The 115,343-nt window shown below is 44.9% G+C and carries 103 protein-coding genes and 1 pseudogene (1 of these 104 running past the window's edge); 53 read left to right on the forward strand and 51 right to left on the reverse strand.

What is annotated here, in order from left to right; genetic code table 11:
- Positions 1-403: 403 nt before the first annotated feature.
- Positions 404-1,840 (forward strand): catalase, encoded by a 1,437-nt coding sequence (locus ACTS60_RS18125; protein ID WP_440889374.1) that lies wholly within the window; start codon positions 404-406, stop codon positions 1,838-1,840.
- Positions 1,841-2,035: 195 nt separating this feature from the next.
- Here ACTS60_RS18125 and ACTS60_RS18130 read toward each other — a convergent pair whose 3' ends face one another.
- Positions 2,036-2,914 carry an NAD(P)-dependent oxidoreductase gene (locus ACTS60_RS18130; RefSeq protein WP_440889375.1) on the reverse strand — a complete coding sequence of 293 codons (879 nt, stop codon included), beginning with the start codon at positions 2,912-2,914 and terminating at the stop codon, positions 2,036-2,038.
- Between the two features lie 116 nt (positions 2,915-3,030).
- Complete coding sequence (locus tag ACTS60_RS18135) at positions 3,031-3,399, reverse strand: DoxX family protein (protein WP_440889376.1); 369 nt, start codon at positions 3,397-3,399, stop codon at positions 3,031-3,033.
- 101 nt (positions 3,400-3,500) lie between these two features.
- On the opposite strand from ACTS60_RS18135, the gene ACTS60_RS18140 reads away from it, so the two are divergent.
- Positions 3,501-4,388, forward strand: coding sequence for a LysR family transcriptional regulator (locus ACTS60_RS18140; RefSeq protein ID WP_440889377.1), 888 nt, complete (start codon positions 3,501-3,503; stop codon positions 4,386-4,388).
- 55 nt (positions 4,389-4,443) lie between these two features.
- Here ACTS60_RS18140 and ACTS60_RS18145 read toward each other — a convergent pair whose 3' ends face one another.
- Entirely contained in the window at positions 4,444-6,315 is a 1,872-nt protein-coding gene (locus ACTS60_RS18145) for a fructose-specific PTS transporter subunit EIIC (protein WP_440889378.1), read from the reverse strand.
- Between the two features lie 234 nt (positions 6,316-6,549).
- Here ACTS60_RS18145 and ACTS60_RS18150 point away from each other — a divergent pair, with 234 nt between their 5' ends.
- Together ACTS60_RS18150 and ACTS60_RS18155 are read left to right on the forward strand one after the other, a co-directional pair.
- Entirely contained in the window at positions 6,550-6,849 is a 300-nt protein-coding gene (locus tag ACTS60_RS18150; RefSeq protein ID WP_440889379.1) for a PTS fructose transporter subunit IIB, read from the forward strand.
- Between the two features lie 12 nt (positions 6,850-6,861).
- Positions 6,862-7,638 (forward strand): PTS sugar transporter subunit IIA, encoded by a 777-nt coding sequence (locus ACTS60_RS18155; RefSeq protein ID WP_440889380.1) that lies wholly within the window; start codon positions 6,862-6,864, stop codon positions 7,636-7,638.
- A 23-nt stretch (positions 7,639-7,661) separates the two neighbouring features.
- Here the strand turns inward: ACTS60_RS18155 and ACTS60_RS18160 are convergent, their stop codons facing one another.
- Positions 7,662-8,504: a helix-turn-helix transcriptional regulator gene (locus ACTS60_RS18160; protein WP_005451367.1), complete on the reverse strand. Its 843-nt coding sequence runs from the start codon at positions 8,502-8,504 to the stop codon at positions 7,662-7,664.
- Positions 8,505-8,886: 382 nt separating this feature from the next.
- Here ACTS60_RS18160 and ACTS60_RS18165 point away from each other — a divergent pair, with 382 nt between their 5' ends.
- The 3 genes from ACTS60_RS18165 to ACTS60_RS18175 all read left to right on the forward strand — a co-directional run bounded on the left by ACTS60_RS18165 (position 8,887) and on the right by ACTS60_RS18175 (position 13,241).
- Positions 8,887-10,794, forward strand: coding sequence for a PTS fructose transporter subunit IIABC (locus ACTS60_RS18165; RefSeq protein ID WP_038893473.1), 1,908 nt, complete (start codon positions 8,887-8,889; stop codon positions 10,792-10,794).
- A gap of 77 nt (positions 10,795-10,871) precedes the next feature.
- Positions 10,872-12,104: a mannose-6-phosphate isomerase, class I gene (gene manA / locus ACTS60_RS18170; protein WP_440889381.1), complete on the forward strand. Its 1,233-nt coding sequence runs from the start codon at positions 10,872-10,874 to the stop codon at positions 12,102-12,104.
- 201 nt (positions 12,105-12,305) lie between these two features.
- Positions 12,306-13,241, forward strand: a complete 936-nt coding sequence (locus ACTS60_RS18175; protein WP_440889382.1) for an ADP-ribosylglycohydrolase family protein — start codon at positions 12,306-12,308, stop codon at positions 13,239-13,241.
- Between the two features lie 467 nt (positions 13,242-13,708).
- On the opposite strand, the gene ACTS60_RS18180 is transcribed toward ACTS60_RS18175, so the two are convergent.
- The 3 genes from ACTS60_RS18180 to norV are packed head-to-tail and all read right to left on the reverse strand — an operon-like array spanning position 13,709 to position 16,751.
- Positions 13,709-14,047, reverse strand: a complete 339-nt coding sequence (locus tag ACTS60_RS18180; RefSeq protein ID WP_010452766.1) for a DUF1971 domain-containing protein — start codon at positions 14,045-14,047, stop codon at positions 13,709-13,711.
- A 42-nt stretch (positions 14,048-14,089) separates the two neighbouring features.
- Positions 14,090-15,238: an NADH:flavorubredoxin reductase NorW gene (gene norW, locus ACTS60_RS18185; protein ID WP_440889383.1), complete on the reverse strand. Its 1,149-nt coding sequence runs from the start codon at positions 15,236-15,238 to the stop codon at positions 14,090-14,092.
- 10 nt (positions 15,239-15,248) lie between these two features.
- A complete protein-coding gene (gene norV / locus ACTS60_RS18190) occupies positions 15,249-16,751 on the reverse strand; it encodes an anaerobic nitric oxide reductase flavorubredoxin (protein ID WP_440889384.1) in 1,503 nt (500 codons plus the stop codon).
- Between the two features lie 190 nt (positions 16,752-16,941).
- Between norV and norR the strand changes: the two genes are divergently transcribed.
- The gene (gene norR / locus ACTS60_RS18195; RefSeq protein WP_409384186.1) at positions 16,942-18,474 is read left to right on the forward strand and encodes a nitric oxide reductase transcriptional regulator NorR; all 1,533 of its coding nucleotides are present in this window, start codon (positions 16,942-16,944) and stop codon (positions 18,472-18,474) included.
- An 86-nt stretch (positions 18,475-18,560) separates the two neighbouring features.
- On the forward strand, positions 18,561-19,208 hold the full coding sequence (locus tag ACTS60_RS18200) for an HAD family hydrolase (protein WP_010452773.1): 648 nt from the start codon (positions 18,561-18,563) through the stop codon (positions 19,206-19,208).
- 80 nt (positions 19,209-19,288) lie between these two features.
- On the opposite strand, the gene ACTS60_RS18205 is transcribed toward ACTS60_RS18200, so the two are convergent.
- The gene (locus tag ACTS60_RS18205; protein ID WP_440889385.1) at positions 19,289-20,329 is read right to left on the reverse strand and encodes a lactonase family protein; all 1,041 of its coding nucleotides are present in this window, start codon (positions 20,327-20,329) and stop codon (positions 19,289-19,291) included.
- A 356-nt stretch (positions 20,330-20,685) separates the two neighbouring features.
- On the opposite strand from ACTS60_RS18205, the gene ACTS60_RS18210 reads away from it, so the two are divergent.
- The 4 genes from ACTS60_RS18210 to ACTS60_RS18225 all read left to right on the forward strand — a co-directional run bounded on the left by ACTS60_RS18210 (position 20,686) and on the right by ACTS60_RS18225 (position 25,635).
- The gene (locus ACTS60_RS18210) at positions 20,686-22,317 is read left to right on the forward strand and encodes a methyl-accepting chemotaxis protein (protein ID WP_440889386.1); all 1,632 of its coding nucleotides are present in this window, start codon (positions 20,686-20,688) and stop codon (positions 22,315-22,317) included.
- A 339-nt stretch (positions 22,318-22,656) separates the two neighbouring features.
- The gene (locus tag ACTS60_RS18215; RefSeq protein WP_440889387.1) at positions 22,657-23,607 is read left to right on the forward strand and encodes an HlyD family secretion protein; all 951 of its coding nucleotides are present in this window, start codon (positions 22,657-22,659) and stop codon (positions 23,605-23,607) included.
- Between the two features lie 4 nt (positions 23,608-23,611).
- A complete protein-coding gene (locus tag ACTS60_RS18220; RefSeq protein WP_440889388.1) occupies positions 23,612-24,538 on the forward strand; it encodes an ABC transporter ATP-binding protein in 927 nt (308 codons plus the stop codon).
- On the forward strand, positions 24,538-25,635 hold the full coding sequence (locus ACTS60_RS18225; RefSeq protein ID WP_440889603.1) for an ABC transporter permease: 1,098 nt from the start codon (positions 24,538-24,540) through the stop codon (positions 25,633-25,635). The genes ACTS60_RS18220 and ACTS60_RS18225 overlap by 1 nt, the downstream gene beginning before the upstream one ends.
- Positions 25,636-25,712: 77 nt before the next feature.
- Here ACTS60_RS18225 and ACTS60_RS18230 read toward each other — a convergent pair whose 3' ends face one another.
- From ACTS60_RS18230 to fdhF, 4 genes are all read right to left on the reverse strand, one after another.
- Positions 25,713-26,084 carry a hypothetical protein gene (locus tag ACTS60_RS18230; protein ID WP_010452786.1) on the reverse strand — a complete coding sequence of 124 codons (372 nt, stop codon included), beginning with the start codon at positions 26,082-26,084 and terminating at the stop codon, positions 25,713-25,715.
- A gap of 152 nt (positions 26,085-26,236) precedes the next feature.
- Positions 26,237-28,051 carry an amidohydrolase gene (locus tag ACTS60_RS18235; protein WP_440889389.1) on the reverse strand — a complete coding sequence of 605 codons (1,815 nt, stop codon included), beginning with the start codon at positions 28,049-28,051 and terminating at the stop codon, positions 26,237-26,239.
- 143 nt (positions 28,052-28,194) lie between these two features.
- A complete protein-coding gene (locus ACTS60_RS18240) occupies positions 28,195-29,130 on the reverse strand; it encodes an endonuclease/exonuclease/phosphatase family protein (RefSeq protein ID WP_440889390.1) in 936 nt (311 codons plus the stop codon).
- A 91-nt stretch (positions 29,131-29,221) separates the two neighbouring features.
- The gene (gene fdhF, locus ACTS60_RS18245) at positions 29,222-33,460 is read right to left on the reverse strand and encodes a formate dehydrogenase subunit alpha (protein WP_440889391.1); all 4,239 of its coding nucleotides are present in this window, start codon (positions 33,458-33,460) and stop codon (positions 29,222-29,224) included.
- Between the two features lie 315 nt (positions 33,461-33,775).
- Between fdhF and ACTS60_RS18250 the strand changes: the two genes are divergently transcribed.
- The 5 genes from ACTS60_RS18250 to copI all read left to right on the forward strand — a co-directional run bounded on the left by ACTS60_RS18250 (position 33,776) and on the right by copI (position 41,359).
- Positions 33,776-34,189 carry a hypothetical protein gene (locus ACTS60_RS18250; RefSeq protein WP_440889392.1) on the forward strand — a complete coding sequence of 138 codons (414 nt, stop codon included), beginning with the start codon at positions 33,776-33,778 and terminating at the stop codon, positions 34,187-34,189.
- A gap of 138 nt (positions 34,190-34,327) precedes the next feature.
- Positions 34,328-35,725: a TolC family protein gene (locus ACTS60_RS18255; protein WP_440889393.1), complete on the forward strand. Its 1,398-nt coding sequence runs from the start codon at positions 34,328-34,330 to the stop codon at positions 35,723-35,725.
- A gap of 100 nt (positions 35,726-35,825) precedes the next feature.
- Positions 35,826-37,532 (forward strand): efflux RND transporter periplasmic adaptor subunit, encoded by a 1,707-nt coding sequence (locus ACTS60_RS18260; protein ID WP_440889394.1) that lies wholly within the window; start codon positions 35,826-35,828, stop codon positions 37,530-37,532.
- 2 nt (positions 37,533-37,534) lie between these two features.
- A complete protein-coding gene (locus ACTS60_RS18265) occupies positions 37,535-40,714 on the forward strand; it encodes an efflux RND transporter permease subunit (RefSeq protein WP_440889395.1) in 3,180 nt (1,059 codons plus the stop codon).
- A 78-nt stretch (positions 40,715-40,792) separates the two neighbouring features.
- On the forward strand, positions 40,793-41,359 hold the full coding sequence (gene copI / locus ACTS60_RS18270; RefSeq protein WP_440889396.1) for a copper-resistant cuproprotein CopI: 567 nt from the start codon (positions 40,793-40,795) through the stop codon (positions 41,357-41,359).
- A 78-nt stretch (positions 41,360-41,437) separates the two neighbouring features.
- Here the strand turns inward: copI and ACTS60_RS18275 are convergent, their stop codons facing one another.
- On the reverse strand, positions 41,438-41,965 hold the full coding sequence (locus ACTS60_RS18275) for an autotransporter domain-containing protein (RefSeq protein ID WP_440889397.1): 528 nt from the start codon (positions 41,963-41,965) through the stop codon (positions 41,438-41,440).
- 151 nt (positions 41,966-42,116) lie between these two features.
- Here ACTS60_RS18275 and ACTS60_RS18280 point away from each other — a divergent pair, with 151 nt between their 5' ends.
- A complete protein-coding gene (locus tag ACTS60_RS18280) occupies positions 42,117-43,025 on the forward strand; it encodes a LysR substrate-binding domain-containing protein (RefSeq protein ID WP_440889398.1) in 909 nt (302 codons plus the stop codon).
- A 105-nt stretch (positions 43,026-43,130) separates the two neighbouring features.
- Here ACTS60_RS18280 and ACTS60_RS18285 read toward each other — a convergent pair whose 3' ends face one another.
- Both ACTS60_RS18285 and ACTS60_RS18290 read right to left on the reverse strand, forming a co-directional pair.
- Positions 43,131-43,661 carry a hypothetical protein gene (locus ACTS60_RS18285; RefSeq protein ID WP_440889399.1) on the reverse strand — a complete coding sequence of 177 codons (531 nt, stop codon included), beginning with the start codon at positions 43,659-43,661 and terminating at the stop codon, positions 43,131-43,133.
- Between the two features lie 101 nt (positions 43,662-43,762).
- Positions 43,763-45,094 (reverse strand): ferredoxin reductase family protein, encoded by a 1,332-nt coding sequence (locus ACTS60_RS18290; RefSeq protein ID WP_440889400.1) that lies wholly within the window; start codon positions 45,092-45,094, stop codon positions 43,763-43,765.
- 210 nt (positions 45,095-45,304) lie between these two features.
- On the opposite strand from ACTS60_RS18290, the gene blaCARB reads away from it, so the two are divergent.
- Complete coding sequence (blaCARB, locus tag ACTS60_RS18295) at positions 45,305-46,156, forward strand: CARB/PSE/RTG family carbenicillin-hydrolyzing class A beta-lactamase (RefSeq protein WP_440889401.1); 852 nt, start codon at positions 45,305-45,307, stop codon at positions 46,154-46,156.
- 66 nt (positions 46,157-46,222) lie between these two features.
- On the opposite strand, the gene ACTS60_RS18300 is transcribed toward blaCARB, so the two are convergent.
- The 4 genes and pseudogenes from ACTS60_RS18300 to ACTS60_RS18315 form a co-directional block, all read right to left on the reverse strand.
- Positions 46,223-46,795, reverse strand: coding sequence for a GNAT family N-acetyltransferase (locus tag ACTS60_RS18300; RefSeq protein ID WP_440889402.1), 573 nt, complete (start codon positions 46,793-46,795; stop codon positions 46,223-46,225).
- 7 nt (positions 46,796-46,802) lie between these two features.
- Positions 46,803-47,966: a MerR family transcriptional regulator gene (locus tag ACTS60_RS18305; RefSeq protein WP_440889403.1), complete on the reverse strand. Its 1,164-nt coding sequence runs from the start codon at positions 47,964-47,966 to the stop codon at positions 46,803-46,805.
- A gap of 144 nt (positions 47,967-48,110) precedes the next feature.
- Positions 48,111-48,296, reverse strand: a pseudogene (locus ACTS60_RS18310) (NUDIX hydrolase); the annotation flags it as partial.
- Positions 48,297-48,555: 259 nt separating this feature from the next.
- Positions 48,556-48,708 carry a hypothetical protein gene (locus ACTS60_RS18315; protein WP_440889404.1) on the reverse strand — a complete coding sequence of 51 codons (153 nt, stop codon included), beginning with the start codon at positions 48,706-48,708 and terminating at the stop codon, positions 48,556-48,558.
- Between the two features lie 270 nt (positions 48,709-48,978).
- On the opposite strand from ACTS60_RS18315, the gene speG reads away from it, so the two are divergent.
- On the forward strand, positions 48,979-49,506 hold the full coding sequence (gene speG, locus ACTS60_RS18320) for a spermidine N1-acetyltransferase (RefSeq protein WP_440889405.1): 528 nt from the start codon (positions 48,979-48,981) through the stop codon (positions 49,504-49,506).
- A gap of 335 nt (positions 49,507-49,841) precedes the next feature.
- Here speG and ACTS60_RS18325 read toward each other — a convergent pair whose 3' ends face one another.
- The 3 genes from ACTS60_RS18325 to ACTS60_RS18335 form a co-directional block, all read right to left on the reverse strand.
- On the reverse strand, positions 49,842-50,960 hold the full coding sequence (locus ACTS60_RS18325) for an OmpP1/FadL family transporter (RefSeq protein WP_440889406.1): 1,119 nt from the start codon (positions 50,958-50,960) through the stop codon (positions 49,842-49,844).
- 273 nt (positions 50,961-51,233) lie between these two features.
- Positions 51,234-53,390 carry a prolyl oligopeptidase family serine peptidase gene (locus tag ACTS60_RS18330; RefSeq protein ID WP_440889407.1) on the reverse strand — a complete coding sequence of 719 codons (2,157 nt, stop codon included), beginning with the start codon at positions 53,388-53,390 and terminating at the stop codon, positions 51,234-51,236.
- 156 nt (positions 53,391-53,546) lie between these two features.
- Complete coding sequence (locus tag ACTS60_RS18335; protein ID WP_440889408.1) at positions 53,547-55,118, reverse strand: ABC-F family ATP-binding cassette domain-containing protein; 1,572 nt, start codon at positions 55,116-55,118, stop codon at positions 53,547-53,549.
- A gap of 475 nt (positions 55,119-55,593) precedes the next feature.
- On the opposite strand from ACTS60_RS18335, the gene ACTS60_RS18340 reads away from it, so the two are divergent.
- The 4 genes from ACTS60_RS18340 to ACTS60_RS18355 all read left to right on the forward strand — a co-directional run bounded on the left by ACTS60_RS18340 (position 55,594) and on the right by ACTS60_RS18355 (position 57,126).
- Positions 55,594-56,019, forward strand: a complete 426-nt coding sequence (locus ACTS60_RS18340) for a universal stress protein (RefSeq protein ID WP_440889409.1) — start codon at positions 55,594-55,596, stop codon at positions 56,017-56,019.
- Positions 56,020-56,450: 431 nt separating this feature from the next.
- The gene (locus tag ACTS60_RS18345) at positions 56,451-56,786 is read left to right on the forward strand and encodes a hypothetical protein (RefSeq protein ID WP_440889410.1); all 336 of its coding nucleotides are present in this window, start codon (positions 56,451-56,453) and stop codon (positions 56,784-56,786) included.
- A gap of 83 nt (positions 56,787-56,869) precedes the next feature.
- Positions 56,870-56,998 carry a hypothetical protein gene (locus ACTS60_RS18350; RefSeq protein ID WP_440889411.1) on the forward strand — a complete coding sequence of 43 codons (129 nt, stop codon included), beginning with the start codon at positions 56,870-56,872 and terminating at the stop codon, positions 56,996-56,998.
- A complete protein-coding gene (locus tag ACTS60_RS18355; protein ID WP_440889412.1) occupies positions 56,998-57,126 on the forward strand; it encodes a hypothetical protein in 129 nt (42 codons plus the stop codon). Before ACTS60_RS18350 ends, ACTS60_RS18355 begins: the two co-directional genes overlap by 1 nt.
- A 78-nt stretch (positions 57,127-57,204) precedes the next feature.
- Here the strand turns inward: ACTS60_RS18355 and ACTS60_RS18360 are convergent, their stop codons facing one another.
- Positions 57,205-57,621, reverse strand: a complete 417-nt coding sequence (locus ACTS60_RS18360; RefSeq protein WP_440889413.1) for a MarR family winged helix-turn-helix transcriptional regulator — start codon at positions 57,619-57,621, stop codon at positions 57,205-57,207.
- Positions 57,621-58,535 carry a CDF family Co(II)/Ni(II) efflux transporter DmeF gene (gene dmeF / locus ACTS60_RS18365; protein ID WP_440889414.1) on the reverse strand — a complete coding sequence of 305 codons (915 nt, stop codon included), beginning with the start codon at positions 58,533-58,535 and terminating at the stop codon, positions 57,621-57,623. Before dmeF ends, ACTS60_RS18360 begins: the two co-directional genes overlap by 1 nt.
- Before the next feature lie 203 nt (positions 58,536-58,738).
- On the opposite strand from dmeF, the gene ACTS60_RS18370 reads away from it, so the two are divergent.
- Positions 58,739-59,587: a patatin-like phospholipase family protein gene (locus ACTS60_RS18370; protein WP_440889415.1), complete on the forward strand. Its 849-nt coding sequence runs from the start codon at positions 58,739-58,741 to the stop codon at positions 59,585-59,587.
- 167 nt (positions 59,588-59,754) lie between these two features.
- Here the strand turns inward: ACTS60_RS18370 and ACTS60_RS18375 are convergent, their stop codons facing one another.
- Positions 59,755-60,603: a pirin family protein gene (locus ACTS60_RS18375; protein ID WP_440889416.1), complete on the reverse strand. Its 849-nt coding sequence runs from the start codon at positions 60,601-60,603 to the stop codon at positions 59,755-59,757.
- A 319-nt stretch (positions 60,604-60,922) separates the two neighbouring features.
- On the opposite strand from ACTS60_RS18375, the gene cspE (ACTS60_RS18380) reads away from it, so the two are divergent.
- The 3 genes from cspE (ACTS60_RS18380) to ACTS60_RS18390 all read left to right on the forward strand — a co-directional run bounded on the left by cspE (ACTS60_RS18380) (position 60,923) and on the right by ACTS60_RS18390 (position 62,144).
- On the forward strand, positions 60,923-61,135 hold the full coding sequence (gene cspE / locus ACTS60_RS18380) for a transcription antiterminator/RNA stability regulator CspE (protein ID WP_440889417.1): 213 nt from the start codon (positions 60,923-60,925) through the stop codon (positions 61,133-61,135).
- Positions 61,136-61,729: 594 nt separating this feature from the next.
- Positions 61,730-61,939 carry a hypothetical protein gene (locus ACTS60_RS18385; RefSeq protein WP_440889418.1) on the forward strand — a complete coding sequence of 70 codons (210 nt, stop codon included), beginning with the start codon at positions 61,730-61,732 and terminating at the stop codon, positions 61,937-61,939.
- Positions 61,940-62,003: 64 nt separating this feature from the next.
- A complete protein-coding gene (locus ACTS60_RS18390) occupies positions 62,004-62,144 on the forward strand; it encodes a PA3496 family putative envelope integrity protein (RefSeq protein WP_440889419.1) in 141 nt (46 codons plus the stop codon).
- Between the two features lie 257 nt (positions 62,145-62,401).
- On the opposite strand, the gene ACTS60_RS18395 is transcribed toward ACTS60_RS18390, so the two are convergent.
- Positions 62,402-63,328: a LysR family transcriptional regulator gene (locus ACTS60_RS18395; RefSeq protein ID WP_440889420.1), complete on the reverse strand. Its 927-nt coding sequence runs from the start codon at positions 63,326-63,328 to the stop codon at positions 62,402-62,404.
- A 169-nt stretch (positions 63,329-63,497) separates the two neighbouring features.
- On the opposite strand from ACTS60_RS18395, the gene ACTS60_RS18400 reads away from it, so the two are divergent.
- The 3 genes from ACTS60_RS18400 (at position 63,498) to ACTS60_RS18410 (ending at position 65,615) form a co-directional block, all read left to right on the forward strand.
- Positions 63,498-63,992, forward strand: coding sequence for a magnesium transporter (locus ACTS60_RS18400; protein WP_440889421.1), 495 nt, complete (start codon positions 63,498-63,500; stop codon positions 63,990-63,992).
- A gap of 2 nt (positions 63,993-63,994) precedes the next feature.
- On the forward strand, positions 63,995-64,984 hold the full coding sequence (locus tag ACTS60_RS18405; RefSeq protein WP_440889422.1) for an efflux RND transporter periplasmic adaptor subunit: 990 nt from the start codon (positions 63,995-63,997) through the stop codon (positions 64,982-64,984).
- A 157-nt stretch (positions 64,985-65,141) separates the two neighbouring features.
- The gene (locus ACTS60_RS18410) at positions 65,142-65,615 is read left to right on the forward strand and encodes a peroxiredoxin (RefSeq protein ID WP_440889423.1); all 474 of its coding nucleotides are present in this window, start codon (positions 65,142-65,144) and stop codon (positions 65,613-65,615) included.
- A 163-nt stretch (positions 65,616-65,778) separates the two neighbouring features.
- Here the strand turns inward: ACTS60_RS18410 and ACTS60_RS18415 are convergent, their stop codons facing one another.
- From ACTS60_RS18415 to ACTS60_RS18425, 3 genes are all read right to left on the reverse strand, one after another.
- Positions 65,779-66,186 carry an SPOR domain-containing protein gene (locus tag ACTS60_RS18415; RefSeq protein ID WP_440889424.1) on the reverse strand — a complete coding sequence of 136 codons (408 nt, stop codon included), beginning with the start codon at positions 66,184-66,186 and terminating at the stop codon, positions 65,779-65,781.
- Between the two features lie 160 nt (positions 66,187-66,346).
- Entirely contained in the window at positions 66,347-68,290 is a 1,944-nt protein-coding gene (locus ACTS60_RS18420) for a diguanylate cyclase (RefSeq protein WP_440889425.1), read from the reverse strand.
- 275 nt (positions 68,291-68,565) lie between these two features.
- Positions 68,566-69,735 (reverse strand): D-alanyl-D-alanine carboxypeptidase family protein, encoded by a 1,170-nt coding sequence (locus tag ACTS60_RS18425; protein WP_010452879.1) that lies wholly within the window; start codon positions 69,733-69,735, stop codon positions 68,566-68,568.
- A gap of 470 nt (positions 69,736-70,205) precedes the next feature.
- On the opposite strand from ACTS60_RS18425, the gene ACTS60_RS18430 reads away from it, so the two are divergent.
- The gene (locus ACTS60_RS18430; RefSeq protein WP_409586712.1) at positions 70,206-71,816 is read left to right on the forward strand and encodes a BCCT family transporter; all 1,611 of its coding nucleotides are present in this window, start codon (positions 70,206-70,208) and stop codon (positions 71,814-71,816) included.
- A gap of 93 nt (positions 71,817-71,909) precedes the next feature.
- On the opposite strand, the gene ACTS60_RS18435 is transcribed toward ACTS60_RS18430, so the two are convergent.
- Positions 71,910-72,344: a carboxymuconolactone decarboxylase family protein gene (locus ACTS60_RS18435; protein WP_440889426.1), complete on the reverse strand. Its 435-nt coding sequence runs from the start codon at positions 72,342-72,344 to the stop codon at positions 71,910-71,912.
- A gap of 128 nt (positions 72,345-72,472) precedes the next feature.
- Here ACTS60_RS18435 and ACTS60_RS18440 point away from each other — a divergent pair, with 128 nt between their 5' ends.
- Positions 72,473-73,375, forward strand: a complete 903-nt coding sequence (locus tag ACTS60_RS18440) for a LysR family transcriptional regulator (RefSeq protein WP_440889427.1) — start codon at positions 72,473-72,475, stop codon at positions 73,373-73,375.
- 15 nt (positions 73,376-73,390) lie between these two features.
- Here the strand turns inward: ACTS60_RS18440 and yghU are convergent, their stop codons facing one another.
- Positions 73,391-74,251, reverse strand: coding sequence for a glutathione-dependent disulfide-bond oxidoreductase (yghU, locus tag ACTS60_RS18445; RefSeq protein WP_440889428.1), 861 nt, complete (start codon positions 74,249-74,251; stop codon positions 73,391-73,393).
- Between the two features lie 216 nt (positions 74,252-74,467).
- A complete protein-coding gene (locus tag ACTS60_RS18450; protein WP_440889429.1) occupies positions 74,468-75,034 on the reverse strand; it encodes a TetR/AcrR family transcriptional regulator in 567 nt (188 codons plus the stop codon).
- 99 nt (positions 75,035-75,133) lie between these two features.
- On the opposite strand from ACTS60_RS18450, the gene ACTS60_RS18455 reads away from it, so the two are divergent.
- Complete coding sequence (locus ACTS60_RS18455; RefSeq protein WP_440889430.1) at positions 75,134-75,667, forward strand: dihydrofolate reductase family protein; 534 nt, start codon at positions 75,134-75,136, stop codon at positions 75,665-75,667.
- A 173-nt stretch (positions 75,668-75,840) separates the two neighbouring features.
- Here ACTS60_RS18455 and ACTS60_RS18460 read toward each other — a convergent pair whose 3' ends face one another.
- Positions 75,841-76,800 carry a hypothetical protein gene (locus tag ACTS60_RS18460; protein WP_052438108.1) on the reverse strand — a complete coding sequence of 320 codons (960 nt, stop codon included), beginning with the start codon at positions 76,798-76,800 and terminating at the stop codon, positions 75,841-75,843.
- Positions 76,801-77,134: 334 nt separating this feature from the next.
- On the opposite strand from ACTS60_RS18460, the gene ACTS60_RS18465 reads away from it, so the two are divergent.
- Complete coding sequence (locus ACTS60_RS18465; RefSeq protein ID WP_440889431.1) at positions 77,135-78,484, forward strand: hypothetical protein; 1,350 nt, start codon at positions 77,135-77,137, stop codon at positions 78,482-78,484.
- A gap of 495 nt (positions 78,485-78,979) precedes the next feature.
- On the opposite strand, the gene ACTS60_RS18470 is transcribed toward ACTS60_RS18465, so the two are convergent.
- Complete coding sequence (locus ACTS60_RS18470; protein ID WP_038884142.1) at positions 78,980-79,459, reverse strand: DUF1456 family protein; 480 nt, start codon at positions 79,457-79,459, stop codon at positions 78,980-78,982.
- Between the two features lie 650 nt (positions 79,460-80,109).
- Between ACTS60_RS18470 and ACTS60_RS18475 the strand changes: the two genes are divergently transcribed.
- A complete protein-coding gene (locus ACTS60_RS18475; RefSeq protein ID WP_409387587.1) occupies positions 80,110-80,448 on the forward strand; it encodes a cytosolic protein in 339 nt (112 codons plus the stop codon).
- A gap of 833 nt (positions 80,449-81,281) precedes the next feature.
- Here the strand turns inward: ACTS60_RS18475 and ACTS60_RS18480 are convergent.
- The 3 genes from ACTS60_RS18480 to ACTS60_RS18490 all read right to left on the reverse strand — a co-directional run bounded on the left by ACTS60_RS18480 (position 81,282) and on the right by ACTS60_RS18490 (position 82,972).
- Positions 81,282-81,482 carry a hypothetical protein gene (locus ACTS60_RS18480; protein ID WP_440889432.1) on the reverse strand — a complete coding sequence of 67 codons (201 nt, stop codon included), beginning with the start codon at positions 81,480-81,482 and terminating at the stop codon, positions 81,282-81,284.
- 117 nt (positions 81,483-81,599) lie between these two features.
- Complete coding sequence (cspE, locus tag ACTS60_RS18485) at positions 81,600-81,812, reverse strand: transcription antiterminator/RNA stability regulator CspE (RefSeq protein WP_038886439.1); 213 nt, start codon at positions 81,810-81,812, stop codon at positions 81,600-81,602.
- Positions 81,813-82,252: 440 nt separating this feature from the next.
- Positions 82,253-82,972: a beta-ketoacyl-ACP reductase gene (locus tag ACTS60_RS18490; RefSeq protein WP_440889433.1), complete on the reverse strand. Its 720-nt coding sequence runs from the start codon at positions 82,970-82,972 to the stop codon at positions 82,253-82,255.
- Positions 82,973-83,412: 440 nt separating this feature from the next.
- Here ACTS60_RS18490 and ACTS60_RS18495 point away from each other — a divergent pair, with 440 nt between their 5' ends.
- Both ACTS60_RS18495 and ACTS60_RS18500 read left to right on the forward strand, forming a co-directional pair.
- Complete coding sequence (locus tag ACTS60_RS18495) at positions 83,413-84,897, forward strand: DUF1800 family protein (protein WP_440889434.1); 1,485 nt, start codon at positions 83,413-83,415, stop codon at positions 84,895-84,897.
- Positions 84,898-84,902: 5 nt separating this feature from the next.
- Positions 84,903-86,249 (forward strand): DUF1501 domain-containing protein, encoded by a 1,347-nt coding sequence (locus tag ACTS60_RS18500; protein ID WP_440889435.1) that lies wholly within the window; start codon positions 84,903-84,905, stop codon positions 86,247-86,249.
- Positions 86,250-86,377: 128 nt separating this feature from the next.
- Here ACTS60_RS18500 and ACTS60_RS18505 read toward each other — a convergent pair whose 3' ends face one another.
- Genes ACTS60_RS18505 through ACTS60_RS18515 form a run of 3 tightly spaced genes read right to left on the reverse strand, consistent with a single transcriptional unit; the run spans position 86,378 to position 89,246 of the window.
- Positions 86,378-87,184 carry a metal ABC transporter permease gene (locus tag ACTS60_RS18505; protein ID WP_440889436.1) on the reverse strand — a complete coding sequence of 269 codons (807 nt, stop codon included), beginning with the start codon at positions 87,182-87,184 and terminating at the stop codon, positions 86,378-86,380.
- Positions 87,185-87,187: 3 nt separating this feature from the next.
- Positions 87,188-88,114, reverse strand: a complete 927-nt coding sequence (locus ACTS60_RS18510; RefSeq protein WP_440889604.1) for a metal ABC transporter solute-binding protein, Zn/Mn family — start codon at positions 88,112-88,114, stop codon at positions 87,188-87,190.
- A complete protein-coding gene (locus ACTS60_RS18515; protein ID WP_440889437.1) occupies positions 88,104-89,246 on the reverse strand; it encodes a hypothetical protein in 1,143 nt (380 codons plus the stop codon). The genes ACTS60_RS18510 and ACTS60_RS18515 overlap by 11 nt, the downstream gene beginning before the upstream one ends.
- Positions 89,247-89,448: 202 nt before the next feature.
- Between ACTS60_RS18515 and ACTS60_RS18520 the strand changes: the two genes are divergently transcribed.
- Positions 89,449-90,102 carry a cupin domain-containing protein gene (locus tag ACTS60_RS18520; RefSeq protein WP_409387594.1) on the forward strand — a complete coding sequence of 218 codons (654 nt, stop codon included), beginning with the start codon at positions 89,449-89,451 and terminating at the stop codon, positions 90,100-90,102.
- A 61-nt stretch (positions 90,103-90,163) separates the two neighbouring features.
- Here the strand turns inward: ACTS60_RS18520 and ACTS60_RS18525 are convergent, their stop codons facing one another.
- Positions 90,164-90,403 carry a YdcH family protein gene (locus ACTS60_RS18525; RefSeq protein ID WP_010452898.1) on the reverse strand — a complete coding sequence of 80 codons (240 nt, stop codon included), beginning with the start codon at positions 90,401-90,403 and terminating at the stop codon, positions 90,164-90,166.
- Between the two features lie 250 nt (positions 90,404-90,653).
- On the opposite strand from ACTS60_RS18525, the gene ACTS60_RS18530 reads away from it, so the two are divergent.
- Complete coding sequence (locus ACTS60_RS18530) at positions 90,654-91,688, forward strand: DUF4382 domain-containing protein (protein WP_440889438.1); 1,035 nt, start codon at positions 90,654-90,656, stop codon at positions 91,686-91,688.
- Between the two features lie 51 nt (positions 91,689-91,739).
- Here ACTS60_RS18530 and ACTS60_RS18535 read toward each other — a convergent pair whose 3' ends face one another.
- Entirely contained in the window at positions 91,740-92,609 is an 870-nt protein-coding gene (locus ACTS60_RS18535; protein ID WP_440889439.1) for an AraC family transcriptional regulator, read from the reverse strand.
- 124 nt (positions 92,610-92,733) lie between these two features.
- On the opposite strand from ACTS60_RS18535, the gene ACTS60_RS18540 reads away from it, so the two are divergent.
- Together ACTS60_RS18540 and ACTS60_RS18545 are read left to right on the forward strand one after the other, a co-directional pair.
- Positions 92,734-93,882, forward strand: a complete 1,149-nt coding sequence (locus ACTS60_RS18540; RefSeq protein ID WP_440889440.1) for a PLP-dependent aminotransferase family protein — start codon at positions 92,734-92,736, stop codon at positions 93,880-93,882.
- A gap of 430 nt (positions 93,883-94,312) precedes the next feature.
- Positions 94,313-95,341 carry a hypothetical protein gene (locus tag ACTS60_RS18545; RefSeq protein ID WP_440889441.1) on the forward strand — a complete coding sequence of 343 codons (1,029 nt, stop codon included), beginning with the start codon at positions 94,313-94,315 and terminating at the stop codon, positions 95,339-95,341.
- A 54-nt stretch (positions 95,342-95,395) separates the two neighbouring features.
- On the opposite strand, the gene ACTS60_RS18550 is transcribed toward ACTS60_RS18545, so the two are convergent.
- Entirely contained in the window at positions 95,396-95,722 is a 327-nt protein-coding gene (locus ACTS60_RS18550; RefSeq protein ID WP_440889442.1) for a DUF4156 domain-containing protein, read from the reverse strand.
- A 79-nt stretch (positions 95,723-95,801) separates the two neighbouring features.
- Positions 95,802-96,266 carry a hypothetical protein gene (locus ACTS60_RS18555; RefSeq protein WP_440889443.1) on the reverse strand — a complete coding sequence of 155 codons (465 nt, stop codon included), beginning with the start codon at positions 96,264-96,266 and terminating at the stop codon, positions 95,802-95,804.
- Between the two features lie 241 nt (positions 96,267-96,507).
- Here ACTS60_RS18555 and ACTS60_RS18560 point away from each other — a divergent pair, with 241 nt between their 5' ends.
- The gene (locus ACTS60_RS18560; protein ID WP_440889444.1) at positions 96,508-97,215 is read left to right on the forward strand and encodes a lipoate--protein ligase family protein; all 708 of its coding nucleotides are present in this window, start codon (positions 96,508-96,510) and stop codon (positions 97,213-97,215) included.
- Positions 97,216-97,283: 68 nt separating this feature from the next.
- Here ACTS60_RS18560 and ACTS60_RS18565 read toward each other — a convergent pair whose 3' ends face one another.
- From ACTS60_RS18565 to ACTS60_RS18580, 4 genes are all read right to left on the reverse strand, one after another.
- Entirely contained in the window at positions 97,284-98,321 is a 1,038-nt protein-coding gene (locus ACTS60_RS18565; protein WP_440889445.1) for an HlyD family secretion protein, read from the reverse strand.
- A 1-nt stretch (position 98,322) separates the two neighbouring features.
- Positions 98,323-99,639, reverse strand: a complete 1,317-nt coding sequence (locus ACTS60_RS18570; protein ID WP_440889446.1) for a glycosyltransferase family 2 protein — start codon at positions 99,637-99,639, stop codon at positions 98,323-98,325.
- Positions 99,626-100,981: a diguanylate cyclase domain-containing protein gene (locus tag ACTS60_RS18575; protein WP_440889447.1), complete on the reverse strand. Its 1,356-nt coding sequence runs from the start codon at positions 100,979-100,981 to the stop codon at positions 99,626-99,628. The genes ACTS60_RS18570 and ACTS60_RS18575 overlap by 14 nt, the downstream gene beginning before the upstream one ends.
- 481 nt (positions 100,982-101,462) lie before the next feature.
- On the reverse strand, positions 101,463-101,891 hold the full coding sequence (locus ACTS60_RS18580) for a VOC family protein (RefSeq protein WP_440889448.1): 429 nt from the start codon (positions 101,889-101,891) through the stop codon (positions 101,463-101,465).
- Positions 101,892-102,132: 241 nt separating this feature from the next.
- Here ACTS60_RS18580 and ACTS60_RS18585 point away from each other — a divergent pair, with 241 nt between their 5' ends.
- Entirely contained in the window at positions 102,133-103,710 is a 1,578-nt protein-coding gene (locus tag ACTS60_RS18585) for a DEAD/DEAH box helicase (RefSeq protein ID WP_440889449.1), read from the forward strand.
- Positions 103,711-103,783: 73 nt separating this feature from the next.
- Here the strand turns inward: ACTS60_RS18585 and ACTS60_RS18590 are convergent, their stop codons facing one another.
- A complete protein-coding gene (locus tag ACTS60_RS18590; protein WP_440889450.1) occupies positions 103,784-106,660 on the reverse strand; it encodes an MGH1-like glycoside hydrolase domain-containing protein in 2,877 nt (958 codons plus the stop codon).
- Between the two features lie 222 nt (positions 106,661-106,882).
- Between ACTS60_RS18590 and ACTS60_RS18595 the strand changes: the two genes are divergently transcribed.
- Genes ACTS60_RS18595 through ACTS60_RS18605 form a run of 3 tightly spaced genes read left to right on the forward strand, consistent with a single transcriptional unit; the run spans position 106,883 to position 108,737 of the window.
- The gene (locus ACTS60_RS18595; RefSeq protein ID WP_440889451.1) at positions 106,883-107,794 is read left to right on the forward strand and encodes a LysR family transcriptional regulator; all 912 of its coding nucleotides are present in this window, start codon (positions 106,883-106,885) and stop codon (positions 107,792-107,794) included.
- 20 nt (positions 107,795-107,814) lie between these two features.
- Positions 107,815-108,189, forward strand: a complete 375-nt coding sequence (locus ACTS60_RS18600) for an MmcQ/YjbR family DNA-binding protein (RefSeq protein WP_440889452.1) — start codon at positions 107,815-107,817, stop codon at positions 108,187-108,189.
- A 5-nt stretch (positions 108,190-108,194) separates the two neighbouring features.
- Complete coding sequence (locus tag ACTS60_RS18605; RefSeq protein ID WP_440889453.1) at positions 108,195-108,737, forward strand: nucleotidyltransferase family protein; 543 nt, start codon at positions 108,195-108,197, stop codon at positions 108,735-108,737.
- Positions 108,738-108,744: 7 nt separating this feature from the next.
- Here the strand turns inward: ACTS60_RS18605 and ACTS60_RS18610 are convergent, their stop codons facing one another.
- The gene (locus ACTS60_RS18610; protein ID WP_440889454.1) at positions 108,745-109,668 is read right to left on the reverse strand and encodes a LysR family transcriptional regulator; all 924 of its coding nucleotides are present in this window, start codon (positions 109,666-109,668) and stop codon (positions 108,745-108,747) included.
- A gap of 121 nt (positions 109,669-109,789) precedes the next feature.
- Between ACTS60_RS18610 and ACTS60_RS18615 the strand changes: the two genes are divergently transcribed.
- From ACTS60_RS18615 to ACTS60_RS18635, 5 genes are all read left to right on the forward strand, one after another.
- Entirely contained in the window at positions 109,790-110,458 is a 669-nt protein-coding gene (locus tag ACTS60_RS18615) for an SDR family oxidoreductase (RefSeq protein ID WP_440889455.1), read from the forward strand.
- A gap of 101 nt (positions 110,459-110,559) precedes the next feature.
- Positions 110,560-111,747, forward strand: coding sequence for an MFS transporter (locus ACTS60_RS18620; RefSeq protein ID WP_440889456.1), 1,188 nt, complete (start codon positions 110,560-110,562; stop codon positions 111,745-111,747).
- Between the two features lie 79 nt (positions 111,748-111,826).
- On the forward strand, positions 111,827-112,456 hold the full coding sequence (locus ACTS60_RS18625; RefSeq protein WP_440889457.1) for a GrxB family glutaredoxin: 630 nt from the start codon (positions 111,827-111,829) through the stop codon (positions 112,454-112,456).
- Between the two features lie 10 nt (positions 112,457-112,466).
- Positions 112,467-113,558, forward strand: coding sequence for an alkene reductase (locus tag ACTS60_RS18630; RefSeq protein WP_440889458.1), 1,092 nt, complete (start codon positions 112,467-112,469; stop codon positions 113,556-113,558).
- A 163-nt stretch (positions 113,559-113,721) separates the two neighbouring features.
- On the forward strand, positions 113,722-113,907 hold the full coding sequence (locus ACTS60_RS18635; RefSeq protein ID WP_071235133.1) for a hypothetical protein: 186 nt from the start codon (positions 113,722-113,724) through the stop codon (positions 113,905-113,907).
- Positions 113,908-113,965: 58 nt separating this feature from the next.
- Here the strand turns inward: ACTS60_RS18635 and ACTS60_RS18640 are convergent, their stop codons facing one another.
- Positions 113,966-115,343, reverse strand: partial view of a glutathione synthase gene (locus tag ACTS60_RS18640; RefSeq protein ID WP_440889459.1) — the 3' portion only. The gene runs 65 nt beyond the window's last position; the window shows 1,378 of its 1,443 coding nt (coding positions 66-1,443); its start codon lies beyond the right edge, outside the window — the gene reads right to left on this strand; it ends in the stop codon at positions 113,966-113,968.

The following is a 115,343-nucleotide window of genomic DNA, read 5'->3' on the forward strand; positions in this document are numbered from 1 at the left end:
ATTCTAAGCAAAATCCTCTCAACAAAGAGTAAAACGCTTTTAGCCGAACCCTTTGGGCAGCGTTTGTGGCTCCTTTCTACTGCGTTATCGGCTTATCAGGTAGGGCAACTACATTTCAAAGCCTCTGCCTTGTATAAAGAATCCACAAACTGCTGCAAAAATCAGCTCAAAAGGTCAACAGACCCTAATAACCATCGTTCATTATTGATATGGCTCATTAGCACTTGCCTCTGTTTACAGCCAACCCGTTGTTTTAAAATATCATTTAGTGCATAGAAAAAGCCTATCAAACTGATAAGTACAACCAGTTTTATAAAAGTACTACTCACTATTACTATCCCTACAGAAATTGAGCTTATTCGCTAAGCGTTGGAACAATACTCCCCTCTGGAAGGAAAGAATAATGAGCAAAAAACTGACTACAGCAGCAGGTTGCCCTGTCGCCCATAACCAAAACGTTATGACTGCTGGTCCTCGTGGCCCTCAACTATTACAAGACGTTTGGTTCCTTGAAAAATTAGCGCACTTTGACCGCGAAGTGATCCCAGAGCGTCGTATGCACGCAAAAGGCTCTGGTGCTTACGGTACATTCACTGTAACGCACGACATTACAAAATACACTCGCGCGAAAATCTTCTCTGACATCGGTAAAAAAACAGAACTATTCGCTCGCTTCACTACCGTAGCAGGTGAGCGCGGTGCAGCAGATGCAGAGCGCGATATCCGTGGTTTCGCACTAAAATTCTACACTGAAGAAGGTAACTGGGACTTGGTTGGTAACAACACACCAGTATTCTTCCTACGTGACCCTCTAAAATTCCCAGACCTAAACCACGCAGTAAAACGCGACCCTCGCACTAACATGCGTAGCTCTACCAACAACTGGGACTTCTGGACATCACTACCAGAAGCATTCCACCAAGTGACTATCGTAATGAGTGACCGTGGTATCCCAGCGTCTTACCGTCATATGCATGGTTTTGGTAGCCACACATTCAGCTTCATCAACGCAGAAAACGAGCGTTACTGGGTGAAATTCCACTTCAAAACTCAGCAAGGCATCAAAAACCTAACTGACCAAGAAGCTGAAGCGATCGTCGGTAAAGACCGCGAAAGCCACCACCGTGACCTTTACGAGGCAATTGAGCGTCAAGACTTCCCTAAATGGAAAATGTACGTTCAGATCATGCCTGAACTAGAAGCGGATGAAGTCAACTTCAACCCATTCGACCTAACAAAAGTATGGTCTCAGAAAGATTACCCACTGATCCCAGTTGGTGAGTTCGAACTGAACCGTAACCCAGAAAACTTCTACGCAGAAGTTGAGCAATCAGCGTTCAACCCAACAGCAGTCGTCCCTGGTATCGGCTTCTCTCCAGATAAAATGCTACAAGGTCGTCTGTTCGCTTACGGCGATGCTCAGCGTTACCGCCTAGGTGTGAACCACCATCAAATTCCTGTGAACGCACCTCGTTGCCCTGTTCACAGCTACCACCGCGATGGCGCAATGCGCGTTGATGGCAACTTTGGTTCAACACTAGGCTACGAGCCAAACTACAAACAAGAATGGGCAGAGCAACCAGATTACTCTGAGCCACCTCTACGCATCAACGGCAACGCTGATCACTACGATCACCGTGTAGACGAAGACTACTTCAGCCAAGCGGGTGACCTATTCCGTCTGATGAGCGAAGAGCAACGTCAAACTCTGTTCGATAACACAGCTCGCGCAATGGACGGTGTGCCAGAGTTCATCCAACAGCGCCACGTTCAACACGCATACCAAGCGGACGAAGCGTACGGCAAAGGTCTTGAGGTTGCGCTAGGCTTAAACAAGTAAGTGAACGCTGTAATCATCACACTGTGTGATTAAAAGACATAAAAAAGGAGGTGCCCAACAGCACCTCCTGATTTCAAATCACTAATCCTTAATCACTAGTCACAGACCATGCTCAAGGAGATTCATTATGATTAACTTAGATTTCTTTAAGCTCTTTGATACCAAAGAACTGTTTATCTATTACTGATTCATCAACTACTGATTTTTAGCTACTGCTTTGATCAGTACTGATGTATCCATGCGACCTAAACCATCACGTTGAAGGTCTGCGTATTGTTCATCCACTTTCTTCGTCAGTGGAAGTTCTAGGCCCACTCGCTCTGCTTCTTGCAAACAGAAACCCAAGTCTTTGCGCATCCAATCAATAGCGAAGCCAAAATCGAACTTATCTTCCGCCATCGTATTTGCACGGTTTTCCATCTGCCATGAGCCTGCAGCGCCATGCTTCAGCGTTTCTACAACTTGAGCGATGTCCAAACCTGATTTTTGTGCCAGCAACAAAGCTTCACTCAGACCTTGTAAAACGCCACCAATACAGATTTGGTTTACCATTTTACAACGTTGACCCTGACCGTTTTCACCCAGTAGCGTCATCTGCTTCGCGTACACATTCATCGCTGGATAGACACGAGCAAAAATGCTTTGTTCACCACCACACATGATGGTTAGAACACCATTTTCTGCGCCCGCTTGACCACCAGAAACTGGCGCATCAATGAAGTGATTGCCGTATTTAACACACGCTTCAGCCAGTTCAACCGCTAGGTCTGCAGAAGTCGTTGTGTGGTCCACTAACACAGCATCCGCTTTCAAGCCGACCAGAATGCCTTCTTCACCGTAAACAACGCTACGAACGTCATCATCATTACCCACACAGGTAAAAACGATGTCACAGCCTTCTGCCGCTTCACGTGGAGTTTCACAAGCTACGCCTTGGTATTCTTCAGCCCATTTGTCGGCTTTCACTTTTGTGCGGTTGTATACTTTGGTTTCAAAGCCCGCTTTACTTAGGTAACCAGCCATTGGGTATCCCATCACACCCAGACCAATAAATGCTACTCTTAGTTTTTCCATTGCAAGCCTCCTTGAATTCGAAATACGTTACGTTTTGAAACTATTACTATCTGAAACAGTTAATATTTGAAACATGTTACTAAAGATTTCAGAACATTACTTGCAATAATTTCGTCTTAAATAAGCGCAACAAACTCAATCAAAGGCGAAGCCACCAAAAGTGATAATAAAAGCGTCAAAATTGACGGAATCGCATCTTTCCAAGTATCAAAACGAAAATGGAAAAACATCGCACCAACCGAGGTGACAACAATAAAACTTGCACCTATCGCACTTAATAAGTTGTTCGCCGATAACAAGCCAATTAACATCAAAATTGCACCCGTAGCCTCAATCATTCCAACCAAAAACATAGCCGCACGATTCAACCCGTATTTATGGAAGAAAGCGAGCTGTGGCTCAAAAATCGGCTTCACCCAACCAATGACTTTGATCGAACTAGCAAACAAGAAAAACGCGATTAATACCCCTTGAATAAACACCATGATTTTAACTCCCGAACAAATGATGGAAGTATTAAAGCATTCCACTTAAAACTTAAGGAGAGTAGTATTTAGCTACTTATCATTCCAAACAGGAATGCGTCATGGATAAATTTGATTGTTTGAAAGTCTTTTCTCGTGTCGCTCAGTTAGGTTCATTTACTGCCGCGGCTAACGAACTCAATACCACTCAGAGTGCAGTGAGCAAGAAGATCGCTTGGCTTGAGAGTGAAATTGGTATCACCTTATTTCACCGTCATGCTCGCGCTATCAGCTTAACTTCTGGTGGAAAACAATATCTCGAGCAGGCACAAAACCTCATAGAGCAAATGGATACCTTCGAGTCGCAGCTTAGACAAGAGCAAGCGTCGGTCTCTGGCGAGCTAAAGCTTTCAGTGCCAAGTGCGTTTAGCGTTCGTTTGTTATCTGCGCCACTGAATGAGTTTCTCAACCAACATCCAGAGCTTAGCGTTGATGTGTCGGTTTCGGACAAGTTTGTCGATTTAGTTGAAGGCAATGTTGATATCGCGATTCGTGCCGCCTACCTAAAAGACTCGGGGTTAAAAGCTCGTTGGTTGATGGATAACGAATTGGTTTACTTCGCCTCTCCAAGCTACCTCGACAAGCGCGACCCTATTCTTAGTGCTAACGATTTGAGTACGCACTGCTGCTTAACCTACTCACTCTCCAATCCGTCTAACTTGTGGCGTTTCAGCGATGGTGATGAAGCCATTAAAGTCAAAGTGAAAGAGCAGGTTCGAAGTGATAGTCCTGAAATGTTGGTGCAAATGGCAAAGCTTGGGCAAGGCATCGCTGCAATGCCAAAATGGATGGTAGAACAAGAGCTTAATAACGGTGAGTTAATTCAAGTATTAACGCAATATCAATCAGTTAAGCTACCAATGTACTTGGTTTACAAAGATAGTGAGTACCAACCTCAGCGCATTCGCACTTTCATTGATTTCTTAGTTCAGCACTTTTCTCAGCGATAAAAAAAGCTCCATCAAAGGGATGGAGCTAACTAGCAGATAGCCGGGGGCTATATACTTAAGGGATTCTTTTCGCCTGTAACAGTGCTGCGGCGTTGAGCATCGCATCTTTAGTGCTGACATCCAGCACCTTCATTTTTCTGAACCGCTCTGGCTCTTTGATGGCCACATCGTGAGCGAAGATGACAAACCTCGCCTTGGCAATATCTTTGTCAGTGATGCGGTTAATGATGCCGTTCGCACCTTGCGTTTCGACCTTGATCTTAATGCCTAACGCACAGGCAGCTTTCTCTAGTGACTTCGCCGCTAAGAAGGTGTGCGCCACACCAGATGGACAAGATGTGACAGCGAGGATGTCTGCCTCACCCTCGCCTTGCACAGAGGTGTAAGCTTGAGATTGACCAACCGGACTATCGTCTTCTGTGACAGTCTTCTTAAGCGCAATAACAATCAATGCTGTGGTAAACGAGCCTGCGATTGTGCCGACAATGTAGCCGATCTTGCCGTCAACGACTGGCAGTACAATCCAGCCGCCCCACGGAGCATGGTTAATCACATGGAACATAAATCCAATCACGTTACCGACAATACCACCAGCAACAATAGCAGGTAGTACGCGAGCTGGGTCTCCGGCAGCAAACGGAATCGCCCCTTCACTGATGCCAATCATGCCCATGATGCCCGCTGCTTTACCCGCCTCACGTTCATCACGTTTAAATTTACTTGGCGATAGGAAAGTCGCTAACGCCATGCCCAGCGGCGGAGTACAGATCGCAATACCGACACCACCCATTAGCCACGGTTGAGTATTTACCTGTGTCTGAGCAAACAAAGTCGCCACTTTGTTGATAGGACCGCCCATATCAAACGCGGTCATTGCGCCCAGTACGGTGCCCAACATCACTTTACCTGAGCCAGCCATACCCGTGAGCACATCATTCATAGTCGTCATTGCACTGGCGATAGGTGCACCAATCACCCACATCACCGCGCCACAGGTGACAAACGTGCCAACCAGCGGGTAGATGAAGATCGAACCAAGCGAGCTCATGCTGTCCGGCAGTTGGATCTTCTTCAGTAACCAAACCACAAAGCCGGCGAAAAATCCGACCACAATTGCGCCCAAGAAGCCGGTGTTGTAGTGACTAACCGCAATCCATGAGCCAATCATGCCCGGAGCAAGCCCTGGCTTATCCGCTATCGAATAGGCAATGTAACCGCCTAACACCGCGGTAAACAGCGTCAAGCCTGCGATACCCATCTCAGCAATATCTGCCAAAATACCTTCTTTTGGAACGCCGCCATGGCCTGAAATCATCACAGAAAGAGACAGCAACACGCCACCTGCGACAATAAACGGGATCATGTGAGACGTACCGAACAGCAAGTGCTCTTTCATTCTACTCAGCTTTTGCGCCCAAGGACTAAGAGGCTCAGGCGCAAACTCCAAAGGGTCTAACCCTGAGTCATTCGCATTCGATTGAATATCAGTGAGTAGCTCGCGAGCTTCATCCACTGACTCCGCTGCTTTTAACTTATTAACGAAACCATCTTCAATGATTTTTGTGGAGATTTGTGCCAAGACTTCAATGTGGTGGTGATCATCCCCATCCGGAGAAGCCAGCATGAAAAATACGTCAGACAGTTCGCCATCATCAGCGCCGTAATCAATACCTTTTCGGCTGATGCCCACTGCGACTGCGGGTTTAGCGACCGCATTACTTTTGGCGTGAGGAATGGCAATACCCTCGTCAAAGCCGGTATTGCCAATCTCTTCTCGTTTCCAAATGTCCGCCAAGAACTGACTTTTGCTAGTGAGCTTGCCCGCCGCGTCCAACAATTCGACGAGCTCTTTGAGCGCTTCATCTTTGGTTTGAGCCTGCAAATCCAAGCAAATGGTTTCCGGCTCAATAAGGTTTAATATGTCCATTGTTTGTACCTTGCAATGTTCACGCTCGTGAGTCATGAGTTAAGTTTGTCCATCTATGACTGCGTACAGAGTAACCAACACTCGTCCTTTTCAATACAGGACAAAAAGTGCATTAACTGGATTAATGTAACATGAGATTTAAACTGTGATAGAGCTCTTGTGATTATCTGCTTTAAATCCATCTTTTCGACGACCACTATGCTAATATCCACAAAAATATAAAGTGGATAGAACATGAAAATCGTAGCGGTGACAGCGTGCCCTACAGGCATCGCTCATACCTATATGGCAGCAGATGCTCTTATGAAAGCTGCGCCTAAGCATAACTTACAAATTAAGGTCGAGACGCAAGGTGCGATGGGTATTGAGAATCAGCTCACTCCCCATGACATTACACTAGCAGATCGAGTCTTAATTGTGTCCGATATCGAGATTGAACAACCAGCTCGCTTTGAAGGCACTAACAAAATCCAAATCCCAATTGAAGACGTGCTACTTAATGTTGATAAGGTGTTCCTTGTACACTGTCGATGATACTCTTTGCAGATGAACGAATACCAGATTACCTTTTTTGTCGATGATATTAATGCTAGTGCTCATATCGCACAGCCCCTCAATCGCGTCGCCAAAAAGTTCAAAAGCACCTTACACATCATCAACATAACCCAAAACCGCATCGCTGAACTTACCAAGTCAGTCGCGGTTTTACAGGTCGGATTGCAACAAGGCGACCTGTGCCAAATCACTGCCATCGGTATTGACGCCGAGCTTGCCTGTTTCGTTATCAAAGACATCATCGCCGAAAACTTTACTGTTGTGGGTTCCCACATCAATTACGAGTTCTCAAGCCAACTTGCCGGGCGACTTCCGCAAATTTGTCCGCCGTGTGAAATCCAATGGCATTACGCCAAAGCACACACTGATCTCACCAAGTTCGAATGCTTGAAAGGCTTGGCTCAGCTTATTCATCCAATTCACCCAGACGAACTCATTCTCGCCTTTATCAAACGCGAAGAACGATCTTCAACCGCAGTAACACCAGGCATTGCCCTGCCCCATGTCATGTTCGAAGGTGTAGAACACATTTCCATCGCGGTTATCGCCAACGAAATCCCAATGGATTGGGCGTCCAAAATGGGTGAAGTGCATCTTGCTATAGCATTAGTAATGCCAGCGAAACCTACACGCGAACACATCATTGCAGCGACCAACTTAACTCGTAATCTGCTGACCGACCAAATGGCTGAACGTTTACTGCTAACAAAAAGCAGCGTCGACTTGCAGGCGCTTCTGATGTACGCCATGTCGAGGCTGCTTGCTTAATCTTTACTGTTTTGATTTCTGTTCTAGATTGAACCGCGATATTCCGTCGGCGTTCTGCCCGTTCGGTTCTTAAATACTCGGCAGAAGTAGTTCACATCTTTGAATCCACAGCGCACCGATACCTCATTCAACTTAAAGTTGTATTTCTTGAGCATAAACTTCGCACGGTCTACCCGTACCCACGTAATGTAATCGGCTAACGTCATGTGACCTTGCTGACGGAACAAACGCGACAAATGGTTAGAAGAGATGCTGAACCTCGACGCAATACTGTCACGTGTGATTGGACGATGGAAGTTCTCTTGGATGTAGATACAAATGCCCTGATACAGATCTTGCACTCGGCTGTGCGCCTGCGTCTCTATAGGTGCATCTAACATCGACTTAGCGTATTGCAACAAGGCTTGCAGCAACAACTCGTCCATTGGTTTCTTATTGCACTCACGAGCCAATGAACTCAGTGCTTCCAAGATATTATCAATGGCAAATCCAGAACGAGTTTGAATACTGTGCTTTTGGATATCGTAAAAGCTCGCTTCCCCTTTACGTTTGGACACAAGACTCAAACCCAATTGACGGCGACCAAAGAGAATACTTAATACCGAGCAATCTGTATCCCAGTCAGGTTTATTCCAACAGTTAGGTGGAATAAATATCGCATCACCGGTTTTCGCCACAATATGCGTCACTTTGCGATCATGACTTTCCATTTCATTAATATATTCACCAGACAAGACTAATTCTAATCGAGGGAAGTTAACCTGATAGCTAAATTCAGGTGGTGTATGAAAATCACCAGCAAACCATATATTGTGAAATGGTTCTCGCTCGTTTAATACTGATGAAATCAAATCATGAAAAATCATTTTACGTACTCTTAAACACGCATCCATGATGCTATACCTATAGATATACACCCTACTGGATTTTTGTGCTATTGAGCAAAATCACACTTCCATTTTAAGGTTACAAAAATCCAGTTAACGCATCAATTTTCCAGTCTAGCAAATCATCAGTAAAGCCCTTAACCCCTTATATATGGGAGCAATAACACATTTCACTTATGGTTCATCGACTTCCACATAATGTCACAGATATGCAGTAAGTTTATCCAGTAGACGATCTACATCACACTCTAGTCGGGCGGTTACAATCGTCCAGTAAATGCATTTTTTCTTCACTACTGTCTCTGCTTGGTTAATTTCAAAATACCCAAGAAATAAAAATTATATTTATAGGGGTTCGACAATGATCACCAAACTAATAAATGAAGACTTGATTAAGCTTGATCTTCAAGCGACTTCAAAAGAAGACGTATTTAAAGAACTGGTTGCAGTTCTACACGCCCAAGGTCGTATTTCAGACCAAGAGCAATTTCTTGCAGATATAAAAGCACGTGAAGAATTAGGTAACACCGGATTTGAGGATGGCGTTGCTATCCCACACGCGAAAAGTGCCGCGGTTCTTGAACCAGCGGTTGTGATCGGCGTAAGCAAATCAGGTATCGAATACGGCGCAGAAGACGGTTTGCCTTCAAAACTGTTCTTCATGATCGCTTCTCCAGACGGTGGCGATAACCACCATATCGAAGTTCTTGCAGAGCTGTCTTCAAAACTGATTGAAGATGGTTTCATTGATGCGTTCTTAGGTGCAGCAAACAGCCAAGACGCACTGGCACTTCTACTTGCTAAAGAAGAGCCTCAAGTAGTGACAGACGCACCAGCAAACCAAGGCTTCATCATTGGTGTTACTGGTTGTCCTGCGGGCGTTGCGCACACTTACCTAGCGGCAGAAGCGCTAGAGAAAGGTGCAGCAGCGATGGGTTACGAAATCAAGGTTGAAACGAACGGTTCAATCGGTGTGAAAAACAGCCCAACCACAGAAGAAATCGAACGTGCAGACGCAATCATCGTAGCGTGTGACAAACAAGTCGACATGAACCGCTTTGCGGGCAAACGCGTGGTTAAAACTAACGTAAAAGCCCCTATCCGCGATGCTCAAGGTCTGATTAACGAAGCGTTAAGCGCTCCAGAATACCAAGCAGAAGCAAGTAGCAATGCACAAGCGTCTGTTGCAAACAAAGCCTCTCAGGCTCGCTCGGACCTTTACCGCTACTTGATGAACGGCGTATCACACATGATCCCATTCGTTGTCACAGGTGGTCTGTTGATTGCACTTGCTCTTGCAGTCGGTGGTCAGCCAAGTGAAGCGGGCATGGCAATTCCTGAAGGCAGCATGTGGAACCAAATCCTCAACGTAGGTGTGGTTGCCTTTACGCTGATGATCCCAATCCTTGCCGGTTACATTGCTTACGCGATTGCTGACCGTCCTGCTCTAGCTCCTGGCTTGATCGGTGGTTGGATTGCAAACAACGGTTCTTTCTACGGTGCAGACGCAGGTACAGGCTTTATCGGTGCCATCATCGCTGGTCTGCTTGTGGGTTACTTCGTGAAGTGGATTACGTCGATTAACTACCACAAATTCATTCAACCTTTGGTGCCAATCATGATTGCGCCAATCACAGGTTCGCTATTCATCGCTGGTCTTTTCATCTTCGTTATCGGCGCGCCAATCGCAAGCCTAATGGACGGTCTGACTGCGCTACTAACAAGCATGAGTACAGGTAACGTCGTTCTACTAGGCATCGTACTTGGTGGTATGGCTGGCTTCGATATGGGTGGTCCATTCAACAAGGTCGCGTTCCTATTCTCTGTGGGCATGATTGCGAGCGGTCAAACTCAATTTATGGGTGCGATGGCGTGTGCAATCCCTGTTGCACCTCTAGGCATGGCACTGGCAACGGCGCTTGGTCGTAAGTTCGACCTGTTCGAAGAATCAGAAACCGAAGCGGGCAAAGCAGCTGGTGCAATGGGTCTGGTTGGTATCTCTGAGGGTGCGATTCCGTTCGCAGCGCAAGATCCAATGTCAGTGATTCCTGCAAACGTACTTGGCTCAATGGTAGCGGCAGTAATGGCGTTCTCATTCGGCATTACCAACAGTGTTGCTCACGGCGGTCCAGTTGTGGCTCTACTTGGCGCGATGAACCACCCAGTACTTGCTCTGATTTGTATGGCAGCTGGCGCAGTCGTTACCGCAGTAACGTGTGTAACTCTGAAGAAAGTTCGCAAAGCAAAAATGATGCAAGCAGCCGCTTAATCACCCCTACCCCCAAATAGCTCCTATGGCTTGGGCAATGTCGCCCAAGCCATGATTTTCTCTCATGGTGACACTCTATGTCTGATTTAACGATGTCCGATACACAAACGATTCAAACTCAAGCTAAGCATCCGATGTTTTTCCTGATGAACAACGTGATTCAAAACTACGCTTGGGGCAGTACTACTTCTGTTAACCAACTGTTTGGCATTGAAAACCCAACGGGCGAACCACAAGCAGAAGTATGGATGGGCGCGCATCCAAACGGTTGCTCATTGGTGATGGTAAACGGTGAGGAGACCAAACTCTCTTCACTGATTGCTCAAGACATGAATGCCTTTCTGAGTGAAGAAGTCACAAACCGTTTTGGTGAACTTCCATACCTGTTTAAAGTGCTTGCCGCTGAGAAAGCACTGTCGATTCAGGTTCACCCAAACAAACAACAAGCAGAATTAGGCTTTGCACTGGAAGAAAAACAAGGCATTCCCCTAACCGCTGCAAACCGTAACTACAAAGATCCAAACCACAAACCTGAGTTGGTTTACGCGCTAACCGAATACCAAGCGATGAATGGCTTCCGCCCAACAAGTGAAATCATCAGCTTCTTCTCTGAGCTGGCGATTCCTGAGCTGCAAGGCTTGGTGGGTGACCTTATCGCAAACCAAACGCCAACTGGCTTGGCGACCTTCTTCTCGGGTCTACTGTCACTAGAGGGCGAACAGAAAGAGATGGCGTTGACGGTGCTATTGGCTCAAGCTCGCATCACCGACTTACCTCTGTTCAACCTCATTCTTGAACTAGAGAAGCAATACCCTGGCGATATTGGTTTATTTGCACCACTGATGCTCAATGTCATTACCCTACAACCGGGCGATGCCATGTTCTTAGATGCAGAAACGCCACACGCTTACTTGAAAGGTACAGGTCTTGAGATCATGGCGAACTCAGACAACGTACTGCGCGCGGGTCTGACACCAAAATACATGGACGTGAAAGAACTCGTTGCGTGTACACGCTTCAACGAGAAGCCATTCGACAGCTTATTGCTCGCACCAAACGAAATCGACGATATGTTGGAATACCCAATTCCTGTGGACGATTTCAAATTCGCTGTCGTTAAGCAAGCTCACCAGCGCACTCTAGAAGTTCAAACCGCTGAGATCCTTATGCCTCTGGATACCAAGCTTGTGCTAACTCACGCAAACGGCGAAACATGCGTAGTTGAAAAAGGACAATCAGTTTTCATTCCGGCTTACGCAAAACAGGTTACTTTGGATTGTGAAGGTCGTGTCGCACGCGCTTACAGTTAATCGTTATTATTAATAGTACGCCACTAAAACCAACGCCTCGCCACTCGCGGGGCGTTTTGCTTTTAACCCTAGTCTTTTTAACCCTAGTAAAACAATGGTTAATTAAGCACTATAGTCTTGATCCAAAACAGAAAAATTTCCCTACAAAACCAAGAAACTGTGTAAGACTTATTGAGTAGCCCTGTTGATAAAGGTGGCAAGATGACTCATAGAAACGCTCGCTCTCTTCATGCCATTATCGGCGCACTCGTCGGTGATGCAGCATCTCTCGGATTTCATTGGCTTTACGATCAAGAACTCATCAGGCAGTTTGGTTCTCCGCATCCGGAATTTCAACAACCTAACCGAACTGAATATCATGACAAAGGTTATTTTGCCCACGGTAGCAAGCAAGTCGGTGACCTCACCCACTATGGCGCGCAGCTTGTTGCCATGTTAGACGCTCTGGTCCAAACCGGACACTACGACGAGGCGCGTTACATTCGCTCCTTTCGAGAATGGTTTGATTTTGGTGGTAAATGGCAGGGCTATACAGACAAACCGACAAAGCAAACACTGCTCAACATTCATGAGTTGGAAGCCAAAGAACTGCGCGTAACTTTGTGTGGGGCTGACGACACACAAAACCCTGCATTATCTAAGCTTCCGCCTTTGGTGGCTTTTCATTCCGATGATGACAAACTCGCTAAACTGGTCGATTCCGCCGTGCGGGTTACCAATAACAACGACACCGCTGTTATGTATGCCCAAGCTGTCGCAGTGATGATTCAGATGGCATTGCAAGGCGCTGCGCCCAAAGCGTGTGTAATGGCAGCTCAGACGGTTTCTCCAAAGATTGCTAACGATATTCAACGTGCAGAAGCGATGAGCGGCAGAAGCGCCACCAGCGTTGCGGAGTCCGTTGGGATGCATTGCGGTTTAGACGCTTCGTTTGTGGTAATTTGTCATTTGTTGATGAACTCAGAAAGCTACGAAACTACCATGCGTGAGAACATATACTGTGGCGGCGATTCAAGTGGACGAGCCATTCCGCTAGGTGCCATTCTTGGGGCAAGTTACTACGACACGCCAATGTCGATTCCAAATCATTGGATGGATCAAACCGCGCTACCTCGGCGTTTACTGCAGTGTTTATAGATGCAAAGAAACACTTATTAACACACGATTCCCTGAAGACAGAAAAAAGCGATATCAATATTGATATCGCTTTGGATAAGGTTGCTAGACCAGTAAATATTCCGGAAAAATCGATCGGACCCCTCCATCTCTCTAAACGGATATTAATAGCCCGGCACAAGCAACAAACCTAAAATCACTTTTACTCTTTAACCGTTCCCAACAGCCTCTATGTTGAGAGATACGCTGTTTTAGCTAGCTCGAACGGCCACTAAATTATGTTATAACATAACACTTATTTCATTAGTGAGTAGCGATTGCTTAGTGATAATAGTCACAAAATAAACTCATGAATGGCTTAAAGCCCCTACCTCAGAAACAAATAAAGAGCAGAGACGAATCTCTGCCCTTTTACTTAGCTTAATGAATAAGCTTGATAGTAAACGCCTCTTCCCGACAAATTAGCGCTGTATTAACTTCTGTATGCGTTATTTCTTCGTGTGGAACATCGCTTGTCCACTCTTGTCTTTATTCGACCAAAAATTGATGTTGAACTGAGCATCATCACTCATCTCAATACGGTGCCAATATTGCGGAGGGCTGGTAGCAAACTGGCCTGCATTAATCACCACCATCACTTCTGCTTCTGTAGCATGTTCATCAGCAAAGCCGTAGTAAGTCACTTGCCCTTCCATGACGCACAGCTGTCCAAATACACCCTCAGCAGTATTGTGATGAGTCAGTAGCGCTGGTGGTACATTCTCTTTAGTGAAGAAAGGCGTTGAACGTTGAACAGTCCAGTCTTTAGGAATTCGTAGATGCGACATAATGATACCCTCTCTAATTACAATTCTTTTCGTTTAAATCGGTTAAGCCTGAGCGGATTGAGACAACTCTCGAAGTAATGGAAATGCTTGCGTAACTTGTTCTCCCGTCACGATGAAGCCCATGAGTCGGCTATTTTCATCTTCAGCCTTTGCGGCAATACCAGTTTGAGAAATCTGCACGCTCCAATTCGTCACTGAACTAAAATCGCCCGCCAATTGAATTGGATAACTCGGCGTTTTCACCTTCACCATCATAGGCGGTAGCTTCAACTCTGCTTCTTGTCCCAATAGTTGCTTGCCTAACACATTGGCGCTTAGCACGATTGGTTGGAGATACGGCATCATTCGGCCTTGAATCTCAGCACAATCACCTAATGCAAACACATTGGCTACTGACGTCTGTAATCGAGCATCCACCTCGATGCCTTTATTGACACGCAACCCACAAGCCTTCGCTAACCAAGTGTTAGCACGTAGACCCGCCGCTGAAATCACTACATCGGCTTCGATTGCTTTACCTTTGCTCAAGCTTGCCACCAGCGAATCATCTGAGTGATTGATCGCGACAACCCCAGCCTCCAAGGCAAGTTGAATACCTTGCTGCTTAAGTTGGTTTTCGAGCGGCAATGCGACGAATTCAGGAATCAAGTTAGCGAGCAAACGGGGATTTGGCTCAACCACCGTAACCGCTTTACCACTGGTTGCGAGATCCATGGCGATCTCGACGCCGATCAAACCACCACCAATTACTAGAATTCGTTTCGCGCGGCTGATTTGCTCTTCCGCTAATTGATATTCTTGTAGCGAGTTCAGCGTTATCACCTTCGGTGCTGCATCACCAGATATTGCCGGCACAAAGGCTTTCGCGCCTGTCGCAAACACCAGTTTGGAGTAAGGATAGGTTTGACCATTGGCGACTACTTGCTGAGCTTGCACGTCGACATGCTCAATCAAGGAATGGGCGAATAGTTCGATTTTGTGTTCCTGTGCAAACGCCTCACCACTTTTGACCACTAAGTCTTGGGCGGTTTGCTTCTTGCTAAATACATGACTCAAATCAGGCTTGTTGTATTCAGCGCCATCATCGGCAGTAAACACTTGCAATGGAATATCTGCGTTCATTCGACGCACAATTTTCACCAATTGGTAAGCCGCAAAGCCACTACCAATAATCACAATGGGTGCTTGCATGTTTACCTCCTTAACCGTTGTATTCGACAAAGACGTCTTTACCCAAATGGCATTCTGGACACAAGAAGTAATCCGGAACTTCAGACCAAGCGGTACCTGGTTCAACACCTTGGTTAGGCTCGCCTTGCGCCGGGTCATACACCCAATTACAAACGGTGCAAACCATGCATTGACAATCTGCGGGATGTGCCTCGGTGCTAGGGTTGCTGGCAGCAACTTCTACTACCGCTTGTGTTGTCGCTGGCGCGATGGGTTGTGATTGAAGTTGTGGTGCAGACGCAGCAATCGCCGGAGCAAGAACAGGACTTGTCAGGTCACGCTTCGCCCACAGTTTCGCGATGTTCTGACCGTGCTCGCGGCACTCTCGCATTGCTTTACCATCTGGTCGCCATTTGGTTTTCAAGCTCACCGCTGTTTCAAAGCCTGCGTCAGTCAATCGAGCATGGATACGGTCTACCGCACCACCATTCCACCCGTAGCTGCCGAATGCAGCGGCTTTCTTCGCTTTAAAACGTAGGCCAGTAATTTCTTCTAGCATGCCAGCAATCTTAGGCATCATGACATTATTCATGGTAGATGAACCTACCAAGATGCCTTTTGAGCAGAATACATTGGCGAGAATTTCATTCTTATCTTGCTTAGATACATTGAAGACTTTGACTGCGACACCAGGATCAACATCATGAATGCCCTGTGCAATTGCATCTGCCATCATTCGAGTATTGTTCGACATCGAGTCGTAGAAAATTGTGATGCGATCTTCTTGATAATTGTCCGCCCACTCAAGGTACTGTTCGATGATTTGGACTGGGTTATCACGCCATACAATACCGTGAGACGTCGCAATCATATCGACAGGTAGATTGAAGCTCAGCACTTCTTTGATTTTGGCGGTTACCAAACTGCTGAATGGCGTTAGGATATTTGAGTAGTAACGTAGACACTGTTCCATCAACTCATTTTGATCCACTTCATCATTGAATAGGCGTTCATCGCAGTAGTGCTGACCAAACGCATCGTTACTGAATAGCACCGCATCACCAGTTAGGTAAGTCATCATGCTGTCCGGCCAATGCAGCATCGGCGCTTCCACGAACACCAATTGCTTACCGTTACCAATATCGATGCTGTCGCCCGTTTTTACGGTTTTGAAGTTCCACTCAGGGTGGTGGTGATGACCCACAATCGAATCAATCGCCGCTTCTGTACAGTAAATTGGCGTGTTCGGAATCTTCTCCATCAAAGCCGATAATGCGCCTGAGTGATCTTCTTCAGCATGGTTTACTACGATAAAGTCGATAGACTTAAGGTCGATTTCCATTTCTAAATTTTGGATGAATTGTTGACTGAATCGATGATCGACCGTATCAATCAGTACGGTTTTTTCTTCACGAATTAGATAACTGTTGTAGCTGGTACCTTTTGTCATTTTGTATTCTGTACCGTGGAAGTCTTGAACTTCCCAATCGCGTTGACCTACCCAGTGAATGTTGTTTTTTACGTGAATTGTCATAATTACTACCTTGAATGACGGGATAAACAAAAATAATTTCTTCTTGTATTGCACTGGGCGTGCCAACTTTTAATTGCTATATATTTCAATACTTTAATTCAAACCCAACTTTAACAACTGTCATTTAGACACAGTTGAAAAGTGTCATTAAGACACTACAATAGTCATATTGACACAACTGGTATTGGCTATGACTTCTTTAATCGCGCAATGGCTACACATTACGCAAGACCTTAACTCAGCGCTCACTCAACAGGCTCGCTTCGATACGTTATTAACAACGATTCGAGAGGTATTGAAGTGTGACTCTTCTGCCCTGCTTTTGTATGAAGATCAGCACTTTAAACCGTTAGCAATTAATGGTTTGGCGAAAGAAGTTTTGGGGCGCCGTTTCTCCATTGAGCAGCATCCAAGATTAGAAGCCATTGCCCGAGCAGGCGACATCGTGCGCTTTCCCTCTGACAGCGACTTACCTGATCCTTATGATGGCTTGATCCCAAACCACGAAGACAAACTGCATGTCCATTCGTGTATTGGCTTACCTTTGTTAATCGACGATCAACTGATTGGCGCAATAACGATCGATGCCTTCGACCCTAATCAATTTGATGGGCTGCGCAATCAAGAATTGCGTTTTGTCAGTGCATTGGCAGCAGGTGGCTTGCACACTGCACTCCTACTAGAGCAATTAGAAACACAAGCGAGCTTGCCACGTGACTCTTACGCTGAGAAACGTACCTTGAGCAATGAAATCATTGGTCATTCTCAAGGCATGAAAAATCTTCAAGAGCAGATTGATGCAGTCGCCGATACTGAATTGTCTGTGCTGATTACGGGCGAGACAGGAGTGGGTAAAGAGTTAGTCGCTAATGCTATTCATCATCGATCCAGTCGCTCTGGTAATACTTTGGTTTACCTAAACTGTGCAGCGTTGCCAGAATCGGTTGCTGAAAGTGAGCTGTTTGGGCACATAAAAGGCGCGTTTACTGGGGCCATCAGCAATCGAAAAGGTAAGTTCGAACAAGCCGATGGCGGCACACTGTTTTTGGATGAAGTCGGCGAACTGTCGTTAGAGCTGCAAGCCAAGTTACTTCGCGCCCTGCAATATGGCGACATCCAACGCGTAGGTGATGACCGCCATATCCGAGTCAACACGCGCATTGTCGCTGCGACCAACCGTGTTTTACATGAGGAAGTCACGGCAGGCCGTTTCCGAGCCGACTTGTATCATCGTTTAAGCGTCTTCCCGCTTCATGTTCCACCTCTTCGTGAACGTGAAGACGATGTGGTGTTACTAGCAGGCTTTTTTGCCGAACATTTAAGAAGCAAACTGGGACTGAACAGCATTCGTTTGTCCCCCACTTTGGTGCAGGCACTCAAAGACTATTCATGGCCTGGCAACGTACGAGAACTTGAACATGTCATTAAACGTGCTGGTGTTTTGGCAAAAGCACGTACCCACGCTATGAACATTGAGTTAGTTGAGCAAGATTTTGACATCCGAACACCGAATCAGAACATCAAAAACGTCGAGGAAGCGGAGCAAAACTCTGGGCTAGAGCTGCCAGAAGGCGGATTGAAAGAAGCCACAGACTCATTCCAGAAAGCAATGATTGTTCGAGCACTGGAAGAGAACCAAGGTAACTGGGCAGCAACGGCACGTCAGTTGGAACTGGACAACGGCAACTTACACCGATTAGCGAAGCGTTTGGGTATAAAGTAAAAAGCAAGTAAGTAAATAGAATAACCCAAGAAAATTCCGTTAGCTTATGTCAAAATACACTATCTCAACCGACAAGTCGTAAAGTGATGAATTACCAAGCTGCTATATTCGACATGGATGGTCTACTACTCGATACTGAGCGAGTTTGCATGCGCATTTTTAAACAAGCGTGTGAAGTTCAGAACCTACCATTTCATGAAGACGTCTACCTCTCCATCATTGGTCGCAACGCGGCTGGAATCGAGGTAATTTTCCGTAAAGCTTATGGCGAAGACCTTGATCGTCTGCACAAGGAGTGGCGCACTCGCTACAACGCAGTAGTACAACACCAAGCCATCCCAGTAAAGCAAGGGGTCATAGAATTACTGGAATGGTTGAAAAAGAATGGCATCCCGACTGCAGTAGCGACATCAACCGCTAATGAAGTTGCGAAGAAAAAACTGGAACTGGCTGGCCTAAGTAAATACTTTGACAACCTAACTACAGGTTGTGAGGTCACGCACGGAAAACCGGATCCAGAAATCTACTTACTTGCAGCAAGCCGCTTAAACGTTGACCCAACAAAGTGCTTAGCCTTTGAAGACTCCAATAATGGCGTTCGTTCTGCAGTCTCAGCTAAGATGATTACATTTCAGATTCCAGACCTCGTCGAGCCTTGTGACGAAGTCCGCGGGTTTGGTCATGCGATTGTCCCTTCACTGCATCACGTATTAGCTGAGTTAAAACTGGCATAACCAATGACCACTCATCTAACCGACTAAAAACGCTCCGACTTTCGGAGCGTTTTTTGTGAACAACAGTTATCCAAACAATTTTAGAAAGCTTGGGTATTTTTTGTATTGCTCTCAAGGATACAAACTGGCGAGCCTATTTCAATTTCAAACCCTGTTGGCTTAAACATCCCACTCTGTTCATCACGTTGGAAACTAACAATATTATTTGAATGCTGATTTGCAACAACTAACCACTTACCATCAGAACTGATCGTGAAATCTCGGGGAAACGCCCCGCCACAATCAATATCATTGATTCTTTCTGGTTGCCCACTCTTCACATCGAATAGCACAATTCTATTTTGGTGCCGACACGATACGTATAAGAATTGCTCACACGAAGAAAGCTTAATTGCAGCCGCCGCCTCTCCTTTCTCGCTATCATTTAAAAGATCACATTCATGTTCAATACACCATTCATTATCCTGTTTTGTTAGCGTAACGAGTGTTTCAGACAGCTCGCAAACGATGTAAGCAATGTCTTCGTTCTTATTTAATACTAAATGTCGAGGCCCTGCGCCCGCAGGCAATTCTATTGATTGGCGTAACTCAAATTGACTATCCGCATAGCCATAGATGTACACACGATCAGCGCCAAGATCGACAACCCATAACTCGGAACTCTGACGCAAAAACTTGACTTGATGCGCGTGCGGTGAAGTTTGTCGCTGTAAATTTGGGCCACTACCTTCGTTGAATAAGTTTGCTATCAGGTTTAATGGTTTACCCTCACTATCAAGTTGGTAAACACTCACATTCCCTGATCCATAATTAGCCACAGCAAGCAAACTCTCTGCACTGTCAGAGTCTAAATGACAAGGATAGTCGCCATTGATATCAAGATAATGAGTTTGCTGCTTGGTCAAAAAAATAAGCTGGGCGCCATCTGCTTCTTCCACTTCATTAAAACTATATAAGCCATTTTTGGTCAGGTGCAAATATGAAGGATTAGAGGTATTCAACAAAGTTGAGTGACTCGATAGTTGGCCAGTCACTGTATCTAATGAAATAGACTCAATTCCTTTGCTCAAAGAATCTGTGTATGTACCAACCAAAAAACGTAAGCTGTTGCTAACTTCCATGAAAACTAAACCTAAGAGGGATTAAAGGGATGACTTTGCCTACTCTTCGTGGGGACTGCAAGGCTATAGTTCTTGTTTCATGGTGAAATGTGACGATAAACAAAGGGAATAAATTTCTGGCATTTCACAGTTAACCACCTTATATTAATAAACTCTAAAATAACTATTTACCTAAATAATAATTGAGTTTATTATTTATATATACATTGTCCTTCACTTAAAATAACTAAATATCAATAACTTGATAACCAACTTATTTTACAGCGCATTAAAAAATTTCGAGACAACCATCACATAATATTATTATTCTAAGAATTAGAATCCGATCTTTTACAACCTATACATTCAGTGAAATTATGAATTTATCCAATTTAAGTGTTAGAAAAAAAATCGGAGCGCTGATTTTAGTTATTGCATTCTCAGTTATAGCGCTGTCATTATTTTTTGCTTCTCAAATACAATCAATTGAAGGCAAGTTGGTTGTATTTTCAGAAACAACGGTACCAAGTGTTATTTTGGTAAAGAACACCGAGATTGAACTCGGCATTCTTAGAAAAGATGAGTTTTCCCTACTTGCCAATGCTGATCACCCCGAGTTTCAAAGTTGGGTCAAAGGCTTGGAAAATACTGAGAAAAAAATTGACCAGTATTTGGATGAATATGAAAAAGGCTTATGGGACCAACGAGATCATAACGCCTTTAATAAAGTTAAAGATGCTTGGACAAAATATCGGGCATTTAACAATAACTACGCTCAATTATTACTCAATGACAATGTAGATGAAGCGAACAAAATTCTCCTCAATGGTTTCTCTACGTTTAATGAGCTATCTAACGCAATTCGTGGACTTGTTGAATTAAACCAAACGTTTATTTCTGAAGATATCAATAGTGCAAATATTGTTGTAGATAATGCCATCAAATACAGTATTGCAGCAATTGTTGGTTTGTTAGTTTTAATGTTTATTGCAGGCATGTACTTAACCAAACAAATCTGCACACCTCTTAATTATGTTGTTGAAATGGCATCAAAAATTGCATCAGGTGATCTGACTTATCAATTACCTCGCGATCAAATCGGCAATGATGAATTGGGCCTATTAGCTGATGCGTGTGTAGACATGCAAGCGAAGCTTCTTAGCCTAGTCGACAATATTGCTTCAACAACAGCTCAGGTAAGTACCGCAACGGAAGAAGTTAGCGCCATTTCAGAGCAAACTTCTTCGGGCATGGATGAGCAACAGCAACAACTCAACTTAATTGCTACTGCAATGAATGAGATGCAAGCCACGGTCAATGAAGTAGCAAATAACACGGAAGCTGCCTCGGAAACAGCGAATGGCGCTTCAAACGACGCTAAACAGGGTTTAGAAGTCGTTCAAGTGTGTATCGATCAGATTCAAGAAGCATCTGTGGCCATTCAGTCTGTTGGCACCATGGTTACCGAACTTGAGCAAGATGCATCCAACATCAGCGTTGTAGTTGATGTTATTCAGGATATCGCTGAACAAACCAACCTGCTTGCTTTAAACGCAGCAATTGAAGCAGCACGAGCTGGTGAACAAGGCAGAGGCTTTGCCGTGGTTGCTGATGAAGTACGAACTCTTGCAAGTCGTACTCAATCATCGACAGAGGAAATCGTAGCCATCATTAGTAAGCTTCAAAATTGCTCGAAAGATGCGGTCTCTTCTACAACGCATAGTAGTGACCTCATCCAGGCTTGCGTCGAGCAAGCTCAAAAGACAGGTGCAACAATTAGCCACCTTGAGCAAGGTGCTGACAACATTGCGGAAATGAGCATTCAAATCGCAAGTGCATGCAGTGAGCAAAGTTCTGTAACGGAAGAACTGCATCGTAATGTTGAGCACATTAATCAGTTCTCGAGTGAAGTGGCGACAGGCTCTCGCCAGACTGCAATTGCTTGCCAAGACTTAAGTGAACTTGCGGTAGGTCTACAAGAAATCGTTGGCCAATTCAAAACTGCGTAACCCTAGTTTATCGCCCTGATAAACTTATCTCAAAAGCCCGATGTTCCCCCTCCGGGCTTTTTATTTGCTTGCTAAACCGAAAATCGGATCCCGATCTCGATTATCCAACTAATCCTCTCTAACGCTACCTTATTTAAGCTAAGCCACTATATTTGAATAAGAATATTCTTAGAAACGCATTCAATAGTGAAGCCTATTTCGATAATTAATCAATTGATGAATATTGAAGGAATTATCTTCCTAGCCGGACAAAACTGACTCACGTTACACTGAATACCGTCCCACACTCTTCTGCAGCTTGATACGAATTCGAGCTCACCTTCTTAGAGGAAGCGTCGCATGATGAAGCGAATCATTCTGGGCTCCTTGGCCCTTACTCTTTTAACTGCCTGCTCCAAAGATAACGGCCAACAAGCCCTCGGCACACTAGAGCGTGACCGCGTAACCTTTACTGCGACCTCTAGTGAGATAATCCGCGCCCTGCCTATCAAGGAAGGTAGCCAAGTCACCGAAGGAGAAGTACTGGTTCAGCTCGATACCAAGAACCAAGAAGCCATTTTAGCTCACGCAGTCGCCGAACAAGCCAAGGCTGACGCTTATCTTTTGAAATTGACCAATGGTGAGCGACCAGAAGACATTGCCGCCGCGCAAGCACGCGTTGCCAGAGCGGAAGCTCAATTGGTTGAAGCGCAAAAGAACTACCAACGTAAAGCGGAGTTAGTTCGCAAGAAACTCATCAGCCAATCAGAAAAAGACACCGCTTTAGCAGCCAGAGATTCTGCCCGTGCAGAGTTGGACTCCTCACAAGAAGAGTTCAGCAAACTGACGGCAGGCTCTCGCCCTGAAGATATTGAACAAGCGAAAGCCGCACTCATGGCAGCAAAAGCCGATGTGGCACTGCAAGAACAAAAGCTGGCAGAACTCACCATCACTGCCACGCGTGACGGCTTACTCGACAACCTACCGTTTAACCTTGGCGAACGCGTTCCTGTTAATGGTGTTGTTGCTGTAATACAAGCCAGCCGCGTCCCATACGCTCGCGTATATGTACCAGCGAATTACCGCGTCGACTTTGTGCCGGGTAAGGCAGTCAAGGTGCATGTAGATGGCGTTGAGCAAACATATAGCGGCACCGTTCGCTGGGTTGCGACTGAGCCTTCATTTACGCCTTATTTCGCGCTTACCGAGGAAGAACGCTCCCGTTTGATGTACCTAGCAGAAGTCGACCTACAAGATTCTGCGCAATCTTTGCCTTCTGGTATCCCTGCACAAGTGGATTTGGTGGAGTAAGCCAATGACCGAATACGCAATTCAAGCTGAAAATGTGGTGAAAAAGTTTGGTGACTTCACTGCCATCAACAACATCACGCTTAATGTGCCCAAAGGCAGTATTTATGGCTTTCTTGGCCCCAATGGTTGCGGTAAATCGACAACCATTCGTGTGTTAACAGGCCTACTCAGCCCAAGCGAGGGCAATGTGGACGTACTAGGACTGGAGATCCCTAAACAATCTGAGCTTCTGCGCCTTAAGATTGGTTACATGACACAAAAGTTCTCCCTCTATGATGACCTGACCGTTCAAGAAAACCTCGAGTTTATTGGCCAAATCTTTGGTATGGAAACCAAGGCACTGAAAGCTCGTATCGAAGAACAACTATCAACCTACGGGCTCGACCAACTGCGTCAACAGCGCGTCGGCGGAATGAGTGGCGGCCAAAAGCAGCGCTTGTCTCTCGCCGCAGCGACAATGCACAAACCAGAACTGTTGTTTCTCGATGAGCCCACATCTGCGGTAGATCCAGAGAACCGACGCGATTTCTGGGAGCAGTTGTTTGACCTCTCTGACCAAGGCACGACGATTTTGGTCACAACGCACTACATGGATGAAGCAGAGCGCTGCCATCGTCTTGCGATTATGGAAGCGGGTGAAATCCGCGCCGATGGTGAGCCTGAAGAACTCATGGCACAAATGGGCGTGAACATCGTTGAAGTAAAAGCGGATAACTTACGCGAGCTGAAAGAGAAAGTCCTTCAACGTGAAGAGGTGCGCTCAGCCGCACAGCTAGGAATCCGCTTGCGCATTTTAATCCACCAGCGCATCGAACAACCGATAGAATGGTTAACCCATACCTTTCCCGAGCTTGAAGGCTGCGAGATGAACATTGCTCGTCCTAGCTTGGAAGATGTGTTTGTCAGTGTTACGGGAGAAGGTCGCCAATGATGAAATCTATTGCCCGTATGAAAGCGGTGATGATCAAAGAGATCCGCCAGCTTTCACGCGACCGCATTACCTTTGGCATGGTCGTGATGATCCCGCTTATTCAGCTTTTGCTGTTCGGCTTTGCCATTAATACCGATATTCGCAACATTCCCGTTGGTGTCGTCGATCAAAGTGGCAGTACCGCCGGGCGCGTGATCACCGAATCCGTCAAAGTGACTCAAGTGGTCGATGTGGTAGAAACCTTCGCTACCGCAGAGCAAGCAGAACAAGCCATTCAGGATGGTATTGTTCGTGCGGCTTTGATTCTGCCTAGCGATTTAACCCAACGTATGGTGCAAGGTAGAGAGCTTGGGCAGTGGATTGTGGACGGTTCAGACACCATGATCAGCTCTGCGATTCTTTCTCTGCAAACCATGCCGTTGACGGATTTTGATTTTGAGATACGCCCAGCTCCAACCAAAACCTTTGAAGTTGCGCTGTATTACAACCCGAGTCGCCGCTCAGCGGTGAACATTGTTCCCGGTTTATTAGGTGTAATCCTGACCATGACGATGATTTTGTTCACCAGTGCAACCATTGTTCGAGAGCGGGAGCGAGGCAATTTGGAGCTACTGATTACGACGCCAATCCATTCCATTGAACTCATGGTGGCAAAGATCATTCCCTACATCTTCGTTGGTTTAATTCAGGTGTTCATCATTCTTGGTCTAGGTCACTGGATATTTGGCGTGCCGATAAACGGTGCCATTAGTCAGATCTTGTTCGGAACTCTACTATTTATCGCCGCGAGTCTAACCCTAGGTCTGGTGATCTCAACCATCGCCACTACACAGCTTCAAGCGATGCAAATGACAGTGTTTATTCTGCTGCCATCCATTTTGCTATCAGGATTTATGTTCCCCTATGAGGGGATGCCCGTTGCAGCACAATGGATATCCGAAGCGCTCCCAGCGACTCACTTTATGCGCATCATTCGCGGTGTGGTGTTACGTGGGGCAGATTTGATGGAGCTTTGGCGAGATACGCTTTGGCTGCTTGGGTTTACCGTTATCGGTCTCTTTGTTGCTTCACTTCGCTTCAAGAAGTCACTCGATTAACCTACCAGGTTCCAGAACTAAAAACGCCTCCAAATTTGGAGGCGTTTTTATTGAATCATTCAATCATCATAGCGAAATCAGTAATACTCACCCAATGAGCAATCGTGCAAATCGGAAATACTATAGTTTCTTAATGAATTGATTTTAAAATTAAAAATCACTTCTTTGCAGACATTGTGTCCCCGCTCACTATAGGTGATGTACCCTTCACTATAAGCTCTCTGTCCATCAGATGACGTTACATGGGCAGCAAACTCTAAATGCGCAGTATGTGCGTGAACACGTTTTTTACTCTCATACATATCAAGCCATTCTTCTCGATTGGCCATTTGCATCAACATCGACTCAGCTTGCGACTCTAACTGCTGTGGATACACATAAAATCGATTGTAGGCAAAGTACGAGCTCATCAAAAAAAGTATTAACACTGCTGAGGCTGTTCTTGTCATAGAAGCTTCCTCTTATCTTTATGAATTTTTTATACTCATAAAGTTTAGGTTATGAAACTGACTTGAATAACAGCTTACAGTCAGAATCAGTCAATTCTATGACAAGCAGCCCCTTTATCTAACCTAATTCTAAATAACTAGACACTCAGTACTTACTTATCGATAGGGAACAACTTACTTTCGAAGACAGTTGCATAAATTGGCACATCTTTTAGCTTGTTGATATCAATTTTGTAAGGGTCTTCTTCAAGTACCGTAAAGTTGGCTACTTTCCCAACTTCAATACTACCGAGCGTATCTTCCATGCCCCAAGAATATGCTGCTTCAATGGTAATGCCTTTTAGTGCGGCTTCACGAGAGAGCGCAAGATCTTTACGCAGCACATTACCGTTGTTGGTTTGACGTGTCGCTGCACTCCATGCAAGTAATAGAGGGTCAGCCGGAGCCATTGGCATGTCTGAATGTAGAGAAACTGGGATCTGCTCTTTCTCGATCGTCGCCAATCGAACCATAGCGTGCGCACGCTCTTCACCTAACCCTACTTCACCAAAACGGTCACCAAAACCCGTTACGTAATATGGGTTAACACTAATAATCGCACCGAGCTCTTTCAGTTCCTTGACTTGTTCATCAGTTGAATTGGCGAAGTGAACAATCGTAAAACGGTGGTTCTCACGTGGGTATTCCGCTTGACGACGCTTCAATATTTCAATCAGCTTTTCTACGCCTTCATCACCGTTTACATGAACAAGAATTTGGTAATCCTTCTCCCAGAACAGTTTAGTAATGTCTTCCACTTCTTGAGGGCTTTGAATCCACTCGCCATGGTGCCCGTCAAGATAACCATCTTTCATCATCATCAGCTGAGAAATGATCGCACCATCAAACAACAGCTTAACTTGTTTTTTGAAGAAGCGAACTTTGCCTTCATCAGGGAAGGTTTGGGTGATCTCTTCAACCGCTTGAACCACACCCTCTTTGCCTTTCAAGAAGTACGGTGACTTACTCTCTGGTGTAAAGAAGGAATACATTGGCGTTTCATCAGCCCCCAAGATCTCTTTGTACAGGCCCACCATATCCTCTGGTATAAACGCGCCAGGTTCGTTGTAAGCCGTCACCCCTTTCTCGTGCAGCATTTCTACCATTTGCTCTAGTCCGGCACGGAATCTTGCTTCACTACCAAGATCTTTGTAGATACGTGGTAACAAGTAAATCAATGCGCCACCTTCCCAGAAATGCCCATTTTCCAGATCTGACTGAGCTGCTACCTCTTTACCTTGCTTATCGATGCCTGCTTGGTTAAGACCAAACTTCTCAACAAACGCCGTGTTTACATAGAACTCATGTGCAGATCGATGCCATACACCGATTGGACGTGTTTTCGAGATCTTATCAAGATCAGCGCGCGTTAATTCACCATGGAAGAAGTTGTTGTAACCCCACGTCCACAACACTTCATTTGGATCCTTCATCTCTTTTTCAACAGCAGTCAGCGCGGCCAGATACTCTTCATGTCCATTCACCGCAGGCCATGTACGACTTGGTAGCTGCCATTCTTCAGGGGCAATGACTGGCATGCTCAACGTAAGAGCGCCAAGAAACGGATGCAAATGTTGCTCAATAAAGCCAGGCATGATCACCTTGTCTTCTAAATCGATTTTATCCGCATTTGGGAACTGCTTCAGCGCCTGCGCTTCTTGTCCAACAAAGACAATCTTACCGTCATCGTCCGCTACAACCGCCTCTACACGAGGTTGGTCTTCGTCCATTGTGATGATGGTATCAGCCAGATAGATCGTTTCACCACTTTCCGCAGGCGCAGTTGCTTGAGCTTGCTCTTCTACCTGAGCCTCAGGTTTTGGCTCTTGTTGTGGTTGTTTCGCTTCTTCCGCAGGACTACATCCTGCCACAGTTCCAATTAAGCCTAAGATGGCACCTGCTAGTAACGTTCGTTTAAATGGTTTCATGTACTTACCTTATATCGCCAGTTTAATACTGCTGTAGTTATGGAATCCCGTTCCCAAAAGAAAGGGGCATGGTGTATAAAGTAAAGACCGCTTTTGTCAGCATTGAGCTGATTTCCCTCACAGTCTTGAGAATGAAACAGGAATTAATTCAGAACGTTACCTATCACCGTGGTGACCAAGCGGTGATCAGAACCATTTGGTTGACTTGTCGATAGGCGAGTACAGATTTGTCTGTCCGTTTTTTCTGATTTAAGCCAAAGGTGATCAATCCCAATCATGGCAAAGGATGGGACTGATACTCCTTTTATCGACGTTGGCCAACTGGCGACCGGTCGGGATTGGAAACGAGAGAACAGCTTGCTAAACCTTGGGCTTGTGGCTGAAAGGTTGAAGTCCCCAATCACAATCATTTCCGGTGTTGGGTACAAGTCAGTAAGGGTTTCTATGGTTCGAATCAGTGCATTTCTGCGTTGCCATAACGGCTCAGTTCTTGGGGAAGGAGGATGTGCCGTCATTAAGGTTATAGGCTCATCCACTTGCCATACAGCGCGAATCACCTCTTGCCCATCTGGGGTATGGTAAATCGACACATCTTCTAGAGGGTAACGGCTGAGAATCATTTGATTAGAGGGATAACCGACACCACGCTGCCCGCCATAATAGAAAGGATAAACATCATCGAGAAGGTGAAGTTTCTGTCCTACTTGTGGCGAGAGTTCTTGCATCACTACCAGATCAGCAGGATGTCTAAGCAAATAGTTAATGAACTGGTTGATGTCCGGATTTTCGTAGAACAAATTGAATTGAACAATCGTCAGCGGGTGTTCACAAGCCTTGCTGATATTGATTTGGGTCGGTAACAGGAACGGAACAAAAGCACCGCTGATCGCGATTGCAGTAAGTGCCTTCGCCCAACGACGACAAGCCAAAAGCACGAGAGCGAGACAGAAACAGACGAATAAAATGAGGGCGGGAATCGAGGTTAGATTCTCCGCCCACCAGATATCATGGTATTGCCTTACCACCAGCCAAATTGAAGCGGGTAAAAACAGCACAATCCATTTAATGACTCTTAGCACACGCACTGCTCGTTTAGCGATTACATATCATAAGCTTATATGTAGTTTGCTAACTCGCCAGTGCGTCGCTGTCATTACGCAACTGATAAACTTAAATGGTATGAACCGCTTCCGTTGCTGGCTCTCCGTGCAACGCTTTTTCGCTCACTTCCACTTTAACCGCAGCGACCTTGAACTCAGGGATCTTCGCATGCGGGTCAGTCGCGGTTGTCGTTAGGCGGTTCACAGGCGACTCAACAAAGTGGAATGGAATGAACACCACACCTTTTTGAATACGCTTAGTCACAAAGGCATCAATCTCGATACTGCCGCGACGCGTAGACACCTTCAAACGCTGACCATTACTGATTCCTAGCGCTTCGGCGTCTTCCACACTCACCATAGCACGTGGACCCGCAAGGTTATCCAACCCTTTGGTTTTGCGCGTCATGGTACCCGTGTGGAACTGCTCAAGCACACGACCCGTGGTTAACACAAGCGGGAACTCTTCATCCGGCAACTCAGCTGCATAACGGAACGGAACCCCCACCATTTGCCCTTTACCACGAGTAAACTGGGTTTGGTGCATGATACGAGTACCCGCAGGGTTGTTCTTGTTGCTCGGCCATTGCACACCGTTTGGTGTGATTGCATCCCAACGAAGACCCGCGTACTGAGGCGTCACACGTGTGATTTCGTTAGTGATATCAGACACGCAATGGTAGTCCCAATCACTGCCCATCGCATTAGCGATCTCTTGGATAATCCACCAGTCTTCTTTCGCTTCGCCCGGAGCCGTTACAACCGGATTAACACGCTGAACACGACGCTCAGTATTGGTGAAGTGACCCGCTTTCTCAGCAAAAGAGCATGAAGGCAGAACCACATCCGCGTATTGCGCAGTTTCAGTTAGGAAGATGTCTTGAACCACCAAGAAATCGAGCGCTTCCAAACCTTCAATGACGTGTGCTTGGTTCGGATCACTCAACACTGGGTTTTCCCCCATGATGTAAAGACCGCGAACGTCACGATGGCAAGCCGCATCGATGATTTCTGTCAGGGTTAAGCCTTGTTCAGAAGACAGGTTTGGTGCATTCCATTCAATCGCAAACTTCTGACGCACAATTGGGTTGTAAACCTTTTGATAGCCTGGGTAGCTGTTTGGCAATGCACCCATATCACACGCGCCTTGAACGTTTGATTGACCACGCAGTGGGTTAATACCGCCACCTTCAATCCCGATGTTGCCACACAGCAATTGCAGGTTAGCGATAGAACGTACGTTGTCATGACCTGTCGTGTGCTGAGTAATACCCATCGAGTAGTACACCGCCGTACGATCTGCCGTACCGATCATGCGCGCCATTGCTTGAATATCTTCGGCTTTAACGCCTGTGACCAGTTCCACTTTATCGAGATTGTAAGCTGGCGACATCACTTCTTGCAGCAAGGTATCAAAGCCGTCGACACGCTCTTCGATGTATTCTTGATCGTACCAACCGTTCTTGATGATCTGCTGCATGACACCGTTTAGGAGCATCACATCCGTACCCGGACGGTGCGCCATGTAAAGCTCAGCATGCTCTGCCATATCGACACGTTTCGGGTCAGCCACAATCAAACGTGCTCCGTGGTGACGAATCGCCTGTTTGATGTGTGAAGCGATGATCGGGTGCGCCGATGTAGTATCTGAGCCGATAATAAAGATCACATCCGAGTGCTTAATGCTTGGAATGTCGTTGGTCATTGCACCACTACCCAGTGACGCCTCAAGACCCGTTACACTCGATGCGTGACACAAGCGCGCACAGTGATCGACGTTATTGGTGCCCAGTTCACGACGGACAAATTTTTGGAATGCGTAGTTGTCTTCGTTGGTGGTTTTCGCTGAAGAGAAACCGGCCAATGCGTTGCTGCCAAAATCTTGCTTGATGCCAGAGAACTTGCTCGCAATCAGTTGAATCGCCTCTTCCCAGCTTGCAGGCTGCAACCAACCGTCTTTGCGGATCAATGGCGTGGTAAGACGCTCTTCACTGCCAATGAAATCAAAACCAAAGCGACCTTTCACGCACAGCATGCCTTGGTTCACCGGTGAGTCTCCGCCTTTCACGTAGCGAATCGTATTGGTTGTCTCGTCCACAAACATGGTCAACTTACAACCCACACCACAGTATGTACAAATGGTGTCGACCGCTTTCAGATCTTCGATACGACCTTGCGAACGGTCACGACTATCGACCATCGCGCCCGTTGGACACACTTGAACGCACGCGCCACATTGCACGCAGTTCGAATCGCCCATCAGAGTTAAACCATTCTTATTCGAACCAAAGTGTGGACGATCGTCAGGACGTAATGCCGGACGACCTTGTTTATCGCACACAAAGTTCAGTACACCGTGCACAGCTTTGTCGCGGCACGCTTGGATGCACTGACCACAGCTAATACAGCGGTTAGCATCAAACTCAATAAACTCAGAACTGCGGTCAACTTCGTACTTATGACGCAAGTCTTTCGCACGAAGATCTAACCAATCTTGATGCGATTTGATCTGCAAGGAGAAATCAAAGCTTTGCTCAGCTTCATATTCGGTGGAGTAATCACGCAGCGCACAATCGGTATTTGCCTGACAGCCACACTCTAGACAGCGTGCAGCTTCCTTCATCGCTTCTTCGTTATCAAAGCCCAACTCCACTTCAGCGAAACTTTGCTCGCGTTGTGCTGGAGTCAGTTCAGGCATGATAGAGCGAGCAACTTTCTGGATGTTCTCGAAGTGAAGTGGATCGACTTGAGAGAGTTTCTTCTCTTTGCGCGAGTTGAACGCCACCTTTGGCATATCTGCCATATCGCCATTCAAAAATAGATCAATGGCTTTTGCCGCAATGCGACCATCACCCACGGCTTCAACGGCCGTTGCTGGACCACGGCGGAAATCACCAATACTGAAGATGTTGCCCGTGCCTGTGTGCATGGTCTTTTCATCTGCATCGGAGGTGTTCCAACGCGTTAGCGGAATCGACAAATCTTCGCCTTCGAGGAAGCTCAAATCAGGCTTTTGCGAGACTGCCGCAATCACAGTGTCGAATTCTTCGGTAAAGAACTCACCGGTTGGTTTTGGACTTCGACGACCAGATGCATCTGGCTCACCCAACGCCATGCGCTCTAGACGAATCGCATTCACGCGTCCGTTTTCATCGGCAAGGTTTTCCGCAGGATTGGTCAAGAAGTGGAATTTAACCCCTTCGTGTTCCGCTTCGACAATTTCGTAGTCTTCCGCTGGCATTTCGTCACGAGTACGACGGTAAATCAATGTGGTGTCTGCACCAGCTCGACGTGCAGTACGAGCACAGTCAATCGCCGTATTACCGCCGCCGATAACCGCAACTTTCTGACCTGTGACGTAGTTTTGCTCCGTCACATAATCTTTGAGGTAATCCACACCTAGGTAGCAGCCTTCAAGGTCGCTACCTGCGTAATGCATTTCCACCGCTTGAGAAGCACCGACCGCTAAACAAACCGCATCGTACTCTTCACTCAATTGAGAGAGCGTGAAATCCACACCCAGCTTTTGATTGGTACGAACCTGCATGCCATTGCGGCACATTAATTCAACTTCTTTATCGAGAATGTCTTTTGGTAGGCGGTATTCAGGAATGCCATAACGAAGCCAACCGCCCGCTTTTGGCATGGATTCAAATACAGTAACGTCATAGCCTTCATTCGACAGATAATAGCCTGCTGTCAAACCACCTGGGCCACTACCGACAACCGCAATATTCAAGCCTTTGCTTGGTTTCTTTTCAGGAACGTAGGCTTCATGCGCTGACAAATCCGCATCCGCGGCGTGACGTTTAAGCTGACGAATAGCGATAGGCTCGTCGACTAAAGAGCGGCGACATTCGCTCTCACAAAATGCCGGGCACACACGGCCAATCGATAGCGGCATAGGCAGTGTACGTTTAATCACTTCAATCGCTTTTTGATGATCGTTTTGTGCGATGTGATAAAGGTACGATTGAATATCCACGCCCGCTGGACATGCTGTTTTACATGGCGCTTCACAGTCGGCGTAATGATCGGTCATGATGCGATTCAACGCTTTTCTACGGTGCTCGCTTAATTGCTCTGATTGAGTCACCACGTTTAGACCACGGTAAACTTCTAGTTCACACGCGCGTTTCGTGCTGCCACTTTCAACTTCGACAACACACAAATCACACGGTACTTTTTCATCGCTTTTGTTCATTCCGCACAGTGATGGGATTTCGACCCCACACACTTTTGCTGCTTCTAAAAGGGTCAGCCCCTCTTCTACAATTCTATATTTTCCATCGATGACAATTTCTATCATACAACCTCCGCAGCAAAGCAAATCCACATCTGCCAAAATAAAGCCATGCATTCTATAAGGATAAACATTTGTTAGACAAGGTGGTGTGATACAAAACTTATAAACCACATTTTTTTCGTGTCATAAAAAGCATGAGCTTCTGTCATGAAGTATCACGAGTGAGAACTCAACAAACGTTTTACTCCCTCGATTGTGCGAAAAGTTGTTGGTTGAACTATTTTAAAATGAACACAAATAAAACATTGACCTTCCCCTTAGGTTAACCTTTAGAATGTCAAGGTTTTCATCATTTTCATCAAGTCGATAGGAATTAGTATGCACCTAAAATCAATGCATACAATTTGGTTAACTCTCTTTACTATGCTGGTACTCTTGGTATCGAGCGTAGCGAATAGTGAGCCTTTGATGAACATGCAAATGATGTCAAAAGGCATGATGAATCATGGTCAATCTATGATGAAAAGCGACAGTGAACACTGTGGCATGCCCGATATGATGAACATTGCCATGACTGAAGATGGTGATGTGGCCGAAAACAATATGGACTGCGGAAGTGGCTCAGGTATGGCTCATACTTGCTGCACTGCGGCATGTACGATTGTTTTTGTCCCTCTTCCTATTCCTGTAAATTACACATCGCAAATAGTTTATCGCGCAGCAATTTCCCCTGAAAAGATTTCCCCAGTCGTACACGTCAGCCAAGATTTGTATAGACCGCCTATAGTTTAAATCAGTCAAGCATTCGACCCTGCGAGTATCTCGTAGGTTGTTTTAATGCGCCAGAGCGATGGCGATAAGACTGATTTATTGTTCTAGCGATAGCCCAAATCCGTCCTCCATCGATCCGGCGAACACTGGATTTAGATTATGGAATTCAAACCATACAATCAATTAGCATCAGTATGCTCCCTAGCCTTGGTTTTTGCACCTGCTGTAGTGAATGCCACAATACCAAGCAAAGAAACCAAAGCAGCTAACCTGTCTACACCAGAGATGCGTACCTCCACGGATAAACTCGCGCAACTGATTAATGTTGCCTTGAGTAACGATGGCAACCGCAAGCAATATTCAGCGCAATCTGCAGCCATGCGTGAAACGGGTGTCGCAAGTTCAACCTTAATGGACCCGAAACTGAAAGTGGGTTTCGGTGGTTTACCTGTCGACAGCTTCAAGTTCGATGAAGATCCAATGACCAACATCTCTGTTGGGTTGATGCAGCAGTTCGAACGTGGCTCTACGCTTGATTTACAGCAGAAGAAAGCCAATCAACAAGCCAACGGCCTTGGGCTTCAAGTTCACGCTCGTGAACTTGAGGTGGCCAACAGCATGACTCAACTTTGGCTAGAGCTTGGCTATCAGCAACAAGCTGAGCAAATCTTGCGAGAAAACCGTAAGTTGATGAAGGAAATGGAAAGCTTTATTCAAACCAACTACTCGATTGGCAAGAGTGAAGCGCAAGATCTACTCAACGCGCAACTCCAAGTAAGTAAGCTGGACGAGAAACTGCAAGCCAATGCGCAAATGCAGCGACGCCTTACCTCTCAACTATCCGAATGGTTGGGTTCAGACTGGTTAGCGAACGAGCAGGCTCTGCATGCAAGTAATCAACTGAACTGGGACACACTCAATAACAAACTTGCGTCCAGTATTGATTCTACTAAGCACTACCAACAACTCAGCCAGCACCCAATGGTTAAAATGGCAGATGTGAGTATTTCTACCAATAAAACTCAGGTCGAAATTGCTGAGCAAGCCTACAACCCTCAGTTTGGTGTCGAGGTGATGTACGCTTATCGTCAAGCCAACAATATGAAGGGCGAGCCAGCGTCAGACTTGGTCAGCGCTTATCTCACCATGGACATTCCTTTGTTCACTGGTGACCGTCAAGATCGCAATCTTGCCGCTGCTCAGTACCAAGTTGGCGCTGCACAATCACAAAAAGACACCTTATTGACGCAAATGAACGCCAAAGTGAATACTTTGTTGGTTGATCGCGGCAACCTAACCCAGCGTCTAGAACGTTATCAATCCACCTTATTACCTCAAGCAAAAGCGCGCATTCATGCCGTGGAGCGAGGTTACCAAAACAACACCGCACAGTTTAACGATGTGATTTCTGCCACGACTGATGAGTTGGCATTACAGCTAGAGCAACAACGTCTGTTGACCGATCTCAACATCGCAAACAGCAATTTAGCCACCCTACTCGGCGGCTTCGACTATCAAGTAGCTTCCCCTGAAGCTCGCTCTATCTCGGCATATTAATTTGTAATTCCCCAAAGCGATTGGGGCTGCAGCGATATGCAAACAAGAGCAATCGAAAACACTGTAGCGTCAAATAAAAACGGGAAAATAAGGTATAAAAATGAAAACATTACAAGTAGCAACCATCGCACTGATTGTTGGTGGAGCTTTAGGGTTTGGTGCTAATCATTTTCTTGCGGGTTCAACTCATGACATGAGTGCAATGGGTGGCGAATCGGCTACCAGTTCCAACGACCCTCTCTACTGGGTTGCTCCAATGGATCCAAACTACAAACGCGACAAACCGGGCAAATCTCCGATGGGGATGGACTTGATCCCTGTTTACGCTGAAGACTTATCTGGTGAACAAAATAAACCAGGGACAGTTACGATTGATCCGTCAGTAGAAAATAACCTAGGTGTAAAAACCGCGAAAGTAACGCTGGAAAAATTATCTCCGCGCATTGAGACCGTCGGCTATATCGCCTTCGATGAAAGCCTATTGTGGCAAACCAACGTGCGTGTTGCCGGTTGGGTTGAGAAACTCTACATCAATGCCGTTGGTGAAAAAGTGAAGAAAGGCGATGTGCTTTTCACCCTGTATTCACCAGAGTTGGTTAAGGCACAAGAAGAATTGCTGAATGCTTACCGCACTGGTCGCAATGGTTTAGTGAAAGGTGCAACAGAGCGCTTGGTGACGCTTGGTGTAGACCGTGGTCAAATCAAATCCATCACACGCAGCGGAAAAGCCTCTCAAACCATTGAAATTAAAGCACCGGCTGACGGTGTCATTGCAAGCCTAAACGTCCGTGAAGGTGGCTACCTGTCCCCTGCACAAGCGGTGATTAGTGCTGGTCCGCTGGACAATGTTTGGGTTGATGCGGAAGTCTTCGAGCGCCAAGCACACTGGATGAAAGCTGGCTCTCAAGCCACGATGACTCTAGATGCGATTCCGGGCAATGAGTGGCAAGGCGTGGTGGATTACGTGTACCCAATCCTCGATCCGAAAACACGTACGTTGCGTGTGCGCCTTAAATTTCCTAACCAAAATGGCGCATTAAAGCCAAACATGTTTGCCAACATCGCGTTGCAGCCTGTTACTGAAGACGCGGTATTAACCATTCCTAAATCATCCGTTATTCGTTCTGGTGGCATGACTCGCGTGGTTCTGGCAGAAGGTGACGGCAAATATCGCTCAGCTCGAATTGAAGTCGGCCGTGAAGCGGGTGAACAAATCGAGGTATTACAAGGTCTTAAGCAAGACGACAAGATTGTCACCTCATCACACTTCATGCTCGATTCTGAATCAAGCCAATCTGCGGATCTGTCTCGCATCAACGGCGTAGAGCCTGCGGCAGAAACAGCGTGGGCAAAAGGTGAAATCACAGATGTGATGAAAGATCACCGCATGCTGACTATCAACCACCAACCTGTACCAGAATGGGATTGGCCGGGTATGGTAATGAACTTCACTTTTGCTGATAGCGTTGAGATGGGCGACTTGAAAAAAGGTCAAGCCATTGAATTTGAAATGCAAAAGACAGAATCTGGTCAGTACCAAATCATTGATTACAAAGCGGATAACAGCATCATTGCAACAGAAGTCTGGTTAACAGGTGACATCACTATGCTAATGGCAGATTTTGGCATGATCACTTTAAATCACCTGCCAGTTGCTGAATGGAGCTGGGAGGCAGGCGAGATGAACTTCTCGGTCGGTGACGAAGTGGATTTATCTGGCTTTGAAGAAGGACAAAAAGTTCGCTTTCTAGTTGAAAAACAAGGATCTGACTACGTTCTTAAACAGCTAGAGGCAGTTGAGGGATAATTATGATCAGTGCAATTATTCGTTGGTCACTCAACAACCGCTTTTTAGTGTTGATCGCGACCTTAGCCCTTGTATTAGGCGGACTTTACAGTGTAAAGAATACGCCTGTTGATGCGATTCCGGATCTTTCTGATGTTCAAGTGATCATCAAGACGAGCTACCCAGGTCAAGCCCCTCAGGTCGTCGAGGATCAAGTTACTTACCCACTCACAACCGCAATGCTTGCCGTTCCGGGAGCAGAAACAGTTCGTGGTTACTCTTTCTTTGGCGATTCGTATGTTTATATCATTTTCAACGATGATACCGACATGTACTGGGCACGTTCACGCGTGTTGGAGTACCTAAGCCAAGTAGCACCAAAGCTTCCACCTAGCGCCAAACCGACCTTAGGCCCTGATGCAACGGGTGTGGGCTGGGTTTACAGCTACGTTCTCCAAGATAAAACTGGTAAGCACGATTTAGCTGAGCTTCGTAGTCTACAAGACTGGTTCTTGAAGTACGAACTGCAGACGGTTGAAGGCGTATCTGAAGTCGCGACCGTGGGCGGTATGGTGAAGCAGTATCAAGTGCAGATTGATCCTGCCAAGCTGCGTGCGTACAACCTCACGCTTCAGCAAGTTAACATGGCGATCCAAAACGGCAACCAAGAAACCGGTGCGTCCGTTATTGAAGTGGCCGAAGCTGAGCATATGGTTCGTACCACAGGTTACCTAACCAGCATTGAAGACACCAAATCACTGCCTCTGAAAGTGACTGAAAAAGGCACTCCGCTACTACTAGGCGACATCGCAGACATTAACCTTGGTCCACAAATGCGTCGTGGTATCTCAGAGTTGAATGGCGAAGGTGAAGCCGTCGGTGGTGTTATCGTGATGCGCTTTGGTGAGAACGCAAGTGAAGTCATTGAAAAAGTGAAAGATAAGCTTTCTGAGCTACAACGAGGTCTGCCAGAAGGTGTTGAAATCGTTGCGACTTACGACCGTTCGACTCTGATTGACGCAGCGGTAGAAAACCTATGGAAGAAGCTTGCAGAAGAGTTCATCGTCGTCGCAATTGTGTGTGCGTTGTTCCTATTCCATATTCGCTCTTCATTGGTTATCGCTCTGAGCTTACCTGTCGGTATTCTTACTGCGTTTATCGTGATGCATTGGCAAGGCATTAATGCCAACATTATGTCCCTTGGTGGTATCGCGATTGCCATTGGCGCCATGGTGGATGGTGCAATCGTTATGATCGAAAACGTTCACAAGCACATTGAACGAACGCCACTGACCGATAAAAACCGATGGCAAGTCATCAGTAAGGCGGCCGAAGAAGTCGGCGCTCCGCTGTTCTTCTCATTGCTGATCATTACTCTAAGCTTCGTGCCTGTGTTCGCCTTGGAAGGTCAAGAAGGCAAGATGTTCTCGCCGCTTGCGTTTACTAAAACTTACGCCATGGCTGCGGCCGCTGGTTTGGCTATCACGCTTGTTCCTGTACTTATGGGCTACTTCATTCGTGGTAAAGTACTACCTGAGCACAAGAACCCAATCAACCGTGGCTTGGTCGCGTTGTACCGCCCGCTGTTGAACACCAGCTTAAAATACCCTAAGACCATGATCGTTATCGCCTTAGGTCTTATGGCATCGGCATACTACCCAACCAGCAAGCTAGGCAGCGAGTTCATCCCACCGCTGGATGAAGGCGACTTGATGTACATGCCAACAACCTATCCGGGTATCTCGATCGGTAAGGCGCGTGAGCTGCTACAGCAAACCAATAAGCTGATCAAAACCGTCCCAGAAGTACAGACGGTATGGGGCAAAATTGGTCGTGCAGAAACCGCGACCGACCCTGCACCTCTAACTATGATTGAAACCGTGATTCAGTTGAAGCCCCGCGATCAATGGCGTGAAGGGGTAACGACAGAATCACTACGCAAGGAGTTCGATGATCTGGTTCAGTTCCCTGGATTGACTAACGCTTGGGTAATGCCAATCAAAACGCGTATCGATATGCTAGCAACGGGCATCAAAACCCCAATCGGCATTAAGATCGCGGGTCCTGATCTGAAAGTGATTGAGAAGATCGGTTCTCAGTTGGAACCAATTCTTAATGGCGTTCAGGGTACAGCATCGGTTTACGCAGAGCGTGTGGCAGGTGGTCGCTATGTCACAATCGACATTAAGCGTCGTGCGGCGGCTCGTTACGGCTTGAGCATTAAAGACGTTCAGCAAGTTGTCTCCACCGCAGTGGGTGGCATGAATGTGGGTGAAACCATCGAAGGCTTGGAACGTTACCCGATCAACGTTCGTTACCCACAAGACTACCGTGACTCGGTGGTAAAACTGCAAAACCTACCGTTAGTGACTCCAAATGGCGCTCGTATCGCACTGGCTGACGTAGCAGACATTCGTTACGAAGACGGTCCTCCAATGATTAAGACAGAAAACGCTCGCCCGAACGGCTGGGTATTTGTCGATATCGATGGTCGTGACCTTGGCTCTTACGTCGTAGAAGCGCAACAGGTTGTTACTGATCAATTGGAACTTCCTGCGGGTTACTCGCTGGCTTGGTCTGGTCAATACGAATACATGGAGCGTGCAAAAGACCGCTTGAGCGTAGTGGTACCAATCACCATCGCCATCATTATGCTGCTGCTTTACTTCAGCTTCCGTCGCGTTGGCGAAGTGATGATCATCATGCTTACCCTGCCGCTCGCGATGGTCGGTGGTTTGTGGCTGATGCATATCCTCAACTACAACTTCTCGATTGCCGTAGGGGTCGGCTTTATTGCCCTAGCCGGTGTCGCGGTTGAAATTGGGGTCATCATGCTCGTGTATCTCAACCAAGCTTGGCACTACAAGAAGCTAGATGCGGAAGAGAGCCAACAGAAGCTTGAGGCGAAAGACCTAACCGATGCCATTCGTGAAGGTGCAGGCCTGCGTGTTCGCCCAGTAATGATGACGGTACTGACGGTCATTATTGGCCTAATCCCAATCATGTACGGCGAAGGGACCGGATCGGAAGTAATGCAACGTATCGCCGCGCCAATGATTGGAGGTATGGCATCAGCACTGCTACTGACGCTATTAGTACTGCCAGCCATCTTCAAGCTGTGGAAACAACGTGAGTTGCGCCAAAGCAATGCGACTAATCACCAAGCTAGCACACAAGCTAGTGATGTAAACAACAACGCTTAAACCCTACCTTCCCCTCAAACCCTCGATTTTGAGGGGAAGCAACCAAATTATTAATGAATTAAAACAAGGACTTAAAAGATGAAAAAGACACTAATCACTCTGGCTCTAGCTCTTACAACAACGACCGCTTTTGCACAAATGGATCATTCAAACATGGACCACGGCAATATGGATCATAGCAATATGAAGCATGAAAACATGGACCACGGCGACATGAAGATGGACCACAGTAAAATGGACCACTCTAACATGATGGGTATGCCGGGTATGTCTGCGGTAGGTATGCCAGCAAAAGGCGCAAAACCAGACAAAGTCGTACACGTTATCTTGGGTGACGACATGACAATCAAGTTCAAGAAAGACGTTAAGATTGAGCCAAATGACGTCGTACAGTTTGTGGTAATGAACACAGGTAAAATCAATCATGAATTCACTATCGGCTCTGCGAAAGAACAGCTAGAACACCGCGAAATGATGAAGAACATGAGCGGCGACCACATGCACGATTCAGGCAACGCAGTCACGGTGGAGCCGGGTAAAGCCAAGCAATTACTGTGGCACTTCCACGGAGACAACAAGGTCGAGTTCGCTTGTAACATTCCAGGACACGCAGAAGCGGGAATGGTTAAAAAGATTGAACTGTAAATAAATATCTAAATAGACAAAGGAGCTGACAGTTCAGCTCCTTTTTTCTATTTGACTCAATAACAGTGAGGGGGAAACTCAGAAGTTATAAGCCGCCATCACGCGAATTGCGGTTTCCTCTTCTTCTGAAAAGCTCAGATCTTCATCTATTTTGTACCCCTCAACAATTAATCCGACCTTGGCAATATCGACTTTAATACCTACTGTTGGCGTAAAGCTGTTCTGGTTGAATGAGTCCACATATTCACCTGTCTCTTCCTCGAAATACTCAATCTCGACATTGTTGTAGTTCAAGCCAATACGAGGGGTGATCGCAAAAGCACTACTCAACCGAACTTCATACCCCAAAGCGGTGTGTAGCCCCCACACTTGCTTCTCAGCCCAATGAGTTCCAACATGTTCTTCCTCTCCACTATCAAAAGGCACATTAAAACCAATCGACCAATTTAAGTTTGGTAACACTTCTGCTCCAATCTCGATGCTTAAAACCTCATGGTCGTCCATAAATGTCACTCCCCCCGCCACAAAGGGGTCGCTCTCTTCTGCAAATACAGGATCACTACTTAAGAGCACCAAAATGAATAAGCCAAACACTTCTTTAAGCATGACACCTCCGGGTAGTGAATACATTAATTTATCACTATCAGATTACGTGGATTCCATGCGCATTTTTGAAGGTTAAGAAGCTCAAATTTGAACCTTTGAACGCCACACAATGTCGTACCTAACGACAAAAATTTATAATCTAAGGCACGTTGTGAAACACTCGATAGACCTAAATCTTTACCGCTTTTTAAACTTGATCTTCGAACAGAAGTCGTTACCTAAGGTGTGCCACACACTCAACATCAGCCGTGCAACATTTAACCGACAGCTAGCAGATTGTCGGGAGCAGTTTGGTAATGAGTTATTTATCGCAACCAAAGGGCTTTATCATCCCACGCTATTTTGTAGTCAGTTAATGCATATTATTGACGAACCACTAGAACAGCTCGAATCGGCCCAGACTCAAGTCAATGTTCTAGAATCAGCAACTCAGCCAAAAGAGTTTCGCTTTTTTATGCCAAATCCACTCAGCGCTATCCTCACTACTCCATTACTTGAACTTCTCAATCAACGCGGCAATATCGCAGATTTCTCGATGGTTGATTGGAACCTAGAAGGCATCGAATTCCCTAAAGCGGGGTCACTTGCTGTTGGCATTTCTGGCTATCCATCAGTAATGAATGAACGCGTGGTAGAACGAAAGATAGGCGAGCTGGGGTTATTCCTCTACACCTCGACAAACAACGCCTTGTCGCAGCGGGAAATCATTGACATACAACAGCTGCAAGGAGAAAAGCTAGTGAGAGTATCCATGGGAGGACTAGACGATACGCCCTACTATAACAGAATAAAACGTCAACTTGGCTTCACACTATCAAGACGCTTAACCGTACCGTCAGTTCATGCTGCGCTAGATTGGCTGACGAAGACTGACTATGTGCTAATTTGCTTGTCGCTACCTGATTCAGCCTTACCGAAAAACATAAAAAAAATCCCGCTGATACAAAACAACGTGCAAATGTCCTTCGATATCGGTCTGCAGTTTCATCGGGGTTATTACCAGCACCCAACGATGATGAAGTTAGAAAAGCATTTATCAGAGATTTTGACGGGGTTGTAACCATAATCGCGGTCACAGTCTGGCTCAGAGAAACAAAAGGCCGCCCGTAAAAGGCGGCAAAACAAGCAGAATTATAAAGCAGTGAAATAAGGGGAATGTCAGACGTTAGAAGTTGAAGCTCAGCGTTGCTCTCACTACGTCTTCTTCGAACTTTTTATTGGTCATAGGGTTAATTGCCGAATCATTGATCTTCCCGTAGTCTACCGTTAGGCCAACCATACGCCAGTTAACTGTACCGCCTATTGAGGCATAAATATTATCGATGTTCATGCTCTCGCTAGAGTGCTCGCCGCTCTTGATGTCTACATCAGCGTTGAAGTAGTTCAGGCCGATCTTTGGAATAATATCGAATTCAGCGATTTCGAAACAGTAACCAACATTCGCATACATCCCCCATGCGTCTTGGTCATTGCTTTCTGACATATCGACGGCATTGTCACCAAAAAAGACGCCACCGCCAGTCACAATGTTGTTGCCTAGGTCACGGCTGTAGCCTAGAGCGAACATTTCGTTGCCACCAACAAATGTTGCACCTGCCTCAATCGAATTATTGCGCCCTTCAGCCAGTACTTGACCAGAAGCTGCTAGAGTTGCCAATGTCGTTAGCGCTAGAATGCGTTTTGATGTGATAATCATCTTTACTCTCTCGGTTTGGATTACCTAACTACCCTAACCATTTCTGACTATCGAAATTGAGGCTTAATAAACTCATCACTGAGCTAACCTATTCTTGACACTTAACGCATAATAAATAGCTCTTCGTGATAACTTTTATCAACATTAAATTGATGTGCAGCTAACTCTTTTTTCAGTGTTTTTGAAAACACTTCTGGCCCACAAAAATACATTTCATACTGGTTCAAATCACCACACTGTTTCGCAATACGTTCAGCATTTAAACGAGGAGAGTGCTGTGTATCTATCACACTAAACTTCACTCCTGCTTCATGCACTAGGTGCCACAGTTTATCCGTCAGCTGCTCATCAATACCTCGAACGCAGTAAAACAGGTGAATATTGCCACGACGTGGTTGTTTTTTTAGGGCATCTAATGCCGAGAAGAAAGACGCAACACCTACGCCACCAGCAATCCACACTTGTGGCTTGGAGAGATCAAACGTCAAGCGACCATATGGCCCTTCAACTCTTACACTCTCACCCACCGTCACTCGTTCATGCAAGCCAGTGGTAAAATCCCCCAACTCTTTGATCAAGAATCGTAGTTCACCATCTTCACTGCCGGATACAATAGTAAAGGGATGCGGGTCCTCATTTCCGAAACGCAAGTAAGCAAATTGCCCCGCGTTGTGACCGTGCCAAGAAACATCTGGCTTCAGCACCAGTTCCATCACTCCCGCTTGTGGGAAGTAATGAGTGGCAGTCACGGTCGCGAGATGTTGGTTACGACGGCCAACAAAGCCAAACAAACTGTAAAGAGCGGCAATTGATCCAACAATGACAAAAGCGACTGTGAGGTAGAAGACAGGCTCTCCCCAGTAAGCACGTTTTATCAATAAGACGGAATGCACTGCGACTAGCAAGTAGACGACCGACATCAAGCGATGAGAGAGTCGAAATGGCTTATACTTCACCACTCCCCATAAAGAAATCACTACCAAAATCAGCAGCAGGTAAAAACCAATTTCACCGAAGCTTTTTCCTAGATCCTTTATGCTATGAAACCACGCTTCTATGTTGGAAAAGTTGTTGATGCCCAAAGCATTGTGGTGCTTTGCTGGCTTTTCTAGTACCCCAGCCTCAACCAACCATTTAGGTACTTTATACCAAAGCCAATGCACGACACCGAGACTAGCGCCAGCGATCCCCAACCATTTATGAATTCGATAGGCTTTATCCATACCATGCAGCCAGTTTTCAACTACAGGCAAGCGCATCGCCAACACCATGGCCATCGACATCATCATCAGCGACAAAATACCTGAGTATTGGATCATGGCAGAACGCCATTCAAACACATTGGTTGAAGAGAAAAGCTGTGACTCCATTACAAACCATAATAAGGACATCACAGCGATCATTGCCCAAATAATATTGCGGACTATTTTCATGATTGGTTACTCGGTTAATTGACAACTTTACTTTAGCTATCCACATGTAAAGCAACGCCAATAAACGTAAAAGCAGGTAAAGCTTGGCATATGCAAAGATTCCTACAGAAAAAAGACGAAAATCTAACAGTGATTAGAGCATTCACTCGTTATAGTGCTCCAACTTCTCGCAAAGTGCGAACCTGATTAAATAACACTAAGAAATCGATAATGAAAAAGCTATTGCTGTTATTTGGATTACTGGCCTTTTCTAGCGCGACTTACGCTGCCCAATTAAATGAGGATCTAGCCGCCATTGAGCAACATATCGGGGGTCGCATTGGAATTTCTGTTTGGGATACAGAAACAGATGAGATTTGGGATTACCGTGGCGATGAACGCTTTCCAATGATGAGCACCTTCAAAACCCTTGCCTGTGCGACCATGCTAAAAGACATGGACAGTGAAAAACTCGATAAGAATGCAATCGCAACAGTAGAAGAGCGTAATATGGTCGTATGGTCACCAGTAATGGACCGTATGGTCGGCCAAACCACACGTATTGAGCACGCGTGTGAAGCGGCAATGCTAATGAGTGACAATACGGCTGCAAACATTGTATTGCGAAGCGTTGGCGGCCCACGAGGCGTGACCATGTTCTTGCGTTCTATCGGTGATAAAGCAACGCGTCTTGACCGTTTTGAACCAAGATTAAATGAGGCGAAGCCGGGCGACAAGCAAGACACCACAACACCTAACGCCATGGTAAACACCTTGCACACGTTATTAGAAGGTGACGCGTTGTCATACGAATCTCGCATTCAATTAAAGATCTGGATGCAAGACAATAAAGTTTCTGATTCCTTAATGCGGTCTGTGCTGCCAAAAGGGTGGTCGATTGCCGATCGTTCTGGTGCTGGCGGGTTTGGATCTCGCGGTATCACTGCCATGATCTGGAAAGAAAACCACAAGCCGGTTTACATCAGCATCTACATCACTGAGACCGATTTATCGCTGCAGGCCCGCGACCAAGTCATAGCTCAAATCAGCCAATTAGTGTTGGACGAGTACAATACTATTTAATACTAAAATGCTAACTTCAAGATTTAAAACGGGGCTTTTTGGGCTCCGTTTTTATTGCGTGTAATTTTACCAGTAAGCAGGGCTATCCAAACCTTGCACGCAAGAGGATGTGCCTTGGATTGGGGTCAACTCACCTGTCAGTGATTGTGCCAACCAACCGTGTGGAAAACTCAAAGTATGAGGCGCTTTGAACTGCGCTTCCGTCACTTGTTGGAAACCAACGCGCGAGTAGAAATTAGGATCGCCGCAGGTAAACACCAACTTGATGCCTTGTTGCTTCAAGTGTTCAAGACCAAAGTTAATCAAAGCTTGCCCTACGCCTTTACCTTGGCACTCTGTTAGTGTTGCCATTGGAGACAATAAGTAACCCACTTCACCATTCTCAAAGCGTAGCCGTGTAAACAACACGCCTGCGATCAAGCGTTCACCTTGTTTCGCAACAAAGCCTTTCAGTTCTTGCTCTGACGTTGTAGCTAACAAATCGCCGACCAGTGCACCAATGGTTTTGCCTTCTGCTTCGCCTTCCGAGTCAGAAAACGTTCGAGTAAACAAAGCGATCATCTCGCTGCTCAAGCCGCTCTCGTATTGAGAAAATGTGTAGTTTGTTTTTTGAGTATTTTGATTTAATGATTCGTTCATTTTTCTATCAATCTTTTTGTAAGATATACATCTGATACGCTACTTCACTACCGCGATGTTTAACGATATCTAATTCAACTTGTACATCTTGTAATGCTTGCGATGTTGGCATTTCAGTTTTCAAGCTTTGCACACGTTCATCTAACGGAATGTAGTAGTTATCCCATGCCTGTTGGCTAATTGGGAACGTCTCTAACACTCGGTAGCCTGCAGCTTTCGCCTGCGCTATGCGCTTCTCGACGTTGCCCATATCTGGGTACTCTTTTTGCCAGAATGCCACCGTATCTTCGTTTGGTGTGTTTGTATTCCAAACCAAGTCACTCATCACTAAGATACCGTCGTCTCTAAGCAATGGACGCCATGCTTTGAATGCATTCTCCACGCCCATGATGTACGCACTGCCTTCTGCCCAAATCAATTTGGTCGAGCCTTCTGCAAACGGCAGTTCAGTCATGCTGGCACACACCGTGGTGATATTGTCACTTAAGCCAAGAGCTTGAGCTTTGCCTTGCAAACGCTTCAAAGACGGCTCGTCGTTATCGACCGCGGTAACATGTGCGTGTTTTGCCAAAGTACGAGTCGCAATGCCCTGCCCGCAGCCGATTTCCAGTATTTCATCAGGTTGAGTTGGTATTAGGCTCAGTGCTTTCAATGTATCTTGCTCTGAACCTGGCCCCCAAAACTCCAAGGCTTCATATACGCGGAAGAAGTCCGCCATGTAGTCGTCGTGAGTATTCATATCTTTTGATAACCAACGTAAGTGAAGGGCTTCTTTCTCGCTAAAACCTTGCGTCATCAACCATTTCAAGTGCGCATCCGGCGCGACTTCATCCAACGATTCATGCCAATCGGTTAACGGTGTTTCGCCAAGCAGTGCCGCCAACAGCTGGCGCGATTTCTGCTTTTGCTCAATCTCTTCATCGAGCTGCTTAAGCCTTTCCAACATCAACTGGCGATCTACTTTGGCTTCCAAACAGGCTTTACACTCCTTGAGCGTCAGTCCGCCACTCTGCAATTGCTGAATCAAACGCAAGCGTTGTAGATCCGCATCACTATAAGCGCGGTAGCCATTGCTTAACCGCTGTCCTTTGATGAGCTCAATCTTCTCGTAATAGAGCAATGTAGTGCGAGACAAACCCAGCATCTCTGCCAGTTCCGATATCCGATACATGTAATTTTCCTCAGCGCTGATGAAAGCATCTTAAACTGTAGAGTTATAGACAGGTCAACATGAATTGTAGAAAAAGATTCAAAAAGCAAAACGCCCACAATACATTCGCATTGCGGGCGTTTTTATTCTGTTCGTGATTTGGGGTTATTTCACTAGCCCTTGCTCAACCAACTTCGGGAAAACATCATTGCGGAAAATCGTGCTGATCGCGATGTCATCCACGTTTGAAGAATCTACCCATCGGCACTCTTCAATTTCGTTGCTGGCATTTGCCTAACTAGAATAAGCATGAAGGAAGAATAAACTCATAGCCAAAGTTATGCCATCTTTGATGACTACCACATTTCTGACTTAAGTGCATTCATATAAAACTTGTCATTTTTCGAATCCTAGCGTAGCTATGTGTGAGGGTATGTAAGAATTATTAAGGCTAGGAAAGCTAAGATATATCGTAAGAATGGTCGTACAGCTGCTTTGAGAGAATAGAATTGGTATAGATTTTAGAGGGATGAATTAGGAACTATTCCAGAAAATAGGCACAAAAAAAGGCAGCTCGTGAGCTACCTTTTTTGCAAGTCAGCAAATTAAATTATGCTTTCTTAACATCTTTAGCTGGGTAAGTTAGAGTTGCTTCACCAGCTTTAACGCGCACGTAAAAACCGCCGCTGCTTAGACCTGTAACAATCATTTCACCTAGATCGATACCTTTAGTAGCTACTACTACGTCACCGATTGAAAACATATTTAATACCTTGTTTATGTAGATTATGACCTTAAGTCGTTGGCCGTATTTAATCTGAAATTACACCCTTAACCTAATCAGGTTTTTTGTCGTTATGATTAACGTTTATTATCGCCATACCCCTTGTTTTTACAGGCTTTGTCAGGGGTTGATAGAGATCGCTTTTACGCATTAACACTCAAATAAGTAAAGGGGTGAATTCCCTCTAATGAGCTAAGATGACGCAATCATAATTACCTTTGTATGCTTTTTTCTATCTGGAGAAAGACAATGAAAAATGGTCTCACTATTCGTGCTTTAGAACGTTCGGACCTGCGATTTATTCACGATCTTAATAATAACCGTAATATCATGACGTATTGGTTTGAAGAGCCATATGAATCGCATGACGAATTAGAAGAGCTGTATCGAAAGCACATTCATGACGACGCAGAACGCCGTTTTGTAGTGGAAGATGAACATGGTGTATTAATTGGTCTGGTAGAGTTGATTGAGATTAACTACATTCACCGTAGTGCTGAATTCCAAATAATTATCGCACCAGATCATCAAGGGCGAGGCTACGCCGAAGAAGTGATCAATCGCGCTCTGGATTATTCATTCTCAATTCTTAACCTTCACAAAATCTACTTGCTCGTTGCCTTAGACAATGAAAAAGCGATTCACCTTTACCAGAAATGCGGTTTTATTGAAGAGGGGCATTTAGTACAAGAGTTCTTTATCAACGGCAGTTACCGCGATGTGAAGCGCATGTATATCCTGCAAGACCAATACCGTACCAATTTTGAAATCAAATAATCCGTCAACGCAGCCAATTGGCTGCGTTTTACATCTATACCCAAGTAACCTCGAGATGCTAGGTTCAGCGAGAATGACTTGGTTTGTAGACGCGGCGGCGATTTAAAGGTCTAGTGGTTCTAAATCAAGAATCGGCAACAAAGTATACAAGCCAAGGCAACTCGCCCTTTGGGAGCGTTTCATTGCCCCGATTACTGCGTCAAACAACTTGGAAAGAGCTGGCTATTACGCTGCGTTGTTTTCCTTGAACTCGGGACAATGACAACGCTCTGAATCCTGCATCTTGAAGTCACTTGGGTATAATCAAACAATGTCTCGATTGAACTAATGCCGGATTATTGGTTTTTCCAGCTGTAGCCAATACTCAGGAAGTACAGCGCTGGGTCGTCAAAGCTTGCAACGGGAATACCCGCCATTTTTACTTCAGACGATTCAATCAACGTCGCTTCAAATGCAACAGAGACCGAACTTGCTTCATCAATCTTGTAGTCAATACCTGTACCTAAACGGTAAGCATTACCTGAAGGAATGGTTAAATCACCATTGGATTGATCTGCAAACATACTAGAGTCAAACGCAACACCAGCGTTCCACGTCACCTTGCTGTTGACCTTATATTGCGTACCAACCGCAATTTGGTAAGTGTCTTGCGTCTCAACATCCATCAGTGTTTGGTAAGCACTCCAATCTTGCCAGTTCACGTTACCCATGATCGCAAGCTTTTCGTCGATTTCATGGTAAGCACTGAACACCAGTTGTTGAGGGGCTACCGCACTGGCCGCGAAGCCTTTATCTTCGAACTCAAATTCGGTTTCATTCGAGTAAGACAAGCCTAAGCGTGTGCCTGAGTTCAACTCGTAAAGCACACCCACACGACCATTAACTTGAGTATCCGTATCTTCAATACCACCAGCCAACGAAGTACCATCAATCTTCACATCCATATCAAGAATACCGTAATGAATGCCTAACGCAGCACCCACAGACCATTGATCGTTAATACGGTAAGAAGCAGAGGGCTGAACGGTCAAGGCTTGAGTGATGGCATTTGGAATATCGATACGGCCGAAGAGCTTGTCATATTCCAGACCTAAGCCATAGTTACCATACATACCGATACCAAGTGTCCACTTATCGTTCACTTGCTGGCTGTAGAATGCAGAACCAAGCGGTACGTAACCAATGATGTTACCCGCGTCACTACCACCAACGGTGTCCAACGTTGTATCCCCATACAAGCTGATTAGATGGCCAGAGAATGACTGTCCGGCGACATTCGACAAGCCAGCAGGGTTTGCCGCCATTACCGAAGCATCTTGTGCTCGTGCAGCCATACCCGCAGATGCCAAGCCGATGTCTGTGGTAGAAGTCTCATACAAGTACAGACCTCCCGCTTGTGCTGCTGTACATGAGAGAAGGGATCCCACAGCAACGATTTTGGTAAGATTTTTCATGTTATTTTTATTCCACTTTAGCTAACTTGATGCGTCTTCCCCCTCCCTTAAACAACAGGCAAGCAAAACAAACTTTGGGTGAATTAAGGTAAGAATATTCGACGCTTCATAAAAACTAAGGGAAAGGATAATAGGAAGTTCTATCACCTATGGTTATATGCATTATAACCTTGTGTTTAACTAGCTGAGATAAAACAAAAAACGCAGCCCGAAGACTGCGTTGTGATTCATTGAAAAATGAACTTAAGCCCAAGCTTAAAGCTAACCTCTCGCTTACAGCTTTTCGACGCCCATATTAAACAAGGTAAAGCTGTACACATCAGCCGTTTTCTCGATAACCTTACTCGTTGGTGTGCCTGCACCGTGCCCAGCATTGGTTTCAATACGAATCAAGGTTGGGTTCGTACCTGCTTGTTTAGACTGTAGCTGCGCCGCAAACTTATACGAGTGCGCAGGGACAACACGGTCATCGTGATCACCCGTTGTTACCATAGTCGCTGGGTACTTCACGCCTGATTTTACGTTGTGTACTGGCGAGTAACCTTTGAGGTAATCGAACATCTCTTTACTTTGTTCTGCGGTACCGTAGTCATAAGCCCAACCAGCCCCTGCCGTAAAGGTGTGGTAGCGAAGCATGTCCAATACACCCACCGCAGGCAGTGCCACTTTGAAAAGTTCTGGACGCTGCGTCATTACCGCACCAACGAGCAAACCGCCGTTAGATCCACCGTTGATCGCGAGCTTATCTGACGAGGTGTAGTCTTTATCGATAAGGAACTCAGCTCCGGCAATAAAGTCATCAAACGAGTTCTGCTTCTCTAACTTAGTGCCAGCATTGTGCCACTCTTTACCGTACTCACCACCACCACGGATGTTTGCGACAGCGTAGATACCCCCCATTTCCAACCATGCCGCTCGGCTTGGACTGAAGTAAGGCGTTAGGCTGATATTGAAACCACCATAACCATACAAGATCGTTGGCGCACTGCCATCCATCGGCGTGCCTTTCTTGTATGTGATAATCATCGGAATCTTGGTGCCATCTTTCGACTTGTAGAACACCTGACGGGATTCAAATTGTGCTAGATCAAATGGTGCGTTCGATTTGTGGTAAACCTCGCTGTCACCACCTTTGATGTCTAGGCGATAGGTCGTGCTTGGCGTCTTGTAGTTGGTGAAAGAGTAGTAGACTTCAGCGTCTTCTTTCTTACCCCAAAAGCCGTAAGCACTGCCGATGTCTGGCAGCTTGATTTCACGAATGAACTTCCCTTCCATGTCATACTGCTTAACCATCGAAAGTGCATCAACAATATAGCTTGCAAACAAGTAACCACCAGCGGTTGATGGGCTAAGCACGTTGTCAGTTTCAGGGATCAAATCTTTCCAATTCTTCGGCTCAGGGTTGCTCGCATCCACCGTCACCACTCGTTTATTTGGAGCATCTAAGTTGGTGACCAAATACAACTTGGTGTCTTTGCTATCAATCACCCAAGTATCAGAATTGGTGTCATCCAAAATGGTTTGCAGCGGACTGTCTGGCTTGGTCAAATCTTTGAAGAACAACTTATTACCAGACGTTGACGTACTTGCTGAGATAAATAGGTAACGTTGGTCATCCGAAGTGTAACCGCGAACGTATCGGTGCTTCTCAGCCTCTGTTCCGCCGAAGATAAGCTTGTCTTCACTCTGCTTAGTGCCTAGCTCGTGGTAGTAAAGCTTGTGTTGGTCGGTTTTTGCTGAAAGCTCGCTGCCTTCTGGCTTGTCGTAACTTGAGTAGTAGAAACCTTGGTTCCCCAGCCAATTTACACCGCTGAACTTAATATCCACCAGCGTCTCACCGACAGTTTTTTTGGTTTCTGCATCAAGCACAATCACTTTGCGCCAGTCGCTACCGCCTTCTGAAATGCTGTAAGCGACTAAAGAACCATCTTTGGTGAAACTCACGTTCGCCAGTGAAGTCGTGCCATCTTCGCTAAAAGTATTTGGATCAAGGAAAACTTCTGGCTTGCCGTCATCAAGTTGGCGGTAAAGCACATCTTGGTTTTGCAAACCGTCGTTTTTGTAGAAGTAGGTGTATTTGCCTTCTTTGAATGGTCGCCCTAACTTCTCGTAATCCATTAACTGAGTTAAGCGCTCTTCAATCTGGTGACGATAGGGAATTTGCGCTAGGTAATCGAACGTTACTTGGTTTTGCGCTTTAACCCAATCCGCGGTTTCTTCACTGCGATCGTCCTCTAGCCAGCGATATGGGTCACTGACTTTAGTACCAAAATACTTATCCACCACATCAACTTTCTTAGTTGTTGGGTACTTCACCGCCATTTTTTGTACGTGTTCCACTAACTTCTGCGTTGAGTCTTCCGCATGAACCACTGGTAATGCGCCTGTCATCGTAAACGCCATGACCAGCGCTAAGGTTTTCTTTTTCATAGACTTCCTTTTCTGTTTGTGTAATGCATCAATCATCTTACCCATATCAGAGTAATGAATCTAATTGCGTTAAAAAAGGTGTGAAACTAAGAAGGCAAAGCAAATCGCATTGCCCTCTTAGTAAGAAACAAACCTCAGTTTATAGACTAACTTGCATTAACTCAGTTCAATGCTTCGAGACACGCCTGATTCCGCGGCAAAATCTTGGTCATGACTGATAAGGATAAAACCACCTCGGTAAGCATTTAATGCCTGAGCGAGCATGATTTTCGAATCCAAATCGAGGTGATTATCCGGCTCATCCAATAGCAACAAAGGCTGAGTTGGTTGATGACTGACAATCAGCATCGCAAGCTTCATTTTCTCGCCACCGCTCAATACATTGCCTAAGCGAAATACACTGTCTCGACGAAAGCCAATGCCTGCCAACAGCGTCCTGGCATCGCCCTCTTTCATTCCCTCACAATGTTGCATTAGGTTTTCCAACATGGATAGTTCAGGACGAATCGCACCAAAGTGCTGGTCGAGATAATAAAGTGGCGTATTGATTTGTAGCTCGCCACTTTGCAGTGAGAACTCGCCCAAGAGAGTTTTCAGTAAGGTCGATTTACCGCATCCGTTTTTACCCAACAAATGCAATTTATCATCCGCATGAACTTGCGCAGTGATGGGCTGGGCCGCCCCAAATGGCAACATGGCTTCTAAGAGCGACACAGCTTTTCGCGAGCGACTTTGACTATCGGCTAAATACAGTTTTTGCCCTTTAATGTGCTCTTTACGCGCTCGCAAGCTTTGCGCTTTCTCTTGCAGATGCGCTTGGCGAAGTTGCTCGTTTTTATTACGACTGGCGGCTCTGGCTGTGGCTTTGTCTTTCATACCATCCAGTAAGATTTTCGGCTGGCTGCCATCCTTTCTCAGCTTGTTACCTTGAGCCGCCCTTTGTTCTGCTTTCTCTCGATTGCGCTGAGCTTGCTCCTCCAATTGCTTTTTTTGTTTATCGACACTGGCTAATTGGCGTTCCACCGCTTGCAGTTCTGTTCGCTTTTGCTCGGCATACACATTGTAATTACCGCCAAACACTTGCAAACCTAAACCGGATAGTTCCCAAATTTCTTCCATCTCGCGCAGCAATTCTCGGTCGTGACTGATGAGCAAAATCGATCCTGAGAAACTGCGCATCGAATCAATCAACCACTGCTTGGCATGTTTATCGAGGTGGTTCGACGGCTCATCAAGGATTAGCAATTCCACTTCGCTTTCGAACAATTGCCACAGTTGCAAACGCGCTAACTGTCCGCCACTCAATTGCGAGCAAGGAAAGTCTGGCTGTGGCGGTAGGCCCATGGTTTCTAAATGCTTAGTAAGTTGAATCGGCAAATCCCATTGTTCACCAACCACCTCAAACAAATGCTCAGAGCAATCGCCCATTTCGATCTGCTTGATAGCACTCAGTACTTTGTCCTTTGCTAAAAACTGGGCAATCGAAAGATCGCCACCTAACAAGTGCGATGCTTGCTGACGATATACCGCAAATGACGTTGGTAAGGTGACCGTACCGCTCGTCGGGGCTTGCTCACCGATAAGTATCGATGCAAACACCGATTTTCCAACACCGTTGCGCCCGACTAAACCAACGCGACGTTTGGTCATAGTGCATGAGAGTTGTTGGAACAGTGTTTCGCCGTTACCAAATTGATGACTGATATTGTAAGCCTGTAAAACTGGCATAATTTGCCTCCTGTATAACAGGGACAACAGCCGTAGCTTGAGATAAATCTAGAGATGAGATCGATGCAAATACACGCGCCCATAGAAGCGCTTCAAACAGAAAAATGGTAACTGCAAAGAAATATCGGAAAGTGAGCTACGCCTACTAACCCTGTAAATCCAAAAAATAAAATGAGAGTTGGATGACAGGTTTAGTTGTCCATGTTGGCGTAATCTCCTAAAGAAGTGATGGGCAAAGTCTAAAAGACTTACTGTATAAAAAGCAAGCAACCTTTATCGAAAACGAGATTTCGATAGACAAGTCAGAGCATCAGAAACACACGGTTTTTCATTGCTGCTCTTGTTTTATTTTTTCTAAGTAATTGTCTCCATGATAATTTGCCAAAACTTTGAACAATTTCGGGATCTTATCAACACATTTTTTACCCAAGGCGTACTATGCTAAAGATAACGTATTCCACAAAAGGGCGTGGTTATGAAATACAAACATATCCTAGTGGCACTAGAACTGTCTGATGAGAGTACTGTGTTGATTGACCGAGCAGTTTCCATGGCAAGCTATCTTGATTCAGAGATTTCTTTTATCCACATTGATGGCACTCACGGTGAGATCTATCGAGACCTTGTCGATATTGTCGCAGATCCTGAACAGCGGCCTCTAAACGAACATTCTATGGAATGCTTGAGAACGTTTAGTGATTATATGGACCATCCTCTGAAACACTTCTTTGTTGGAACGGGTGATCTCGCAGATAAATTGGAAGTCACAATCAAAGAGCAAGAGGTCGACCTACTTATATGCGGCCATCACCAAGACTTCTGGAGTAAAATTATTTCTTACTCAAGACACCTGATTAATAAATCGCCTGTCGATATTTTAGTGGTCCCAATCAGCGACTAGACTAAACGGATAATAAGTAACCGCCTAATTACAGGCGGTTTTTTATATTTGCGACCGCGCACAGACCGCACTCTCCACCATTGACGATGAGGACTTCAGAAACAACCATAGATTAGAACCCAACCAATGTGATGTATTGATCACTCATTAACCAGTTAGCACAAAATCACCACCTCTATCGAATCACATTCTCGATTCTTTTGAACAATTTATTTTGTTTGTCCCTTGCTTCGAGAGTCCATATTATCCGCAACACAAGGGATGACAGTCCTTACGCTCTTTAACAATCAAATGCTGCGATTCCTAATCTCATCTCTCGACTGCTGATGTAAAAATTTCCTTTTGATTCCCATTTTCTAATTTTTACAACTACTGAGCAGAGCATTTGACGCTGTGCTCTACATTAAAGTCTATTCATGTAGGAACTCATCGTGGATAAATATCAAGCTGCATACGCAAAACGTCTAGAAAAGCTAAAGAACAACCGCTCACCAAAAGCGATTGCTCGTATTTCAGCGTGGGATGCATTTTTTAACAAAGAATATGAGATGCAAGATCTTGAATCTCAAATGGCAGACTCTGCACGTCAACGTTACGAGCAATCTGATGTAAAAAATGAAATCAGCTTTGGTTCATTCAAACGCGCATTCTATAAAGAGTCGATCGTAATTTACGATTTGACTGATGGTGCATCAATTCAAAAAGTGTTCACTCCTCTACTTGTGCTAATGACGGCATGGGTTGTGTTTGTGTGCGTTAACCAATAATTGAGCATCCAAGCTTAATAAACGATAGAAACGTAGTTGGCAGAGTATTAATGACTTTGCCTCCAACAGTTGAGAGTTTAGGGATGAAAGGAAGAAACCTTGCGGCATTTGCCATTGTAGTGGCAGCACTAGCATTTGGTTCTGGCTTTAAAGCCTATCAAGAAGCGAATGGTGTCATTTACCCAACCTTTGAGAAGGAGTTTAATCTCTGATGTCTAAGATTACACTTCTGCTACTCGCAACAACCGTAGGGATCGGTATAACCGGCTCAGTATTTTGTGTTGGTGCTACCTACGCATTTACTCAATTACCAATTGAGCAAATTCTATCGAGTTTATAAAAAAAGTAGAGCATTTCGGTGCTCTACTTTTTTGCTATCTGGGGTTCAGTAGTTGGATGCAGAAAGCGAAAAGCTCAATCAGAACTCTTTATTCATCTTCTGTAAGCAAGCAAACAAAATTGCTTGCTGCTCTGGGTCGATATTACGCGTTAAATCTTGAACCAAATCTAAATGCAGTTGATTGTGATGGTAGTGAATCTCTTCACCAGCAGGCGTAAGTTTCACCACAATAGCACGTCGGTCTTCTGGGTGAGGACAACGCTCGATAAGTTCCGCTTTCACCAATTTTTCAATTTGCACCGTCAGCGTGCCAGTTGTAATTCCTAGCTTTTCTGCCAGCTCCTTCATACGCAGCGCACCATGCCCACCCAACACTTCAATCGTGTGGATTTGGGCCAGTGAATAACCGGTGCCTTTTACTACAGATTGCTCCCAAGAAGACATTTTGTCATAAAACTCGGTAAGCGTTTGATTCAGCTTTTCTAATTCGCGCATCACTCAGTCGTTTGAACTTCCAAAGTTAGGTGGTGAATCTTATCAAATTTACTCAATAATTGCTTAAAATCCTCTAGCGTTTTATCACTCTGATTCTTCAGTGCAATCGCCGCTGAGTAGTGATGACCACTCACTTTCCAAATATGCAAATCGACAATCTCCGCATGTGGAGAAAGCGAGTCAATAATCTCATTTCGATAAGATTCATCGATACTCTCATCCAGTAATACTGGGGCAGTTTGTCTCATCAAACCCAACGTCCATTTACCAATCACAACGGCACCTACAATACCCATCATCGCATCTAACCAGACCCAGCCGTAGAACTTACCGACTATCAACGCGACAATCGCCAGTAAAGAAGTCAACGTGTCAGCGAGAACGTGAAAATACGCAGCGGTAAGATTGTGGTCATGATGATGTTCATGCCCATGATCGTGCCCGTGGTGATCATGATGGTCATGTCCGTGATGATGGTGATCTTGAAGAAGCAACATGCTTGCAAGATTCACCACCAAACCAATCACCGCCACCATAATTGCTTCGTTAAACTGAATGCTTTCTGGATTGAATAGACGATGTAGCGATTCCACCATCATCATCAAAGCCACAATTCCTAGTGCAATTGCACTGGTAAAGCCCCCTAGTACGCTGACCTTACCGGTACCAAATGAAAAGCGATCACTATGGGCGTTTTGCTTTGCGTAGCGGTAAGCAAACAAGGTGATACAAAATGCCGCTGCGTGTGTGCCCATGTGCCAACCATCTGCCAGCAATGCCATCGATCCAAACATGGTCCCTGCGGCGATCTCCACCACCATAGTGACCACAGTCAGAATCAATACGTAGAGCGTTCGTTTTTCACCTTTCTGGTTATGAGAAACAAAATCATGTGAATGTTGCGATACAGCCATTGCGCCACTTACCTTTCAATTTTAGTTTGATTATCAAATTATTTGATTTTAATTTAGTTTGACAATCAAACAATGTCAACCTACTAACTCACTCTCATCATCAACAACAACTCTTGGCCATTGAGCACTTGGGAACAAGTAATAGATCCGTTACTCTAAATAGTTCGTACCACGAATCAGAATAAACAAAATGGATGGCTAGGATGGAACGAGTTGGCTCACGAGCGTTAATTGTAGAAGGTGGCGCGATGCGTGGGGTGTTTTCCTGCGGTATACTCGATCACTTCATGGCTGAGAGTTTTTCTCCCTTTGATAGCTTTTGGGGCGTTTCTGCTGGTGCAAGTAACCTAGCAGCTTACCTTGCCAACATGCCGGGTCGAAACCTAAAAATTTACCTCGATTACAGCCTACGGAGTGAATTCATTTCTCCAATCCAGCTCTTACGCGGTGGGGACATGATGGATTTAGATTGGATGTGGAAAATCACGTTAGAAGAACTGGGGATCGACCGAGATGTTTTAAGAGCAGACTCTCGCCCCTTCTTTCTTGGTGTTACTCGGCAAGATAACGGACAAGCAGAATACCTAACTCCTACAGTAGATATGCTTGCCGAAACTATGAAAGCCAGTAGCGCTTTACCCATTATGTATCGCAATGGCGTCGACTTAGATGGAACGAAATATGTAGATGGTGGTGTTGCAGACGCCATTCCAGTAGCTGAAGCCATCAAACGCGGTGCAACTAAGATAATGGTGCTAAGAAGTCGACCAGCCAGTTACCGTAAATCCAAGCCTAAGTTTGGAAAGCTTACCAAGCGTTTACTGAAAGATCACCCGGCTTTGATCGAGCCAATGCTCACACGTCATGTTCACTATAACCAATCTTTGGAACTGATAGAAAACCCGCCAGTTGGCGTTGAAATCATTCAAATCTGTCCACCAGAAGGCTTCAAGCTTAAACGCTTAAGCCGTTCGCCAGAACCACTACGTAACGCCTACCAACTTGGAGTTGAGTTTGGCAAATACGCCATTGACCGCTGGGAACAAAGCTAAGTTGGCAAAGTAACAAAACTCAACAACAAAAAAAGCCACACCGGCTTAGTGTGGCTGATGCAAATTCGATGGCAGTGGATATCGTCTTTGCTTGCAGTTGAACTCAATAAAGGAGTTCCAATCATTTTGTGTTTTTATCACGGCGCCTAGCCATACGGCTCGTCGACCTAATAGGTCTCAAACAATCCAGAGTTGTAATCCTGAATCGCTTGCTCAATTTCTTCGATGCTATTCATAACAAACGGGCCATAATGCACCACCGGCTCATTAATCGGTTGCCCAATGAAGAGCAGTACACCACTGATATCACTAGCATTCAGCTCGACCCATTCCGCTTGAGAAAGCAATGCTATCTCACCTTGCATGACAACGCGTTCACCCACTTTGATGCTGCCGTTGTAAACATAGGTCATCATATTGTGACCTTTTGGCGTCATAAGATTTAGTGACGCGCCTGGATGAGCTCGCCAATCGGCAACCGTCACTGGTACACCCGTTTTGCTTAGTGGGCCTTGAACGATCTCACCACCAATATTTAACTCACCGGAAACAACGCGAACCAAACCATGAGTCTCTGCACGGTGCTCGGTAATGGTTTCTGGTTGGAAATCGTAGTACTGCGCCGGAGACATCTTGTCTCGCGCCGGTTGGTTAATCCAAATTTGGAAACCATGCAGCTCACCGCCTTCCATTATCGGCATTTCGCTGTGAATCACGCCGCGTCCTGCCGCCATCCATTGTGCGCCGCCGGAACGCAACTCGCCAACATTGTTCATGTGGTCACGATGTTGAAAGTGCCCTTTTATCATGTACGTTAAGGTCTCGATACCACGATGCGGATGTGGCGGAAAACCACCAACATAGTCAGCTCGTTGGTCGGATTTAAGCTCATCCACCATCAAGAATGGTGAAAAAGCTGCATTATTAAAACCGGCCACACGTCGAATTTTCACACCATCGCCATCGGCTGTTGGATGCGATGGCAGGATCTGACGAATCTCTCTCATTGTACTCATAACCTGGTCTCCCTTTGGATATGACTTAATTGTAGAGAGCGAGAAAAAGAACATGAGTGGGCGGTTTTGTTCTACTTCATCAATTTTTTCGAACAAAATATGGAAAATAAATGTAGCTATTTTTTAAACACCCTGTATAGTGGCGGCTGGCTCTAGAAAAGAGCTGTTAATGCTACATTTAGTTTAAGTTCCCTCTCAGTAACACCCTGAACCTCTCGGTTCAGACTCCTGCGTAAAACTTCCTCTTGATTGCACATTCAATAGCTTAAAAAAAGATCCACCACAATTCGTATATTATTGTTTAATTTCAGAGGTTTTTATGTCTGCTAAAGTAACTGGTTCAGTAAAATGGTTCAACGAAACTAAAGGTTTTGGTTTCCTAACTCAAGACAACGGCGGCCAAGATGTATTCGTACACTTCAACGCTATCGTTGCTGACGGTTTCAAAACTTTGACTGAAGGTCAGAAAGTAAGCTTCAATGTAGAAGATGGTAAAAAAGGTCCTCAAGCGACTGAAGTTACTCCTCTATAAGATAGCTTTTCTTGGTGCAGCATCTCCTTGCTGCACCAAACTCTCTCCCCCTTCAAAAAATTCCTCAAACTTATACCCAAGTGACCTCAAGATGCAGGATTCAGAGCGTCGTCATTGAGTCGAGTTCAAGGAAAACAACGCAGCGTAATAGCCAACTCTTTCCAAGTTGTTTGACGCAGCCATTGCTTTAATTAAAAAAGCGGGGCAATGACACGCTCCCAAAGGGCACTCTTTACAAATAGTAAGGGCCTTGGCTTGTATACTTTGTTGCCGATTCTTGATTTAGACCCACTAGACCTTTAAATCGCCGCCGCGCCTACAAACCAAGTCATTCTCGCTGAACCTAACATCTCGAGGTTACTTGGGTATATAACCCGCAAGTATTCTTGCTCGGTTTTCTGCTGCCTAAAATAAATTGGGGGCGGATACGATATCCATCGTTGGAATACTGTATCTATCGTTAGAACACGATAGCCATCGTTGGTGTTTTACTTACTTAAAATTAGGAAAATTTATGTCTAAAAGAACAGGTCGTCAAAGACACTGGTATCAATTAATGAACAAAGAAAAGATCACTAAAAAACAGGAGAATAAATGATAGAAATTGAATTCCATTTAAAACAGCCCGACATCTCTTGGCGCGCCAATATTCATCAACTCAACAGTGATATTTTAAGGCGTCATATACTACCGAAACTCCAATCTGCTTGTTATCTCATTGATTTTAAATATTGCGATAAAACTTACTCCGGTGACATTCTGTGTGACTCAGGTTCAAAGCTAGGAAGTTTTATTATTAAATAAATCACTTTTCGTGCATTAATAAATCATGCAGAAATTTGGGAAGATATTCCTACGGAGAAAAAACATGGCAAAGAAAAGTAAGAAGCAAATTGAGCAAGACAAGAAAGAGTCCGAACAAAACGCCGCTGCGATTAAACAGAAAACGCGTCGCCGAATTGAGGACATCATGGAGCAAAGAGAATTTGATAAAATGTTCGACCTATAAATCTATTCCCTTTCTTTTCTCTACTCTTCTCAATATAAAGTATCGATGTGCAAGGTATCGCCACCCCTTCTCAGTTCACAATGAGCAACGCACAGTAAATTCGATATAACCCCCTTGTTTCTCGCATGATGCTATTCAGTTTTAGTCACTGAATAATCAAAGCTCAGCCAGGTGTGTGCTGATAAAGAAAACGTCATGCGAAGAAGCCCAGCTTTTACAAACCCTCTATTAACAAACCAAGTGCAAAGTATAAATGCTTACTCAGTACGTCTTTTAAAATCTTCTGCCGCTAATACACATTGTTCTCGTAACCATTTATGGCTCGGATCGTTGGAGCGTGAAGAGTGCCAATACATTGCCACATCAATCGGTTCTTTCATAAACTCTGCATCTAGTGCTTTAAGGTTGTAAAGGTGTTTATATTTGTCCAACAAAATTTTCGGCATCAAACCAACATAATCACAGCGCTGAATAATGGGTAATATCTCCATAATACTGCTCGCCTGCCATGCAACATCTCGTCGGCCTAAAATGCTTTCATCTTTGATCCCCCGTCCAATTAAATAGCCACCTTTCTGGTCTATTTGAGATAAGGTCACATGTTTTTCTGCAAGGTATTCTTTAATGCTTACTTTAGTGTCAGTGAGGCGAGGGTGATCGGCTCGGCACATCACCGTTAGTGTGTCCGACATCAGTACTTGTGAGCGCAAGTGAGGATGTAGATTCGTTTGTGCTTCGATTACTAAATCGCATTGCTGCGTTCTGAGCAAATTGGTTAGATCCATGGTATAGAGAGGTTCGATTCGCGTAGTCACTTTCGGCGCTTTTACACTGAGCAACGCTGACAGCTCCGGTAAAAGTGTAAAGCCAAAGACGCTAAGGGATGATATAACAAATTGCTTATCACATTCTGCAGGGTCAAAGCGAGAGTGCTCAGGAAGCATATATGCAATATTCTCAACCGCATTTGCCAGCGTCGGGTATATATCTATGGCAAATGCTGTAGGAGCAACACCATGGCTCTCCCGAACAAACAACGTATCTTTGAACACTTCGCGAAGTCTTACCACCGCTTGGCTAACAGCAGACTGACTTACCCCTAATCGCTGCGCGGCTTTGGTATAGCTTTTCTCTTCGACGATAGCAACAAACGTGGGAATAAGGCTGTAGTCAGAGTGTTTCATATGTTATGCCATCTCTAAATAGTACCCGTTGATATTAGCTAAACTTATATCATTTATCACCCTACTTATGATGCTTTTTCATACAATTGTGCGCACGTGATAACGCTCTGCACAATAACAATCACGCGCTCAACGTTTTACCCTCATAACATAGACAAAAGGTATAACTATGAACGTCATAAAAGCCATAGGTCGTGTCATTACTGCGATCATCATGGTGCTATTAAAGTTCTTAATTTTCATGGCTCTAATGCTTGGTGGTGCATATTTACTTGCTCCTATGGGCACGATCAATTCGAAAGACATTGATATGGATATATTTACCAATACGCCCAACAGCACCATGATGACCATCTTCAACTCTGAGTATTTCAGTGGCTATCTGTTTTCTGTCACCATAGCGCTTGCCCTTTTTGTTATCTATTTGCTTTGGCAGATCCATGAAGTCGCCGTTCACCGAGCTGAAGAGAAAAAAAGTTCGCACATCCAATTGGTCTTTGCTCTTTCCCTTTGCGGTTTGTTCCTACACAAAGCTTGGTGGGTTCTTGCACTTATCATCGCTTTTGCTAACTGGGAGCACATTGGCCACTCGATAAGTAACATTATCCGTAATAGCCGTTTGCCATCTTCTCCTAACACCTCATCTAAAGTAGCGGAGGAATAAGCATGAAAGAGGTAATGATTCCATACATTCTTATCATGTGGATTTTAGTATCAACTGGTGCAATTAAGTGGACATTTAGAAGCGCGTTCTGGATCATCTCTGGTGGCGTGTTCATTCTTGTCGTGTTGGGGATTCTCTCACGCCTTTGGGCTCCAGTTGACCTAACCTACTCTTCTACCGTAAAAGCGCCCCACTCCGTCTTATCTCCATTATTCCGTGAGCAAATTGATCATATCTATGTGGACCACAACCAAAAAGTGAAAAAAGGCGATGTGATTTATACTCTAGTCGATACGACTTCACTGGCCGATGTAGAAAAGATCAAAGCCGGCATTGTTCAGCAAGAAGAGAGTATTGCTCAGTTAAAGCGCGATATTATTCGCGGAAAAACGTCTCCAGAGATCTTTAAAGGTCGCGATATTGAATACTACGAGTCTCAATTGCGCGTCGCTGAAGCATCATTGAAGTCACTGCATGCCGATCTACAAAAGACAGAATTCGAGCAAGAGCGAAAAACGGTGGTTGCCCCCTATGATGGTCAAATAGCGGTGGTAAACGTCGCGGATGGTAGTCGTGTCGGAAACATGCACATCTACGACACGTCACGTAAGTTTCTAGAAATGCGCATTCCAGATCAAAGCTATCGTTATATCGAAAAAGGTCAATTTGCTGAATTTTACGTTGATGCCTATCCAGGAGAAGTTTTCCGTGCTCGCGTACACAGCATTACCGCTGGTACCGGAGAATCGTCTGTCTCGCCATTACAGGGGCCTCAAAGCGTTCGTCAGCATGTTGGAGCAAACACCAGTAGCCATGGTCGAACCGTGATTTTAGAGATCTTTGAACCAGAAGGTAAAACCATCCCTATCGGTGCTACAGGATCTGCATGGATTGCAGCAAATAAGCCTCATAGCTTGTTTGGTTTCATTGACGTCATTGGTGCAGCGACGGTTCGCTTACACTCATATAAGTCCTACTTAAATGCAATTTAGTTTTCTAAAGGTGGTTTTAACCGCGATCACTTATAAGGGGTTCTCTGACTGAGGCCCTTCTTCTAAGTTAGTTTAAACCCTTACATTTCGTCTGTGGTTAGCCCGCAGGTTTGGCGCTAGACTGAGTGAACGATATATACCTAAAAGGAAATAAGTCATGATTCAACAAGGTCAAACATTGCCTGCTGTAACGTTAAGCGAACTGACGGCTGAGGGCATGGTAAACCACCAAGTAACCGAACTCTTTGCAGATAAGAAAGTGGTTTTATTTGCCGTACCAGGCGCATTTACGCCGACTTGTTCTGAAGCGCACTTGCCTGGTTATGTTGTATTGGCTGATCAGCTCAAAGCGAAAGGCGTAGATCTGATCGCTTGTGTATCAGTAAACGATGCATTCGTAATGCAAGCTTGGGGCGAAGCGCAAAACGCATCTGAGCTTCTGATGCTTGGTGACGGTGACGCAAGCTTTACCAAGGCATTGGGTCTAGAGATGGATACGGGTGGTTTCGGTGGCGTTCGTTCACAACGTTACGCGATGATCATCGACAACGGCGTGGTCACCAAATTGAACGTGGAAGAACCAAAAACATTTGAAGCGAGCAAGGCAGAAACCATCCTAGCAGCACTGTAAGCAAGACGCGAAGATCTCAAAAGCATGAACATAAAACGGAAGCCTCAACACTTCCGTTTTTATTTGTCCTAGCCATTTATTTTATCGCAGCGCACTTAATAACGATGAAGTGATTAACGGATAGGTTGAGCCTTACCTAGGTATTGAAAAGGCTCTAAGCTCATTAGCGCATTCGCACCACGTTGGTTTGTTTCTTACTTTGCATTTCTCCAAACGTTAAAACAAACGGCGACGACTGCTTAACTCGACTCGGCAAAGAAGACAACGCACTGTAGGCGTCCTGCTTACTCTTGAAGTCTCCCACTGTTACCGTGTACCAACGAGTGCCTCGGCTATTCTTCCAGTTAACCCAAACTGGGTGTCGTGGATCAATATTACGAATGTACTCTTTAACATCCTTTTCTTTTTTCAGCGCCAACACCTGCATTGTGTAGTGGTTAGGATCGAGGTAGCCATATGCATCTTGCGATGACATCACTCCAACACACTGCCCTGCACCTGTTGATTGATGTTGCGGCATAACACAGCCTGTAAGTGACATAGACAAAGCCAAAGAGAGAATCTTGCGCACGCGTAACTCCGTTTTTGTTCTAAATGGTTCTCTTGATATCTTGAGTAGGCGACCATCAGAACAAGAAGATGAAGTGTAAAACAAAAACGGCAGACTGAACACGTCAGTCTGCCGCTTAGTTCGGAGGTTAGTTATCGCCTAAAAACAACCACTATCCATTTTAGTTATCTGAGTCGATGGGGAACACCACCTGGTTCTTACCATTTCGCTTAGCTTCGTAAAGGCTTTTATCTGCTCGACGGAAATACTCATCATTGTATGTAAAGCTCGTTATTAAACCGCTATGACTTACGCCAACCGAAGTCGTAATGTGTAGCGACTCTCCAGAAATACCAAACTGGAAGTCATCTATGTGCTGACGAATTGCCTCCAAGCGCTGTGGTAACTCTTCTGAAACCTTCAACAACATTAAAAACTCCTCACCACCCCATCGAATGAGTAACTCTTTCGAATCCACGTGCTGTTTAAGCCGACTGGCAAACTCTTCCAGAACCTTGTCTCCGGCATCATGACCATAAATATCATTAACACCTTTGAAGTTATCAATATCAAACAAGATCACACAGTATTCACCTGCCGAATCTAGGTGCTCAGGATGATCGATTTGGTCATAGTAATAACGTCGGTTATGTAACTTTGTAAGGGGATCTAGCAATGATAGCTGCTCTAGCTCTTGGTTTTTACGTTGGGTCGCCAAAACCTTAGAGACAGTAAACACTAATACCACCGCCGATATTGCTATCCAAATCATTGCGATCTGAAAACGCAACTTCTCTTGATCAAGCTCTGACTCAGCTAAACGCTTCTGAACTTCTAGCAGGTTTCTTTCGCGCTGAATATGCTCCGTTGCAAAAGCTTGTTCCAAGTCATACACCTTGCCAAGTAGTTGCCGTTTGTTATTGATAGAAAAGCTTTTGTAAGTGTTTAACGCTTTTTCGTATTCGCCGAGCTTTTCAAAAATTTTGGCTTTTTGCTCTGCAACTCTAATAAGCCAACGTTCGTGTTTAACAGATTCAAACGCAGCCAAACTTGCCGCAGCGCTGTCCATGGCTTGATTCGCTTGCCCCAGCGCAAGTTGGCTCTTGGACATGATCAGGTAACACTGTCCATATTCAATTGGATAATCCGCAGCAGAAGGCAAGGTCACACATTGCTGCGTAGTCTTAAGTGCATCTTTGTAGTTTTCTTCAAGCAGCAATAGATCTGCTTTTCCTTTTAACTGGATGAGGTGATAGCGTAAATTTGTCGATGTCGGTTTATAGTATTTTTTTGATTCTTCATAGGCTTGTCGAGCGAGATAAACTTTACCTTGGCGATTATAGATATGAGCCTCATTGAGGTACATAACTTGAAGCCCCTTGGCTTTATCACCTCGAGCATGACGAGCTAAATATACTTTTTGTGCTTTTTGAATGAACTCTAACGCTCTATCCCAACTTTCAATATGGAGATAAAGCAAACCAAGGTTGTTATAAATCGTCCCTTTATACGCATCTTGTTGAATTTTGTTTGCGATATTGAGTCCATCTAAGAAGTAACGCTGAGCGTCCACTAACTGATTCGTAGCGTTACTCAGTGCGCCAGCGATGTTGTAAAGCTTGGGTAATAACGAATCTAAGCGGTCGCGCTCTGCAATTTTGATCGCTAGCTGAATTTCAGTAAGACCAAGTTCACTTCGCCCATGTAAGGTATGCTCCATTGCACTGTCGGCCAACAGCAAAGCGTCTAACCATGATTGCTCTGATGACTCTGTAAGTTCTTGCAGCTGCTGATGATAGTCCTTGGCACGTATAGGCTCATCATTCGCTCGGGCTAGGCGGTACTGCAGATATAGCGCAAAGGATTTCTCAAGCTCCGTTTTTAACGGCAACCCAATTGCAGCCAGTACTTGTTGCGCACGTTTTGAATCAACATAAGTTAGCTCACTGACATCGAGTAGTACCTGACCAGCACGTGACTTAGCTAACAATTCTTGAGGATCTAAAGTGGGCGATGGATCCGTTTTTTCCACTGAAGTACCGTTACGCCAGTAATCGTGTAAAGCAAAAGCGACCACAGCCCAAAGTAGCGCTGCTAGCAGCGTGACAACATAGCTTTTTCTCACGAGGTATTAGGTTCCATCTAGGTTAGATTACGGCTTCTGTTTTTAGAAACATCTGATTCAAAAGCGAACAATAACACCAATCAAATACATACCCAAGCTTGCATAAGAACTTGATCTCATACAAAGAACCAGATTGAGTAATTACTCTAATGGAAAGTTTTTTTGCCATATAGACAATGGCATCGGCGAGAAACAACTGCCTCCTAAAACCTAAACGAAAAAGCCGCACCTTAAAAACTAAGGTACGGCTTCAATACAACGCAAATTAGAAATGATTAGAACCAACTCGCGACCAAACGCTTAAACCAGTCCACTAAGCGCTTGAAGATGCCACCTTCATCGACAGGTTCCAGTGCAACCAACTCGGTTTCCTTCACAACATCGCCGTCGACTTTGTACAGCACTTTACCAACAATTTGGTTTTGCTGAATGGGAGCCATCAAATCGCCATTGTATTCAACCTCTGCTTCGAGTTTGTTTACGTCACCTTTTGGCAGCGTTAAATACACGTCACGATCCACACCCACTTTTAGCTCATCTTGCTCACCCATCCATACTCGAGCCGTCGCGATTTCTTTACCCGCTTGTGTTGGCATTACAGTATCAAAGAAGCGGAATCCATAGCTAAGTAATTGCTTACTTTCTGATTCACGTATACTTGGGCTTTTCGCGCCCATAACAACCGCGACTAGGCGCATGTCACCATTGGTTGCAGACGTCGCAAGACTATAACCAGCACCACTGGTGTAACCCGTCTTCATGCCATCCACGTTCATACTGCGATCACGTAGCAAACCGTTACGGTTGTACTGAGTAATACCGTTGTAAGTGAACGATGTTTCGCTGTAAAGCGGGTAAATATCTGGTAAATCACGAATGATGGCACGACCTAGTGTCGCAATATCACGTGGGGTTGAGTACAAACCATCGCTATCCAAACCATGCGGGTTAGTAAACGCTGAGTTCGACAAACCAAGCTGATTCGCCCAGCTGTTCATCAAACCAACAAAGCCAGCCTCACTGCCTGCAACGTGTTCTGCAATCGCAACACTGGCATCATTACCCGATTGAACAATCAAACCACGGTAAAGATCGGAAAGTACGACCGATGTACCGACTTCGATAAACATCTTCGAGGAATCTGGGAAGTTCTTAGCCCATGCATTGCGGCTGATCACCACTTCATCGTCCAAACTGATGTTGCCAGACTTCACTTCTTGACCTGCAACATAAGCCGTCATCAGCTTGGTTAAGCTTGCTGGGTTCAGACGCTTGTCAGCATCACGCTCCACCAACACAGCACCAGTGTGGTAATCCATTAAAACATAGCCACGCGAGCTCAGTTCAGGGGCATTAGGAACAACGGTAGGAGCAGCAAAACTGAATGTGGAAGCAGCAGTCAGGGTGGTCACTAACGTAGCGTTGAATAAAGTGTTTTTTCTCATAGCAGCATTCTGTGGCTTACAAACTTAGGGGAGTATATTGAAACGGCGTGCAGTTACAGCAGCTCTGTTACGATTAGTTACGTTTACTCGATATTTGTCGAAAAGAATGCGAAGTCGGTTGAAGTTTGTGTTTATTCGTTCGCCAATTCGATGAAATCATGACTTGTGACGAACTCTCGCTGCTCACTCATAGTTAACCGAACGAAGACAGTACCATTTGATTAAACCATGCTCGGCCAACTCAACACCAATACTTACACATCAAAACATTACACATCATTACACTTTCTACATAAAACCTCGCCAAATATCGAAAAAACGCTCAAAAAACCCTTTGAGTTGCATTGTTTTACATAAAACACTATGATCGCGTCGCATTTTTTAATTTGAACTCAAAATAATTGGAGGGCGGTTTTAGTGTTTTTCTTATTCAAGAAAGACACATTTAAAAAAGCGTATATGTTGTATTTATGGATAATGCACTAAAAAAATATAGTATCGACACTACCGACTATCAGGTTGGTCAAGATAACGTTCAAAAGTGGGGATTTGATATCCACAATCCAGTATTTGGGATTAGTGCTGGTCTTGTTCTTCTCTGTCTTGCTTCTCTTTTAATTGTTGACCCTTCAACAGCCCGTGACGCCTTAAATGGCCTTAAGAACGGCATCATTACCGACTTCGATGTATTCTTCATGTGGTCAGCAAACTTCTTCATCCTATTTGCTCTAGCAATCTTACTTTCACCACTAGGTAAAATTAGAATTGGCGGCAAAGATGCCCGCGCGGAACATTCAACAGTGTCATGGCTTTCCATGCTATTTGCTGCCGGAATGGGTATTGGCCTACTCTTTTGGAGTGTTTCTGAACCTACCGCTTATTTTACTAATTGGTACGGCACTCCACTGAATGTCGAAGCATACACTGAAGAAGCAAAGTCACTCGCGATGGGTGCCACCATGTTCCACTGGGGTATTCACGGCTGGGCGATTTACGCGATTGTTGCCCTTTCACTTGCTTTCTTTACCTTTAATAAAGGCTTACCACTCTCATTACGCTCAGCGTTCTACCCTTTATTTGGCGATCGTGCATGGGGTTGGTTAGGTCACGTGATCGACATTCTGGCAGTACTTTCAACCTTGTTTGGTCTAGCAACCTCTCTTGGCTTAGGCGCGCAACAAGCAACAAGTGGCATTAATCACGTCTTCGGCTTAGATGGCGGTATTGGTACGCAAATGATTGTTATCGCCTTCGTTACCTTTATTGCAGTACTTTCTGTAATTCGAGGTATCGATGGTGGTGTAAAACTACTGAGCAACATTAATATGGCGGTAGCCTTCGCTCTATTAGCTTTCGTTATGTTCATTAGTTTTGATATTGCGACAACATCCATTTGGGATACCACAGTCGCTTATGCGAAAGACATTTTTGCCCTAAGTAATCCGCACGGACGTGAAGACTCTGACTGGATGCATGGTTGGACTGTTTTCTACTGGGCATGGTGGGTGTCTTGGTCACCATTCGTCGGTATGTTTATCGCACGTGTTTCGAAAGGTCGTACCGTTCGTGAATTCCTGTTTGCCGTTATCGTGATTCCAACCACTGTAACGCTAGTTTGGATGGCAGTATTCGGCGGTATCGCACTTGATCAAGTAGCGAATAAAGTAGGTGAACTGGGTGCCAATGGTCTGACAGACATCTCACTGACACTATTTCACGTTTACGATGCAATGCCATTTAGCTCGATCATTTCAGTATTGTCTATCGTTCTGATCTTAGTGTTCTTTATCACCTCTTCAGACTCTGGCTCATTAGTTATCGATAGCATTACCGCTGGCGGTAAGATTGATGCTCCAGTACCACAACGTATTTTCTGGGCATGTATTGAGGGCTCTATCGCCGCAGTCATGCTATGGATTGGTGGTAAAGAGGCATTACAAGCCTTGCAATCTGGCGTAGTGGCAACAGGACTTCCGTTCACGCTGGTACTACTGCTGATGTGTGTCAGCCTAATCAAAGGGTTGCGCTCAGAGCTACCTGCTTATCAAGATCCATTAGCAGGCCAAGCCGTAGTTCGCTAAGGCAAACACAAGCAACAACTGACGAAAAAATGGAGCTTACAATAGCTCCATTTTTTTACTGCCAAGACATCACCAAGCCTATTAATGATCCGTTTAGTGGGTCATTTTTGTCGCTAACGCAAATCGATTCCACGCGTTAATCATGATCACCTGCATCATGGCTTCTGCGACTAACTCTTCACCAAGCAAAGCAATACACTCTTTATAGGTCGCGTCACTTAGCCCTTTGTCACTTATTAGGGTCATCTCTTCGGTTAAAGCGAGTAACGCTCTCTCTCGTTCTGTAAACAAAGGAGATTCAGCCCAAGCTGCAATAGCAAACAACTTTTGCTGTGGCATTCCAATGTCTAACGCTTCTTGCGTATGCATTTGAATACAATAAGCACACTTGTTGATCATGGATGCTTTTAGTTTGATGAGCTCTTTATACTCTTTTGCCAACTCTACCTTTGAAAGATAATTTTCCAAGCCAAGCATAGCGGTAAGCGCATCAGGTTGAACGGTCGCAATTTGTAGTCGTTGAGTCATGATTTCTGTTCCTCATCTTGTGATTTAGTCATTCGTTTATTGCGTTGTTGGCATTGTTGACCATTTCGTTGAGCGATAGAATAGGCAGGAAAAGCAAATCAGTTTTGCAAAAAACAGAAAGGTAAATCATGTTAGATTGGATTAAAATCTTTGATCAAGTTGTCGCTTCAGGCAGTTTTTCTAAAGCGGGAAGAGCACTGAACATGGCTCCATCATCAATAGCCAGAAACATAGACAACCTAGAAAATCATTTGCAGACAACGCTCTTTAAGAGAAGTACTCGGCAACTTGTTCTGACAGAGCAAGGCCAGTATTTTTATCAACAATCAAGCAAGATACTGGAAGACACCGCCAAACTTGTGCATGAGATGAAAGGCTCTCTTGATGAGCCAGAAGGTCATTTATGCATTTCAGTGTTTGAAAGCTTCGGAAATCTATTTCTCGCCAACATAATTCCTGATTTCCTTAAACGCTATCCTAACGTCCAGGTTGAGCTCGACCTTGATAACGACATTGTTGACTTAAACAGTAGCAATGTTGATATCGCAATTCGAATTGGAACACCGCAAGATAGCCGCTTAAAAGCTCGTCATATTATGAGTAATCACACATCCTTAGTGGCAACCCCAAAGTACCTATCCGAAACAGAACTGATATCGACGCCTGAGGACCTCACTCAACACAACTGTTTATTACTCAATCACGACAGACGCCGTAGTTACTGGTATCTGTCTAATAAATCTCAAGTTAAAAAGGTTTGTGTCGACGGGAATTTTATCTCGAAAGGCGGGTCACCATTGCTGTGTGCGGCACTCAATCATGGAGGGGTTTTACTGCTTTCGACTTGGATGGTGCAACCTTATCTCGATAGCGGCGAGCTCATCAGCGTGTTGCCTGATTGGAAAGCAACACAAAACGAAAAAGGAAGTGGTGAGATATTCGCTGTTTATAAGGGCTCGAGTTACCCCAAGCCCCATATCCGAGCCTTCATTGATTTTATGTTGGAAAGGGTTCCTAAGTTTAATCAATAAAGAACTCATTAATGTCTATTTTGGTGCTTTAGCCAATACCGTATCAATGTCAGCTGCACTATGGCGCTCTGCCAATTGTTCCCACTCTTCACCCCATGAGCGGTTAACAATACGACCACGTTTTACCGCTTCACGTTCATCAATCGCTTTAGCCCAACGCACAACGTTTTTGTAGCTTGATACGTCTAGGAACTCAGCTGCATCGTAAGCACGACCTAATACAAGGTTGCCGTACCAAGACCAAGTTGCGATATCGGCAATGCTGTATTCATCGCCACCTAAGAATTCATTGTCTGCAAGGCGCTTATCTAGCACGTCTAGCTGACGCTTAGCTTCCATAGTGAAGCGGTTAATTGGGTACTCGAACTTCTCTGGTGCGTACGCGTAGAAGTGACCAAAACCACCACCTAGGTAAGGTGCAGAGCCCTGCAACCAGAATAGCCAGTTCATTACCTCAGCACGTTTCGCACCCTCTGTAGGTAGGAAGTGACCAAACTTCTCCGCTAGGTAAAACAAGATGTTGCCAGATTCAAACACGTTCACTGGCTCAGCACCGGAACGGTCTACCAAAGCAGGAATCTTCGAGTTCGGGTTAACTGATACAAAGCCAGAGCCAAACTGGTCGCCATCGCCAATCTTAATTAGGTACGCATCGTATTCTGCTGCCGTTACGCCTGCCGCCAAAAGCTCTTCAAACATGATCGTCATTTTTTGACCATTTGGTGTACCCATTGAGTAAAGTTGGAATGGGTGCTCACCAACTGGAAGCTCTTGCTCATGACGTGCACCAGAATCCGGACGGTTAATGCTCGCCCACTGACCGCCGTTTTCATTATCGTTTGTCCAAACTTTTGGTGGAATGTATTCGTTAGTCATTGTTATCCCTTATTGTGTTTGAATGCATCTTCAAACTGACGGCTTTTGCACGCCAGCAAGCATTATTAAAATCACCACTTCGCCAACTGCGATTGGGCATACTCAAGATATTAGGTCGAATTTGCTAAATAAAAGTCCTGCAATCTCTTTTAGTTAGAACCTTTGGTTATGGGAATTTCTTTCACGCTATAAGTAAAAAGTGCACGTTAATGTGAACTAAGTTCGAGATGCCAATAACGAAGAACAGATCAGATTCAATGGCCCATCCATCATCTCTGTTTTGATCAAGCTCGCATCGTGGCAGCAGCTAATCGACAGTGCAAAACCGTGCAAGTAATCCGCCAGCAGATCTAAACTGTCTTTCTCCACTTGCGAAGACAATGCCAAAGGCTGAACAATGATTTGATAACGCTCGGTAAACACTTGAGCAGGGCCATGAGATGTCATGCTCAGCATGGTTTGCAATAACCCGTTGTACTCACGCAGCAGTTCAATGTAGCTAATACACAAATTTTTGAGTTCGCCTTGCCAATCTTCATTCACTTTCGGTTGATAAATTTCCTCCACCAGCGATGTGGTTAACGCTTCAAGCAAGGCATTCTTGTTTTTGAAGTAGTGATAGATCGCCATAGGGTCGACATTTAATTGCGTCGCTAACGAGCGAATGCTTGGTACCTTGCCATCCTTTTTCATCAATGACTTAGCCGTATCTAGGATACTATCTGCGCTTAACTGCGACTGCTTAGCGGCTGGCCTTCCGCGTTTCTTTTCGTTGACAGGCATTTGATCTTCCCGATAAACTCAGAATTATTCTACATTGTAGAATTAATTTTAAACCATACTTTAGCTTGGCTCAAGCATCGCAATTTTGATGAGGTACTCATGGCAAATATCGTATTTATTGCAACCAGTCTGGACGGTTACATCGCAGATAAGCAGGGCAAACTCGACTGGCTACATTCGGTACCAAATCCAGACAACATTGATACAGGCTTCTTCTCACTGATGGAGCGTATTGATGGCTTAGTAATGGGACGCAACACCCTAGATGTCGTGCTGAGCTTTGATTGCGATTGGCCATACAGCAAACCTGTGTTTGTACTCAGCAACACCATGACAGAAGTGCCACAAGGCTACGAAGACAAAGTCTTTCTAGTAAAAGGCGAGCTAAAAGATGTGCTTGCAGACCTGAATGCAAAAGGCTTTAACGAGCTTTACATCGACGGCGGTGTAACGATTCAGAACTTCTTAAAAGAAGATCTTATCGATGAAATGGTGATCACTCGCTTCCCTATCCTACTTGGCGGCGGCGCACCTCTATTTGGTGATTTAGCACAGCCACTAAACTTTAAAGTCACTAAGAGTGAAGTGGTGTTAGATACCTTGGTTCAAACGACTTATGTGCGTGAAAGGTAATCTACCTAGGTATTTTGAACAAAAAAACGCCCTTCATGGAGATATGGAGGGCGTTTTTTATTTACAGTGTTCTAGCTTGGCGAAACTCGTTTTTGGACATAAATGCGTTAGTGCCGTTACTCTAAGGTTTTTATATCAGATTAGAAAAAGTATCTTGAAACCTTAAACGTTTGTTATAGCGCATTTTCGAAGAAACAGGAGAAGCAAATTCCACTTTTGCTATCCTGTAGCTTCCCATCACAACCTAACTCTTCACAGCTACGTTCTAGAAGCTTTCCTTGATAACTACATAGCTTGCACGAATAGTCATCAGAATTAGGTAACCTTTGGTAAGTTTTCGCACACTGATGAATGAACTCGTCATCCCAGAAGTCCATACGGGACACGATATTAGCGCAGCGAGGACAATGATAGGATTTGGACTTCTTGTCATAGTCTAAATATTTCTTGCACGCGGCAGGAGGTAATACATCAATAGTTAAGCGGTAATCAATTAAGAGTGAGTTGATTATGTGCGACTCGTAACTCTCGTCAGATTGGATGCTTTTCATTGAGTTTACTGGCGTATTTTCGAGGTATTTACGCCTTGATTCAAACCAGCATAATGAACCTTGAAAGTAACTATGGGTATATAAAATAAAGTTAACAACTTCCTCTGGAGTTACAGTCAAAGACTTATCAACTGTATGCATCACTTTATTTCTAATTGTTCGTAAGTCATCATTCCATTGAAGAAATTGGTCAGTAAACCGCTCTGGACAAACAGTGTCGTGGACTTTTATTAAATCTTGAGCATCTAAAGTGCGAAATGCAGAAAATTCGATATCCCTTTTGTTACAACCTTTTGGCCATGACTGTGGGTTTCCATAAATGAGCAAATAAGGCGAAACATTTACGATTCGTCCCTTTATGTAAAATTCTACAGCTTGCTGTACTAATGCAGTAGCACTGACTAGTGTCTGCTTTGCTGAAGCCCAATAACGTTTGCTTTCGTTTTCGTGGTCGCTACCATCAATTACACTATATAGAGTTTCAAATTCATGTAAGTGCTCAGTCACCGAATCCCACGAAGCATTAAGAAAGCCATTGGCGGCGCTATAAAAATCATCTTTTGTTGGAAACTCTAAAATCACAAAATACTCCGAAATGTGTTCTGCGCTATAACACTTTATAGACGGAATTTTTCCGTGTTTGCATTCCGTTTATGTTGCTGTCATTCATTATGAAAATCAAATGGTATCAACCTGTTGTGTGAATCTACGGAGGGTTTCGAGGAGAGAACTACGGAGAGTTTCCGTATAAAAGACCAAAGTACGGATTAGATTAATTGGGTCTATTGCAGTACAGGCTTGACGAACAGTTCGTTGGGGTTGTAAAGGTTTGAAGCTGAAATTTCATACATGTAAAAACAATGATTCGCATCTGATACAATACACCCGTTAAACCTACATCTTTGTTGAGGTAATAATGTTAGAGCATCAAGATTTTGTCGATGAGTTTGATGAAGCACTACATGTATGGGCTGCAACTAGAGAATTGCCGCAGTTGATCGAAAACGTCGATGAAGAACTAATATACCAGCTAATTGAAGTCTTATTTTTCATAACTAAACACCATTTTTCTTCGGGTAGAGCGACACAAAGTCCGTTTTCATTCACCGCAAATCAAACGTTAAGCGGCTGGGATACACCTTGTGGTGCACTCGAATGCCGACTATCAAAAATAGACCAAATGCTGAGTTTCTCTGCTCTATATGCAGATGAAGTATACGTTAGAAACCCTTTTGAAGAAATGTATCGTGATTGCAAAAGACAAGGAGTGCTACCCAAAATAAGGCAGGAGCTACTTACTAGTATAAGCATATACTGGGTGTTGCGGCCTTATCTAAAAGTTGGAATTGTTAAATATGCGAATAGCGCTCATGCATTTTGTTCTGAGCACATAGAATCTATAGTCAAACCAGCTAGCGTAAAACTAAGGAAGAATGAAGACTTACTATTTAATGCTCTTGTTAAGCATTATCTTGATAAAATATCTGTTAGCTATGACGAGAGCGAAGATTATGGTTTCTTAACCGTTATCGGACCCGAAAGCCTGATCGAACATAAAAGGAAATATTTACACCTATATGATAATAGCGCCGATTTTTTTCATGACTTTCGTAACCTAGGTTTGCCTTACAAGTTAAGCCCTGATGAAATAAAGAATGATGGTGTCATGGATATTCTCCTTCACCCTTTGGTTGATGACGTCAGCTTCTACAGTTGGCACTCAAAATTTTATAATACAAACCTTCTAACTAACGATGATCTACAAGTAAAGATCTTAAACAGACTCAACGTAAATGCTGTTAATCCAGATATCATTACCAACCAATTCCAGCATACTTTAATAGTGGCGGAAAACACGACACCAGAAACAGTACTATCCCTAAGACACGCGAATGAAGAGCACTTTAACGTCTATAGGGAGCGTACCAAACAATTTCTCAGTGCGGTTAACGGCCTAAAACCTAACGAACAGGAAGAGGCGTATTCTGACCTAGTAAGAAGTGAAATCGCTAATATCGAGCGCAACTTACGCACACATAAAACCAAATACCTATCTAAGGCTAGACAAAATTTAATATTTGGAACAGGTGTACTAACGGTAGGGGCTTATGCCGGGATAATACCTACAGATTTAGCATCTTTTCTTGCCACTATTGGAGGAACTAGTGCTGTAGCTTCTATGTTAACGGATGTGAATCAACAATTTTTGCCAGATTCAGCTGCACAAGATAACGACTTCTACTTCCTATGGAAACTGAGAAAGTAGTTTGAGATAACCTTGTGTTATACGCAATCATTAGTTCAGGTATTGCGAAATCACTCCCAAGTAATTTCCTTCTGCGGTGGGCGGAACTCGTTTTGGGGCAAACTCGTGTTACTAATGGCGTCAGTCGTGACCCTGCTCGCATGACCAAAGTATGGAAAAACTCTATATACGTGGCCAGTTTTAGTGAATCACTACAAGATGTCTAGAATAGCTTTGACCAGAATAGAGGCCCCTAACTGGCTTAAGGTTTTAGCTTGGGTTTATCTTGGGTTTATCTTGGGTTTATCTTGGTAGGATCATAGGGGGCGGTGTGTGTCTTGCTTCTAAAAGCCGACCAGATTTCAGCATGGTTTGATAGGTATCTACTGAAGAAAGACAAGGAGTAGACGTGATTGTGAAGCTCTAATATCGGTCTTTAACATGATAAAAGCGAGTAACCAAATGAAATGGTTCTCGCTTTTTTAATCAATTACCACGTTCGATTCGAGATAAAAATTACCCAGCAAACTCTTCAGAATCGGGACGATTGGTAAACTGCACACCATTTAAGAAGTCGCACAGCAGTTGGTCTTCACACTGTTTGTAGTTTTTGTTGTTTGGCTTGCGGAAATACGCACCAATTTCGTATTTACTTAAACTAATACCAACCACTTCTAATACGTCCAACACATCTTCTGCTTTCATGTCTAGCGCAATGCGCAGCTTCATGAGAATCATGTTGTTGGTCAACGCGACTTCTGGCTTAGGCTGCTCGCCGTCTTTTTTGCCTCGCTTGAGGTTAATAAAACCATTTAAGAATACCGCTAACTCTTGATCCTTCATCTTAACGCTAGATTTGTCGCTTTCATCTTTTAACCAGTTTGCCACTTTATCGTGAGCCACAGTGACTTCGGCCTGCCCGAAAGCTTTCATTATCTGTGCGTTTTTAAGGTTTAACGCGTGTTGGATACGACGTAAAATTTCGTTGTTAGTCACTAGGGATTCCTAAAATAAGTTCTAAGGGTGAATAAAAATCCATCAATTACATACGATCTGTGGGTATCTTTATTCAATAGCGTAGTTGACGGTGACTCTAACAGAGAACACGTTTCTTCGGTAGGTTAAAAAATGGAGGTAAGACGGCCTATTCGAACTAGTTGGCGAAGTTGGTAAGACCCCACTTTCATAGACACTATGCTGATTAGAAGAAATAGTTCAAACCATCTCACTGTGATTTGTAAGGTTGAACGTTACTGGCAAGGAATGGGGTTACTCGTTTTTGCAAGAGTCTCTTGCAAAATTGGGTAGTGTAATTTGTCCAGCAGCCTGTTGACTAAATTATTCTAATGAAGATTTACTGCGCTCATTGTCTCTGCCGACCCAACACTTAAATGCCAAACCGAACCGACTTAGTACATCCATTGGTAAGTTTCTATTAGAGCGTATCGGCTACCTGTCTGACTCATGCTAAATCCCCCAGCGTTAACCTGTTACAGTCAGCTAAGTTTGGGCAGACATGTGTTTCAAGTTGGCCTAGTGAGTGTCCGGAAAATGGAACAGAATTACCGCCTTTAGCAACTAAATTTCTACTACGCTCTACACCTGATAGTGATAGAATCGCCTCATCAGAATTATCGAGAAACTCTATGTTTATCCATCATGTAAACGGCATCGACTGGCTGGTGATTACGGCTTTTGAAGAACTGAAACCTATATTCATCGAAGACGCTGGTGCGATCCCCTCTTGCTTCTCTACCGACAGTGAATTGAACCTGATTGAGCAAGCCAAGCATACTTATGGAGATTTGCCTATACTCAGCGGTGTAATCACCGATACCGGCACTTTTCAAAGCCAAGATAACGAAGAAGATTTGAACCCACAACTTGCGTGCCTAGTTGAGGGACGTGGTCGGGTGTTTATCTATCACGGCGGCTTTGTCGCTTTTGTGGATGATGAGCAAACCTTTATTACCAGAATGGACTGAAAGTAATTTAGTAAGTCGAAATCAGCGAATAGGAGTATCTAGCCGTTTATCCGCAGCGTTTCGTTTAATAACAGGATGTGAATTGAGATCAAAGATTTATTGGACCAAGCGCAGAGTCGAATGACGCTTGATGATGGGTGAGTAGATAACAGCGAAGACTAATACTGACTTGCAATCATTGTTCGTTTGGGGTGTCGTGAATAAATACACAGGATTGATTCGTTTTTCGTAGTAGTCTTTGGCACAGTTTGACCTGTTTGTCTGACAAGGCTTGATCACGGTTGAGTTGATCTAGTAAACCTGAAAGCATGTCTCTGTCCAAGTTGCTCAGCTTTTCACTATGTATGAGGAGTGTCGTGTTAATAAGCTCCGAGAGGTTTCTTGAGCTCACAATCCCCACTCCTTATCCCATTCTTTTTGTGCCTCAATCTCGTCTATTCGTTTGCGGACACCCATTGCCTTCAACTCTTCAGGTTTCGGCTTAGGTAACTTGCTCATATATCATCCTACTTTTAGTGATTTACTGAACTTCGCACCGCGTTCATGCTGGCGATGAAAGCGACAATGATACTACACAAGTCAGAACAGAAATGGACAAAAGAAGTTCAATGGCTTTTTTAAGTTAGATAAACACAGATTGAGGGTGTCTTTTAACATCACTATTTCTGATTATGGTGAACATACTCTTTAAGCTAAACTTGCCGCACAAACTTATAATCAATACCAATATACCACTTAGAAAATTGATGCTAAGTAGGTCATTAAAACCGCTATTCTTAGTAAAATCAGTTTAGATGACCTTATACAGACTAGAGTAAAACCATTTCAATTTATTATTTTTTATTGATGTATCGTTCAGCATTTGCAAAAAGCTTATCGCATAGTTTTTTCTGAGCCATATATTCTGATGAACCTTCAGTCATAGACTCTAGAATTTCTTTCGCTTCTTGATATTCTTTTACCATCGCTGCGAATCGTTCTTCGAAGTTATTTTTCTGTGTTTTCTTGTTTGATTTTCTTACTGGTTTTCTCATTTAACTTCTTACCTTATCGATCCAAAAGCTTATTTTAATTCGTTTTCTAGTCTTCGGAATCCTGATTAAATTTAAAGAAAAAAGGTCTCATCTTCCGAAGAGACCTTTAAAAATTTCTTACACTAAAGTAACGTTGCCCGCCTGAGGGCCTTTGTTACCTTGCTCTACATTAAAAGAAACCTTTTGGCCTTCAGATAATGTTTTGAAGCCTTCATTAACAATTGATTTGAAATGAACGAATAGGTCAGCACCGCCGTTATCAGGGGTGATAAATCCAAAGCCTTTAGATTCGTTAAACCATTTTACTGAACCAGTTGTTTTATTTGACATAATAAATCTCGATACACTAATTGAATTAAAAAGAAAGCTACTAAATAAGGAATGAAGAATAAGGTATCGCAGGATAGATATGTCGAATTTAATCGAAAAAAACTGAGAAGATCTTGAACTAAATAGATTATCAATAGCTCACTGCTTGAGCTGGCGACACTATACACCATGTAAGAATAATAGATATGTATTTCTTTATTAAATTTTATTTCCCATTAAATCAATCACTTAAAAAGTGTAAATGTAAAGTTGAATCTCTTAAGTTCAAATTGAGGGTATTATTCGTACAATTGTTACAAACTAATATTCGATACGGGGACAGTACCTGTTTCTAACTCCTGATGGAGCAACAGCATGCCCAAAACCCAATAACGCTGTCTCACAAAAAATGCCCTTCACACAGATGAAGGGCGTTTGTTATTTGAGGTTTAGTTCGTCGGCTAAAGCACTAAGCCACCATCAATCTTGAGTACTTGGCCTGTGATGTAGGCGCTCTTGTCGGAGGTTAAGAAGGAGACGCCATTAGCAATGTCTTGCACTGAGCCCATTCGGCCCAATGGGGTTTTACCCTCCATCATTTGAATCACTTTTTCTGGCAGGTTCTTGGTCATGTCGGTGGCGATAAAGCCTGGCGCAACACAGTTGACGCGGATCTGTGCGCCCTTTCTTGATAGCTCTTTCGCCCAACCTTTGCTCATCGAGATTACGCCGCCTTTACTTGCGCCGTAGTTACTCTGGCCGATGTTGCCATCCGTACCCACGATAGAAGAAATGCTGACAATGCTACCTGCGCCCTGCTCTAACATCACAGGAGCAACGCGTTGAGTGAGTAAGAACACCGCTTTTAAGTTCACATCAATTACGCTGTCCCAATCTTGCTCTAACATGTCTGGCAACAGTGCATCGCGAGTGATGCCTGCATTGTTAACCAACGCATCGATTCTTCCATGCTGCTCTACAATACTGTCTACCACTTCACTAACGGCCGCGGCATCGCACAAGTTGACTTGATAACTGCTTAACTGCGCCGACTGTCTCCATTCCACAGGCGATATGTCTAGCCCGACAACGTGGAATCCATCCTCCAGTAATTGCTCACAAATAGCTTGGCCAATACCACGCGCCGCACCAGTGACTACTGCTACTTTTTCCGGTTTCATCTTGGTCTTCCTTAAATGTTGAGATTACAAATTCGCTTTAATCCCTAGCGTTTGTTGTTTTTATGCATAGTCGCGTTACAGCTGTGCTTCTCGTACGCAGGGTCTTTCATATCTTATAAAAACTATAGAAACAGTCTGGGAGTCGGATGTGAACTAATCAAGACAACTTGATGATGGTTTGCCAAATAGCACGTTTGTGTCACCGTTCTGGTTATGTTTCTCAGTCAATTCATAACTCGAACGTGGATTTACTTTCCTTTCTTTAAAAGCTCACCGGACTAATTCCTATATTGTGCAGCAAAGTCACAGTAAACCTATCGGTATTACATTTTTGTTATCAACATTCTGGATTACGATTTTAAAGATACAGCGTGTTTTTAAACAGGACGTAAGAAAACACACCGTACCTGACAATGATAAGAATACCTACGGGAGATAAAATGAATCAGGCTTACATAGATGCAGCAAGAACGCTGCAACAATGCACGTTCGGGCCATCCCAACGTGACATTAATGACCTTGTTCAATCAGGAAGCATTGAAAACTGGGTTGCTCAACAAACGCTTATTCCCCCCTCTTCTTGGCTCACTCACTTTGAGCAAGATGAACTCAACGTACCCGACTTAGGCCAAGGCTTGTATTACGCGAGCAGTTGGACGCGTATGACGGTGGAAGGAAAAGACATTCTGCGCCAACGCATTGCTTACACGCTTTCTCAGCTGTTTGTGGTCAGTGTGAAGGACCCTGCGTTTAGTGCCGCGTCTAAGCGCCGTTACATGTGCAATTACTTCGATGGACTGCTCGATAATGCCTTCGCTAACTTCCGTGATGTGATTCGTTTTGTATCGAAATCCCCAATCATGGGTGAGTACCTAACCTTCGTGAACAACGTTTCTAATGAGCTCACGGCGCCAGATGAAAACTACGCACGAGAGCTGCTTCAGCTTTTTACTCTTGGGCCAGTCAAATTGCAGAACAACGGTGATGTCCGTTTGGATGCAGAAGGTAATGAAATCGCGACCTATACCCAAGAAGACATCGAAGAATTAGCGCGCGTATTTACTGGTTGGAAGTTCATCGATATTCGCGGTAACGACAAATATAGCCAACCGATGGAGCCTCGTGGTGAACACGATATGGGCGAGAAGCACATTCTTGGTAAAACCTTCCCTGCCGGTGTGGGTGCAGAAGCCGAACTGGAAGCGGTCATTGAGCATTTGATGAATCAAAGTACTCTGTATACTTTTGTGACCAAGTTCTTCATCAACAAGCTTGTAACTAGCAACCCTAGAGCGGGTTATATTCGTCGTGTCCGTCGTGCATTCAAGCGCTCAGATGGTGACATGCAAACCTTGATTATTGCAATTTTGACCGACAAAGATGCCCTTCGCTCCGGTAATTCTGTGGGTAAATTGCGTGACCCACTTTCTGTGTTTACTCATGCTATGCGTGCTCTGCAAGTCAAACGACGCGATGGTGTGATAATGTGGCCAAAACAGTTCAACTGGTATAATCGCACCTTACCCCTGTCAGCCCCATCGGTGTTCTATTACTACCAACCTGATGATGCGCCAAACCATCCTAATTTTACTGGTTTGGTTGCGCCAGAATTCAATGTGTATCAATGGCACGACATCTATCAATACGGGATTCAGTTCCGTGAGCTTGTTGCTCGTTTTGAGGAAGAAGCCAAAGATTGGTACATGGATGAAAAACTGTTCACCCTATACCTTGCATTCGATGATGAAGGTGTCGTGGATTACCTTAACCAACACTTGTTTGCTTACCAAATGAGTGAGCAAGCGCGCCAATGCTATCTCGATTACCTCGCTCTGTGCCCAAGTCGTCAATCTAAATGGCGCAAGGAGATTAAGAATCTCGTTATGAACGCACTGCTTTCACCAGAATTCATCACACAGGGGTAATCATCATGAACTTAACTCGACGTCGATTTTTACAAGCAAGTTCCGCTGGTGTGGGGATCTCTGCGCTTAACCTTACTGCGTTTCCTGCTTTTGCTGACTCATTTAACCAATGCCAAAGCGGTTATCGTGCCGTGGTCGGTATTGACCTTGCTGGCGGCAATGATGGCTACAACATGCTGATCCCGACGGCTTCTAATGCCAACAGCCAGTATCGCGCGCTGCGTGGCAATTTGGCTTTGGATGAAACCAGTTGTATCTACTTAGACGCAGTCAACGATGCTGCTAAGTTGGCACTCAACCCCGCTATGGCGGCCCTTAAGCCCTATTGGGACAGCTCGAACCTAGTGCCTGTGATTAACCTAGGTCCGTTGACACAACGCGTGAACAACATGCTTTATGACGAAAGTACGCGCCCGGCTCACCTGTTCAGCCACTCACATCAATCCACCATGGTTCAATCCCATGCCACCAAGTCACTATCAAAAGATGGCTTCGGTGCAAAAACATCCACTGAACTAGGCTCGATGCTACGTAACTTAAACGACTTGTCACCCATGTTTGATATTGGTGGTACACAAGTTTGGACCAACTGTATTGAGGCACAATCTAACTCGGTGGGATCTAAACCACCAAGCGATATCTTCAATGATCAGCGCTCAAGAGATCTGTTTGATCGGCTGCAAAGCGGGGGCAACTACGGTAACGTTTTTCAGTCTCATTATGCTGGCGTCGCGGTGGATTCAACCAGAATGTATGAGCAGTTCAGTGCAATTCTAAATTCAGAGATCGCCGATGTCTTCCCTGAGACCCGAATTGGTCAACAATTGAAAGCGGTGTTTAAGCTGATTCTACACAAAGATCAGTTCCAACATCCTGCTCAGTACTTCAGTTGCAAGTTGGGCGGATTCGATACCCACTCTGCACAGATCAGCCGCCAAACTGGCCTATTGAAAGAGTTGGCAGAAGCGATGGCGGCATTTCAATTAGCTTTAGAGAATCACAGCTTATTTGATCAAGTCACGACCTTCACCCATTCAGAGTTTGGCCGAACCCTAATCCCAAATGGCACCGATGGCACTGACCACGGTTGGGCAAGCCATGCATTAGTGATGGGTGGCAGTGTGGCAGGAAAAGCGATTGTAGGTGAGTACCCAGATTTATCTGACGAGAGCCCTTATCTACTCTCCCGTGGGCGAGTGATTCCAACCATATCTTCAGACCAACTTCATGCGAGCTTAATGGCGTGGTTAGGACTGTCTGAAATAGGGATAAACCAATTATTCCCTGCGCTGGATAACACTTTGACAGATTCCATCAAGCCTCAGACGCTCCCTATCTTCAAACCTTGCTAAGATAGCAAGAAGTAGAGTAATTCGGGTTTTAGAGCTGAGTTATCAGGCAATCAAGTAACGCATCATGCAGTTACTAATAAGAAAAAGCAGTGCTAAACAAAAGGCTCCGTTAACGCGGAGCCTTTTTATCATTGTGCGATTTCTTCTCGCTCTTCACACTCAGATTGCGCTTTTTGCAACCAAGGCTGAAGCAAGAGATTAAACAACATACCCGCGATAAACAGGGTGATCACGATACTCGCCCCACTTGGTAAGTCGTAACGAGCCGATGCTGCAATGCCAGATATGATCCCAACCATACCGATGCTGATACTGGCGACAAAGAAACGAGTTCCCTTTAATGCAGCCGCACATAAAGCTGGAATCACCAACAAGGCAAACTCCAAATAGATACCAGTTAACTTGACCGTAATAGGCATCAAGATAGCAAAGATCAGATAGAAACCACTGCCCAGCATAAACGCAGGTTTTAACCATACCAACAGCAACATCGCAGCGGTAATCAATGCCAAAGGCCAAACGTCAGCCCAAGTCGCCCATAACAGCTGCCCATTAAGGATACCTTGAATAAAGTCTCCGCCATGCGGGTCTTTGCTCACCAGCAGTATCGCCAGCGATGCAGACACCACAAACAAGCTACCTATCATGGGTTCCAAATGCTGTTGGTATCGTTTCTCCATCAAAGCAATCAGTCCACAAAGCATCAAAGACATCACCCAAGGGCCAATCATTTCACCAAAGAATGAACCTGAGAACAGCGCGTATTGGCTCAACCAATAATGACTTAGTGCAGCCCCCAATGCCGCGACTTGCGCCACCGCCAAATCAATAAAGATGATCTGACGATTAAGAACTTGCTGCCCCAGTACGATGTTGCCGACTAACGCAATTAAACCACACAACACCGCAGGTAAAAGCCATGCATAATCTGCCATGGCTTAGATCTTCACTGGTACAGGCTGCACTAACACATCCAGTAAATCGCCAATGACTTGATCGTACATTTCATCCAAGCTCTCCCCCTTAGAAACGGTCAATGGCAGTTGAATCACAGGCTTGTTAGTGTGCTGCTGCAACCAGTTCGCAGGGCGCTGATCCTGATGAGATGAGTAAACAATCGCATCAAAGCTGTCGGCATTTAACTTGGTGAGTGATTGCAGGTGAGATGTGGTCGGTGAAATGCCCGGTTTAGGTTCGAGATCGGCAATCTGCTTCATTCCGAGCCAATCGTACAAGTAACGATACGTCGCGTGATAGCCGACAACTTGCTTACCTTTCAAAACAGCAGCTTTCTCATTCCATTCATCGAGCTTTTTACGCCAATGAGCGCGGAACTTCATGCCATTAAATTGGTACGTGTGGGCGTTGTCTGGATCGATGGTTTTCAATCGCTCAGTGATCGCACGTGAGAGCGGAATCATATCGTTAGCTGCAAATTGGACGTGTGGATTACCGTGAGCGTGTATATCTCCCATGCTACGGTCAACGTGATCATAAGTATCTAGCATGCGCACGAAATCCGTCGCATAGATCATGCTCGGCGCACCATTTTGCACCGCTGCATTGCTGCTACGAACTTGCAGCATCGGTAACCACCCGACTTCTAATTCTGCCCCCGAGCACATAGCCATGTTCGCTTGGCGCATCTTGGCAATCAATGAAGGGCGAGCTTGTACGTAATGTGGGTCTTGCTTAGCCGTTGTCGCTGAATAAATGCTGGCGTCTGGCGCATGGCTTTCCAGAAAGGCTTTCCATTCTGGCTCACAAACGAAGATGTTGAGAGCCAAAGCAGGTGAAGCAATGATGGCAGCCCCCGCCGCCATCATTGCTAAACTGCATTTTCTTAACGTCAGCTTAGAACGCATGTGCACCGTGCGCTCCAAACGTCATCACGTATTGCAGTGTGAATACGTTGTCTGTTTCGCTGTCTTGGTTATCAATACGAGAGTATTGCGCACGGATAGTACCGAAGTGAGACGAATCCCATGCGATCATCGCATCCATCTCTTTATCGTTTAGTGCCGTGAAATGCATGTGGTCACCGTGTGCGTGGCCGTCGTAGCTTTCTGCTTCACCGTAACGCAGGCCTGCTGACCAGCTTGGATTAAAGCGGTAAACACCCGATACGTAGTATGCGGTAAGGTTGTCTGGAGATTCCGCGTCATCTTTGAACTTGCTGTCTACCACACCGTCAAGCAACATGTATTCTGCAGATAGCGTGAAGTTGCTGTACTTGTAGTTACCATCTGGTGCCCATTTCCATACAAAGTCAGCGCCGTAAAGGTTCTCACCCGTTATTGCTGCTGCATGGCTATGGTCGTGACCATGCTCTTCTTCATGACCGTGGTCGTGATCTTCGAACTCTTTCACTTTACCATTTTTGTTGTACAAGTAGCTCAAGCCAAACTGCCAACTAGATGATTCAGAGAAATCACTACCTAGCTTCAGCGTCGTCGTGTAAACGCCAACTTCAGAGCCATCTTCAACTGAAGACATCTTGCTACCGCTTAGCGCCTCAGCACCAAACTTTACGTATAGATCCGTTGGCAACACGATGTTTGCGCGAACACCATCATCGTAATAATGCGAACCTAGGAACGTGCGGTAAGCGATTGGGCGCTCAACAAAGCTGTCGGTATGCATGTGTTGATTATTCAGGTAACCAAAGTCAGACAGGAATCGACCAGCACGCACATTCAAACCGTAAGGAAGTGCGAGTGTTTCGATGAATGCTTCTTCTAAAACAAACTCTGTCTCATCACCATGGCTTTCTAGTACTGCCGTCAGTGCACCATGAAACTTGTCATCAATGTTTGCTGACATATTTAATTCAGTATGGCCAAGACCAAAACCCTCTTCGCGCTCTGAGTTATGACGCTGACCATCTTGATAGTAACCGTCTAGTACCACTCCAATCTGAGGATTCGAAAGTGTATCTGCAAACACTGGGGAGACAAACAAACTACCAACCGCTAGAGAGACCAATTTTTTATTCACTGCATTTTCCTTGTTTATTGTTATGTTATAACGTTTAGATTTTCGCAATGTTATAATATAACAATTCGTATTCAACAAGGAGAATGTAAGAAAATGTAACAGAAAAATACATTTCCTCTTGTGAAAGCGTTATCTACAATTCATTCAATATCATTATGAATCCCACTTGGACTCACTCTTCATAATCACTCGGTATTTCAATATGTTAAATATGGACTTTTCAAAAAGACTGGTTATCAGAGCCTCTGATCAAGATTGGGTAGCCAGCCCTGCGGCGGGTGTATGGCGCAAACCATTAGAGCGAGAGGCGAAAGAGTCAGGGCATACCACCAGCTTGGTGAAGTACGAACCAAACTCGAAGTTTGCTACGCACCCTCACCCATGTGGAGAGGAGATATTGGTACTTGAGGGCGTATTTTCTGACGAGTATGGGGACTATCCGGCAGGTACTTACCTACGTAACCCTCCAGGAAGTAAACACGCACCTTTTAGCAAGAAAGGCTGCGTGCTCTTAGTAAAACTGAACCAGTTTGATCCCAACGATCTCGAAACGGTGCGTATTAATACCAGTCAAGCTGAATGGTTGCCGGGGATTGGTGGACTGCAAGTCATGCCACTGCACAACTTTGAGCACGAGCACGTTGCATTGGTAAAGTGGCCAAAAGGTGAAAAGTTTCAACCACACCGTCATTTTGGTGGCGAGGAGATCCTCGTACTATCCGGGGAGTTCAATGATGAGTTTGGTAATTATCCAAAACACACGTGGCTGCGCAGCCCACATATGAGTGAGCACTTTCCTTTTGTTATTCAAGAAACGGTTATCTGGGTAAAAACTGGACATCTACCCGTTGGTTAAAACTCAGAAACACAAACGGCCCGAATGTTCGAGCCGCCATTAATGCAGTACTAGGTTATCACTACACGCTCATAATTTTTGAGTAAAGCCAATCTTTCAGCTCTGAACGGTTGTGTTTGAGTGTGTTCATTTGATGATCGTCAATAGGGTTCCCTTGCAATTCGAGTTCTCGGATTTCCTTATCAAGCGTATTGTAATTTTTAGCATTTTCAGCGAAGTCAGCGTCATTCGCCGTAAGTTGAGTGATTGTATCCAAATGTTCCGGAAATTCATGAGTTAGTGAGTGATTTTCGCCTAACATAAAGACCTCTTTGGCTGAGCGTATTTTTGTTAAAGAAGCTGCTCATTTATTGAGCAACGCTTATTCATAACCATAGCATTTCATCCGCCATCAAATCGTCGACTTGAGCACATTTTTACTTAACTCGTTCAAACGACATATTCTCATTCTTAATACTGACATTGTCTTGCAATAACCTAGCAATTAAAGCGCTGTTTATTGCTAAATTTCAGCTACATTTAATAAGTTTTGTATTAAAAAGGAAATACAAATGAACACTTTTAAAATTAGCCTGGTCAGCGCAGCTGTGGTATTTGCACTGACAGGATGTAACTCAGATAGCAGTTCAGTTAGCGCAACTACTCCCGTTACCCTTTCAGTATCAGATGCGCCCATAGATGATGTTTCTGAAGTCGTAGTAACCTACAGCAAAGTGGCGTTTCTTCCTGTTGGTGAGGGCGAGCCTCAAATCTTCAACGTCTACAAAACTGATGAAGATGGCAACTACGCTGATGAAGAAGGTAATCTTCTTCCGGACGGAGAAGATCCGCTGCCATTGAGTGTGAACTTATTAGACTTCCAAGGCAGTGATGCTCAGGAGCTCGTTGATAACGAAGTGATCCCTACTGGTAACTACCAACTGTGTGTTTTTGCAAACGACGGTGACCACCCTGAATACCCATCTTACGTCGTTGAAGAAGGCACAGGAAACCAAATGCCATTAACGGTAAAGGGTAACGGTAAGTGCCCACAAGGTGTCAGCGATGAGCCTAATTCTGGCGTACTCTTTTTCAATAACCAATTTGCAGTCAATCCAGACAACAACGATTACGTGGTGGAGTTCGATTTACGTCGAGGCTTAAAAGATGCAACGGGTAAAGACGAAGGTTATACAATTCAAAGAACGTCAATCAGCCTAATCAACACGATTACGACTGGTAACCTCGGTGGCAATGTTGATATTAATACTTATGATAACTGTATGTCGGATACCCCTTCAGGAAATGATTACGCCCACGCTGTATATCTTTACGAAGGTGATATTGCGCAAGCAGACATGGGGTCTTTTGCCCCAAGTGAGTCTCAAGCCCCTATCGCTTCTGCGAATGTGACCACAGAAGATGAAGGTGCCACTTATCAATATGAGTTTGGTTATGTAGAACCTGGCACTTACTCGATTGGTTACACCTGTACCGCTAACGATGACTCAGAAGAAGGCATTGTGGATGGTGAAACATTCAGTATCTATACATCCGAAAGTGGGTTAAATGTTACTGAAGGTAGCGATACTAACGCTGACCTATAAAGCAGCTATCCTCAAACAGCAAAGCCAGCAATATGGCTTTGCTGTTCCTCGTCAGAAAAAACTGATCGGTAAATAAAAATCTAACTCGAATGCTTCTTCGTGATTCAGAAAATGATTTTTATGATAATGCACATACGCCGGTGTTGAGCGCTGCTTAAAGCCCGAATCTGGCAACCATTTCTCTAGCACCATACTGATTTGCGGTAGTAACTCACCGTACACGCCTGTTAAGCGAAATACCGCATGTAAACCTCCAGGAATGATCATCTGGTTCACAACACCGCGATACTTAAGGGGTTTATCAATCGCCATGCATGCTACGTAGCGGCACTTATCGAGCTCTACCCACGCCGGGTTAGAATGATGCAAGCCGTATTGAGTAGAAAAGTCTCGATTCTCTGAGTTCGCCCACGCCTTTAGTACCAACCATGCATTACGGATGGAACGGTTATAACCTTCATGACGGACATAAGCAGCAAAGCGTTGTGGCACTTCGGTGATCTTTGGTTCAGGCAAAGCACGCTTCGCCACTCGATGGTAACCCGCCGCCACTTCTGGGTCTTTAAGATACGGCTTTTCCGCGACATGCAAATCATGTTTACGCCAAGCTCCGGGGGACAGTTCAAATGTTGCTTTAAAAGCACGACTGAATGAAGACACCGAACTGAAACCACACTTGTTAGCGATATCCAGCACAGATGACTTAGTATCGAACATTAACTGGTTTGCTGCGTACTCCATGCGCGTACGACGTATGTATTGATGAATGGACTCCCCCACCACCTCTTTAAAAATACGGTGGAAATGCTGTTCAGAATACGCCGCTACCTCAGCCAGCTCTTTAGCGGATAACTCTCTACTAATGTCTTGGTGAATGTAGAACAGTACGTCATTGATTCTGGAAACCTGTTGCTGACTCATAAGTTTGCATTTCACTCAAATAGCATAAATGGACATATTTAACAGCATAAATGGACACACCAAGATTGGCAATTACCATGTACTATTTCTCGAATAACAATGAGAATTACGAGAAGCACAACACATGGAAATCGCACAGTCACTACAACAAGTAAAGTCATCCTATATTCGAGAGATCCTCGCAGCCGCTAGCGATAAAAACGTCATCTCGCTTGCTGGCGGTTTGCCAGATGAAAAGACTTTTCCAATCGATTTGATGAAACCGACATTAGAGAACCTTGCGAACATGCCAGAGGTTTTCCAATACGGTTCGACAGCAGGTTACGCTCCACTTCTGAACTTTTTAAACGATTACTTTCAGTTGCCAGAAACACATAGCGCAATGATCACCACTGGCTCTCAACAAGGGTTAGATTTGATCGCACGCGCTTATGTTAATCCTGGTGACAAAGTTGTAATGGAAGCACCAAGCTACTTGGGTGCAATGCAGGTGTTCGGTTTGGTTCAAGCGAACATCGTTACCGTTTCTCAAACTGAATTCGGTCCAAACCTAGAAGAACTAGAGCAATGCTTCGCTGAACAAAAGCCGAAAATGTTCTATGCGGTGCCTGATTTCCATAACCCAACAGGGGTTTGCTGGGCGCTAGAAACGCGTCAAAAAGTAGCAGAACTTTGTATTCAATACGAGGTGGCATTTATTGAAGATGCCCCTTATCGAGAGCTTCGTTTCTCTGGTGAAGCACTGCCACTAGTCTCTGATTTCTGTCCACAGAACTCTATCGTACTGCGTTCGTCCTCTAAGATCGCCTCTCCGGGTCTTCGCATCGGTGTGGTAACAGGCAAAAGCAGTTATCTAGAACCACTAATAAAAATCAAGCAAGGTGCAGATCTGCACTCTAGTGTACCAATGCAAGCGCTCCTACATGGACTACTCCAGCACGACAACTTTGAAACCCACATCAGCACTATTTGTGAACTGTACAAGTCTCGCTACGATGTGATGTATGCAGAGCTAGAAAAACAGCTTCCAGCAAGCTGCGTCCTCAAGCCCGTTGATGGCGGTATGTTCGTGTGGGTGGAGATCCCAGAATGCGATACCTTCGAACTGGCAAAATCACTGCTTGCGAATGGTGTTGCCGTTGTACCGAGCCCAGTGTTCTACCCTGAGGGCTCAGAAGTAAAAGCGGCATTGCGCCTTAACTTTACTAATGCGACACCTGAAGAGCTGACGATTGCCGTGAACCGTTTAGCCGAGGTGCTCAAGGCATTGTAAAACCTCTTCATTTCCAAATATCTGCCTTTGAGATGCGAATTAAGTCTCAAAGGCAGCATTTCAAAAAGTTCCCGAAAAAATATATTTTTTTCTCTCAAAATCAACTCTCTAGCTTAAGTGTCTGTTTTCGCTTTGATCCTCGCCCTGTTGCAAAAAATTGAGTTCGATCACAAATTTGAAGCTTCGAAAAGTTGCGTCTATCTTTCAAAAAAAGACATCGCCCTTGCAGCATGATCTGTGAATTCAAACACTTTTCGCTCAGAACGGCTTATTACTGACGAGAAGTCAAAAGGCGGATATCCAAGTCATTCTCTATAAAAATGACTGTAGCGAGGACTTAACGACAACCATTCTGAATGTCGCTATACCAATCACGATTGGTTTTGTACACGTCGGCTTAGCGCATCATATTACAGAGGGGTTTATCAGGATGAACAATCAACCATCGAAAGGACTCGTCATCGCAGGCCTGTCCGCCGTACTTTCACTCACGACTATGCAAACCGCACACGCGAACAACTCACCAAACTGTAGTGACGTTCTAGCAGGTAACAAAACCGCCGTTTCACAGAAAATGACGGTGTTATTAGGTGAGGACATCACCAAATCTAACTTAGTGACAACAGTTGTCCCAGCCGAGAACAATCCATTTGTCACCGAAGAGCTTGTCTCTGTCTCAAACGATGTATCACCAAATGGTTTGCTACCTAGTAAGTCGTTGGAGGATATCAGCACAGTTCGGGCAAACATCAAAAAAGCCGGCGTTGAGGTAAGCAAGTTACAAAACACGTTTGAAGTCGCGTTTGTCAGCCTTATCGACGGACATTGCCAGTTCTCGACCAATAAGCTGACGACCAACGCCAAGATTGATTTTGATCACTTAGAAGGTCTATCCACTTACTCTATCCCTGCTCTATTAGCCATGGTTGATAAGTCGTACGCAATGGCAGAAGCACGCATTGAGGCCGAAAAAGCACGTGCGGCAGAAATCGAACGTGAGAAAGAAAGACAAAGAGAAATGGCAGCTGCAGCGGCGGCCGCACGTTATCAAGATGCTAACGTACTGGTAAGGGTGGAGAAGTTTGATGGATCTAACGTCACCTTCTCTGTGACTAACCTTACCTCTGATGGTGAACTACAGCCAAACTTCAATACGTTTAGAGCATACCAAACAGACAAAGGTGAGCTTATCTACAAATCAGAATCCATGTTGAGCTTGGTTGACAGCGAAGGAAATGGCCTAGCAACCGTTGGGATCGCTGAACTCGGTCCAGAAAGTGAAACTGATCTGGTGATTGGTCCGGGAGAAACACGAACTTTTATTACCAGTATCGAGTCGGAAGTCGCATCCGAAATGAAGCTTAGCCTGAAATTTCCAGCGAAAGTGTTAAACACCGATGAGGCATTCTCGGTGTCATTTACTGACGCAATCGCAATGGCAACAGCAGGCTTGAATTAAATAACAAATTGATGATTGCACAAAAACTAAAGCAGACCTCAAGGTCTGCTTTTATTAGTTATGGCATTGATACGCATTAGCGAACATGGTCACTGAGCTAGAGAAACCCAGCGGTTGGTACAGGTATAATGTGTCTGCACCAAGGTCAGCGGCTTTGATACGCATCTGGTTCAACGTCCCCCATACCATGTCTTTATCTGCGTGTAGCCAGTAATCGTAGAAGTGACCCTCAGAGCCCATTACTGTACCTAGGTGTTGGCAGTTCGCAATTGCACTTGCATCATCCCAAATCACTTTCACTTGCTCGGACTCTTGTGTTGGGAAAGTCACACAGCCAGTTAATAACGTTGCTAATGCTGTAGCAGTCATTAACTTTTTCATAATTTCATCGCCTTAGAATTAAATAGTCTGCGGATTCTATTTATCGCTCAGACGATGACCAACAAATTATTTTTATGCTTTACATAACTGACGGTTTAGTGACTTTTCTTGGCCTCTTTAATGCTCTCGCATCACGAATATTTAGGGTCATCAACGTTAAGTTAGTGAAACCCGCTATTAGCTCGACTATCTGAACGATATAGAAAGTCGTATCAAACTGTCCACTTGCAGCTAAGCTCTGCAAGTAAATCGCCGCTGGAATTAAAACTAAAACACCGTTCATCGCTACGAAGGGCATGCGCTTTTTCTTTGCCGCTAGTGGGCCTTTTGTCGCATTAGGCGCCATCTTTGCACCAGTAATACCAGCCGTTGCCATCAAAGGCACAACCGCCCATATTGCGTAAAATATATAGATTTTCACTGCCAATATTGCATGCTGATCGCCAAAGAGCTCAACCAATACGGTACTGGTGAAAAAGCTCATAATAAGCAGATAAGCACTAATAGAACTGATTCGATGAAGCAAACTGAGTTTCTTTTTCATAGCGATATTCTCTTGTTAAGCATAAGGCGTCGTGCGGTACAGACAAAAGATTACACAACAATCATTGCTTACGCAACATTTGCATTAAAAGTAAATATTGTAATACTAAGTATGATTGAAACTATTTAAGTTAACTTTCTGTTTTAAGTGGTAATTTAAGAAGAAATAAAAATGGTCTAGCGATTGGCTTTTTGGCCAGATGGGAGTAAAACTGAAGAGTAGATAGAAAGAGGGACTGAATTTGGCTTCCAAAAACAAACTGATTCGCTACCAATCAATTGAAGTCGCAGATGTCTTTAGTAAAGAAGACGAACTGATCAAACTTGTTCAATCGGGTCAACTGTCACAAGTATTGATGCTATGGCAGGTAAAAAGCCCAACCTTAGTGCTCCCAGCTGGTAAAAAATGGGCGATTTCAGAGGCTCTGGAAGAAGGGCTCGCAGACTCAAATTGGAAGCTATTTTCAAGAAAGACTGGCGGCGCACCTGTTCCTCAAGTAGCGGGGATCATTAACCTCTCTCATATCTATCACTGGCCAGAAGGTCAGCCTTATGACATCAAAAAAGCGTATCTTGATTTGTGTTCAGTGTTGACTATGTTCTTCGACCAACTCGGAGTGAAAGTCGATGTGCACGCTACGCCAAACTCCTACTGTGATGGTGAGTACAACTTGAATATCAATAAGCAAAAAGTGGTGGGCACGGCTCAGCGTGTATTGTTGAAAAAAGGTGGCGGACAAGTGGTGCTCTCTCAAGCTTGTATTCTCATTGATGCTGACGTAGAAAAAATCGTTGAACCAGTAAAGTTATGTAATCGCCTGTGCGGGCATAACGATAATATTCTTGGCAACGTTCATACTCCCCTATTCGACCATATAGAACAAAAACCAACTGTTGATACATTGTTTCAATCGCTAACTCAAGCATTTTTGGATTACGCGAAGCGTTGAGTCTCTCCGCGATATTCATCGAAAAAGGGAGCATTTGCTCCCTTTTGTCACTTATCAAACTCATTAAATTAAAAACGAACTTCCACTTCAACGCCCTCAATCCATCTCGTTTGCTCTACGGGTTCGTCAAAAGATAATGTGACTTTCAGGTACGCTGGTTGACCTTCAAACGGGCTTTGCAGCTCTTGGGGTAGCTTGTTAACCACTTCGACCGGTCTTGAAACTGTCGCAGATAACTTTTTACCGTCAGGGAAGATGACCTTCGCTTTGGTTCCTTTTTGACTGTAATCCAGATACTTAGGGTTTAAAAACGCGGTGATATCTGGCGTTACGTTCTGAGCTACCGTCAATAATGGTGCATTTTCTGTAACGCGCTGACCTTCATGAACATGAATATCCAAAACTCGACCACTAAACGGTGCTCTAAACGTCAAGCTCTCTTGCTGGGCACGCTTTACGACAAGCTCTTGCATTAACGCTCGATACTGCTGTGCAACCGGACCCGCCAACGCCAATTGCTCTCTATCACGTTTAGCATTAATGTAAGCAATTTCTTGGTCGCTTAATTGGCTATCAATGGCATTGCTTACGTTAACCACCGCAGCGTAATCTACTTCTGATACCTGGCCTTTCTTTCTAAATTGGTCATACTTTTGCTGGATCTGTTGCACCTTAGCAAGGCTTGTTTTCGTATTGGCTATCGCTTGTTGGTGCAACTCATCCGAACTCTGCACCTTGTTATTCGATAACAAAACCAGCTCTTTTTGTAAAAACTCTACTTCTTTGTTCAGCGCTCTGTCATCCAATAGAACCAGAGATTGCCCTGTATCGACCTCATCACCAACATTCGCCGGAATAGGACCAACAATCGCAGCTTGCGTTGCCGTTATCGTTAATGGATAAGAGGTCACGATACCGGGCGCAGTCACTAAAATCTGCGTCTTAAACAAGTAATAAGCCATGAATAGCAGCGGGCTGATGACGATTGCCAAAATCAGATACCAGCGAAGTCGGTAGCCTCCACGCTTAGCCTGACCGTAGGCGACTTTCATGCCACTCTCAGATTGTGGCTTGTTCTTTTTATCTAAGTGAAAGTTAACTTTCATACTAAAACTTTTTGCCTCGCTTCAATACCCACCAAGGTGCCATACTAGATTCTTCGTGGCTGCGTCTTACTACCTCATTCACCATCGAAAACGCCGTTATTAGGCGCATGAAAAACTGATAAACGGGGTATATAAATAGCCATTTCGTAAATTTTAAGTCTTCTTTTCTTCTCTCAGACACCAGCCCGATATAAACAATAAATATGATTAGAGAGAGAAATAAATACGTTAAGTACAGCAACAACATTAGAGCTAAAACAAATTTAAACGGATATGCAACGAGCATATACACCGTAAAAATAACAACTAATAATGGTAATAAGACGTTTTGAACCACACCATAAGCTAGAGTAAATAAGAAGTTTCCCCACCCTAAAAGTGACGGAGATAGCCCTTCATTGTGCTTACGTAAAAATAAGAAAAGTAAATCCCCATCCCATCTTAGTCGTTGCATTACCAGTCCCTTTAAAGTGTCAGGAACATCTGTATGACCAATCGCATGGGTAGCAAAAGCAAGCTTATTGTTTGGGTAACGTCGCTTATATTGTTTTAAACGCATGGTTAAGTCCAAATCTTCCGCTGTATGCGTATCCCAGCCACCTACTTGTTTGAGTAGATTTTTTCTAAAAGCCCCAAATGCGCCTGAAATATTATTTAATACGCCCCATTTTGCCATCCCAGTTTTGCCTGCTTGCATGGACAACATGTATTCCAAGGACTGCATTTTTGTCAGAATATTGGCATCATGGTTTCTAACCCGTAACGCGCCTCCGCTTGCAATCACATCTTTCGATGTAAACTGCTTCATCATGGTAAAGACCATGTCGTTATCAAAGGAGGTATCGCCATCGACGTTAATCACGATCTCGCCTTGAGCAACGGATAAACCGGCGTTAAGAGTCGACACTCGCCCGCCACGTTGCCACTTCGGAATAACACGCACTTTACGGTTGCGAACTCCAGCGTGACGTAGTTCACCGTTCAACGCAGCTTTGTAAGTATCTTGGTTCTGTACCGCGCCATCTACAACGGCGAGAATTTCTATGTGACCCGGATACACTTGCTCAACTAAAGTGTCGATGGTGATTCCAATCGCATCCCCTTCGCCATAACAAGTAATGACAAAACTGATCGATGGAAACTGCGTCAACTCAACGTCTTCCAGATTATAAGACCAACGAAAAATGCCCGTTAATACCAGCAGGTACAAGGGCAGTTCGATAATAATCATGACCGGAAATAGCAGTAGCCACAGCTCTTCATTGTGAAGTAGCATTCCACGAAGATAATCGAGCAGAACAAGACTATCTTGCAGCATAAACATCACCGACCAGTGTTTCTAACCATACGGCTACGCCATCTTCAATGCTCGCTTGAGGCAGTGCCCATGAGAACACATTGAGTTCAAATTCTTCATCTTCAATTTGGCTTCCCAGAGCAGAGAGCTTCTTCTGCAATACCGATAAGCTAGACGTTTCAGTATTCGGCATGAGCACCAGCAACACATCTTGCTTAAATTGGCAGCAGATATCCGTATCTCTAAATATCTCACTAAGACGCTTAGTCAATTGATCCATCAAGGAGAAAAGCTTGGCGTCACCGTGCTGCTTTCCGTACTCATCTAACGATGGGAGATGTAACCCCAAAAGCAGATGATGTTCTTTATGGCGCATCGCGACTTTATTTAGCCACGCGAGTAAGTTCTGGAAGAAACTGATCTCAACCTTACCTTTGATCGAGAGTTCAGGAGCTTGAGCGGACTTTCCGTGCTGGAATATGTATTCCCCAGCCTCACCTAAACGATATTGGTACAGCTTGCGTACAACGAGATCATCAACCTTCATCTTCTCATCACAACTCAGGCATTGGCTCATCGTTGCAGCTTCAACAAAAAGATTAGAGCACTGATTACAGACGTGATTCTCTAGAGGACGGTCGTAGTCCACACCAATGTGTCTTAATTGCGTTAAACACTTTGGGCATTCCAACTTACCGCGGCGTTGAAATGACTGTTGCTCCCCAACGTGACCACAAGTAAAGCAATGGAGCGAACTCTGAGATTCAATGTCGATACTGCTGCATTGAGGGCAAACTTCTACGTAATTCAAGTGACCGCTGTTGCAATGCGTACAGACACGAATACGATCCATCAGTTGTTCACTTTCTAATATATCTCGCGTCTTTTCGGATAGTACATAGCGATAAGTTGAGTAAATATCAGGGTAAAACGCTTCTATCAGTGGATACGTATAAATTGAAGATGACTCAAGGCTCTTCATAGCCGTTAATCTGCGGTTTCTATTTATACCAAGCCAACCAATGAGAGGGTCTAACGATGTTACCTGTGGTACCGATTCAAGACGGCTTCGCGAGCTCTGCCATATTTTTACAGAAGTCGCTGTATCAAAAATGCCATCACTAACACTTCGAGAATAAGGCGTTTCAATCGTTGTATAGACAGACCAACTCCATCGTCCTGCATTTTGGTAAAAAGCGTTAAGAATTCCATCAACTTGCTTTGGTTCCAACACATTTATACAAAACATGCCTCCCATACCAAACGGAAGCGATTCTACATCATTAATATATATAACATTTTCCAGTTCATATTCTGTTGGTTTATCGCCAATCCAATAGAACGTTTCATTCTCAATTAACATAATAATTACTCACACAAATGCTTTAACGCTCCCGTCATTTAAAATATAGAAAATTACTATTATTTAATCGACGGAAACGTGCGAAATGCTGGGGACCTGAAATAACATAATCAGGCACAACAGTAGTTAATTTTTAAAGTGTCAAATCAAGAGCCACAGAGCAGAGATTTCGCACTGATACCCTTATGGTTCAATTAATGACGAGAGGAATGAAACCAAACCACATTGATAGGAATGTTGATGTATATTTTAAGTTAATATGACTACACGGAAGCATTGAGGAACCTTTATTAAGAAGCTGAATTTATTATTATTTATTTGGTATATAATTCCTTTAATAACCACTATATTTTTTAAAAACACATCCTTGATGATCAGCATTTAATCATACAACCCCGTCTCATAGTTAAGACGGGATTATCAATATTAATAACTTTACCTCACACAAATAGTAACCAATCTATTAACTTTTATTTTTCAATCACAAAGCGTAATCGTTTCGCTCGTTATCTATATCAGATAAATACTCAATAAACTCAAACTGCATACCATGATCTTCTAGGTAGTAGACGTTCTTACGAAATGGGTGTTCGGCTCCCCAGTGGTCAAGTTCATAGCCAACTTCTTTTAGTCGAGCGATTAACGATTCTACATCTGGCACGACAATGCCAAGGTGCTTCATTCCAGTAAAATGTGTTGTCCAATGTCCAGCATCACCATTCCCGCCATCCGAAATAGCTATATAAGAGTGTTCATCTCCGACGTGGAACCATTCAATTGGACGCCCAAACCAATCATCAATTTTGCCGCTGCCGCGAATCGTCCACTCAGGGACTGCTGTCGTCAGAAACTCAATGGTTTTGCGTGCGTCGACGACGGAAATATTGGCGTGTTCAACATAGCTTTTCATAACGTTGTTCCTTATTTACTTGGGTCTTCCTTTGGCTTGTTAAACACTCTAAAACCTCAAGCTAACTTTAGGTAAAGCGCTAATTTTGACACCGCGATAAGAAATGAGATCCACATCAAATATCCATACACGACGGAAATAGTTGAAGCCAACGCCTAAAAGCCTCAGAATGGCGCACTTTTCGTGTCGAGCATAAATTCGACGCGCCTGTTATTTAAAACGACAATTGAGAATCATACATATGGGTTTTACCTCGTTAGGTCTATCTGCTCCAATCCTTAAAGCTATTCAGGAAAAAGGCTACGACACCCCTTCGCCAATTCAGGCACAAGCAATTCCAGCTGTTTTGGAAGGGAAAGACGTAATGGCAGCAGCGCAGACTGGTACAGGTAAAACAGCTGGCTTTACGCTGCCGATTCTTGAACGTCTGTCTAACGGTCCTCGCGTTCGTGGTAACCACATTCGTGCCCTTGTGCTAACGCCAACTCGTGAGCTAGCAGCACAGGTACAAGAAAACGTATTCATGTACAGCCGTCATCTACCACTAACAAGTGCTGTGGTATTTGGTGGCGTGAAGATCAACCCACAAATGCTTCGCCTTCGTAAAGGTGCTGACGTACTGGTTGCGACACCTGGCCGTCTTATGGATTTGTACAACCAGAACGCAGTGAAATTTGACCAACTAGAAATGCTAGTGCTGGATGAAGCAGACCGCATGCTAGACATGGGTTTTATTCGCGACATTCGTAAGATCCTTGACCTCCTACCTAAGGAACGTCAGAACCTACTGTTCTCCGCAACGTTCTCTAACGAAATTCGCGACCTAGCAAAAGGCTTGGTAAACAACCCGGTTGAGATTTCAGTAAGCCCTGCAAACTCAACAGCACGTACCGTTGAACAATGTATCTACCCTGCAGACGTGAAGAAAAAAGCACCGATGTTGGTGAAGCTGATCAAAGATGGTGACTGGAAGCAAGTACTGGTATTTACCAAAACGAAGCACGGCGCTAACCGCTTAGCGAAGTTTCTAATTGACCAAGACATCACCGCAGCGGCTATTCACGGTAACAAGAGCCAAGGCGCACGTACTAAAGCACTAGCTGATTTTAAATCTGGTGAAGTTCGCGTTCTGGTTGCCACCGACATTGCGGCACGCGGTATCGATATTCCTCAGCTTCCTCAAGTAGTTAACTTTGAGCTACCAAAAGTGGCAGAAGACTACGTTCACCGTATCGGACGTACTGGTCGTGCTGGCGAAGTAGGTAAGGCGATTTCTTTAGTGTGCGCACTTGAAGCATCAGAGCTGTTCGCGATTGAACGTTTGATTCAAGAGTTACTGCCTCGTAAAGAGCTTGCAGGTTACGCACCAACTAACGTATTACCAGAGTCGAAGCTAGATACTCGTCCTATCAAGCCTAAGAAACCGAAAAAACCTAAGAAGCCAAAAGCAGACGGTGAAAACGGCCAAGCAGCTGAGAAGAAAAACAGCAGCAGTAACAACAAACCAAAGCGTCGTTTCAACAGTGACAACAAAAACGGCAAAGGCGAAAACAAACCAGGTAAAGCTGGCGCTGGCAAACCAAGAGGCAACCGTGACGGTCAAGCTCGCTCAAACGGCAAGCCAAGCGGTAACAAACCGAATAACAACCAGTCTGGTGCAAACAAACCGGGCGCAAATAAAAACGGTAACAGTGGTAAACCATCAGGTAACCGCAAGCCTAACAGCGGCAAACCAGCAGGCGCAAAGCCATCAAACGGTAAGCCTTCAGGCAATAAGCCATCAGGACAACGTCGAAAGCCACGTCCACAAACTGCGTAGTCACTCTTTACTTTGTTAAAACAACAAAGCCGCTGGATAAATCAGCGGCTTTTTCTTAGAACTTCAATTTACGTTATTGAAGCGGTGTGATGCGGATATCAGCAATTTGCGCTTCATTCATTTCGCCATCTACGCCACCTGAGTAAATGTAGGTTTCATTAGATTTCAAGTAACTCATATTGAAATGATCTTTGAGAACCAGTCGGTATGATTTGCCTTGCTCCAAAGAGACTTCTATTGGTGTTGAGTAACGCATACCTTTGTTCTCACCAATATGGCCCATTTGAATGTAACCTTTACCAACTGACTGACCAGATTCGTCGAGAACTTCGAGCTCTTTCACTGCGTTGGTAATACCGGTATTTAGTTGGCCTAGGTTATTGTTATACCACGCCGCCAGCTGGTATCGCCCGTTAGTAGGAACGGTGAAAGCACTCAGACCATTTACATCACCACTATCTTTGCTCACAGTGACTACCGATACTTCGTCTTTTAACGGTTGGTACTCACCCTCGAGTTTGACGCGAATATCTTCGCCAACACAAACAGGCTCACTTGGGTTAGAACGGAAGCCTTGTTCATTAATACTCTCAGCCAAATAACACGCAAAGCCGCTTAAGGTATCGCTGTACTCTTTTCCATTAACATTGCTTTGGATCAGTTGACCATTGCGGTACAAGTTGATGTTGTAGTCACTGGTTACACCAATCGTCACATTATTGTTAGCGCGAGCGACATCGAGCTTAGGCTCTTTTGGAGAAAAGACTTTTGCGCTTTCCGTTGTGTAAGGTTTAACACCATCCACCACTTTTATACTACTGTCATCAGCGACAAGGCTACCCAAGGTAACTTGATAGTGACCATTATCATCAACCGTTACCTCTTCCACTGGGTAGTAACCGTTTAACTCACCTTGAACTTCTGGCAGGTGGACCGTAACGGAGTAATTCTTACCCTTGAAACTAAAGTTCTCTAATGTGATTTGTTCAGACTGAGCGAAAAGTTGATTGCGAACCCATCCGGTAATGAATGGTTTAACTTCCAACTGTCCTGTTTCAGTGTGAATACCAAAGATCGTCTCGACCACCATATTGAGATAGCCACCTACCGACCATAGCTGGCGCTGAGAGTTAATTACTGGACCATCAAGAGAAGCATCAGCACCATGATCACTGTGAATAATGAACGATTTGCCAGACAGCCATTCTAAGTTTTCCATATTTGAAAGGTTCGTTGCGGTACCGCGAACGAGAGACTGGATAGCATTGTTAGCCGCTGCCACGTTTTGAGTTTGATGCGCAGCGCGTAAGCTATATGCGGTCACAAATGGCCAAATCGCGCGGTTGTGATAAACCGGAACACCTGGCTGTTGAGGGAAATAAACTGGCACACCAAACTCACTATGAGGATAGTTTTCCATAATTTGCTTCGCCTGAGCATCACTTGCAATGCCACTTATTATTGCAAGTGCTTCACCTAGCATGTCATATTTATCGACCGCAATGTCTTGCCCATTGTCGAACAAGTAACTCACGTACATGCCACGCTGCTCATTCCAAAAGTGCGTATTGATTGATTGCTTTAACTGATTCGCCCAATCGGTATATTTTACTGCATTTTTTGAGTCAAACTGCTCTGCCAACTTCGCTGCTAAGCGCATTGCTCGATAGTGAGCAACGTTTGTTGATAGCGCCTTGCTGCTACCAATCGCATTAACATCATCCGGCGTCCAGGTAGAATATGTCTGTTCACGCCAATCTAAGAAAGACTGTTCGCCAGTGTATAAACCTGAGTCTTTATCAAACGCCGCTAATCGATCAGCCTCTAGTGTATTGCTGACCGCATTGTAAGCGCGCTCAGCAAATTGGTTGTAGGCCTCCCCATCAAGAGCAGATAGCAAACGTTCTGCGCCCAGCGCCCAAGTTGTTCGGTCAGTACTGATTGGCCAGCTACCACCTGTCCCTGTATCTTGAACAATTTGCTCGCCATCATATTGCTTATCGGTTGAATCACGGAAAGCAGATAACTTGAATTCCAAACCATTTTCAACACGAGTAGGGTTCATCAACGCCAAAGACAAATCAGCCGCATAGGCAAGATCGCGCGTCCAAACATAGTGCCATTTAGCGCCTGTTTCGAACACTTCTGCTTTAATTGGTTTGTTGTAGTTATAGTTGCCATCTTTGATTTCAGAGACAGCGAGTTGATCCAGTTCTTTAAGAGTTAGCGCAAACAACGCGTCAAATGCGGTATCCCCAGACACAACTCGTGGGCCCTCCTGCTCGGTAATCACCATACCTTGATCGAGAGCATCTCTTAACTCAGTTGTCGTTGATATACCAAACTCACGTTGTGCCGCTTTTGGATCGTTGACTGAGAAAGTCACCGTTTCGTTGCTACCGTCGTAATTAGCGAAGAGTTTGACTTCTTTTACTTGGTGACCTTCGTGCACCATGGCAGGGTCAATAATGGCATCAGAATAGTATTTCTCGGCTTCGGCCTGCGTCGCTTTGGTGACCGTCATCGTTGCGCTACTTTCACTGGCAAAGTTCACTGAGAACTTGTAGTAGCCTTTATCAGCAAACGTAATTTCAGAGTTACAGTCATTGTTCATGCACTCTTCATTCGTCTCTGGTTTAGGCAGATAGTCTTGAGGCTGGTCAAATACCGCAGGATCGGAAAAGTGTGTGTATTCAATTTGCCAACCCGGATCAGCAATCTTGAACTGGTTACTACCACGAGCGACGCGCAGAACCGTCTCATACTCATTATTGCCTAAATAGTTAAGCTTTGCGTGTTCGGCGGTTCCCCAATCGCCATTTAAGCCACGCAAGTAAAGATCAGCAGAAATAATTGGTTTATCCACGACTTCCGGGCTATCTGAGTCCGATCCACAGCCTGATAAACCGATACATGACGCGACAGCAAGCGCAATAATACTTGGTTTCATAGTTATCCCTTAGATTGTTATTTTGGGCGATAGTCTAAAAAACCATTGGTTTGACGAAAAATAGGTTAACCATCAACAGGTATAGATAACTTCTATATCCTCCAACCCGAACGTGACTGAGATCTATGAAAGGCATTTATCTTCAAATAAATGACGTTTTAAATTTGTGATTTATAAATATTATTGTGCAAAATGCTCCCACTAAAACTATGGGTAAAAGGTATGGATAAATCACTTCAGCAATTCTTACTTGTCGCACGGAGCAAAAGTATCAGTGCAGCGGCAAGATTGGCAGGGTTAAGCCAACCTACGGTCACCTACAATCTAAAAAAGCTAGAAGATAATCTTGGCGTCATGTTATTTGAACGACATGCGAATGGTATGGAGCTAACCGAGTATGGGCGTATTCTCTATCGTCATAGCAATACTATGCAGCACGAATACAACCAGATGATGCAAAGCATTGGCGAGAGGAAACAATACCAAGTCGGTAAAATTAAAATGGGAACGGGCGATGCTTGGTGGCCTTTATTTGCCAAGCGTGCACTCGACGAGCACCTTGCTCAATCTCCTTCCGCTTCTACTCACGTAGAATTTGGTAATCATCTTGCATTGATGGATTCGTTAATCAACGAACAAATAGAGTTCTTTATTGGCCATGAGATTGTCGGTCTATCAGAAAAATGTGATGTCACATTTATTCCTTTGTTTCAAACCGTCGATGACTTCTTTGTTTCGCCTAACCATCCTCTTCTTGGTCAAGTCGTTACTGAACAAATGCTGCATGAGTACCCTGCACTCTCAGTTACTTACGACTCCAAGAAGTTCAGCCATATCATTGATAATCCCATTCCAAAACAGAATGAAAGAGAGCGTCAACATCTGGATGATCGGCCTACTTACGAAATTGATTCATTACTCGCCAGCATTGACACTCTCAAAAACAGTGTTGCTGTCATGTCATATACCAGCCATCTTAGTGATTATTTAAACTCATTCGGCTTGCAGAAACTAACCATGGAAAAAACGCCTAAATCAGGAACAGTTGGAATCTATCGACACAGAAGGGAAACATCGGAATCTCACTTAACATTGATAGAAAGAATAACTAAGCTAGCACAGAGTTTGATTTAGCCACTCATGAGGTAACCCCAATGACATACGAAGAGTTTAATCAGTTTTGTGGTTCATTTTCTGCGACCTCCCATGTAGTCCAGTGGGGCGACGCGCACGTTTGGAAAGTGGGTGGAAAGGTATTTGCTATCGGAGGTTGGGGTAAAGACAAGCAACCTGCGTTTACGTTTAAGACCTCACCTTTAAACTTCGATTTTTTAAGTGATTACGAGGGCTATATTCCTGCCCCGTATTTTGCCAACCGTGGTATGAAATGGATTCAACAAACGGAAACCTCCGGACGCCTAGACGAAGATCTAAAGTACTATTTATCAGAATCTTATCGTTTGGTTGCACTTGGCTTGAGTAAGCGAAAACGCGATGAACTAGGCATTGAACTGCCACCAGCGAAGTAATACCGATGTTTGAAGAAAAACTTGCCCAGTTGTTGGCAGAGGATCCACTTCGCATTCAAGCATTGGAGTGTGTTCGATCACTGGCTTTGCCAGATTGCTACATTGCTGCGGGCTTTGTGCGAAACTTAGTTTGGGATCACCTTCACCAGAAGCAAAATCCAACACCATTAAACGATCTAGATGTTGTTTATTTCGATCCGAATGAGTTGGACGAACAAGCCTACCTCAAATACGAAGCTCAACTAAACGCCTTAATGCCAGACCTTAACTGGCAAGTGCGCAATCAAGCAAACATGCACCTAAGGAATGGTGATAAGCCATATCAAAATACCTTGGATGCGATGAGTTACTGGCCAGAGAAAGAAACCGCTGTCGCTGCTCGATTGAACGAGAACAACCAAATAGAGTGCATTTCAGCGTTTGGGTTTACGTCCCTATTTGATGGCCACATCACCTACAACCCTAAGCGAACTATGACGCTATTTGAATCAAGGGTTGAGTCTAAAGACTGGCTCATTACATGGCCTCAATTGCAGGTTGCCGTCTAAGTCTTGCTTATTCAGGAAACTGACTATGGAAGCGCTCAATCAAGAAGTCCAAAAACAAACGAAGTCGCTTGGGTTGATACTGGCGGCTCAGGTAAATCACGTTCAAATCTGCACCTGCAGAAGAGGTCGATGCGTTGAAGTTCTTCATATAGCCATTTAACACCGTCACTAAACGCTGCTGTTTGATGTCTTCTTGCACATCGAGAATCGATTTCAACGCAATTCCCGCGCCATCTAGCGCCCATTGACGAATCACTTCGCCATCATCAGAAAAACGCTTCGGTACGACAGTAACAACATTGTGCTGCTCTTCATCTTGGAAATGCCATGTTTTCAACTCTTCATTGCTGCGAACCATGGCTAAACAATCGTGCTGCGCTAAATCTTGTGGCGTGATCGGCGTGCCTTTCTTTGCCAAATACTGAGGAGAAGCGCAAAGCACTCGGCGACTGGACGCCAGCTTGCGAGAGATAAGGTTGCTGTCGGCTAGCTCCCCATATCGGATAACGATGTCCAAACCGGACTCAGCTAAGTTGGATAAGTTATCGTTCAAATACAGATAAGGGATCACATCGGGATAGAGCTGACTAAATTCCGACAGTATTGGCGAAATGTATTGCTTACCAATATCACGAGGAGCCGAGATTTTAAGTGTGCCGCGCACTTCTTTAGTGCCAGTTTGGAGTAAGTTCTCCGTCTCTTTAACGCTGTCGATGATTTCCAAACACGCCTGATGGTACAGAGCACCAGAGTCCGTCAGTGAAATATGCCTTGTACTGCGATTAAGTAATTTCACCCCATAACGGTCTTCCAGCGACTGTAATCTTGCCGTTACTGTTGCCGGCGATAAGCCGAGCTCTCTACCAGCCGCCGCCAGCCCTTGGTTCTTCACTATGCTGACAAACAGCGTCATATCCGAAAACTTGTCCACATTCCCTCCCGAAACCTCATTATTCGACTGAGCTGAATAATCAATTCAAATATTACTCAATTATCAAATTTATTCCAATCAATATACTGGCTCCAACGAAACGAGATTGGAGAAACAAATCATGAAAACAGAAAAAACCGTTTACGTCGTACTCGGTGGCACATCAGGTATTGGCGCTGAACTTAGCCAACAACTTGCGAGCGACAATGCGGTTGTCCACGTAGCAAGCCGCAAAACAGGGCTAGACATCAGCGATGAACAGTCGGTTTACCACTACTTCGAAACCATTGGTGCTTTTGACCACCTGATCGTCACAGCAGGCTCTTATGCTCCGGCAGGCAAAGTGGTGGATGTAGAAGTTTCCCAAGCAAAATACGCCTTCGATACCAAGTTTTGGGGCGCCATCAACGCAGCGAAACATGGCGCACGCTACATCAAGAAAGGCGGCTCAATCACGCTAACTTCCGGCATGTTATCGCGCAAAGTTGTTGCTAACACCTACGTCAAAACTGCCATCAACGCGGCCATTGAAGCGACCACGAAAGTACTGGCGAAAGAATTGGCTCCGATCAGAGTGAACGCGGTCAGCCCTGGTTTGACTAAAACTGAGGCGTATCAAGGCATGAACGAAGACGACAGGAATGCCATGTTCAAACGCACACAAAATAGCTTGCCCGTAGGCAAAGTTGGCGAAGCCAGTGACGTTGCAAAAGCTTACCGACTTCTGATTGAAAACAGCTACATGACTGGCGCCGTGATTGATGTTGATGGTGGCGCACTGCTTGGCTAACAACGCACGCTTAGCTAACCGCAAATAAAAACAAGGTGCTAGAGCAAGAAAAAAGCATGGCACCAATGGGTTCAAACGAAATAAAAAAAAGAGACTCCCCCATGAATAAAGAAAAAATGCCGCTGCAGGTATGGATCTTAACGCTTGCCGCTTTTGCTATCGGTACCGCGGAATTTGTTATTGCAGGAATCCTTCCTCAAGTCGCCAACTCTTTGTCCATCACGGAAGGGCAAGCGGGTTACCTAATCAGTGCCTACGCGCTTGCCATTGTGTTTGGCGGCCCGCTACTTACGATTTACTTAGCACGCTTTAACAAAAAAGTCGTACTGGCTGGGCTAATGGTGTTGTTTATTCTCGGCAACGTATTGTCCGCTTTCGCACCAAACTACTTTGTATTGATGGTCAGCCGAGTGGTAACTGGCTTGGTTCAAGGTCCTTTCTACGGCATCGGAGCCGTGGTAGCGACCAATTTGGTTTCAGAAAAAATGGCAGGTCGTGCGGTCGGACAGATGTTCGCGGGCCTAACACTGGCTAACGTTTTAGGTGTGCCTGGCGGTACTTGGATTGGCTTGCAATTCGGCTGGCACACCACTTTCTTAACCGTTGCCGCTTTTGGTTTAGTGGCTCTGTTCTTCATCACTTCAGTGATCAAATCGACTGGTCATGGCGAAGCAAAAGATGTCAAAGCGCAATTGGTTGCGTTCAAAAACCCAATGCTACTTATCAGCCTTGCAATCACCGTATTTGCTTGGTCGGGGTTTATGACTTTGTATGGCTACATCGCCCCTATCGCCATGCACATCACTGGCTTTGGTGAAGGTGCCGTAACTTGGATTCTGGTTATCGTTGGTGTCGGTCTGATTGTCGGCAACACCATGGGTGGTCGTTCATCAGATAAAAACCTACAAAAAGCGTCCATGTTCTGGGCTATCGCGATGATTGTGTCACTGGTACTGGTCGGCCTAACTGTCGACAGCAAAGTTCTGTTTATTGCCACCGCCTTTGTATTTGGTATTGCATCATTCGCTAACGTGCCAGCAATGCAACTTCGAGTAATGAACCACGGTGGTGAAGGTCAGGAGTTAGCAGCGACGGCAAACATCTCAGCCTTCAACTTAGCCAATGCCTTTGGCGGTTTCTTAGGCGGCATGGTACTCGATAGCCAAATGGGCGCAGGCATGATCCCTTACGCAGCCATCATTGTTCCACTGTTTGGTTTGCTATTCATCGCCAAGGCGAACCGCAAAGAAAGCAAACAGGCTGAGTTAGCTCCGAGCTTCAACAACTAATTTCATCCCTACTGGTAGCCCTGACTCAACGCCTCCCGTGCAAGCGGGGCTACACAATACGAATCGATAGGAAAACACTATGAAACTCTACATTTACGAACATTGCCCATTCAGTGCTCGCGTCCGCTACGTTGCGGGTATGCTGAATATCCAACTCGACGTCATCAATCTTGCTTATGACGACGACAAAACCACAACAGACCTGATTGGAACCAAACAAGTACCACTTCTTATCAAAGACAACGGTGAAGTATTGGCAGAAAGCCTAGATATCATCGCTTACTTCCTTGAACTGGCAACATCAAATGAAACAAGCCAACCGTCGCAACCCGTGTTGGATTGGCAAAAAATCGCTTTTCTTCCGCTGCAAAAAGTGGGTTACCCACGTTGGTCAAACATTGATTTACCAGAGTTTGCCACTCAGTCTGCACAACAAGCTTGGCGCGCTAAAAAGGAAACTGACTCACTCAATTTTGATGCACTCCTGCAGGACACACCAAACATTGCCAAAGAGGTCGAAGCGCTCATCGAACGTGCGAAAAGCGTGTTGAATCTCGACTCTTATCAGCATGTGACTTTGGTAGACGAAGCAATCCTATTTTCTATTTTGCGCGGGTTCTTCAGCGCCGCAGAAATCCAATGGGACAACGCCGTGAAAGATTGGATGGAATCGGTAAGCAGCAAAACCCAAGTACCACTACTTAAGTAAGGAATCGATCATGAGCAAACTATTTGAACCAACACAGCTGAAACAACTAACTCTGCAAAACCGCGTAGCCATGGCTCCAATGACCCGAGCGCGCACCAGCCAACCGGGAAACATTCCAAACCAAATGATGGCGACTTACTACAAGCAGCGTGCTACCGCAGGCTTAATCATCTCTGAAGCCACCCAGATTTCAGACGATTCGCAGGGTTACTCATTCACACCAGGCGTCTACACTGATGAGCAAGTGGCAGGCTGGAAAACCGTCACTCAAGCAGCAAAAGAGCAAGGCGCAGCGATGTTTTGTCAGTTATGGCATGTTGGTCGTGTATCACACCCGACATTCCAAAAAGGCGAACAGCCTATTGCCCCATCAGCACTAAAACCTGTAGAAACCCAAGTGTGGATTGCCGACGAACAAGGTAATGGCAACATGGTCGATTGTGTAGAGCCACGAGCCATGACTCAAGCGGATATTGACCGTGTAGTGAGTGATTTTGCTCATGCCGCGAAACGGGCGATTGAAGCTGGCTTCGATGGCGTTGAAATCCACGGCGGTAATGGTTACCTGATTGACCAGTTCCTACGTACCAACTCAAATCACAGAACCGACAACTACGGCGGTACTCGCGAAAACCGACTTCGCTTTTTGTTAGAAGTGGTCGATGCGGTGAGCGAAGCCATTGGTACCAACAAAGTGGGAGTACGACTCGCACCTTTCATCACTTTCAAGGACATGGACTGCCCAGACATTGTTCCGACCATTCTCGATGCATCGAAACAACTTCAAGCTAGGGATATTGCGTACTTACACCTGTCTGAAGCGGATTGGGACGACGCACCAGTGATTCCAGAAAGCTTCCGCATCGAGCTGCGCGAATACTTCACCAACACGATTATCGTCGCGGGCAGTTACACCCAAGAGCGTGCTGACGAGGTACTTGAGAAAGGTTATGCGGATTTAGTGGCGTTTGGACGCCCGTTTGTTTCTAACCCAGATTTGGTGGCGCGCTTACAGCACCAACAACCTCTGGCAGAACTGGATGGCTCAACACTATTTGGTGGTGATGAACACGGCTATACGGATTATCCGGCACTTGGTTGAGAGGCTTTAGCCGCTTCTGATAGCGATTCATAGCGTGCCGTATTTCTCAAATTAATCAGTTGTTATCCCATAAAGGGAAAAGCGCAACGCAGCTCAACGTTTTCTTCAGTTTGAGTGTAATAAACTGGCTGCATATTCAGAATGCAAATTTAGGAGAACGCTCGTGTCTGATGAAACTACAAAACAAGAAGTGACGGTTGTTGATATTAAGATGCCATTTATGTCGATGGTGATCTTTATGGTTAAGTTCGCCATCGCTTCCATCCCAGCGATGATCATCCTAGGTATTATTTTTAGTATTCTAGGAGCCCTGTTCGGGGGGATGTTCCACGGTATAGGTCACATGTAACCGACTAATCCACAGATAAAAACACTCTCCATGCTTTACTCATGGAGAGTGTTTCTTTTTAATCCACCAGCACTAAAGAATCTAAGATGCCTTTACCACTGTGGATGCCACCTTCATTTTCACTGGCTGGTTTACTGCGAATCAAATAGCCCGCATAACCTTCGAATTGCGTTACAGATTCACCTTGGTAGTGCGCCGTGAATAAACCAATTTCACTCACAAGGTCCGTCACCACGCTCTGCTGTGCATCACGTACTGCAATCGTCGGTGTCTCTCTTTCATGCGGATACAAACGCTGCATCAAAGCCCAAGCGTTATATTGTTGTTGCGGTAATCGATTCAACTGCTCTGCAATATCGTCACCAAAGATACAGTGTCCCCCGCCTTCACCCTGGTTTTTCAATACCCATTCGTCTTTGTTGCCAGAAGCTGCAAACCATTGAATCGTGTCAGTGTTAATTGGCTTCATCTCTGCCAATACGCTTTTGACCAACTCGGCTTCTTCAAGGTCTAGCCCCCAGCGCTGATACTCACTTGCTGGCATCATAGTTAACAACATTTGCATCGATTTGCTGGTCGCCAATTGTTGGCTGATGGTTGCATTCATCGCCACGTAGTGCTTTTCCATGAACAAACGAGTTTGACTCAAAGTGTGGCAACAAACTGGCTCATTCAGATTTGGCGAGAAGTAGTCAATGTATTGATAACCAGCCCGCAAATAGACTACGTCAAGACCACCAATGTGTTCTAACAAGAGGCGCTGGTTCTCTCCGCTCGATAACTGGGTACTCAACTGCTCGAAGGTGCGTCTTACTGTGCGAACGCCAAGCTTCTGCAATTCAACTTCGAGTAAGTGTTGGTCATACACGTTGTCTTCGTTTTTCTGCACCACCATCAAAAACGTCGGCGCACCTTCTTCATTAAAATGCGCTTTAACTTTTCTCGCGGCGGTGGCAATGCCAAGCGCGAGTTGCTGCATGCCTTGGTTATCTGCTGGTGTTGCTGTTCTATCTTCTAGCCATTGTTGGTAGACGCTGCCCCACTGGGAGCTTAAGAATTGATGCAGCTCTGTGGCACGCTGACCAAAAGGCGCCATCCCAGCTGCAATGCCATTAAACTCGATCACTTTCGCGCCGTGTTGACGGTCATCCATAAAGTCGGTTCGCATTAACAACAGTGGTTGGCGCGCAGCTTCGTGGTGGACCTCTTTGTGCAGTTCCAATAAACGCTCAAAGAAAGCGTCCGCTTTGCCTAGCTCGGCTAAGGAGGCTTGAAGGAATTCATAATCCTCAGACACATGACTGATCAGCTTGGCGATCAATGGCGTCACTTTCTTCAAGTATGCGAACGTATCACGCTCTATCGTCATTGGCGCAAAGCTAAACGGGCAGTGTCTTGCGCTGTTATCTGCTTGACGAAATGCCACGCCGTGCATG

Origin of the sequence: Vibrio sp. WZ-1, assembly GCF_052037695.1 — a bacterium.
Classification (GTDB): domain Bacteria; phylum Pseudomonadota; class Gammaproteobacteria; order Enterobacterales; family Vibrionaceae; genus Vibrio.

Excerpts from the sequence above, each read along its gene's own strand:
- ACTS60_RS18425 (WP_010452879.1), bottom strand. The coding sequence starts at position 69,735 with ATGAGAAAAAACACTTTATTCAACGCTACGTTAGTGACCACCCTGACT.
- ACTS60_RS18475 (WP_409387587.1), top strand. The coding sequence starts at position 80,110 with ATGTTTATCCATCATGTAAACGGCATCGACTGGCTGGTGATTACGGCT.
- ACTS60_RS18260 (WP_440889394.1), top strand. The coding sequence starts at position 35,826 with ATGAAAACATTACAAGTAGCAACCATCGCACTGATTGTTGGTGGAGCT.
- ACTS60_RS18360 (WP_440889413.1), bottom strand. The coding sequence starts at position 57,621 with ATGCGCGAATTAGAAAAGCTGAATCAAACGCTTACCGAGTTTTATGAC.
- ACTS60_RS18530 (WP_440889438.1), top strand. The coding sequence starts at position 90,654 with ATGAACACTTTTAAAATTAGCCTGGTCAGCGCAGCTGTGGTATTTGCA.
- ACTS60_RS18130 (WP_440889375.1), bottom strand. The coding sequence starts at position 2,914 with ATGGAAAAACTAAGAGTAGCATTTATTGGTCTGGGTGTGATGGGATAC.
- ACTS60_RS18480 (WP_440889432.1), bottom strand. The coding sequence starts at position 81,482 with ATGAGAAAACCAGTAAGAAAATCAAACAAGAAAACACAGAAAAATAAC.
- norV (WP_440889384.1), bottom strand. The coding sequence starts at position 16,751 with ATGACAATTCACGTAAAAAACAACATTCACTGGGTAGGTCAACGCGAT.
- ACTS60_RS18545 (WP_440889441.1), top strand. The coding sequence starts at position 94,313 with ATGAACAATCAACCATCGAAAGGACTCGTCATCGCAGGCCTGTCCGCC.
- ACTS60_RS18535 (WP_440889439.1), bottom strand. The coding sequence starts at position 92,609 with ATGAGTCAGCAACAGGTTTCCAGAATCAATGACGTACTGTTCTACATT.
- speG (WP_440889405.1), top strand. The coding sequence starts at position 48,979 with ATGAAAAATGGTCTCACTATTCGTGCTTTAGAACGTTCGGACCTGCGA.
- ACTS60_RS18335 (WP_440889408.1), bottom strand. The coding sequence starts at position 55,118 with ATGCCAGTTTTACAGGCTTACAATATCAGTCATCAATTTGGTAACGGC.
- ACTS60_RS18525 (WP_010452898.1), bottom strand. The coding sequence starts at position 90,403 with ATGTTAGGCGAAAATCACTCACTAACTCATGAATTTCCGGAACATTTG.
- ACTS60_RS18435 (WP_440889426.1), bottom strand. The coding sequence starts at position 72,344 with ATGACTCAACGACTACAAATTGCGACCGTTCAACCTGATGCGCTTACC.
- fdhF (WP_440889391.1), bottom strand. The coding sequence starts at position 33,460 with ATGATAGAAATTGTCATCGATGGAAAATATAGAATTGTAGAAGAGGGG.
- ACTS60_RS18340 (WP_440889409.1), top strand. The coding sequence starts at position 55,594 with ATGAAATACAAACATATCCTAGTGGCACTAGAACTGTCTGATGAGAGT.
- ACTS60_RS18620 (WP_440889456.1), top strand. The coding sequence starts at position 110,560 with ATGAATAAAGAAAAAATGCCGCTGCAGGTATGGATCTTAACGCTTGCC.
- ACTS60_RS18155 (WP_440889380.1), top strand. The coding sequence starts at position 6,862 with ATGAACGAATACCAGATTACCTTTTTTGTCGATGATATTAATGCTAGT.
- copI (WP_440889396.1), top strand. The coding sequence starts at position 40,793 with ATGAAAAAGACACTAATCACTCTGGCTCTAGCTCTTACAACAACGACC.
- ACTS60_RS18495 (WP_440889434.1), top strand. The coding sequence starts at position 83,413 with ATGAATCAGGCTTACATAGATGCAGCAAGAACGCTGCAACAATGCACG.
- ACTS60_RS18385 (WP_440889418.1), top strand. The coding sequence starts at position 61,730 with ATGATAGAAATTGAATTCCATTTAAAACAGCCCGACATCTCTTGGCGC.
- ACTS60_RS18585 (WP_440889449.1), top strand. The coding sequence starts at position 102,133 with ATGGGTTTTACCTCGTTAGGTCTATCTGCTCCAATCCTTAAAGCTATT.
- ACTS60_RS18490 (WP_440889433.1), bottom strand. The coding sequence starts at position 82,972 with ATGAAACCGGAAAAAGTAGCAGTAGTCACTGGTGCGGCGCGTGGTATT.
- ACTS60_RS18315 (WP_440889404.1), bottom strand. The coding sequence starts at position 48,708 with ATGTTTTCAATCGGTGACGTAGTAGTAGCTACTAAAGGTATCGATCTA.
- ACTS60_RS18555 (WP_440889443.1), bottom strand. The coding sequence starts at position 96,266 with ATGAAAAAGAAACTCAGTTTGCTTCATCGAATCAGTTCTATTAGTGCT.
- ACTS60_RS18590 (WP_440889450.1), bottom strand. The coding sequence starts at position 106,660 with ATGAAACCAAGTATTATTGCGCTTGCTGTCGCGTCATGTATCGGTTTA.
- ACTS60_RS18605 (WP_440889453.1), top strand. The coding sequence starts at position 108,195 with ATGTTTGAAGAAAAACTTGCCCAGTTGTTGGCAGAGGATCCACTTCGC.
- ACTS60_RS18395 (WP_440889420.1), bottom strand. The coding sequence starts at position 63,328 with ATGAAACACTCTGACTACAGCCTTATTCCCACGTTTGTTGCTATCGTC.
- ACTS60_RS18220 (WP_440889388.1), top strand. The coding sequence starts at position 23,612 with ATGACCGAATACGCAATTCAAGCTGAAAATGTGGTGAAAAAGTTTGGT.
- ACTS60_RS18125 (WP_440889374.1), top strand. The coding sequence starts at position 404 with ATGAGCAAAAAACTGACTACAGCAGCAGGTTGCCCTGTCGCCCATAAC.
- ACTS60_RS18255 (WP_440889393.1), top strand. The coding sequence starts at position 34,328 with ATGGAATTCAAACCATACAATCAATTAGCATCAGTATGCTCCCTAGCC.
- ACTS60_RS18200 (WP_010452773.1), top strand. The coding sequence starts at position 18,561 with ATGAATTACCAAGCTGCTATATTCGACATGGATGGTCTACTACTCGAT.
- ACTS60_RS18580 (WP_440889448.1), bottom strand. The coding sequence starts at position 101,891 with ATGAAAAGCTATGTTGAACACGCCAATATTTCCGTCGTCGACGCACGC.
- ACTS60_RS18375 (WP_440889416.1), bottom strand. The coding sequence starts at position 60,603 with ATGAGTACAATGAGAGAGATTCGTCAGATCCTGCCATCGCATCCAACA.
- ACTS60_RS18465 (WP_440889431.1), top strand. The coding sequence starts at position 77,135 with ATGTTAGAGCATCAAGATTTTGTCGATGAGTTTGATGAAGCACTACAT.
- ACTS60_RS18305 (WP_440889403.1), bottom strand. The coding sequence starts at position 47,966 with ATGTATCGGATATCGGAACTGGCAGAGATGCTGGGTTTGTCTCGCACT.
- cspE (WP_038886439.1), bottom strand. The coding sequence starts at position 81,812 with ATGTCAAATAAAACAACTGGTTCAGTAAAATGGTTTAACGAATCTAAA.
- ACTS60_RS18630 (WP_440889458.1), top strand. The coding sequence starts at position 112,467 with ATGAGCAAACTATTTGAACCAACACAGCTGAAACAACTAACTCTGCAA.
- ACTS60_RS18370 (WP_440889415.1), top strand. The coding sequence starts at position 58,739 with ATGGAACGAGTTGGCTCACGAGCGTTAATTGTAGAAGGTGGCGCGATG.
- ACTS60_RS18160 (WP_005451367.1), bottom strand. The coding sequence starts at position 8,504 with ATGATTTTTCATGATTTGATTTCATCAGTATTAAACGAGCGAGAACCA.
- manA (WP_440889381.1), top strand. The coding sequence starts at position 10,872 with ATGTCTGATTTAACGATGTCCGATACACAAACGATTCAAACTCAAGCT.
- ACTS60_RS18390 (WP_440889419.1), top strand. The coding sequence starts at position 62,004 with ATGGCAAAGAAAAGTAAGAAGCAAATTGAGCAAGACAAGAAAGAGTCC.
- ACTS60_RS18135 (WP_440889376.1), bottom strand. The coding sequence starts at position 3,399 with ATGGTGTTTATTCAAGGGGTATTAATCGCGTTTTTCTTGTTTGCTAGT.
- ACTS60_RS18400 (WP_440889421.1), top strand. The coding sequence starts at position 63,498 with ATGAACGTCATAAAAGCCATAGGTCGTGTCATTACTGCGATCATCATG.
- ACTS60_RS18355 (WP_440889412.1), top strand. The coding sequence starts at position 56,998 with ATGTCTAAGATTACACTTCTGCTACTCGCAACAACCGTAGGGATCGGT.
- ACTS60_RS18405 (WP_440889422.1), top strand. The coding sequence starts at position 63,995 with ATGAAAGAGGTAATGATTCCATACATTCTTATCATGTGGATTTTAGTA.
- ACTS60_RS18600 (WP_440889452.1), top strand. The coding sequence starts at position 107,815 with ATGACATACGAAGAGTTTAATCAGTTTTGTGGTTCATTTTCTGCGACC.
- ACTS60_RS18285 (WP_440889399.1), bottom strand. The coding sequence starts at position 43,661 with ATGATTATCACATCAAAACGCATTCTAGCGCTAACGACATTGGCAACT.
- ACTS60_RS18205 (WP_440889385.1), bottom strand. The coding sequence starts at position 20,329 with ATGGAAGTTAGCAACAGCTTACGTTTTTTGGTTGGTACATACACAGAT.
- ACTS60_RS18290 (WP_440889400.1), bottom strand. The coding sequence starts at position 45,094 with ATGAAAATAGTCCGCAATATTATTTGGGCAATGATCGCTGTGATGTCC.
- ACTS60_RS18140 (WP_440889377.1), top strand. The coding sequence starts at position 3,501 with ATGGATAAATTTGATTGTTTGAAAGTCTTTTCTCGTGTCGCTCAGTTA.
- ACTS60_RS18625 (WP_440889457.1), top strand. The coding sequence starts at position 111,827 with ATGAAACTCTACATTTACGAACATTGCCCATTCAGTGCTCGCGTCCGC.
- ACTS60_RS18175 (WP_440889382.1), top strand. The coding sequence starts at position 12,306 with ATGACTCATAGAAACGCTCGCTCTCTTCATGCCATTATCGGCGCACTC.
- ACTS60_RS18325 (WP_440889406.1), bottom strand. The coding sequence starts at position 50,960 with ATGAAAAATCTTACCAAAATCGTTGCTGTGGGATCCCTTCTCTCATGT.
- ACTS60_RS18225 (WP_440889603.1), top strand. The coding sequence starts at position 24,538 with ATGAAATCTATTGCCCGTATGAAAGCGGTGATGATCAAAGAGATCCGC.
- ACTS60_RS18510 (WP_440889604.1), bottom strand. The coding sequence starts at position 88,114 with ATGCGTTCTAAGCTGACGTTAAGAAAATGCAGTTTAGCAATGATGGCG.
- ACTS60_RS18330 (WP_440889407.1), bottom strand. The coding sequence starts at position 53,390 with ATGAAAAAGAAAACCTTAGCGCTGGTCATGGCGTTTACGATGACAGGC.
- ACTS60_RS18215 (WP_440889387.1), top strand. The coding sequence starts at position 22,657 with ATGATGAAGCGAATCATTCTGGGCTCCTTGGCCCTTACTCTTTTAACT.
- yghU (WP_440889428.1), bottom strand. The coding sequence starts at position 74,251 with ATGACTAACGAATACATTCCACCAAAAGTTTGGACAAACGATAATGAA.
- ACTS60_RS18275 (WP_440889397.1), bottom strand. The coding sequence starts at position 41,965 with ATGCTTAAAGAAGTGTTTGGCTTATTCATTTTGGTGCTCTTAAGTAGT.
- ACTS60_RS18410 (WP_440889423.1), top strand. The coding sequence starts at position 65,142 with ATGATTCAACAAGGTCAAACATTGCCTGCTGTAACGTTAAGCGAACTG.
- ACTS60_RS18440 (WP_440889427.1), top strand. The coding sequence starts at position 72,473 with ATGTTAGATTGGATTAAAATCTTTGATCAAGTTGTCGCTTCAGGCAGT.
- ACTS60_RS18595 (WP_440889451.1), top strand. The coding sequence starts at position 106,883 with ATGGATAAATCACTTCAGCAATTCTTACTTGTCGCACGGAGCAAAAGT.
- dmeF (WP_440889414.1), bottom strand. The coding sequence starts at position 58,535 with ATGGCTGTATCGCAACATTCACATGATTTTGTTTCTCATAACCAGAAA.
- ACTS60_RS18235 (WP_440889389.1), bottom strand. The coding sequence starts at position 28,051 with ATGAAACCATTTAAACGAACGTTACTAGCAGGTGCCATCTTAGGCTTA.
- ACTS60_RS18450 (WP_440889429.1), bottom strand. The coding sequence starts at position 75,034 with ATGCCTGTCAACGAAAAGAAACGCGGAAGGCCAGCCGCTAAGCAGTCG.
- ACTS60_RS18150 (WP_440889379.1), top strand. The coding sequence starts at position 6,550 with ATGAAAATCGTAGCGGTGACAGCGTGCCCTACAGGCATCGCTCATACC.
- norR (WP_409384186.1), top strand. The coding sequence starts at position 16,942 with ATGACTTCTTTAATCGCGCAATGGCTACACATTACGCAAGACCTTAAC.
- ACTS60_RS18350 (WP_440889411.1), top strand. The coding sequence starts at position 56,870 with ATGAAAGGAAGAAACCTTGCGGCATTTGCCATTGTAGTGGCAGCACTA.
- ACTS60_RS18145 (WP_440889378.1), bottom strand. The coding sequence starts at position 6,315 with ATGGACATATTAAACCTTATTGAGCCGGAAACCATTTGCTTGGATTTG.
- ACTS60_RS18165 (WP_038893473.1), top strand. The coding sequence starts at position 8,887 with ATGATCACCAAACTAATAAATGAAGACTTGATTAAGCTTGATCTTCAA.
- ACTS60_RS18455 (WP_440889430.1), top strand. The coding sequence starts at position 75,134 with ATGGCAAATATCGTATTTATTGCAACCAGTCTGGACGGTTACATCGCA.
- ACTS60_RS18520 (WP_409387594.1), top strand. The coding sequence starts at position 89,449 with ATGTTAAATATGGACTTTTCAAAAAGACTGGTTATCAGAGCCTCTGAT.
- ACTS60_RS18550 (WP_440889442.1), bottom strand. The coding sequence starts at position 95,722 with ATGAAAAAGTTAATGACTGCTACAGCATTAGCAACGTTATTAACTGGC.
- ACTS60_RS18570 (WP_440889446.1), bottom strand. The coding sequence starts at position 99,639 with ATGCTGCAAGATAGTCTTGTTCTGCTCGATTATCTTCGTGGAATGCTA.
- ACTS60_RS18230 (WP_010452786.1), bottom strand. The coding sequence starts at position 26,084 with ATGACAAGAACAGCCTCAGCAGTGTTAATACTTTTTTTGATGAGCTCG.
- ACTS60_RS18265 (WP_440889395.1), top strand. The coding sequence starts at position 37,535 with ATGATCAGTGCAATTATTCGTTGGTCACTCAACAACCGCTTTTTAGTG.
- ACTS60_RS18300 (WP_440889402.1), bottom strand. The coding sequence starts at position 46,795 with ATGAACGAATCATTAAATCAAAATACTCAAAAAACAAACTACACATTT.
- ACTS60_RS18565 (WP_440889445.1), bottom strand. The coding sequence starts at position 98,321 with ATGAAAGTTAACTTTCACTTAGATAAAAAGAACAAGCCACAATCTGAG.
- ACTS60_RS18250 (WP_440889392.1), top strand. The coding sequence starts at position 33,776 with ATGCACCTAAAATCAATGCATACAATTTGGTTAACTCTCTTTACTATG.
- ACTS60_RS18575 (WP_440889447.1), bottom strand. The coding sequence starts at position 100,981 with ATGTTAATTGAGAATGAAACGTTCTATTGGATTGGCGATAAACCAACA.
- ACTS60_RS18505 (WP_440889436.1), bottom strand. The coding sequence starts at position 87,184 with ATGGCAGATTATGCATGGCTTTTACCTGCGGTGTTGTGTGGTTTAATT.
- ACTS60_RS18540 (WP_440889440.1), top strand. The coding sequence starts at position 92,734 with ATGGAAATCGCACAGTCACTACAACAAGTAAAGTCATCCTATATTCGA.
- ACTS60_RS18430 (WP_409586712.1), top strand. The coding sequence starts at position 70,206 with ATGGATAATGCACTAAAAAAATATAGTATCGACACTACCGACTATCAG.
- ACTS60_RS18500 (WP_440889435.1), top strand. The coding sequence starts at position 84,903 with ATGAACTTAACTCGACGTCGATTTTTACAAGCAAGTTCCGCTGGTGTG.
- ACTS60_RS18180 (WP_010452766.1), bottom strand. The coding sequence starts at position 14,047 with ATGTCGCATCTACGAATTCCTAAAGACTGGACTGTTCAACGTTCAACG.
- ACTS60_RS18615 (WP_440889455.1), top strand. The coding sequence starts at position 109,790 with ATGAAAACAGAAAAAACCGTTTACGTCGTACTCGGTGGCACATCAGGT.
- blaCARB (WP_440889401.1), top strand. The coding sequence starts at position 45,305 with ATGAAAAAGCTATTGCTGTTATTTGGATTACTGGCCTTTTCTAGCGCG.
- norW (WP_440889383.1), bottom strand. The coding sequence starts at position 15,238 with ATGCAAGCACCCATTGTGATTATTGGTAGTGGCTTTGCGGCTTACCAA.
- ACTS60_RS18210 (WP_440889386.1), top strand. The coding sequence starts at position 20,686 with ATGAATTTATCCAATTTAAGTGTTAGAAAAAAAATCGGAGCGCTGATT.
- cspE (WP_440889417.1), top strand. The coding sequence starts at position 60,923 with ATGTCTGCTAAAGTAACTGGTTCAGTAAAATGGTTCAACGAAACTAAA.